General features: G+C 63.8%; 109 protein-coding genes, 2 tRNA genes and 1 pseudogene (2 of these 112 only partly in view). 44 read left to right on the top strand and 68 right to left on the bottom strand.

The annotated features are described in order from the left end of the window. Window positions 1-316, top strand: the 3' end of a protein-coding gene (locus AC56PL_RS05565) for an alpha/beta fold hydrolase (RefSeq protein ID WP_497153204.1). It extends 527 nt beyond the left edge of the window; only the last 316 of its 843 coding nucleotides appear in the window; the start codon falls outside the window, past its left edge; the stop codon is at window positions 314-316. Between the two features lie 106 nt (window positions 317-422). Here the strand turns inward: AC56PL_RS05565 and AC56PL_RS05560 are convergent, their stop codons facing one another. The 5 genes from AC56PL_RS05560 to AC56PL_RS05540 all read right to left on the bottom strand — a co-directional run bounded on the left by AC56PL_RS05560 (window position 423) and on the right by AC56PL_RS05540 (window position 4,822). Beyond that, a complete protein-coding gene (locus AC56PL_RS05560) occupies window positions 423-1,421 on the bottom strand; it encodes a TOBE-like domain-containing protein (RefSeq protein ID WP_495515361.1) in 999 nt (332 codons plus the stop codon). Further along, window positions 1,418-2,314, bottom strand: coding sequence for a sulfate ABC transporter permease subunit CysW (gene cysW, locus AC56PL_RS05555; protein WP_495515360.1), 897 nt, complete (start codon window positions 2,312-2,314; stop codon window positions 1,418-1,420). The genes AC56PL_RS05560 and cysW overlap by 4 nt, the downstream gene beginning before the upstream one ends. After that, entirely contained in the window at window positions 2,311-3,165 is an 855-nt protein-coding gene (gene cysT / locus AC56PL_RS05550) for a sulfate ABC transporter permease subunit CysT (RefSeq protein ID WP_497153203.1), read from the bottom strand. Before cysT ends, cysW begins: the two co-directional genes overlap by 4 nt. After that, entirely contained in the window at window positions 3,162-4,310 is a 1,149-nt protein-coding gene (locus AC56PL_RS05545) for a sulfate ABC transporter substrate-binding protein (RefSeq protein ID WP_497153202.1), read from the bottom strand. Before AC56PL_RS05545 ends, cysT begins: the two co-directional genes overlap by 4 nt. 311 nt (window positions 4,311-4,621) lie before the next feature. After that, on the bottom strand, window positions 4,622-4,822 hold the full coding sequence (locus AC56PL_RS05540; protein ID WP_497153201.1) for a hypothetical protein: 201 nt from the start codon (window positions 4,820-4,822) through the stop codon (window positions 4,622-4,624). 147 nt (window positions 4,823-4,969) lie between these two features. On the opposite strand from AC56PL_RS05540, the gene AC56PL_RS05535 reads away from it, so the two are divergent. Next, window positions 4,970-6,997, top strand: a complete 2,028-nt coding sequence (locus tag AC56PL_RS05535; protein WP_497153200.1) for a glycoside hydrolase family 15 protein — start codon at window positions 4,970-4,972, stop codon at window positions 6,995-6,997. A gap of 92 nt (window positions 6,998-7,089) precedes the next feature. Here AC56PL_RS05535 and AC56PL_RS05530 read toward each other — a convergent pair whose 3' ends face one another. Together AC56PL_RS05530 and lepA are read right to left on the bottom strand one after the other, a co-directional pair. Next, complete coding sequence (locus AC56PL_RS05530) at window positions 7,090-9,120, bottom strand: M3 family metallopeptidase (RefSeq protein WP_497153199.1); 2,031 nt, start codon at window positions 9,118-9,120, stop codon at window positions 7,090-7,092. 36 nt (window positions 9,121-9,156) lie between these two features. Then, a complete protein-coding gene (lepA, locus tag AC56PL_RS05525; protein WP_495515354.1) occupies window positions 9,157-11,007 on the bottom strand; it encodes a translation elongation factor 4 in 1,851 nt (616 codons plus the stop codon). 130 nt (window positions 11,008-11,137) lie between these two features. Here lepA and AC56PL_RS05520 point away from each other — a divergent pair, with 130 nt between their 5' ends. Continuing rightward, window positions 11,138-11,788 carry an alpha/beta fold hydrolase gene (locus tag AC56PL_RS05520; protein WP_495515353.1) on the top strand — a complete coding sequence of 217 codons (651 nt, stop codon included), beginning with the start codon at window positions 11,138-11,140 and terminating at the stop codon, window positions 11,786-11,788. Between the two features lie 9 nt (window positions 11,789-11,797). Continuing rightward, window positions 11,798-12,346 carry a type II toxin-antitoxin system PemK/MazF family toxin gene (locus AC56PL_RS05515; RefSeq protein WP_497153198.1) on the top strand — a complete coding sequence of 183 codons (549 nt, stop codon included), beginning with the start codon at window positions 11,798-11,800 and terminating at the stop codon, window positions 12,344-12,346. Window positions 12,347-12,455: 109 nt separating this feature from the next. Here the strand turns inward: AC56PL_RS05515 and AC56PL_RS05510 are convergent, their stop codons facing one another. From AC56PL_RS05510 to AC56PL_RS05500, 3 genes are read right to left on the bottom strand one after another with little or no spacing between them, the layout of a single operon-like run. Further along, window positions 12,456-13,304 (bottom strand): transglutaminase domain-containing protein, encoded by an 849-nt coding sequence (locus AC56PL_RS05510; protein WP_495515351.1) that lies wholly within the window; start codon window positions 13,302-13,304, stop codon window positions 12,456-12,458. Continuing rightward, window positions 13,301-14,281 carry an alpha-E domain-containing protein gene (locus tag AC56PL_RS05505; protein WP_495516055.1) on the bottom strand — a complete coding sequence of 327 codons (981 nt, stop codon included), beginning with the start codon at window positions 14,279-14,281 and terminating at the stop codon, window positions 13,301-13,303. The genes AC56PL_RS05510 and AC56PL_RS05505 overlap by 4 nt, the downstream gene beginning before the upstream one ends. Then, window positions 14,281-16,089, bottom strand: a complete 1,809-nt coding sequence (locus AC56PL_RS05500) for a circularly permuted type 2 ATP-grasp protein (protein ID WP_497153197.1) — start codon at window positions 16,087-16,089, stop codon at window positions 14,281-14,283. The genes AC56PL_RS05505 and AC56PL_RS05500 overlap by 1 nt, the downstream gene beginning before the upstream one ends. A 169-nt stretch (window positions 16,090-16,258) precedes the next feature. Here AC56PL_RS05500 and rpsT point away from each other — a divergent pair, with 169 nt between their 5' ends. Then, window positions 16,259-16,519 (top strand): 30S ribosomal protein S20, encoded by a 261-nt coding sequence (rpsT, locus tag AC56PL_RS05495; RefSeq protein ID WP_495515349.1) that lies wholly within the window; start codon window positions 16,259-16,261, stop codon window positions 16,517-16,519. A gap of 188 nt (window positions 16,520-16,707) precedes the next feature. Here the strand turns inward: rpsT and holA are convergent, their stop codons facing one another. The 13 genes from holA to AC56PL_RS05430 all read right to left on the bottom strand — a co-directional run bounded on the left by holA (window position 16,708) and on the right by AC56PL_RS05430 (window position 28,880). Next, window positions 16,708-17,679, bottom strand: coding sequence for a DNA polymerase III subunit delta (gene holA / locus AC56PL_RS05490; protein ID WP_495515348.1), 972 nt, complete (start codon window positions 17,677-17,679; stop codon window positions 16,708-16,710). Window positions 17,680-17,816: 137 nt separating this feature from the next. Further along, window positions 17,817-19,229, bottom strand: coding sequence for a ComEC/Rec2 family competence protein (locus AC56PL_RS05485; RefSeq protein ID WP_497153196.1), 1,413 nt, complete (start codon window positions 19,227-19,229; stop codon window positions 17,817-17,819). Continuing rightward, window positions 19,226-20,236 carry a ComEA family DNA-binding protein gene (locus AC56PL_RS05480; RefSeq protein WP_497153195.1) on the bottom strand — a complete coding sequence of 337 codons (1,011 nt, stop codon included), beginning with the start codon at window positions 20,234-20,236 and terminating at the stop codon, window positions 19,226-19,228. Before AC56PL_RS05480 ends, AC56PL_RS05485 begins: the two co-directional genes overlap by 4 nt. A gap of 188 nt (window positions 20,237-20,424) precedes the next feature. Beyond that, a complete protein-coding gene (locus tag AC56PL_RS05475; protein ID WP_495515345.1) occupies window positions 20,425-21,273 on the bottom strand; it encodes a DegV family protein in 849 nt (282 codons plus the stop codon). After that, a complete protein-coding gene (gene octT / locus AC56PL_RS05470; RefSeq protein WP_495515344.1) occupies window positions 21,270-22,052 on the bottom strand; it encodes a diglucosylglycerate octanoyltransferase in 783 nt (260 codons plus the stop codon). The genes AC56PL_RS05475 and octT overlap by 4 nt, the downstream gene beginning before the upstream one ends. A gap of 10 nt (window positions 22,053-22,062) precedes the next feature. Continuing rightward, a complete protein-coding gene (locus AC56PL_RS05465; protein ID WP_495515343.1) occupies window positions 22,063-22,779 on the bottom strand; it encodes a histidine phosphatase family protein in 717 nt (238 codons plus the stop codon). Continuing rightward, window positions 22,772-23,191: a ribosome silencing factor gene (gene rsfS / locus AC56PL_RS05460; RefSeq protein ID WP_495515342.1), complete on the bottom strand. Its 420-nt coding sequence runs from the start codon at window positions 23,189-23,191 to the stop codon at window positions 22,772-22,774. Before rsfS ends, AC56PL_RS05465 begins: the two co-directional genes overlap by 8 nt. Then, on the bottom strand, window positions 23,188-23,844 hold the full coding sequence (gene nadD / locus AC56PL_RS05455; RefSeq protein ID WP_495515341.1) for a nicotinate-nucleotide adenylyltransferase: 657 nt from the start codon (window positions 23,842-23,844) through the stop codon (window positions 23,188-23,190). Before nadD ends, rsfS begins: the two co-directional genes overlap by 4 nt. Window positions 23,845-23,867: 23 nt before the next feature. Next, the gene (locus tag AC56PL_RS05450; RefSeq protein WP_495515340.1) at window positions 23,868-25,265 is read right to left on the bottom strand and encodes a VWA domain-containing protein; all 1,398 of its coding nucleotides are present in this window, start codon (window positions 25,263-25,265) and stop codon (window positions 23,868-23,870) included. A 7-nt stretch (window positions 25,266-25,272) separates the two neighbouring features. Further along, on the bottom strand, window positions 25,273-26,154 hold the full coding sequence (locus AC56PL_RS05445) for an AAA family ATPase (RefSeq protein ID WP_495515339.1): 882 nt from the start codon (window positions 26,152-26,154) through the stop codon (window positions 25,273-25,275). A 58-nt stretch (window positions 26,155-26,212) separates the two neighbouring features. Continuing rightward, window positions 26,213-27,478, bottom strand: coding sequence for a glutamate-5-semialdehyde dehydrogenase (locus tag AC56PL_RS05440; RefSeq protein WP_495515338.1), 1,266 nt, complete (start codon window positions 27,476-27,478; stop codon window positions 26,213-26,215). Between the two features lie 71 nt (window positions 27,479-27,549). Further along, window positions 27,550-28,341 (bottom strand): crotonase/enoyl-CoA hydratase family protein, encoded by a 792-nt coding sequence (locus tag AC56PL_RS05435; RefSeq protein ID WP_497153194.1) that lies wholly within the window; start codon window positions 28,339-28,341, stop codon window positions 27,550-27,552. A gap of 44 nt (window positions 28,342-28,385) precedes the next feature. Continuing rightward, window positions 28,386-28,880, bottom strand: coding sequence for an urease accessory protein UreE (locus AC56PL_RS05430; RefSeq protein WP_497153193.1), 495 nt, complete (start codon window positions 28,878-28,880; stop codon window positions 28,386-28,388). Window positions 28,881-29,199: 319 nt separating this feature from the next. On the opposite strand from AC56PL_RS05430, the gene AC56PL_RS05425 reads away from it, so the two are divergent. From AC56PL_RS05425 to AC56PL_RS05380, 10 genes and pseudogenes are all read left to right on the top strand, one after another. Beyond that, window positions 29,200-30,243 (top strand): Dyp-type peroxidase, encoded by a 1,044-nt coding sequence (locus AC56PL_RS05425; protein ID WP_495516054.1) that lies wholly within the window; start codon window positions 29,200-29,202, stop codon window positions 30,241-30,243. Then, complete coding sequence (locus tag AC56PL_RS05420; protein WP_482143880.1) at window positions 30,240-31,046, top strand: family 1 encapsulin nanocompartment shell protein; 807 nt, start codon at window positions 30,240-30,242, stop codon at window positions 31,044-31,046. Before AC56PL_RS05425 ends, AC56PL_RS05420 begins: the two co-directional genes overlap by 4 nt. Before the next feature lie 449 nt (window positions 31,047-31,495). After that, window positions 31,496-32,797, top strand: coding sequence for an acyl-CoA dehydrogenase family protein (locus AC56PL_RS05415; RefSeq protein WP_497153192.1), 1,302 nt, complete (start codon window positions 31,496-31,498; stop codon window positions 32,795-32,797). Continuing rightward, on the top strand, window positions 32,797-33,810 hold the full coding sequence (locus AC56PL_RS05410) for a phosphotransferase family protein (RefSeq protein WP_497153191.1): 1,014 nt from the start codon (window positions 32,797-32,799) through the stop codon (window positions 33,808-33,810). Before AC56PL_RS05415 ends, AC56PL_RS05410 begins: the two co-directional genes overlap by 1 nt. Beyond that, window positions 33,807-34,583 carry an enoyl-CoA hydratase-related protein gene (locus tag AC56PL_RS05405; RefSeq protein ID WP_497153190.1) on the top strand — a complete coding sequence of 259 codons (777 nt, stop codon included), beginning with the start codon at window positions 33,807-33,809 and terminating at the stop codon, window positions 34,581-34,583. The genes AC56PL_RS05410 and AC56PL_RS05405 overlap by 4 nt, the downstream gene beginning before the upstream one ends. Before the next feature lie 510 nt (window positions 34,584-35,093). Continuing rightward, window positions 35,094-35,273: pseudogene (locus AC56PL_RS05400) on the top strand (ferredoxin); the annotation flags it as partial. A gap of 65 nt (window positions 35,274-35,338) precedes the next feature. Next, window positions 35,339-36,688 carry a cytochrome P450 gene (locus tag AC56PL_RS05395; protein WP_482135037.1) on the top strand — a complete coding sequence of 450 codons (1,350 nt, stop codon included), beginning with the start codon at window positions 35,339-35,341 and terminating at the stop codon, window positions 36,686-36,688. A gap of 82 nt (window positions 36,689-36,770) precedes the next feature. Beyond that, window positions 36,771-38,039, top strand: coding sequence for an amidohydrolase family protein (locus AC56PL_RS05390; protein WP_497153189.1), 1,269 nt, complete (start codon window positions 36,771-36,773; stop codon window positions 38,037-38,039). A 65-nt stretch (window positions 38,040-38,104) separates the two neighbouring features. After that, window positions 38,105-39,079 (top strand): zinc-binding dehydrogenase, encoded by a 975-nt coding sequence (locus AC56PL_RS05385; protein ID WP_495515332.1) that lies wholly within the window; start codon window positions 38,105-38,107, stop codon window positions 39,077-39,079. Window positions 39,080-39,186: 107 nt separating this feature from the next. Continuing rightward, window positions 39,187-39,969, top strand: coding sequence for an enoyl-CoA hydratase/isomerase family protein (locus AC56PL_RS05380; RefSeq protein ID WP_497153188.1), 783 nt, complete (start codon window positions 39,187-39,189; stop codon window positions 39,967-39,969). A 67-nt stretch (window positions 39,970-40,036) separates the two neighbouring features. On the opposite strand, the gene AC56PL_RS05375 is transcribed toward AC56PL_RS05380, so the two are convergent. The 3 genes from AC56PL_RS05375 to AC56PL_RS05365 all read right to left on the bottom strand — a co-directional run bounded on the left by AC56PL_RS05375 (window position 40,037) and on the right by AC56PL_RS05365 (window position 41,935). After that, window positions 40,037-40,312, bottom strand: coding sequence for a hypothetical protein (locus tag AC56PL_RS05375; RefSeq protein WP_482135041.1), 276 nt, complete (start codon window positions 40,310-40,312; stop codon window positions 40,037-40,039). 88 nt (window positions 40,313-40,400) lie between these two features. Continuing rightward, entirely contained in the window at window positions 40,401-41,162 is a 762-nt protein-coding gene (locus AC56PL_RS05370) for an SDR family oxidoreductase (protein ID WP_482135042.1), read from the bottom strand. A 14-nt stretch (window positions 41,163-41,176) separates the two neighbouring features. Continuing rightward, window positions 41,177-41,935, bottom strand: a complete 759-nt coding sequence (locus tag AC56PL_RS05365) for an SDR family NAD(P)-dependent oxidoreductase (protein WP_482137213.1) — start codon at window positions 41,933-41,935, stop codon at window positions 41,177-41,179. A 472-nt stretch (window positions 41,936-42,407) separates the two neighbouring features. On the opposite strand from AC56PL_RS05365, the gene AC56PL_RS05360 reads away from it, so the two are divergent. From AC56PL_RS05360 to AC56PL_RS05340, 5 genes are all read left to right on the top strand, one after another. After that, the gene (locus tag AC56PL_RS05360; protein WP_482135043.1) at window positions 42,408-43,985 is read left to right on the top strand and encodes an ABC transporter substrate-binding protein; all 1,578 of its coding nucleotides are present in this window, start codon (window positions 42,408-42,410) and stop codon (window positions 43,983-43,985) included. 192 nt (window positions 43,986-44,177) lie between these two features. After that, entirely contained in the window at window positions 44,178-44,969 is a 792-nt protein-coding gene (locus AC56PL_RS05355; protein ID WP_482143875.1) for an SDR family oxidoreductase, read from the top strand. Window positions 44,970-45,066: 97 nt separating this feature from the next. Then, window positions 45,067-46,002, top strand: a complete 936-nt coding sequence (locus AC56PL_RS05350; protein ID WP_495515331.1) for a TIGR03619 family F420-dependent LLM class oxidoreductase — start codon at window positions 45,067-45,069, stop codon at window positions 46,000-46,002. 34 nt (window positions 46,003-46,036) lie between these two features. Further along, window positions 46,037-47,524: an aldehyde dehydrogenase family protein gene (locus AC56PL_RS05345; protein WP_482135046.1), complete on the top strand. Its 1,488-nt coding sequence runs from the start codon at window positions 46,037-46,039 to the stop codon at window positions 47,522-47,524. Continuing rightward, window positions 47,521-48,726: a CoA transferase gene (locus AC56PL_RS05340; RefSeq protein WP_495515330.1), complete on the top strand. Its 1,206-nt coding sequence runs from the start codon at window positions 47,521-47,523 to the stop codon at window positions 48,724-48,726. The genes AC56PL_RS05345 and AC56PL_RS05340 overlap by 4 nt, the downstream gene beginning before the upstream one ends. A gap of 49 nt (window positions 48,727-48,775) precedes the next feature. Here the strand turns inward: AC56PL_RS05340 and AC56PL_RS05335 are convergent, their stop codons facing one another. From AC56PL_RS05335 to AC56PL_RS05320, 4 genes are all read right to left on the bottom strand, one after another. Beyond that, window positions 48,776-49,510, bottom strand: a complete 735-nt coding sequence (locus AC56PL_RS05335; protein ID WP_482135048.1) for an alpha/beta fold hydrolase — start codon at window positions 49,508-49,510, stop codon at window positions 48,776-48,778. A 157-nt stretch (window positions 49,511-49,667) separates the two neighbouring features. After that, window positions 49,668-50,336, bottom strand: a complete 669-nt coding sequence (locus AC56PL_RS05330) for an HNH endonuclease family protein (RefSeq protein WP_497153187.1) — start codon at window positions 50,334-50,336, stop codon at window positions 49,668-49,670. A gap of 22 nt (window positions 50,337-50,358) precedes the next feature. Beyond that, the gene (gene recG / locus AC56PL_RS05325) at window positions 50,359-52,662 is read right to left on the bottom strand and encodes an ATP-dependent DNA helicase RecG (RefSeq protein WP_495516053.1); all 2,304 of its coding nucleotides are present in this window, start codon (window positions 52,660-52,662) and stop codon (window positions 50,359-50,361) included. Continuing rightward, window positions 52,659-54,311 (bottom strand): DAK2 domain-containing protein, encoded by a 1,653-nt coding sequence (locus tag AC56PL_RS05320; protein WP_495516052.1) that lies wholly within the window; start codon window positions 54,309-54,311, stop codon window positions 52,659-52,661. The genes recG and AC56PL_RS05320 overlap by 4 nt, the downstream gene beginning before the upstream one ends. 238 nt (window positions 54,312-54,549) lie before the next feature. Between AC56PL_RS05320 and rpmB the strand changes: the two genes are divergently transcribed. Together rpmB and AC56PL_RS05310 are read left to right on the top strand one after the other, a co-directional pair. Then, window positions 54,550-54,741, top strand: coding sequence for a 50S ribosomal protein L28 (gene rpmB / locus AC56PL_RS05315; protein ID WP_036517975.1), 192 nt, complete (start codon window positions 54,550-54,552; stop codon window positions 54,739-54,741). Between the two features lie 2 nt (window positions 54,742-54,743). Then, complete coding sequence (locus AC56PL_RS05310) at window positions 54,744-55,562, top strand: enoyl-CoA hydratase/isomerase family protein (RefSeq protein ID WP_497153186.1); 819 nt, start codon at window positions 54,744-54,746, stop codon at window positions 55,560-55,562. Window positions 55,563-55,662: 100 nt separating this feature from the next. Here AC56PL_RS05310 and AC56PL_RS05305 read toward each other — a convergent pair whose 3' ends face one another. The 3 genes from AC56PL_RS05305 to AC56PL_RS05295 are packed head-to-tail and all read right to left on the bottom strand — an operon-like array spanning window position 55,663 to window position 57,891. Continuing rightward, window positions 55,663-56,343, bottom strand: a complete 681-nt coding sequence (locus tag AC56PL_RS05305) for a uracil-DNA glycosylase (RefSeq protein WP_497153185.1) — start codon at window positions 56,341-56,343, stop codon at window positions 55,663-55,665. Between the two features lie 6 nt (window positions 56,344-56,349). Beyond that, window positions 56,350-56,871, bottom strand: coding sequence for a DapH/DapD/GlmU-related protein (locus AC56PL_RS05300; RefSeq protein ID WP_495515326.1), 522 nt, complete (start codon window positions 56,869-56,871; stop codon window positions 56,350-56,352). A gap of 42 nt (window positions 56,872-56,913) precedes the next feature. Continuing rightward, on the bottom strand, window positions 56,914-57,891 hold the full coding sequence (locus tag AC56PL_RS05295) for a thiamine-phosphate kinase (RefSeq protein ID WP_497153184.1): 978 nt from the start codon (window positions 57,889-57,891) through the stop codon (window positions 56,914-56,916). Window positions 57,892-58,015: 124 nt separating this feature from the next. On the opposite strand from AC56PL_RS05295, the gene AC56PL_RS05290 reads away from it, so the two are divergent. Then, on the top strand, window positions 58,016-58,264 hold the full coding sequence (locus AC56PL_RS05290) for an Lrp/AsnC ligand binding domain-containing protein (RefSeq protein ID WP_495515324.1): 249 nt from the start codon (window positions 58,016-58,018) through the stop codon (window positions 58,262-58,264). Continuing rightward, the gene (locus AC56PL_RS05285) at window positions 58,261-58,806 is read left to right on the top strand and encodes a DUF3515 domain-containing protein (protein ID WP_497153183.1); all 546 of its coding nucleotides are present in this window, start codon (window positions 58,261-58,263) and stop codon (window positions 58,804-58,806) included. Before AC56PL_RS05290 ends, AC56PL_RS05285 begins: the two co-directional genes overlap by 4 nt. 47 nt (window positions 58,807-58,853) lie before the next feature. Here the strand turns inward: AC56PL_RS05285 and AC56PL_RS05280 are convergent, their stop codons facing one another. After that, the gene (locus AC56PL_RS05280; RefSeq protein ID WP_497153567.1) at window positions 58,854-59,849 is read right to left on the bottom strand and encodes an NAD(P)H-dependent glycerol-3-phosphate dehydrogenase; all 996 of its coding nucleotides are present in this window, start codon (window positions 59,847-59,849) and stop codon (window positions 58,854-58,856) included. A 124-nt stretch (window positions 59,850-59,973) separates the two neighbouring features. Here AC56PL_RS05280 and cofC point away from each other — a divergent pair, with 124 nt between their 5' ends. The 3 genes from cofC to AC56PL_RS05265 are packed head-to-tail and all read left to right on the top strand — an operon-like array spanning window position 59,974 to window position 63,783. Further along, complete coding sequence (gene cofC, locus AC56PL_RS05275; protein WP_497153182.1) at window positions 59,974-60,669, top strand: 2-phospho-L-lactate guanylyltransferase; 696 nt, start codon at window positions 59,974-59,976, stop codon at window positions 60,667-60,669. 7 nt (window positions 60,670-60,676) lie between these two features. Further along, entirely contained in the window at window positions 60,677-62,878 is a 2,202-nt protein-coding gene (locus tag AC56PL_RS05270) for an RNA degradosome polyphosphate kinase (protein ID WP_495515321.1), read from the top strand. Further along, entirely contained in the window at window positions 62,875-63,783 is a 909-nt protein-coding gene (locus AC56PL_RS05265; RefSeq protein WP_497153181.1) for an NUDIX hydrolase, read from the top strand. The genes AC56PL_RS05270 and AC56PL_RS05265 overlap by 4 nt, the downstream gene beginning before the upstream one ends. A gap of 78 nt (window positions 63,784-63,861) precedes the next feature. Here AC56PL_RS05265 and AC56PL_RS05260 read toward each other — a convergent pair whose 3' ends face one another. From AC56PL_RS05260 to leuC, 3 genes are all read right to left on the bottom strand, one after another. Next, window positions 63,862-64,482, bottom strand: coding sequence for an HU family DNA-binding protein (locus tag AC56PL_RS05260; protein ID WP_495515319.1), 621 nt, complete (start codon window positions 64,480-64,482; stop codon window positions 63,862-63,864). Window positions 64,483-64,612: 130 nt separating this feature from the next. Next, window positions 64,613-65,239, bottom strand: a complete 627-nt coding sequence (leuD, locus tag AC56PL_RS05255) for a 3-isopropylmalate dehydratase small subunit (protein ID WP_495515318.1) — start codon at window positions 65,237-65,239, stop codon at window positions 64,613-64,615. Window positions 65,240-65,264: 25 nt separating this feature from the next. Continuing rightward, complete coding sequence (gene leuC / locus AC56PL_RS05250) at window positions 65,265-66,707, bottom strand: 3-isopropylmalate dehydratase large subunit (RefSeq protein WP_495516050.1); 1,443 nt, start codon at window positions 66,705-66,707, stop codon at window positions 65,265-65,267. 71 nt (window positions 66,708-66,778) lie between these two features. Between leuC and AC56PL_RS05245 the strand changes: the two genes are divergently transcribed. Then, complete coding sequence (locus AC56PL_RS05245; RefSeq protein WP_482135062.1) at window positions 66,779-67,498, top strand: IclR family transcriptional regulator; 720 nt, start codon at window positions 66,779-66,781, stop codon at window positions 67,496-67,498. 84 nt (window positions 67,499-67,582) lie between these two features. Beyond that, the gene (locus AC56PL_RS05240) at window positions 67,583-68,083 is read left to right on the top strand and encodes a pyridoxamine 5'-phosphate oxidase family protein (RefSeq protein WP_497153180.1); all 501 of its coding nucleotides are present in this window, start codon (window positions 67,583-67,585) and stop codon (window positions 68,081-68,083) included. A 505-nt stretch (window positions 68,084-68,588) separates the two neighbouring features. On the opposite strand, the gene AC56PL_RS05235 is transcribed toward AC56PL_RS05240, so the two are convergent. The 5 genes from AC56PL_RS05235 to AC56PL_RS05215 form a co-directional block, all read right to left on the bottom strand. Further along, a tRNA-Glu gene (locus tag AC56PL_RS05235) sits at window positions 68,589-68,661 on the bottom strand. Window positions 68,662-68,690: 29 nt separating this feature from the next. Then, window positions 68,691-68,762: transfer RNA gene (locus AC56PL_RS05230), tRNA-Gln, on the bottom strand. 101 nt (window positions 68,763-68,863) lie between these two features. Further along, window positions 68,864-70,336 carry a glutamate--tRNA ligase gene (gltX, locus tag AC56PL_RS05225; protein WP_495515316.1) on the bottom strand — a complete coding sequence of 491 codons (1,473 nt, stop codon included), beginning with the start codon at window positions 70,334-70,336 and terminating at the stop codon, window positions 68,864-68,866. Window positions 70,337-70,383: 47 nt separating this feature from the next. Beyond that, on the bottom strand, window positions 70,384-71,211 hold the full coding sequence (locus AC56PL_RS05220; RefSeq protein WP_497153179.1) for an alpha/beta fold hydrolase: 828 nt from the start codon (window positions 71,209-71,211) through the stop codon (window positions 70,384-70,386). 3 nt (window positions 71,212-71,214) lie between these two features. After that, entirely contained in the window at window positions 71,215-71,988 is a 774-nt protein-coding gene (locus tag AC56PL_RS05215; RefSeq protein WP_497153178.1) for a fumarylacetoacetate hydrolase family protein, read from the bottom strand. A 147-nt stretch (window positions 71,989-72,135) separates the two neighbouring features. On the opposite strand from AC56PL_RS05215, the gene AC56PL_RS05210 reads away from it, so the two are divergent. After that, window positions 72,136-73,341: an MFS transporter gene (locus tag AC56PL_RS05210; protein WP_497153177.1), complete on the top strand. Its 1,206-nt coding sequence runs from the start codon at window positions 72,136-72,138 to the stop codon at window positions 73,339-73,341. 110 nt (window positions 73,342-73,451) lie between these two features. On the opposite strand, the gene AC56PL_RS05205 is transcribed toward AC56PL_RS05210, so the two are convergent. Then, window positions 73,452-74,465 carry a 3-isopropylmalate dehydrogenase gene (locus AC56PL_RS05205; protein WP_497153176.1) on the bottom strand — a complete coding sequence of 338 codons (1,014 nt, stop codon included), beginning with the start codon at window positions 74,463-74,465 and terminating at the stop codon, window positions 73,452-73,454. Beyond that, window positions 74,462-76,057 carry a phosphoglycerate dehydrogenase gene (gene serA, locus AC56PL_RS05200; protein WP_495515311.1) on the bottom strand — a complete coding sequence of 532 codons (1,596 nt, stop codon included), beginning with the start codon at window positions 76,055-76,057 and terminating at the stop codon, window positions 74,462-74,464. The genes AC56PL_RS05205 and serA overlap by 4 nt, the downstream gene beginning before the upstream one ends. A 271-nt stretch (window positions 76,058-76,328) precedes the next feature. On the opposite strand from serA, the gene AC56PL_RS05195 reads away from it, so the two are divergent. Further along, window positions 76,329-76,991 (top strand): S1 family peptidase, encoded by a 663-nt coding sequence (locus AC56PL_RS05195; protein ID WP_495515310.1) that lies wholly within the window; start codon window positions 76,329-76,331, stop codon window positions 76,989-76,991. Window positions 76,992-77,117: 126 nt separating this feature from the next. On the opposite strand, the gene ilvC is transcribed toward AC56PL_RS05195, so the two are convergent. From ilvC to AC56PL_RS05180, 3 genes are all read right to left on the bottom strand, one after another. Further along, a complete protein-coding gene (gene ilvC, locus AC56PL_RS05190; protein WP_495516049.1) occupies window positions 77,118-78,119 on the bottom strand; it encodes a ketol-acid reductoisomerase in 1,002 nt (333 codons plus the stop codon). A gap of 84 nt (window positions 78,120-78,203) precedes the next feature. Continuing rightward, the gene (gene ilvN / locus AC56PL_RS05185; protein ID WP_482135071.1) at window positions 78,204-78,707 is read right to left on the bottom strand and encodes an acetolactate synthase small subunit; all 504 of its coding nucleotides are present in this window, start codon (window positions 78,705-78,707) and stop codon (window positions 78,204-78,206) included. Continuing rightward, window positions 78,704-80,650, bottom strand: coding sequence for an acetolactate synthase large subunit (locus AC56PL_RS05180; protein ID WP_497153175.1), 1,947 nt, complete (start codon window positions 80,648-80,650; stop codon window positions 78,704-78,706). The genes ilvN and AC56PL_RS05180 overlap by 4 nt, the downstream gene beginning before the upstream one ends. Window positions 80,651-80,975: 325 nt before the next feature. Between AC56PL_RS05180 and AC56PL_RS05175 the strand changes: the two genes are divergently transcribed. Together AC56PL_RS05175 and ilvD are read left to right on the top strand one after the other, a co-directional pair. After that, window positions 80,976-81,413, top strand: coding sequence for a PH domain-containing protein (locus AC56PL_RS05175; RefSeq protein ID WP_495515308.1), 438 nt, complete (start codon window positions 80,976-80,978; stop codon window positions 81,411-81,413). A gap of 104 nt (window positions 81,414-81,517) precedes the next feature. Next, window positions 81,518-83,365, top strand: coding sequence for a dihydroxy-acid dehydratase (ilvD, locus tag AC56PL_RS05170; RefSeq protein WP_497153174.1), 1,848 nt, complete (start codon window positions 81,518-81,520; stop codon window positions 83,363-83,365). 93 nt (window positions 83,366-83,458) lie between these two features. On the opposite strand, the gene AC56PL_RS05165 is transcribed toward ilvD, so the two are convergent. Then, the gene (locus tag AC56PL_RS05165) at window positions 83,459-84,490 is read right to left on the bottom strand and encodes a DoxX family membrane protein (RefSeq protein ID WP_497153173.1); all 1,032 of its coding nucleotides are present in this window, start codon (window positions 84,488-84,490) and stop codon (window positions 83,459-83,461) included. Window positions 84,491-84,596: 106 nt separating this feature from the next. On the opposite strand from AC56PL_RS05165, the gene AC56PL_RS05160 reads away from it, so the two are divergent. Further along, window positions 84,597-85,739, top strand: a complete 1,143-nt coding sequence (locus tag AC56PL_RS05160) for a PQQ-dependent sugar dehydrogenase (RefSeq protein WP_495515305.1) — start codon at window positions 84,597-84,599, stop codon at window positions 85,737-85,739. Between the two features lie 83 nt (window positions 85,740-85,822). Here AC56PL_RS05160 and gatB read toward each other — a convergent pair whose 3' ends face one another. Further along, on the bottom strand, window positions 85,823-87,325 hold the full coding sequence (gene gatB, locus AC56PL_RS05155) for an Asp-tRNA(Asn)/Glu-tRNA(Gln) amidotransferase subunit GatB (RefSeq protein ID WP_482135078.1): 1,503 nt from the start codon (window positions 87,323-87,325) through the stop codon (window positions 85,823-85,825). Window positions 87,326-87,516: 191 nt separating this feature from the next. Here gatB and AC56PL_RS05150 point away from each other — a divergent pair, with 191 nt between their 5' ends. The 3 genes from AC56PL_RS05150 to AC56PL_RS05140 are packed head-to-tail and all read left to right on the top strand — an operon-like array spanning window position 87,517 to window position 90,553. After that, on the top strand, window positions 87,517-88,746 hold the full coding sequence (locus AC56PL_RS05150; protein ID WP_497153172.1) for an ABC transporter substrate-binding protein: 1,230 nt from the start codon (window positions 87,517-87,519) through the stop codon (window positions 88,744-88,746). Beyond that, a complete protein-coding gene (locus tag AC56PL_RS05145; protein ID WP_495515303.1) occupies window positions 88,743-89,765 on the top strand; it encodes an iron chelate uptake ABC transporter family permease subunit in 1,023 nt (340 codons plus the stop codon). The genes AC56PL_RS05150 and AC56PL_RS05145 overlap by 4 nt, the downstream gene beginning before the upstream one ends. After that, on the top strand, window positions 89,762-90,553 hold the full coding sequence (locus AC56PL_RS05140; RefSeq protein ID WP_495515302.1) for an ATP-binding cassette domain-containing protein: 792 nt from the start codon (window positions 89,762-89,764) through the stop codon (window positions 90,551-90,553). Before AC56PL_RS05145 ends, AC56PL_RS05140 begins: the two co-directional genes overlap by 4 nt. 75 nt (window positions 90,554-90,628) lie before the next feature. Here AC56PL_RS05140 and AC56PL_RS05135 read toward each other — a convergent pair whose 3' ends face one another. From AC56PL_RS05135 to AC56PL_RS05125, 3 genes are all read right to left on the bottom strand, one after another. Further along, window positions 90,629-91,663 carry an ATP-dependent 6-phosphofructokinase gene (locus AC56PL_RS05135; protein ID WP_495515301.1) on the bottom strand — a complete coding sequence of 345 codons (1,035 nt, stop codon included), beginning with the start codon at window positions 91,661-91,663 and terminating at the stop codon, window positions 90,629-90,631. Window positions 91,664-91,785: 122 nt separating this feature from the next. Beyond that, window positions 91,786-92,439 (bottom strand): response regulator, encoded by a 654-nt coding sequence (locus tag AC56PL_RS05130; RefSeq protein WP_495515300.1) that lies wholly within the window; start codon window positions 92,437-92,439, stop codon window positions 91,786-91,788. A 28-nt stretch (window positions 92,440-92,467) separates the two neighbouring features. Continuing rightward, on the bottom strand, window positions 92,468-93,736 hold the full coding sequence (locus AC56PL_RS05125; protein WP_497153171.1) for a sensor histidine kinase: 1,269 nt from the start codon (window positions 93,734-93,736) through the stop codon (window positions 92,468-92,470). A 155-nt stretch (window positions 93,737-93,891) separates the two neighbouring features. Here AC56PL_RS05125 and AC56PL_RS05120 point away from each other — a divergent pair, with 155 nt between their 5' ends. Next, a complete protein-coding gene (locus AC56PL_RS05120; protein WP_497153170.1) occupies window positions 93,892-94,506 on the top strand; it encodes a hypothetical protein in 615 nt (204 codons plus the stop codon). Window positions 94,507-94,562: 56 nt separating this feature from the next. Continuing rightward, on the top strand, window positions 94,563-95,717 hold the full coding sequence (locus AC56PL_RS05115) for an alpha/beta-hydrolase family protein (protein ID WP_497153169.1): 1,155 nt from the start codon (window positions 94,563-94,565) through the stop codon (window positions 95,715-95,717). 59 nt (window positions 95,718-95,776) lie between these two features. Here the strand turns inward: AC56PL_RS05115 and gatA are convergent, their stop codons facing one another. Further along, window positions 95,777-97,270, bottom strand: a complete 1,494-nt coding sequence (gene gatA / locus AC56PL_RS05110; RefSeq protein WP_495515296.1) for an Asp-tRNA(Asn)/Glu-tRNA(Gln) amidotransferase subunit GatA — start codon at window positions 97,268-97,270, stop codon at window positions 95,777-95,779. Beyond that, complete coding sequence (gatC, locus tag AC56PL_RS05105; protein ID WP_495515295.1) at window positions 97,267-97,566, bottom strand: Asp-tRNA(Asn)/Glu-tRNA(Gln) amidotransferase subunit GatC; 300 nt, start codon at window positions 97,564-97,566, stop codon at window positions 97,267-97,269. The genes gatA and gatC overlap by 4 nt, the downstream gene beginning before the upstream one ends. A 175-nt stretch (window positions 97,567-97,741) precedes the next feature. Here gatC and AC56PL_RS05100 point away from each other — a divergent pair, with 175 nt between their 5' ends. Continuing rightward, window positions 97,742-98,083, top strand: a complete 342-nt coding sequence (locus tag AC56PL_RS05100) for a heavy metal-binding domain-containing protein (protein ID WP_495515294.1) — start codon at window positions 97,742-97,744, stop codon at window positions 98,081-98,083. A 74-nt stretch (window positions 98,084-98,157) separates the two neighbouring features. Then, window positions 98,158-98,826, top strand: coding sequence for an ACT domain-containing protein (locus tag AC56PL_RS05095; RefSeq protein WP_495515293.1), 669 nt, complete (start codon window positions 98,158-98,160; stop codon window positions 98,824-98,826). 26 nt (window positions 98,827-98,852) lie between these two features. Here the strand turns inward: AC56PL_RS05095 and AC56PL_RS05090 are convergent, their stop codons facing one another. The 8 genes from AC56PL_RS05090 to AC56PL_RS05055 form a co-directional block, all read right to left on the bottom strand. Next, the gene (locus AC56PL_RS05090; protein WP_497153168.1) at window positions 98,853-99,407 is read right to left on the bottom strand and encodes a YdcF family protein; all 555 of its coding nucleotides are present in this window, start codon (window positions 99,405-99,407) and stop codon (window positions 98,853-98,855) included. Window positions 99,408-99,556: 149 nt separating this feature from the next. Continuing rightward, complete coding sequence (locus AC56PL_RS05085; RefSeq protein ID WP_495515291.1) at window positions 99,557-100,891, bottom strand: cation:proton antiporter domain-containing protein; 1,335 nt, start codon at window positions 100,889-100,891, stop codon at window positions 99,557-99,559. A 304-nt stretch (window positions 100,892-101,195) separates the two neighbouring features. Continuing rightward, window positions 101,196-102,011, bottom strand: coding sequence for a metallophosphoesterase (locus tag AC56PL_RS05080; RefSeq protein WP_497153167.1), 816 nt, complete (start codon window positions 102,009-102,011; stop codon window positions 101,196-101,198). Then, window positions 102,011-102,706, bottom strand: a complete 696-nt coding sequence (locus AC56PL_RS05075; RefSeq protein WP_495516048.1) for an HAD hydrolase-like protein — start codon at window positions 102,704-102,706, stop codon at window positions 102,011-102,013. The genes AC56PL_RS05080 and AC56PL_RS05075 overlap by 1 nt, the downstream gene beginning before the upstream one ends. A gap of 29 nt (window positions 102,707-102,735) precedes the next feature. Then, window positions 102,736-103,854: an ATP-binding cassette domain-containing protein gene (locus AC56PL_RS05070; protein WP_495515289.1), complete on the bottom strand. Its 1,119-nt coding sequence runs from the start codon at window positions 103,852-103,854 to the stop codon at window positions 102,736-102,738. After that, complete coding sequence (locus AC56PL_RS05065; protein ID WP_495515288.1) at window positions 103,851-104,561, bottom strand: ABC transporter permease subunit; 711 nt, start codon at window positions 104,559-104,561, stop codon at window positions 103,851-103,853. The genes AC56PL_RS05070 and AC56PL_RS05065 overlap by 4 nt, the downstream gene beginning before the upstream one ends. A 164-nt stretch (window positions 104,562-104,725) precedes the next feature. Then, complete coding sequence (locus AC56PL_RS05060; protein WP_495515287.1) at window positions 104,726-105,604, bottom strand: ABC transporter permease subunit; 879 nt, start codon at window positions 105,602-105,604, stop codon at window positions 104,726-104,728. 8 nt (window positions 105,605-105,612) lie between these two features. Further along, on the bottom strand, window positions 105,613-106,608 hold the full coding sequence (locus AC56PL_RS05055) for an extracellular solute-binding protein (RefSeq protein ID WP_495515286.1): 996 nt from the start codon (window positions 106,606-106,608) through the stop codon (window positions 105,613-105,615). A 403-nt stretch (window positions 106,609-107,011) separates the two neighbouring features. Between AC56PL_RS05055 and AC56PL_RS05050 the strand changes: the two genes are divergently transcribed. Beyond that, window positions 107,012-107,809 (top strand): DeoR family transcriptional regulator, encoded by a 798-nt coding sequence (locus AC56PL_RS05050; protein ID WP_495515285.1) that lies wholly within the window; start codon window positions 107,012-107,014, stop codon window positions 107,807-107,809. A 30-nt stretch (window positions 107,810-107,839) separates the two neighbouring features. On the opposite strand, the gene ligA is transcribed toward AC56PL_RS05050, so the two are convergent. Next, window positions 107,840-109,990 carry an NAD-dependent DNA ligase LigA gene (gene ligA, locus AC56PL_RS05045; protein ID WP_495515284.1) on the bottom strand — a complete coding sequence of 717 codons (2,151 nt, stop codon included), beginning with the start codon at window positions 109,988-109,990 and terminating at the stop codon, window positions 107,840-107,842. 91 nt (window positions 109,991-110,081) lie between these two features. Between ligA and AC56PL_RS05040 the strand changes: the two genes are divergently transcribed. Continuing rightward, window positions 110,082-110,486, top strand: coding sequence for an MmcQ/YjbR family DNA-binding protein (locus AC56PL_RS05040; protein ID WP_495515283.1), 405 nt, complete (start codon window positions 110,082-110,084; stop codon window positions 110,484-110,486). 85 nt (window positions 110,487-110,571) lie between these two features. Continuing rightward, window positions 110,572-110,832: a GlsB/YeaQ/YmgE family stress response membrane protein gene (locus tag AC56PL_RS05035; protein WP_495515282.1), complete on the top strand. Its 261-nt coding sequence runs from the start codon at window positions 110,572-110,574 to the stop codon at window positions 110,830-110,832. A 118-nt stretch (window positions 110,833-110,950) separates the two neighbouring features. Here the strand turns inward: AC56PL_RS05035 and AC56PL_RS05030 are convergent, their stop codons facing one another. The 5 genes in view from AC56PL_RS05030 to AC56PL_RS05010 are tightly spaced (each overlapping or abutting the next) and all read right to left on the bottom strand, a layout consistent with a single transcriptional unit that may run on beyond the window. Continuing rightward, entirely contained in the window at window positions 110,951-111,964 is a 1,014-nt protein-coding gene (locus AC56PL_RS05030) for a uroporphyrinogen decarboxylase/cobalamine-independent methonine synthase family protein (RefSeq protein ID WP_495515281.1), read from the bottom strand. Beyond that, entirely contained in the window at window positions 111,961-113,100 is a 1,140-nt protein-coding gene (gene mnmA, locus AC56PL_RS05025; protein ID WP_495515280.1) for a tRNA 2-thiouridine(34) synthase MnmA, read from the bottom strand. Before mnmA ends, AC56PL_RS05030 begins: the two co-directional genes overlap by 4 nt. Next, the gene (locus AC56PL_RS05020; protein ID WP_497153166.1) at window positions 113,100-114,311 is read right to left on the bottom strand and encodes a cysteine desulfurase family protein; all 1,212 of its coding nucleotides are present in this window, start codon (window positions 114,309-114,311) and stop codon (window positions 113,100-113,102) included. Before AC56PL_RS05020 ends, mnmA begins: the two co-directional genes overlap by 1 nt. Beyond that, the gene (locus AC56PL_RS05015) at window positions 114,230-115,285 is read right to left on the bottom strand and encodes a lysophospholipid acyltransferase family protein (protein ID WP_497153165.1); all 1,056 of its coding nucleotides are present in this window, start codon (window positions 115,283-115,285) and stop codon (window positions 114,230-114,232) included. The genes AC56PL_RS05020 and AC56PL_RS05015 overlap by 82 nt, the downstream gene beginning before the upstream one ends. Continuing rightward, on the bottom strand, window positions 115,282-115,343 hold the 3' end of the coding sequence (locus tag AC56PL_RS05010; RefSeq protein ID WP_497153164.1) for a GNAT family N-acetyltransferase. It continues 748 nt past the right edge of the window; only the last 62 of its 810 coding nucleotides appear in the window; its start codon lies beyond the right edge, outside the window; it ends in the stop codon at window positions 115,282-115,284. Before AC56PL_RS05010 ends, AC56PL_RS05015 begins: the two co-directional genes overlap by 4 nt.

Below are 115,343 nucleotides of genomic sequence, written 5' to 3'. Positions count from 1 at the left end.
CATCATCACTGCGTGGACCGATCCCGGCCTCGCCTCGGCCGGTGTCCGCCGCGACGTACTCACCTATGGCCGCGGAACCGACTACGGCAAAGCCGCTCTGATCGCCAACACCGAGAAGTTGCGTCAGTTCACCGGACCCGCCTTGGTGCTGTGGGCACCGGAGACCAAGGTGATGCCGCGAGATCACGGCCGCCGATTGGTCGATCTGCTCCCCCAGGGACGACTCGTCGAGATCGATGACGCCTACGTCCTGATCATGCTCGATCAACCCGAACGCACCGCCGAACTCATCACCGAGTTCCTACAATCCACCTGACCGATGTCTCGCGGCCGCCTGACCCGCACACGCTCCGGAAATACGAAGACGCTCCACATATTTGTGGAGCGTCTTCGTACAGGTGGAGCGTTTGCGGGGTACGGGATCAGGCGAGCGCAGCCTCAGGGACGTGGGTGGCCCGCACGTACACCTCGTCGCCTTCGTTCAGACCCAGTGCCGCCGCGTCGCCACGGGTGATTTGAGCGTGGAAGTCCTCGTGCGTGGCTAGGTTCTCGAACTCCACCCGAACCTCGAAGCCCAGGTACACAACGCGCTTGACCCGGGCCTTGAGGACACCCGTCTCCGCAGCGGCCTTGTCGGCCGTCCCCAACGCCAGATCAGGTGTGCGACCGACCCGGATGTCGTGGGGCCGCACCAGAACTCCGTTGAGCTTGGCAACCGAACCGAGGAAGGACATCACGAACTGATTCTCCGGGCGGTCGTAGAGATCCGCCGGTGTGCCGATCTGCTCGATGCGCCCCTTGTTGAGCACCGCGATCCGATCGGCGACGTCGAGCGCTTCCTGCTGGTCGTGGGTCACCAGGACGGTGGTCACGTGCACCTCGTCGTGCAGACGACGGAGCCACGCCCGCAGGTCTTCGCGGACCTTGGCGTCGAGGGCACCGAAGGGCTCGTCGAGCAGCAGCACCTTCGGATCGACGGCAAGTGCCCGGGCCAACGCCATCCGCTGACGCTGACCGCCGGAAAGCTGGGCCGGGTAACGGGTTTGGAAACCCGCCAGCCCGACAACCTCGAGCAGCTCGTCGACCTTCTTCTTGATCTCGGGCTTCGGACGCTTGCGGATCTTCAACCCGAACGCGACGTTGTCCCGCACCGTCATGTGCTTGAACGCGGCGTAGTGCTGGAACACGAACCCGATGTCGCGGTTCTGCGGCGACACCCGGGTGACGTCGTCTCCGTTGATGAGCACGGTTCCGGAGTCGAGCTGGTCGAGACCGGCGATCGCCCGCAGGAGTGTCGACTTTCCCGACCCCGACGGTCCGAGCAGTGCGGTCAGCGAGCCGACCGGGATGTCGATCGATACGTTGTCGAGCGCGGCGAAGTCTCCGTAGCGCTTGTTCGCGTCAATTACCGAGATGGTCATACCAGTTCACTCTCCTGGGCTATCGGGCTGGTGGGCGCCGAGGCGGCGGCCGCATCGGTCTCTTTGCTCGCGCGTCGGCGGGGTATTTGATTGGTTTCGGTTCTCCGCCCGACCAGGGTCATCAGCAGCAGCACGATGATTGCGATGATCATCAACAGAGTCGCGGCGGCATATGCGCCGTACTCGTTGTAGTCGTCGGTGTACCGCGACGACACCAGCAATGTCAGCGTCTGCGAAACACCGGGCAGGTTGGACGACACCATGATGACGGCGCCGTACTCACCGAGTGCGCGGGCAATGGTCAACACGATGCCGTAGGACAGGCCCCACCTGATGGCAGGCAGGGTGATCCGCCAGAACGTCTGCCATCCGGTGGCACCAAGTGTTGCCGCAGCCTCTTCTTGCTCGGTTCCGATCTCGCGTAGAACCGGTTCGACCTCGCGGACCACGAAGGGCAGCGTCACAAACAGCGTTGCGAGCACCATGCCCGGCAGCCCGAATATCACCCGGAATCCCAGACTCTCCAGGCCACCGAACCAACCGCCGTAGCCCCACAACAGGATCAGGGCCACACCGACAACAATCGGTGAGACGGCAAACGGTAGGTCGACGATCGCTTCCATCACGCCGCGTCCGCGGAATCGACCGCGTACCAGGGCGAGCGCGGTGAACACTCCGAAGATCACGTTGAGCGGCACCACAATTGCGACGATCAGCAAACTCAATTGGAGCGCCGAGATCGCGGCCGGGGTGGTGATCCAGTCCCAGAACTGACCGAGGCCGTGTTCAAAGGACCGCCAGAAGATGAGCCCCACCGGGACCACCAACAGAACGAACAAGTAGACAAGCGCGATGATGCGCAACGAGATGCGTGGAAAGGCAGACAGTTTCATGAGTTCAGCTCCTCACGGCGTGAGGTCCGGCGACCCGCAACGCGTAGTACCAGTAGCACCACAAAGGCGATGAGAAGCAGCATCACGGAGACGGTCGCAGCGTCGACGGGTGAGTCGATCTCGATCTGCTGCTGAATGTACTGGGAGGCAACCTGCGTATCGCCCGGGATGTTGCCGCCGATCAACACGACGGATCCGAACTCACCGATGGCGCGGGTGAAAGCCAGACCGGCACCGGACAGGACTGCCGGGGCCAGCGCCGGGAAGATGATCCTCCACCAGATCACCCAGTTGTTGGCCCCCAGAGATGCGGCGGCCTCCTCGACCTCTTTGTCGATCTCGATCAGAACCGGCTGCACCTGACGCACCACGAACGGGAGCGTCACGAAGGCCAGGGCCACGACCAGCGCGGGCTTGGTGGCATTGAGTTCAATGTCGATCGGGCTGTTCGGGCCATAGAGCGACAGCAGCACGAGGCTGGCGACGATCGTCGGCAGCGCGAACGGTAGATCGATCAGGGCGTTGACGAATCGCTTGCCCGGGAACTCGTCACGGACCAGCACCCAGGCGATGATCGTGCCCATCACCACGTTGATCAGGGCGACGACCAGCGAGACCAGAACCGTGATCTTGAGGGTGTCGATGGCACCTTCGGCGGTGAAGGCGTCCCAGAAACCACTCCACCCGTCGTCGAACGCCTCGCTGGTGATCGCGGCGAGCGGCAGGAGCACGATCACGGTGAGCCACAGCATCGCAACGCCGACGCTCAGTGGGCCCACGCTGCCCCAGGTGCGCTTGGTTGGTCTGGCGGCAGGGGGCGGCTTCACTGCTGATACTTCAGTGCTGGTCATACCTTGCCTCCGGCGTTGTAGATCTCGGTGATGGCACCCGATGTGCCGAACAGCGCCTTGTCCACTGCGGACCAACCTTTGAGGTCTTTGCCATCGTTCTTGGCGGCGGTCCCTTCACCGAGAACAGCGCCCAATTCCTTGATCGTCCAGAGTTTGGCGATGTCGCCTGGGAACAGGGATTTGGTCTCCTCGATCACCGTCTCATCAACCGGACGGAATCCGTTCTCTGCCCAGATCCGTTGCGCCGCAGGGGTGAACAAGTACTTGACGAACGCGTTGGCCGCTTCCTTCTCCTCACTGAAGTTCACCACCGCGACCGGGTTCTCGATCTTGAAGGTCTCCGACGGGATCACGTAGTCGACCCGCTGACTGGGCTCGGACGTCGCGTTCTGGTTCTTGAGGAAGATCGCTTCGTTCTCATAGCTGATCAGCACATCGCCCTGGCCCTGTTCGAAGGCCGTGGTGGCCTCACGTCCGGACTTCGGCTGGATCCGGGTGTGATCGCGAACGAGTTCCGCGACGTAGTCGAGGCCGGCCTGCTCGTCGACGCCACCCTTGCTCTTCGCGGCGAACGGTGCCAGTAGGTTCCATTTGGCCGAACCCGAGCTGCCCGGGTTCGGTGTGACCACCTGGACGCCCGGCTTGAGCAGGTCGTCCCAGGTCTGAATGTTCTTGGGGTTGCCCTCACGGACCACCAGCGCAACGACCGAGCCGAACGGGGTGCTCCCGTTGGGGTACAACTCCGCCCAATCCTTGTCCACCACACCGGCTTTCACCAGCCGGGTGATGTCGGGTGCGACCGAGAAGTTGACCACGTCGGCCGGCACCCGGCGGGCGACCTTGCGCGACTGGTCTCCCGAGGCTCCGTAGGAGGCCGAGAAACCGATGTCCTCGCCTTCCGGTGTATCGCGGAACGCCGGGATGATCGCGTCGAAACCGATCTTCGGCACCGCGTAAGCATAGAGATTCAGATGCCGCGAACCACTGGAGATGTCCTGGCCTCCGGGTTCGTCTGTCGAGCCGCCCCCGCAGCCCGACAACACCAGCGCCGATACGACAAGCACAGTGAGCGACCCGGCGACGGACAGGTCTGTCCAACGCTTTCGCCCCCGTGGCCGCGCATGGCGCGAGAATCGGAAAAGCATAGTTGTGTCCCCTTGTTTCACGGTCAGAAGGTGATGGAAGAACGAGTCGGTGGGCTCAGCGCCCGAACAAGACGGCGTTCAACGACAGAGAGCGTCGAAAACACAGCGATAGTCGACCGCGAAAAGCGCCAACGTATGGCGCACGCGGTAACCACTGGCTGCAGACATAGGCGGAACACTAGCACCAGAATTCGGCATGTGAACTCGACCACCGCGGGGACCGGTCACGACAACTCAGCGCAAAAAGAACCAGGCGACGACAACCAAAACAACCAGAGCGATCAACGCAATTGTCACCTTCGAGCGCGGCATTACCGTTCCCCTCCATCGACGTCAGCGGAATCGCGACGGTCAAAGAGCCGAAACGATGCATCTACCAGCACATTCATCAACACAGCGATGCCAACGGCAAGCGGGATGACGATCGCCGCGCAGACGAGTATCTGCGGCACAAACGACAACGACGTCAGCCACTCTTCGACGCCATCCCACCATCGGGTCAATGAATCCACCGGACCACCCTATCCTCTCCCTTTTTGATCACCGTGATTAAAAGTCCACGGGCACCATCACCAGGGGTCCTGGGCCGGCCACACCCTGCTCCGACCGAAATCCCTGCACCGGTGGCAGTGGAGTACGGCCGCCACCATGATGGATCCATGACAACCACATCCGAGGACAGCAGCATCTCTGGCCTCACCGCCACCGGCACGCCCGGTCCGACGGGCACGACCGGCAAAACCACGCATTCCGCCCTGAGCTCACCCGCACCCAGCACGTCCCCTGGGATGCCGCAGAATGCGTTCCCTCCGATCGGCGACTACGCATTCCTGTCGGACTGCGAATGCAACTGCCTGATCGCCCGCAACGGTTCGGTGGAATGGATGTGTGTCCCCCGCCCGGACTCCCCCAGTGTGTTCGGCGCCGTCCTCGACCGCAGCGCGGGCCATTTCAGACTGGCGCCCTACGGTGTGAACGTCCCGGTCGACCGCCGCTACCTGCCCGGCAGCCTGATGGTCGAGACCACCTGGCAGACCGACACCGGCTGGCTGATCGTCCGCGATGCACTGGTGATGGGTCCCTGGCACGACAACGAGGCCCGATCGCGTACACACCGGCGCACCCCCACCGACTGGGACGCCAAGCACGTCCTGCTCCGCACGGTCCGTTGCGTGAACGGCACGGTGGAGCTGGCGATGAGCTGCGAACCCGCCTTCGACTATCACCGCGGCGGCACCAAGTGGGAGTACGCAGGCCCGGCGTACAGCGAGGCGATAGCCACCGCGACCGGTGTCGCATCAGGCGACGTGCAGTCATTGAAATTGACCACCAGTCTCAAACTCGGACTCGAGGGACGCGAAGCCCGCGCACGTACCCGCATGGTGGAAGGCGACAACCACTTCGTCGCCATGAGCTGGGGCAGTCAGCCACCTCCGCAGGACTGGGAGGAGGCCGCCCAGATGATGTGGGAGACCTCCGAGAGTTGGCGGCAATGGATCAACATCGGCACCTTCCCGGACCATCCATGGCGGAACTACCTGCAGCGCAGCGCCCTGACCCTCAAGGGACTGACCTATTCACCCACCGGCGCACTGTTGGCGGCGGCCACCACCTCGTTGCCGGAAACACCTCAGGGTGAACGCAACTGGGACTACCGCTATGCGTGGGTGCGCGACTCGACCTTCGCCCTGTGGGGTCTGTACACCCTGGGCCTGGACCGCGAGGCCAGCGACTTCTTCTCGTTCATCGCCGACGTCTCCGGCGCCACCAACGGTGAGCATCATCCGCTGCAGGTGATGTACGGCGTCGGCGGTGAACGCACGCTGGAAGAAGCCGAACTCAATCATCTCTCCGGCTACGACGGGGCCCGGCCCGTCCGCATCGGCAACGGCGCCTACAACCAGAGCCAGCACGACATCTGGGGCACCATGCTCGACTCGGTCTACCTCAACACCAAGGCCACCGAAACGGTGTCCGAGACGTTGTGGCCGGTTCTGAAAGCTCAGGTCGAAGAGGCGGTCAAACACTGGCGCAAACCCGACCGCGGCATCTGGGAAGTACGCGGCGAGCCACAGCATTTCACCTCGTCCAAGGTCATGTGCTGGATTGCCCTGGACCGCGGGGCCAAACTCGCGGCCATCCACGGTGAGACGTCCTATGCGAATACGTGGAATGAGATCGCCGACGACATCAAGGCCGACATTCTCGAATTCGGTGTGAACGATCGCGGGATCTTCACCCAGCGCTACGGCGACGATGCACTCGACGCATCGCTGCTGCTGGTGCCACTGCTGCGGTTCCTCCCCTCTGACGATCCCCGCGTGCGCAATACGGTGCTCGCGATCGCCGACGAGCTGAGCGAGGACGGACTGGTGCTCCGCTACCGCGTCGAAGAGACCGACGACGGCTTGTCCGGCGAAGAGGGTTCATTCACGATCTGTTCGTTCTGGTTGGTGTCGGCGCTCGTGGAGATCGGCGAGCTGCCGCGCGCGAAGTCCCTCTGCGAGCGACTGCTGAACTACGCCAGCCCGCTCAAGCTCTACGCCGAGGAGATCGAGCCACACACCGGCCGCCACCTCGGGAACTTCCCGCAGGCCTTCACCCACCTTGCATTGATCAATGCCGTGATGCACGTGATCCGGGCCGAAGAAGCCCAGGGCCACAACACCTTCATCCCCGCCAACTGACCTGGACCCAACCCAAACGCTCCGGTTATACGAAGACGCTCCACATATTTGTGGAGCGTCTTCGTAATTGTGGAGCGTTTGGGTGGTCGGGGTCAGGTCGGGATGAGTCCCCGGCGACGCAGGAGCGGGTCGATCTCGGCGGGCCGGCCCAGAAGTTCTTGGTGCGCCGTGATCGGATCGGTGCTGTCGCCACGGGACAACGTGGTTGCCACAAAGCCGGCACCGCGTTCCGCGGAGAGTCCACCGCCGTCGAGGAACCACTGCTCGGTCTCGGCGTCGAGGACCTCGGACCAGATGTAGGAGTAATACCCGGCCGAGTAGCCGCCACCGAAGATGTGGTTGAAGTACGAGCTGCGGTACCGCGGCGGGATCAGGTCGGACGACGCACCGGCCTTCACCAATGCGGCCTTCTCGAAGGTCTCCACATCGGTGATCTCATCGTCGATGGTGACCCGATGCCAGGCCATGTCCAGGACAGCGGCGGCCAGGTATTCGATTGTGCCGTGCACTGATTCGACGTCGGCATCGGCGCGGGCCGCATCCGCCAGCTCGGGTGGAATCGGCGCACCGGTCTTGTGGTGCGTCGCGTAGTTGTCGAGCACCTTCGGGTGCAGGGCCCACATTTCGTTGACCTGGGATGGGAACTCGACGAAGTCCCTTGGCACCGACGTCCCCGACTGCGACGGGTACCTGACCGCCGACAGCAGCCCGTGCAGGGCATGGCCGAACTCGTGGAACAACGTTGTCAGCTGATCCATCGTCAGCAGACATGGTTGTCCCTCTTCAGGTTTGGTGAGGTTGAGGACGTTGACCACCACCGGACGCTTGTCGAGCAGGTAACTCTGGTCGACGAAGTTGTTCATCCACGCCCCGCCGCGTTTGCTGGGCCGGGCGTAGAAGTCGCCGAGGAACAATCCGACCGACGTGTTCGCCCGGTCGAGTACCTCCCAGACGCGTACATCGGGATGGTAGACGGGCAGATTCGTCAGCTCCCGGAACGAAAGTCCGTAGAGCTGACCGGCCGCATAGAACACGCCTTTGGTCAGGACCGCGTCGAGTTCGAGGTAGTCGGAGAACGTGTCCAGCGGTACCGCGGACTTCTGCTGATCGGCCTTGGCCAACAGGTAGGTGAGGTCGGCCGCACCGATCTCCGTACCGTGCTCGGCGGACAGCTCGGTCAACTCACGTCCACCGGCCCGCATGGCCGATGCCACCAGGTCGGACAACAGGTCTTCGACCGCCTCCGGGCTGGGCGCGGTCTCCTCTGCGATCACGAACTCGGCATGATCTCGGTAGCCGAGCATCCGTGCGCGTTCGGCGCGCAACCTGACGATTTCGAGGACGAGGTCGCGGGTGTCGTTGGGCCCGCCAAGAGTGCCGCGCGTCACCGAGGCCTCGAACACCCGGCGCCGGGTCTCCGAATCCTCAAGTGAGGCAACCGTCGACTGGCTCGTCGGCAACTCGATGGCGATCAGGTAGCCCGACGGATGGCCTGCGTTCTTCGCGGCCCGACGAGCCGCCGCGATCTGCCCATCGGACAGACCCGCAAGTTTGTCCTCGGTGTCGACGAAGACCGCGGCCTCGTTGCTGCCCTCGAGGACACGTTGCCCGAACTCTGTGGTCAGGGTGGCCAGACGCTCCGAGATCTCGCGCATCCGCGGCTGCTGGTCGACGTCGAGTCCGGCGCCTGCCCGGATCGCCTCCCGATGACGTTTCTCGAGCAACCGCATAGACGGTTCGTCCAGATCGAGACTCTTCCGGGTCTCGAACAGCTGGTTGATCCGCGCGAACAATCCGGGGTTGAGCGCGATGGTGTTGGCGTGGGCCGTCAGCTTCGGCGCGAGCTCCGTGGAGATCGCATTGCGCTTCGGATTGGTATCGGCACCGGTGAGGTTGTAGAAGATCCCCGCCGCCCTGGCCAACGCCTGACCACTGCGTTCGAGCGCTTCCACCGTGTTGGCGAACGTCGGCTCGGCCTTCTGCCCGGCGATCTTCTCGACCTCACGCAGATGCTCGGCCATCGCCTCATCGAAAGCAGGCAGAAAATCGTCGTCGCTGATCGATGGGAAGTCGGGCAAGCCGTGCAGGTGCACACTGGGAATCAGGACAGGGTTGGATGCCATGGACCGATCGTAGTGTCGCGCGCCCGAAGTCTCCTGCTACTTGCCCTTCTTGTCGCTCGGGTCATCCGATGACAGCGCCGCCACGAACGCCTCCTGCGGAACCTCCACGCGACCGATCGTCTTCATCCGCTTCTTGCCCTCTTTTTGCTTCTCGAGGAGCTTGCGTTTACGACTGATGTCACCGCCGTAGCACTTGGCGAGCACATCCTTACGGATGGCCCGAATGTTCTCGCGCGCAATGATCTTCGACCCGATGGCGGCCTGGATCGGCACCTCGAACTGCTGACGCGGGATCAGCTCTTTGAGCTTGGTGGTCATCTTGGTGGCGTAGGCCATGGCGCCGTCCTTGTGGACAATCGCACTGAACGCGTCGACCGCCTCACCCTGCAACAAGATGTCGACCTTGACCAGCTGCGAGATCTGCTCGCCGGACTCCTCGTAATCAAGGCTGGCGTAGCCGCGGGTCCGCGACTTGAGCAAATCGAAGAAGTCGAAGATGATCTCCGCCATCGGCAGCGTGTAACGGAGTTCGACCCGGGTCTCCGACAGATAGTCCATACCGCCGAGCTCACCGCGCCGTGACTGGCACAGCTCCATGATCGAACCGACGAACTCACTGGGCGAGATGATCGTGGTTTTCACGACCGGCTCGTAGATGTTGCGGGCCTTGCCATCTGGCCAGTCGGACGGGTTGGTGACGACGTGCTCGGTGCCATCTTCCATCTCGACGCGGTAGACCACGTTGGGCGCGGTGGAGATCAGGTTGAGGCCGAACTCGCGCTCGAGGCGCTCACGGCTGATCTCCATGTGGAGGAGCCCCAGGAAGCCGCAGCGGAATCCGAAGCCCAGGGCCACCGAGGTCTCCGGCTCGTAAGCCAAAGCGGCATCGTTGAGCTGCAGTTTGTCCAGTGCTTCACGCAGGACCGGATAGTCCGACCCGTCCACCGGATAGAGCCCCGAGTAGACCATCGGTCGCGGTTCGCGATAGCCGGTGAGCGGCTCGGTCGCACCGTTGCGCGCCAAGGTGATCGTGTCACCGACCTTCGACTGACGGACATCTTTCACACCGGTGATGAGGTAGCCGACCTCACCGACGCCAAGACCCTTCGAGGGTTTCGGGTCAGGCGAGACGATGCCGACCTCGAGCAGCTCGTGGGTGGTCCCGGTGGACATCATCTTGATCTTCTCGCGGGGAACGACCCTCCCGTCGACCACACGTACGTAGGTCACCACACCGCGATAGGTGTCGTAGACGGAGTCGAAGATCATCGCGCGGGCCGGGGCATCCGGGTCACCGACCGGCGCCGGGATCAGCTTCACAACCTCGTCGAGCAACTCGGTGACACCGACACCGGTCTTGCCCGAGACCCGCAGCACATCGTCGGGCTCACAGCCGATGATGTGCGCGATCTCCGCGGCGTACCGGTCGGGGTCGGCGGCAGGCAGGTCGATCTTGTTGAGCACCGGGATGATGGTCAGGTCTTTGTCGAGCGCCAGGTACAGGTTGGCAAGCGTCTGCGCCTCGATGCCCTGGGCCGCATCCACCAACAGCACCGCACCTTCGCACGCCTCCAGCGCCCGCGACACCTCATAGGTGAAGTCGACGTGACCGGGGGTGTCGATCAGGTGCATCACATAGTCGGTGCCGTCGACGTTCCACGGCAGCCGCACGTTCTGCGCCTTGATGGTGATGCCGCGTTCCCGCTCGATGTCCATCCGGTCGAGGTACTGCGCGCGCATATCGCGGCCGTCGACAACTCCGGTGACCTGCAACATCCGGTCAGCAAGCGTCGACTTGCCGTGGTCGATGTGCGCGATGATGCAGAAGTTCCTGATCTTGGCCGGATCAGTGAACGTGGTGTCGGAAAGCCTGGGAATTGAACTCACTCCTTGGGTGACGCGGGTGATGCTGGTCGAGCTCGCCCCGGCGTCTTGGCGCCGCGCGTGACCTCCAGTTTCTCATGGCCGGGCCGCGGTGTCGGCATTCGGTGCGCTACGCAGCGGCTAGCGTGAGTTCATGACTGTCATCGACTGGGATTCCGACGGTGTGGTCGGGGCCCTGCACCGCCCCTCTGGCACCGCGCTCGCGGTGGTGGTTCTCGCGCACGGCGCCGGTGGGAACCACAATTCTCCGATGCTGCGCGCGATGGCAGAACTGCTCTGCGAGCGTGATGTCGCGGTGGCCCGGATCGACCTTCCTTACCGGCAGAAGCGACCCAAGGGTCCACCGAGTCCGTCCGGGGCTGCGGCCGACCGGGCCGGGATCGTTGCCGCGTGTGCCGCGTTTCGAAGCGAATCGACCGGACCGCTACTCGTCGGCGGCCATTCCTACGGCGGACGACAGGCCTCGATGGTCGTTGCCGACGACCCTTCCGTCGCCGACGGGCTGGTGCTGACGTCCTATCCCCTGCATCCGCCGGGCAAACCCGAGCGACTGCGCACCGAACACCTGCCATCGATCACTCGGCCGGTCCTGGTGGTCCACGGCTCCAGCGACCCCTTTGCCACCACCGACGAGCTCACCACCGCGCTCGATCTGGTCCCGGCTCCCACCCGGCTCATCGACCTTCCAAAGGTCGGGCACGACCTCAAGCCGGACCGCTCGGGCGCACCCCGGCTCGCCGCCGATGCGATATTCGAGTTCTTTGCGATCGCCGGCGGCCAATAGGCTGAGTCGATGGCAGGAAAATTCAGCCGACTGGCGATGTCGCTGGTCCGGCAACACGGCCCGAGGCTGTTGCGTGAACTGACCAAGTCGTCGGGCAAGAAGCCCTCGGCTGCACCGAAGTCAGCGCCAAAGTCAGCGGCAAGGCCCGGCGCGAGGTCGGGACCGACTCCCACCCGTCCCACCGGAGCGCGCGCCCGGAAACTCGAGTACTCCCCCGAGGCCGACGGCAACGCCGATCCCGGCGAAATCGTCTGGACGTGGGTCGAATTCGAAGACGATCCCACGCAGGGCAAGGACCGCCCCGTGTTGGTCGTCGGCCGCGACGACAACACCTTGCTCGGGCTGATGCTCTCGAGCCAGCAACATCGTCGCGACGACCGGGACTGGATCAGTATCGGCACCGGATCGTGGGACAGGGAGAACCGGGAAAGCTTCATCCGGCTCGACCGAGTCCTCGACATAGCCGAGAACGGGATCCGCCGCGAAGGCGCCATCGTGCAGCGCGCGCAGTTCGATCAGGTGGCCGCGGTCCTGCGCAGCAGATACGGCTGGCACTGACAGCGAACCTGACGACAAACGGCCCTCAAAACTGTGAAATAGGAAGGCGCCGAGGGCTATATGCCCCCGGACCACCGCCATATGACAGTTTTCAGGGCCTATCGGTCGGTCAGGCCAACCGGGTGATCTCGACCTTCACTTCGAGGTCCTTGGCGCCGGCCCCGGTGTAGATGCCCTTGAGCGGTGTCACGTCGGAGTAGTCGCGGCCGACACCCACCGACACGTGTCGCTCGGTGATCGTCACGTCGTTGGTCGGGTCGTAGCCCCACCATCGGCCGGTCCAGGATTCGATCCACGCGTGAGACTGGCCTTCGACGGTCCGGTTGATGGTCGCCTTCCGGTTCGGATGCAGGTACCCGGACACGTAGCGCGACGGAATACCCAAGCTGCGCAGCATCACCAGGCACAAATGCGCGTAGTCCTGGCAGACGCCCTTCTTTTCCTTCCAGGCGTCGACGGCCGAGGTGTGCACGCCGGTGGTCCCCGGCACATACTCCATCTCCGCGTTGACCCACTGGCAGACCGCGAGGACCGCTTCCTGTGGGGTCATCCCCTTGGTCAAACGCTTTGCGACCTGCGCCAACTGACGACTGGCCGGCACATAGCCGGTATTGCTGAGCACCTCGTCATACCGGTCGACAACGCTGTACGAGTGCAGGTCGTCCCAGCCGAGTTGCTCTTCCTCACTGGGCATTTCGTCGGGTTCGGTCTCGACCACCGACATCCCCGAGACCTCCAGCTCCTCGTGCGGGGCATGCAGATCGAACGCCGTGACCGCGGTACCCCAGTAGTCGGTGTAGCGGTAGGAACGAGTGGCCGGAATGGTCTCGACGCGGTTGATGATCACGTTCTGGCGAGTATCGCTTCGAGGCGTGAGCCGAGCCTCGTTGTACGACGACGTGACCGGGGCGTTGTAGGCAAAACCCGTCGAATGCACAACCCGCAGGCGCCAGCTCACAGTTCACTCTCCTCGATGAAGCGATCAACAGAATCGCTGGCCGAAACCCCGGCCCACGCGACGTAGGGCGACACGTGGAAGTACTGCGCTGTCACGGCCTCACTCACTTCCCGGCAGGTCTCTTGCAGTTCCACCAGTCGAGGTTGCAGGTCCTGCAACAAGATTCCCGGCTGCATGAACTCCAATCCGCTCCGTGCACGGCCCAGGAGTCGTTGCGCCTCGGCGCGGGCCCCGACGCGGCTGGGACGATTGTCGAGTTCGAGCAACTGCTGCTCCGCGAGACTGATGGCGTGGAACACCGATCGCGGGAACAGTCGGTCGAGCAACATGAACTCGACAACCCGGGTCGCGTCGAGGGCACCGCGGTAGGTCCGCAGATACGTGTCATGTGCACCCGCCGAACGCAATACGGTGACCCACGCCGGTGAACCCGAGCGATCCCCGGCTCGCGACAACAGCATTCGCACGGTCATGTCGACCCGCTCCACCGAACGTCCGAGCAGCAGGTAGCGATATCCGTCGTCGTGACTCAGGGTGGCGTCGGCCAGACCGGCGAACATCGCGGCCCGGTTCTTCACATACGAGAGGAACTCATACGGGCCCAGTTTCCGTGCGACCCGCTCGGCATCACCGAGTCCGTTGTACGTGGTGTTGAGACATTCCCACATCTCACTGGAAGTGACTTCCCTTGCACCCCGGGCATTCTCACGAGCATGGCCGACACTGTCGACGATCGAACCGGGCAGCGTCTTCGAGTACGCGACCCGCTCGGTCAGCGACCACGCGTCCAGCGGCTCGTTTTTCGGAGGCAACTCCATACCGAGGACCTCCAGCACCAGCCGACAACGGGCATCGGGGTCGACGGTGGTGTCCTCGAGAAGCTGATGTACCGCCACGTCAAGGATTCGGGCGATGTCATCAGCGCGTTCGACATAGCGACCGATCCAGTAGAGCGACTCGGCATTTCGAGCGAGCATCATCGGCGGTCACCGCCCGATCGCTGCGCCTGCTGATGTTGCTGCTGTTGCTGTTGCTGTTGTTCTTGCTGCGATGCGATATCCGGACCCTGTTCGGTGGGTGTGCTCTGCGCGGCGATCCCCGAGCGGCTGACCAATTCGTCGCCTGCGAGTTCACGCTCTTCGGCAGAGGTACGCGAGGCGAGCACCCAGGTGTCTTTCGACCCGCCGCCCTGGCTGGAGTTGACCACCAGCGAACCCTCCGGCAAGGCGACCCGGGTCAGCCCACCGGGCAGCACCCACACCGATTCGCCGTCGTTCACCGCGAACGGACGCAGATCCACATGCCTGGGCGCCAACTGTCCCCCGATCTTGGTCGGCACGGTCGAGAGCTGAACAACCGGCTGCGCGATCCAGCCACGCGGATCCTGACGCACCTTGCGGGCCAACACATTCAGCTCATCCGCTGTGGCATCCGGTCCGAACACGATGCCGTAACCACCCGATCCTTCGACAGGTTTGACCACGAGTTCGTCGATCCGGTCGAGGACCTCTTCGCACTCGTCTTCGAGCCAGCAACGCAATGTGTCGACGTTGCCCAGGCTCGGCTTCTCGCCCAGGTAGTACTCGATGATCTCGGGCACGTAGGTGTAGGTCAGCTTGTCGTCACCCACTCCGTTGCCGACTGCGCTGGAGATGACGACGTTGCCTGCCCGCGCGGCGTTCAACAACCCGGCCACACCGAGCATCGAATCGGGGCGGAACTGCATGGGGTCAAGGAAGTCGTCGTCGATGCGGCGATAGATGACATCCACCCGCTGCTCACCTTCGGTGGTGCGCATGTAGACAACGTTGTCGCGGCAGAACAGGTCTCGTCCTTCGACGAGCTCGACACCCATCTGGCGAGCGAGCAACGAGTGCTCGAAGTAGGCCGAGTTGGCCACACCCGGGGTCAGGACCACAACATTCGGATCGGCCTCATTGAACGCCGCCGATGCCCGCAGGGCCCGCAGCAGGTGCGACGAATAGTCGCCGACCGCGCGCACTCGATGGGACGCGAACAGGTCCGGGAAGACCCGTGCCATCGTGCGCCGGTTCTCCATCACATATGACACACCCGACGGTGACCGCAGGTTGTCCTCGAGCACACGGAAGTCACCGTGCTCGTCGCGGATCAGATCGATGCCGGCCACGTGGATCCGCACCCCGTTGGGTGGTCGGATGCCCATGGCCTGGCGATGAAAGTGCTCGCAGGATGTGATGAGCCTTTTCGGCACCACCCCGTCGCGCAGGATGACCTGGTCGCCGTAGATGTCGTCGAGGAACATCTCCAATGCCTTCACGCGTTGCGTGATGCCGCGCTCGAGCTTTGCCCACTCACCGGCGGAGATGACCCTGGGAACAACGTCGAGTGGGAAGGGACGTTCCTGACCCGAGTGCGAGAACGTGATGCCCTGGTCGATGAATGCCCTGCCGAGCGCGTCGACCCGGGCCTCCAGATCAGCGCCGTCATAGCTGCCGAGCGCCTTGTGAATGCCCTTGTAAGCGCCACGGACCTCGGTGCTGTCATAGCCGTCGAACATCTCGTCGAAGGCCGCGCTGTATGGGCCTGCCTCATATCCGTCGAAGATCCCGGCCGCGTCGTTTGCCGACTTTGTCGTCGTGCCGGAGGCGGATTTCTTCGCAGGCGCCTTGTCACGCGCCGTGGTTGTGCCCGCCACCTTCGCGGCCTTCTTCTTGACTGTTGGAGTGTCCCCCGCCGTTGGCTTGGCTCCGTTTCCCCGAGATGCTCCCGCACGCTTCGAACCTGCTGCTGTTGCCGCCGTCATCTGACATATGGTGCCGTAAGTGATCCATATCGGCTGAGCACGGCGCGGTATTGGCTGCGTCACTTTTGGCGGCCCGGTCGACAATTTGGGTCACAGTGACCCGGCTGGTAACGTGGCTCGCTGGTGCTGACACCGAAACGACCATCTTTGAGCTAAGGAAAATACACGCGTGGCAAACATCAAGTCTCAGATCAAGCGGAACAAGACCAACGAAGCTGCACGACTGCGTAACCAGTCGACCAAGTCGGCCTTGCGTACCGCGATCCGTTCATTCCGCGAGGCCGTTGCGTCCGGCGAGAAGGACAAGGCTTCCGAACTCCTGGTTGCCACCGGCAAGAAGCTGGACAAGGCTGCCACCAAGGGCGTCATCCACACGAACCAGGCCGCCAACAAGAAGTCGGCTATGGCATTGGCACTGAACAAGCTCTGATGTGCCCCGCCCTTAACCGGGCCCCATAACTTCAAGCTAGACGCGATCACCCTGACGGCTCCCACGCAGTCGTCGGGGTGTTTGTTGTATCCGGAAGTTGCGTATCAGATGTCCTGCCATTCAGGGCCGCGGGTGGAGCGGCTTTGGCATTCAGGGCAGTGGCGTGGGGCTGCTCTGCGGAGGACGCGCTAGCGACGCGGTGACGGTCGCAGATCAGCGATCTGCGCAACGGCACGCTGCAGACTGAAATCGGCGTCGGCAGCCTGACCTTTCACATCGCCGTTCAGTGTGGCGATCACTGACATTGCACGCGCGATCGACGGTGCATCCCATCCGATTGCCTGCGCCTGGACACGCTTGGCCCGGCCCTGCGTCATCCCCAACTCCGAGGCGATGGCATTCGGATTGGATTTACCCATCCCGTACACCCGCGCGATCCCGTGGATGGATTCACCGAGTGCATCGGCCACGAGCACGTGCGCAACGCCGTGATGGTGCGCCCACTGCAAGGCCTCCAGTGCTCCGGCCCGATCTCCGCCGACAGCAAGGTCTGCGACGTCGAAGCCCTTGATCTCCGGACGACCCGAGTAGTACCGCGTGATGGATTCGACGGTGACCTTGCCACCGGTGTCGGCGACCAGCTGTGCACACGCCGCCGCCAGATCGCGCAGGTTGGCACGGACCGACTCGACGAGTTTGTCGACCACGTTGCGGTTGGCCTTCACACCGAGCCGCAGGAACTCGCTGCGCACGAACGTGCCCATCTCCCACGGCGGCAACTTGGCACATTCATGGATCTCAGCCCCGGCTTTACGCAGCGCCGGAACCATCGACTTCGCGCGCCCACCACCGGAATGGCAGACGACGAGCGTGACACCGTCCGGCGGATTCTCACCCACCTCGGTGACCAGTTTCGCCGGCTCTTTCCCGGCCTCACCGGCAGCATCCAGGATGATGATCCGGTCTTCGGCAAACAGCGAAGGACTCAGCAGCTCAGCCAGTTCCGGAGCCGTCGCATCACCGGCCCGCAGCCGCGTGATCGGGATGTCCTCGGGGTTGTCGACCGTCGCACGGACTTCGGCTATCACCGCGGACGTCGCGCGTTCGGCAAGGAATTCGTCATCACCGAGGATCAGATGCACGCTGTTCACACTCCTCATCGTGCCAGACAGCTGCGACACCTCCCGAGGTCCCGCCCCCGCTCATTGTTCTTGCTCCCGCGCGCAGTTCTCACGCCCGCGCGCTCTGCAGACCGCGCGGGCGTGAGCTTCGTGAGCGGGAGCCTGAAATGGGTTGATCACCACAGGGTCAACGTTGCAAACGGAACGCGGCTGAGGTTTTCGGCCACTGACACCATCCACCAGAGTTCGGGGCCGGTGAACCGGGCGAGGACCACCGCGACAGGCGGCCAGATCATCGCCACGACCGCCGCGCAGGTACCGAGCACGGTGATCGGTGCCACCACCAGTGTCACCATGAGGTTGGCCACGATCGCAATCATGCTGATCTGTCCACTGATCAGCAGGACGGCCGGGGTGGTCACCACCTGCGCGACCACGGCCACCGCAAGCAGTTCGGCAACACCGACCGGAACATGATGATTCCGAAGCCATTGCGCAACAACAGGTGCAAGCACAATGAGCCCGGCAGTGGCGATCACCGACAGCAGGAAGCCCGGTTGCACCGCGAAGGCCGGCCAGATCATCAGCAAGGTCATGATCGCCGCACAGAGCGCTGGCATGGCCTGCGAGCGCCGGCGGATCAACAGCGCCGACAATCCCACGCCACCCATAAACGCCGCACGGACGACGCTCGGGCTCGGCCGGACCAAGATCACGAACACCACGATGGCAATCGCGGTCAGTGCCACCGCAAGACGCGGACCGGCACCGAGCCAACGCACCACCAGGAGCAGTGCCCCGATGATGATCGCAAAGTTGGCTCCGGACACAGCGGTCAGGTGAGTCAGCCCACAGGCCCGGAAACTGTCCTTCAGATCGTCGCTCAACGCCGAGGTGTCCCCCAGCACCAATCCCGGCAGCAGGCCTGACTCGGGCTCCCCCAGTGCCTGCGACGACACCTGTTGAAACTTGGCACGCACCGTACCCGCCCAACGCTGATGAGCCGGTGGGCCACGGACTTTCGTCGGCGCGCCGGCGGTGGTGAGTGTGGCGACGGTGAGATCCGGCCTGCGGGGCTCGGACACCGTGAACACCGCAGAGACCTGTTGCCCCGGCATCAATTCCAGCCACCCGTCGATCGGGGCCAGCACGGTGGCACCGACTCTCGGGACCGAACGACCACGCACATCCACCACCGTCACCGCCACCACCACCCTGTCGGTGCGCGCGATGATCTTCGGGTCGTCGGAGATACGCACCGTTGCGGTTGCCTTGCTCCCCAGCACGCCATGGTCCGCCAACGGATTCGACGCAATGTGATGCTGCCGGAGGACCATCGCCCATCCGAACCCCGCCAAAGTTCCGGCGAATCCGATCAGCAAGGGCAGCATCACCATTCGCGAGCTACGCATCATCGCGATGATCATCACGATCGTGCTCAGCGATGCCGTACCTGCCGCGGCGGCGGTGACCGGGATCGAACTGAGCACTCCCAGAGTCGAAATCAGCCAACTCCCGGCCGCGGCGGGCACCAACCGCATGTCGAGCCGGGCGCGTACCAGACCAGTCGACACCGCAGAAACGGTCACACCGTGACCTTGTCCCGGAGTTTCTCCAGACGACCGGGCCCGATCCCGTCGACCTCCGCCAATTGGTCAACGGAGGCGAAGTTGCCGTTGACCTGCCGCCAAGAGATGATCGACGCCGCGGTCACCGGTCCCACGCCGGGCAAGGTGTCGAGCTCGACCTCCGTCGCCGTGTTGATATTGACCAGTCCCCCGGCCGCAGTCGCGGTCCCGGTCGGCCCGGAACCGTCTGGTGCAGGCGCCGCGGTCGTGGCACCGGCGCCCCCGGAACCGTCGACCGGGATAACCTCGCTGCGCATCTGCACCCCACCCTCCGGATCTGCGAACCCGACCAGGATCTGATCGCCGTCGCGAAGCGGCTGGGCCATGTTCAGCGACAACAGATCCGCGCCGTTCTTCGCGCCGCCTGCTTTGCTGATGGCGTCGGCCACCCGAGATTGCGGAGCCAGACGGACCAGTCCTGGCCGTTGCACCAGACCCACCACACTGACCACGAGTTCGACTGGGGCCTGCGCACTCTCAGGAGCTGCCACACCTGCATTCGCACTGGCGGTCGGTGAGGACACCCCGGCCGTGGTGGGAAAGTTCACCGGAACCTGCGGACCCGTATCGCCACTGGCGAAGGCTGTGTACAGGGCAATGGCGGTGGCGCACAGCCCCACCGCAACCAACGCGATGGCAGCCGCCGGTGTCGAGCGCCACCGGCGTCTCAGCGGCCCCTCGGGGTCAGGGTCTTCCTCTGCCCACCGTGGCCGATACCCGTCATCGACCTCATCTGACTCGGCAGGATCAGCACGCTCAGGCTCGTACGACTGACTTCCATGCAACCACTGCGCCGACCCCAACCAGTCGGGCGCAGCGGGTTCAGACCGTGTCTCTTCAGACCGGGACGCATCGACCTGCGCCGGTGCGGGCTGTAGCGGTTCGAACTGCCCCCACGGTGGCTGAGGCGGTTCGGGTGGCGCCACGGGTGAATCCGGTCCCGTCAAGCGATCGAGATTGCTTCTCATGGCCGAACCGTAGGAAACCGGCCCGCCGGATCACCTCGACAGAGCTGCCCCGACGACGATCCTGTGGGCACAGCGGCGAACTGTGGACAACCTCGGCAACAGCCACCAGACGCTCCACCTATACGAAGACGCTCCACATATTTGTGGAGCGCCTTCGTAGAAGTGGAGCGTTTGCGGGATCGGGAAACTCAGGAGAGGTCGATCGGGTCCAGGGATGTTGTCACCGCGATACCCACGGCCCCGCTGCCCACGTGCCGCGACAACACCGGACCGAAATCGGACTGCACCAGCGAGGTGATGGTCAGCTTGGACTGCAGCGCTTCGATGATCTGCGCCGCGAGATCCGGTGCCTCACAATGCTGTACACCGAGGGTCACCGGCCGCTGGTCTGCGATCTCGACACCGGAATCGATGATCTTGGCGATGGCCTTGGACGTGGTCCGCTGCTTTTCCTTGAGGACCAACGTCCCGTCGACCACTCTCAGAATGGGCTTGATCGCGAGCGCCGAGGCAAACAATCTGGTGGTGGCGCCGATCCGTCCACTCGACCGCAGATTCTCCAACTGCTGCACACACAGCAGGCACTCTGTCGTCGACCCGACCCGGATCGCCGCTTCGTAGACGCGGTCCATGTCGGCACCGGCTTCGGCGTTCTGCGCCGCGGCAAGAGCCGAGAACCCGACCCCAAGCCCGACCGTCCGTGAGTCGACCACTCGGATGTGGCCCTGGAACTTCTCGGCAACCACGCGCGCCGAACCCCACGTCCCGCTGAACCGCCGGGACAGGTGGACCGCAACCACGCCGTCGCCATTGCTTTCATCGACGGCACGCGCGTACGCGGCCTCGAGGTCGGCAGGCGTCACACCCGAGGTGGTCGTCTGCGGGTTGTTGTAGATGTCCGGACCGATCTCGTCGACGTCTTCCCGCAGATCGAGATCCCCTGACAAGACATGCAACGGCACCTGTCTGATGCGGTACCGCTCACGCAGCGCATCCGGCAGGCGTGCCGACGAGTCGGTCACTATGACAACGCTCACAGGGACACGTTAGTCGTCGGTGCATCGGAAGTCGTGAGGGCGTCCGAAGTCGTAAGAGCGCCGGACACCGCGGTCCGAACAAGATCGGCCACCTCCCGGTGACAACCGAAGCCCCAGTGGATACCGTCGGGATTACCTTCGCCGCGGTCGAAATGCGCGCCGGTCGGCGGCATCAGATCAACGAGCGGAACATGCGCCGCCTGAGCCCACTTGGTCATCGCGGCCACCGTTTGTGGTCGCCCCTTGTGCACGTTGCCGTAGTAGGGACTGCGATGCGTCGACGGCAGGCAGGCCACCACCGGCAGGTCAGGCCGGATCGCGATCAGGGCCTCATGGATCTTGCCGAGGTAATCGGCAGTGAGCGCCGGCGGCAGTGCCAACGGCCAACCGGTCCGGGCCAACCGCGGCTGAAGCCACCCGTAGCCGTCACGGACATACTGCCGCAGCCGCGGCGGCCGCACGTAGCGGATCTGCTCGCGCAAAGCGGTCGGCAGCGGCGACGGGAGCGAATCCATCCCGCCGAAAGCAAAGACCACCGCGCTCGCCCTGGGGACCGCAGCCCAGATGTTCGGATCCTGGGTCAATGCCCACCAGACGTCGCGGCTGGTCCAACCGATCCGTCCGAACAGTTCGAGCTCCAAACCCAACTCCTGGGCGACCAAGGTCGGCCAGATCCGCGGATCGTTGGCGGGCAACCCGCCCTTGGGCCCGTAGTAGGCCAGCGAATCCGAGAGCACCAACAGACTGCCGCCCCCCGGCGGCGCGATGTCCGGGCTCATTGCAAGCGGCTCACTGGACAGCCAGATCGGAGACCTCGGCCGACGCGTTCCACACGTCGAGCCGCCAGGTGGTGTCGTTGTCTTCACCGTGCCCGCTGAGCTGGACCCAACTGGTGTTGGCCAGTCCACCGAACACCGGCCAGTGGCTGATGGGCAGTCCGAGCAGCCCGGCGGTCAGGGCGGCGATCGCCCCACCGTGCGCCACCAGGACAACCGGTGCGTCAGCGTTGTCGCCGCGACCCCAATCACCAAGTCCGGCAACGAGTTCTTCCACCAGAGGCATGCTCCGGCGGGCCACGTCGACACGGCTCTCGCCGCCGGGTGGGGTCCAGGTGGCGTCGTCGCGCCAGATGCGGCGGGCACCGGGCAGCAGTGCGTCGACCTCGTGGTGGGTCAGCCCCTGCCACTCGCCGAGATGGGTTTCGCGCAGGCGCTTGTCCAGCCCGACCTCCAGACCCACCTGCTCAGCCAGAGCAGCCGCGGTGTCCCGCGCCCGCCGCAGGTCCGAGGAGATGATCAGCCGCGGTTCCCTGGCGGCGAGCACCTTCGCTGCCGCTGCAGCCTGGTGGACACCGAGCTCGGACAGATCGGTGTCGAGCTGTCCCTGCATCCGGCTTGTTGCGTTGTAGTCGGTCTGCCCGTGCCGAAGCAGCACGAGCCGACGCACGACCGGCGTCATCCGTTCGACGCTGGAGTCGTGTCCGTCCGGACGCAACAACTCATTCATTGTTCGAGCTTTCGGTGTCTTCGTCGTCACCGCCGGTCGCGATCACGGGGGTGTCGAGCCCGGGGATGTCGAGGACCGGGCAGTCCTTCCACAAACGTTCGAGGGCGTAGAACTCCCGCTCCTCTTCGTGCAGAACGTGGATGACCACGTCGATGTAGTCGAGCAGGGTCCAGCGCCCTTCACGGGTGCCCTCACGCCGGACCGGCTTGTGGCCGGCTTCGCGCAGTTTTTCCTCGACCTCGTCAACGATGGCGCTGACCTGTCGTTCATTGTCGGCCGATGCGATGACGAAACAGTCGGTGATGACCAACTGCTCGGAAACATCGAGAACGATCACATTGGCGGCCAGTTTGTCGGCGGCCGCATGGGCGGCGACGGTGGCCATGGCGACCGCCTCGGGTGACGCTGTCACAGAGTGCCTTTCGATTGGTAGAGCTTTCTCTTACTGATGTACTGCACCACTCCGTCCGGTACCAGGTACCAGACCGGCCGTCCGGCCGCCGCGCGTTCGCGGCAGTCCGTGGACGAAATCGCCAATGCCGGTATCTCCATCAGATGGAGGGTATCGGGAGGGAGCTTCTGCAGATGCCTGTCCAGATGTGCTGCGCCGAGTTCGTAGCCGGGTCGGGAGACCCCGACAAAGCTCGACAACTCGAACAACACTTCCCAGTCCTGCCAAGACAAGATCGATGCCAGCGCGTCCGCACCCGTGATGAAGAACAACTCCGCGTCGGGGTTCATGCGGCGCAGATCACGCAACGTGTCGACCGTGTAGGTGTCACCTTCGCGGTCGAGATCCACCCGGCTGACCGAGAACCGTGGATTGGACGCGGTTGCGATCACGGTCATCAGGTAGCGGTCTTCGGGCGGGCTGACCCCGGCGTCGGCCTTGAACTTCTGCCAGGGCCGGCCGGTGGGGACAAAGATGACCTCATCGAGACCAAAGCGGTCCGCGACCTCGCTCGCAGCGACCAGGTGGCCGTTGTGAACGGGGTCGAAGGTGCCGCCCATGACACCGATCTTCCGACCTGTGGAGGCGCGGGAGTCAGGTGTCGTTTCGGGCATGAGGATTGAGTCTACTGATCAGCTCATACGGGCAGCAGGTTGGCGATCACCTTTGCCAGTTGAGAGGCGTTCCGGCATTCATGCATGTCAATCACATCGGAGTAGGTTCGGGCGATCGAGTCTCCTGAATCCCAGTTGACACCGGCCTCCGGATTGAGCCAATAGGCGTGCCTGGTGTGATCGACCATCTTGGTCAGCGCGTCGAGTTTCGGGTCGCGATAGTTGTTGCGGCCATCCCCCAGGACGAGCAGCGCACCGCGTCGCGTCAGTGCGTCCAGATGCTCGTCGGCGAAGCCTTCGAACGCGTGGCCGTAGTCGGAATGACCGTCGCGGGTGATCAGCCGGGCGTTCTTGACCATGTCGTGAATCGCCACGCCGACGTCGAGGTCGGGACCGTCGAAGAACTCGGTCACCTCATCCACGGTGTCTACGAACGCGAACACCCGGACCCTCGAAAACTGTTGCCGCAGTGCATAAACGAGCTGGAGGGTGAACTGGGAGAATCCGGCGACCGACCCCGACACATCGCAGAGCACCACCAGTTCGGGGCGGCCCGGACGCGGCTTGCGTCGCACCAGGTCGATCGGGACACCCCCGGTGGACATCGATGCGCGCAACGTTTTGCGGACGTCGATCGCGCCGCGGTGTGCGCGCCGCCTGCGGACCTCCAGCCGCGATGCGAGCAGTCGCGCCAATGGTGCGACGGTGCGACGGACCTCGGCGACCTCGGCCGCGCCTGCGGACAGGAAGTTGATGCGTTCGGGCAGGTTCGGGACGGCATACTGCGACACCCGTTCGCGTCCGTTGCGCTCGGCCATCCGGCGTTTTGTCTCGTTGTCGATCAACGTCCGGAACTGTTTCACCCGGTCGGCGGCGGCCTTACGGAAGACCGGATCTCTGCCGTCGGCCTCGGTGCCGCTTCCCGCGACGGCCATCGCCGCGGCGATCCGTGCGATCAGCGTCTGCGGATCAACCGCCGACATCGCCTGATAGGTGGAGTAGGCCGAATCCCGGGTCGCCTGATATTTGCCCATCTCCGCGACGATCATCGCCGCGAACCTGGCCAGCTCCGCTTCGGATTCCGGTGAGTCGTCGGCCAGGAGTTCGGCGAGGCGGTCCCGCACGGCCTCGGTGTTGATCTTGCCGTCGGCGTCCCGGGCGAACGCCTCGTCCAGGTCGCCGCTGCGGTCGCCGGCGCCGAGCGGGAACCAGAGGTCGAAGACCGAATCGAAGACCCTGCGGTGTCCGTTGTCGTGGAGCAGAGTGCAGGCCATCCCCTCCCGGAAGCTCTCACGGTCGAGGAGATCGAGGACCGCGGTTGCCTCCCCGGCATCGATCAGGTTCGCAGGCCCGACGACGATCCCGCGGGCCCGGAGGTCGTCGACGAACCCGGTGAGCTGGGTGATGAAGGGTGCAGTCACGGCGTGCTCAGCTCAGCTTCAGTTCCTTGAGGGCCGTGGCCACGTCCGGACGGTGCTTGAGGACGACGCCCAGGGTCTGGGCGATGAGCGCGTTGTCGATCTCGGTCCCCGGCTTCTCTCCGACACCCAGCGCCAGCAGTGTGTTGGCCCAGTCGATCGTCTCGGCCACCGACGGCTTCTTGCGGATGTCGAGGGTACGCAGGACGCCGATGATGCGGACGAGTTCCTTGGCGACCGACTCGGCGAGCTGCGGCACCCGGCTGGCCAGGATTTCCCGCTCACGCGCCGCGTCGGGGAAATCGATGAACAGGAACAGGCAGCGACGCTTGAGGGCCTCGGACAGCTCGCGGGTCGCATTGGAGGTCAACAGCACGATCGGTCGTCGGGCGGCGGTGACCGTGCCCATCTCGGGGATCGTGATCGCGAAATCGCTGAGGACCTCGAGGAGCAGGCCTTCGATGTCGACGTCGGCCTTGTCGACCTCGTCGATGAGCAGCACGGTCCGTCCGGGCGCGGTGATCGCCTTGAGCAGCGGACGCGCCAGCAGGAACTCTTCGGAGAAGATGTCTGCCTTGGTCTCGTCCCAGCCACGCTGACCGGTCGCCTGGATCGCCAGGATCTGCTTGGCGTGGTTCCACTCGTAGAGCGCGCGGGCCTCGTCGATGCCCTCATAGCACTGCAGTCGCACCAGATCGGCGCCCGTGGATTGCGAGATCGCCCGCGCCAACTCTGTTTTGCCGACACCGGCGGGGCCTTCGACGAGTAGTGGTTTACCCAGCCGGTCGGCCAGGAACACCGACGTCGAGGTTGCCTCGTCGGCCAGGTACCCAACGCCGGCAAGCGTCTCGCGTACGCCGGGCACGTCGGTGAAACTGGGCTCTACGGCCATCGTTTTTGCTCCTGGGTATGTGGTTGGACGGGCAGCGGGATCAGGCCCGGAGCTCGGGCTAGCGTGGCCGGGTCTGGCCGTTGCCCCAGGCGATCCACTTGGTGGACGTCAGTTCTGGGAGCCCCATCGGGCCACGGGCGTGCAGCTTCTGGGTGGAGATGCCGATCTCGGCACCGAATCCGAACTGCTCACCATCGGTGAACGCGGTGGAGGCATTCACCATGACAGCTGCGGCATCGACGCGCTGGGTGAACTCGGTGGCCGCAGCCAGGTCGGCGGTCACGATCGCCTCGGTGTGGCTGGTGCCGTACCGGTCGATGTGGTCGACGGCCTCGTCGATATCCGCGACGATCTTCACGGCGATGTCGAGCGTCAGGTACTCATCGGCCCAATCGGTTTCGGTGGCCGGGACCATGCCCGGTTCGTCGCCGTGGATGATCACCCCGGCGCTCTGCAACGCCTGTGTCAGGCGAGGCAACGCGGTTCCGGCGATGGCCTGGTCGATGAGGACGGTCTCGGCGGTGTTGCAGACGCTGGGCCGGCGGGTCTTGGAGTTGAGGACCAGATCCTCGGCCATGTCGAGATCGGCTGCCGAGTGAATGTAGATGTGGCAGTTACCGGTTCCGGTTTCGATGGTCGGCACCGTCGCGTTCTCCACCACTGCCTTGATCAATCCGGCCCCGCCGCGCGGGATCACCACGTCGACGAGCCCGCGGGCGCGGATGAGGTGGGTGACGCTGGACCGGTCTTCCGACGGCAACAATTGCACCGCATCGGCAGGCAGCCCGGCGGCAGTCAGGGTGTCGCGCAAGATCCGGACGAGTTCGGCGTTGGAACTGGCCGCCGACGACGAGCCACGCAGCAGCGCCACATTGCCCGACTTGAGCGCGATGCCGAACGCGTCGACTGTGACGTTGGGGCGGGCTTCGTAGACCATGCCCACCACACCGAGCGGCACCCGCACCTGTCGCAACTGCATACCGTTGGGCAAGGTTTTGCCCGCGATCACATCGCCGATCGGATCGGGCAGTCCGGCCACCTGGCGCAGTCCGGTGGCGATGCCGTCGATCCGCTCTGCCGTCAAACGCAGCCGATCGATGAGGCTGGCCTCGGTCCCGGCGGCCTGCGCCCGTGCGACGTCTTCGGCGTTGGCGGCCAGAATCGAATCGGCCTGCGTCAGCAATGCCTCGGCGGCGTCGTGCAGAACTCTGTTCTTCTGATCGGTGGTCAGGCCCGCGAGCACGCGCGATGCGGCTTTTGCGGCGGTCGCCTGGCCGCGCACGATCTGTTCGATGTCGGCCGGAGTCGTGGTGGTGGCACTCATTTATCCAGAATAGGTGGTGATGAGATCGACGTTCTCGCCGACCGACACCTCACCGGCTTCAATCTTTGTCCTCACCCTTCGTCGAACGACCCGTGTCGGCCCGCTCCCCCGGCGAACCGGGTCGCTCCGGCAACGGTGTCGGTCGATAGTGAGGTCAGGCCATGGTCGTATTCGTTGAGGATGGCGTCTTCCTCGGTGAGCCCTTCCTGTTCGAGCAACGAGAGCCGGTCTTGGCGCATACAGGTCTGTGGGAACGCGGCCAGTTCGTGGGCTAGTTGCCGGGCCGCCGCCACCGCTTCGCCGACCGGCACCACCCGGTTGACCAGCCCCATCTGACCGGCTTCGCCCGCTGAGACCGGGCGTCCGGTCAAGATCAGGTCCATGGCCCGTGACGTTCCGATCAATTGCGGTAGCCGCACGGTGCCGCCGTCGATGAGCGGTACACCCCAACGACGGCAGAACACTCCGAGAACGGCGTCTTCGTCGGCGATTCGGAGATCGGCCCACAACGCGAGTTCCAAACCGCCTGCCACCGCATGCCCGGCGATGGCCGCGATGACGGGCTTGGACAATCGCATTCGTGTCGGCCCCATCGGACCATCACCCTCGGCCTCGATCCGGTTCACGTTGCGCCCGGATGCCACGGCTTTGAGATCGGCACCGGCGCAGAATGTTCCGCCTTCACCGTGCAACACCGCCACTGACGCTGCGGGATCGGTGTCGAACTCCCGGAAGGCGTCGGCGAGGGCCTGCGCCGTCACGCCGTCAACGGCGTTACGAACCTCTGGCCGGTTGATGCTGATCATGGTGACCGGACCGTCACGATCCACCTTCACCGGCGTAGATGTCGGCGTGGATGTCATCTGCGGCCACCTCCCGAGGTCGGGTCACCCCCGAACCTAGCCGGTTACGCGGTCGGCGAAAAGACCTCTGCCACCAATCCTGCGGGCCGGTCGGGTTGCCATAACCGCAGTGGCATCTCACAGGGCACGGCCAGCACATCACCGGGCGAGATATCCGCCGGGCGCAGCACGGTGAGCGCGCATTCTCGCCCCTTCGGACCGATGTCGGTCGACTCCACTCGCGCAGTCGAGACCCGGCCGATCAATCGGGCCTCGGACCAGACCAGCTGCACTCGCTCGGCATCGAAATCGACGCAGATCATCCGCCTGCGTGGACCGATGGTGCGGGCTTCCACGACGCGCATCATCACCACACCTCGCCCCGGCGTTCGGCTCGGATAGACCGCGGGCATTCCCGACAATTCGATTAGATGCGTCATCGACAGACCGTCGACGAGAACGTCCGTCACGGTGGTGGTTGTGTGGTCGGGCCACAACGAACTGTTGATCGGGTCCGGGATGCTCGCGCGCAGGGTCGGCAAGATCGACGTGAGTGTCACAGACCCACCCGCTGGAGTGGTTCGGGATCGAATACTGCACTGGGACGCGGCTTTTGATGTGGTCTCACGTCTTACGTTCTACCCATCGGCCCGGGGCTTGAACACATCACGCGTCAAGTTCTAACGACATTTTTGCGCGCTATCCGCACATGGGACATTCGACTCATGTGTTCGGGGCGAAAGTCTGCGCACAATTGTCAGGTGGGGTGTCAACGCACCCAACGGCTCCGAGAAACGCTAACGTAATTCGAATAGGTCCATCAGCAGGCGGAAGGCAACGATCATCATCGGTTCTGAAGGCCCGACACCGCAACCCATTCTGGCGCGGCTACCGGAAGCCGCGATCTTCCTGGTTGCCACTGTCAACGAGGGCGCCGAAGCAGAGGTCTGGGATTTCCTTTCCGGTGTCACCGGGCTCATCCGATCGGTCGCCACACGAGTTCCCGATTCCCGGCTGCTGTGTGTGGTCGGCATCGGGTCAGACGTCTGGGACCGGCTGTTCACCGGTCCCCGGCCGGCCGGCCTTGCCCCCTTCATCCCGTTGCAAGGCGCGGTGCATGCGGCACCGGCAACAGACGGTGACCTGCTCTTCCACATCCGCGCCAGGACCATGGACGCCTGCTTTGAGATAGCCAAGCAGATCACCTTTGCCCTCAAAGGCGCCGTGACCGTGGTCGACGAAGTCCACGGATTCCGGTTGTTCGACATGCGCTCGATGGTCGAGTTCGTCGACGGCACCGAGAATCCTGATGGTCCGGCAGCCGAACGGGCAGTGATCGTCGACGCCGACGACGACCCTGACTTTGCCGGTGGCAGTTATGTCTTGATCCAGAAGTATCTGCACGACATGGCTGCCTGGAAGGCGACAAGCACCGACGAGCAGGAACGGGTCTTCGGCCGAACCAAGTGGGACAACATCGAAATGGACGACGACACCAAACCGTCCAACTCGCATACCGCGCTGACAGTCATCGAAAACGAAGACGGTGAGCAGGTGCAGATCATGCGCGACAACATGCCGTTCGGCAGGGTTGGCCAAGACGAGTTCGGAACGTACTTCCTCGGTTACTCGGCCGGCCCTGAGGTGACGGACGAAATGCTCCGAAACATGTTCATCGGTAAACCCGAGGGCAATTACGACCGGCTACTCGACTTCTCCACCGCCGTCACCGGTAGTCGCTACTTTGCGCCCACCATCGAATTTCTCGACGATCCGCCCGAGCTCCCGACCGGTGGATCCGAAACGGCTGAAGACGACACGAACGATCCCGAAACCATCACCACCGACACGGTCCCCGACTTGGGGTCGCTTCGAATCGGCGACCTCTCCCGGCGCCGGCAGTTGACCACGGAGGAAAAATGAACAACCTGCACCGCGAACTCGCGCCGATCTCTGCTGCGGCCTGGAAAGAGATCGAGGAGGAGGCGACCCGAACCTTCAAGCGCAACAGTGCCGGTCGTCGACTCGTCGACGTCAACGGTCCGCATGGGTTGGAACTCGCCGCGGTCACCACCGGACGTCGCCTTCCCATCGACGCACCGCGCGCTGGTATCGAAGCCAGTGCCCGCACGTCGCAGTCGATCATCGAATTGAAGGTTCCGTTCACGGTCAGCCGCCAGGCAGTCGACGACGTCGACCGCGGTGCGCAGGACTCCGATTGGGATCCGGTCATCGAGGCGGCGCGCAGCCTTGCCCAGGCCGAGGACCGCGCCATCTTCGAAGGCTATTCCGCCGCAGGCATCGCGGGCATCCGCAGCCAGGCCCCGGGCGATCCGATCAAGCTTCCCAGCGATGTTCGCGAATACCCCGAGGCGATCAGCCAGGCGTTGAGCCGGCTCCGCCTGTCGTCGGTGAGCGGTCCGTACTCGTTGGCACTGAGCGCCGACGTGTGGTTGAAGGTCAACGAGACCTCCAATCATGGCTACCCGATCATCCAGCATCTGCAGCGCGTGATCGATGGCGACATCATCTGGGCCCCTGCCATTGATGAGGCGTTCCTGCTGAGCACCCGTGGCGGCGACTTCGATCTCACCATCGGACAAGACGTTTCGATCGGCTACGACTCCCACGATGCGAACGGAATCAACCTGTACTTCCAGGAGTCCTTCACCTTCCTCGTCTACACCGGTGAGGCAGCGGTTCCGTTTGTGACCACCGGTATCTGAACGGCTCCAACTCGGGCCGGCGCCGCTTCTTCGACCCGCGGCGTCGGCCGAGGTCGGTGTTGAACACCCATCGCCTCCACAGGTCTAGATCTCTGACGATTTCGGCGATCCATAATCCCTGAAATCGGTCCTCTCAAGCGGTTTCAAGATCACATTCTTGCGCCCCCATCGCTGCGTGCACGCCACTGTCCGACCACGCCGATACCGCGCAGAAACCGTGACCGCCTCAACGAGGCTCCGCGACTCGGCTCGGCTCGGCGCACGAACTTCACGTGAACGCTGCCGACCCCTTGCGAACACACAAATCACAGCAGACCGCCTGGTCCAGACCTTGCCGGTCGCTCCCGCGTGCCCATTTTCTCAATCACCAACGGAACACTCTTCCCAACTATAAGAATTGCATTCCGAACGAGCAGAATGCTATTCTCGCACGGAACGAGGAGGCCTCCATGGCATGGGATTTTGAGACCGACCCGCAGTACCAGGCGAAGCTGGACTGGGCCGATGAATTTGTCCGCGAAGAAGTCGAACCACTCGATCACGCGTGGCCGCATATGCAGTTCGTCCCGCTCGACGGGGGACGTCGCAAGGCGATCGACCCTCTCAAGCAGCAGGTTCGTGATCAGGGTTTGTGGGCGACCCACCTCGGCCCAGACCTGGGCGGTCAGGGCTACGGCCAGCTGCAGCTGGCCCTGCTCAACGAGATCCTGGGCCGTTCGTCGTGGGCGCCGATCGTGTTCGGCTGCCAGGCGCCCGACACGGGCAACGCCGAGATCATCGCCCACTACGGCACGCCGGACCAGAAGACGCAGTACCTGCAGCCGTTGCTCAACGGCGAATGTTTCTCGAGCTACTCGATGACCGAGCCGCAGGCCGGCGCCGATCCGACGCAGTTCAAGACCAGCGCGGTCCGCGACGGCGATCACTGGATCATCAACGGCTACAAGTACTTTTCGTCCAACGCCAAGACCGCGTCGTTCCTCATCGTCATGGTTGTTACCAACCCCGACGTGAGCGCGTACAAGGGCATGTCGATGTTTCTGGTCCCCACCGACACCCCGGGCGTGATCATCGAACGCAACGTCGGACTGTTCGGCGAGCCGATGGATGAAGGCACCCACGCCCTGATCCACTACGACAACGTCCGCGTCCCCGACAGCGCACTGCTCGGCGGTGAAGGTCAGGCGTTCGCGGTGGCGCAAACCCGCCTCGGTGGTGGCCGGATCCACCACGCCATGCGCACGATCGGGTTGGCGCAGAAGGCGATCGACATGATGTGCGAGCGGGTGCTGAGCCGCGAGACCGCCGGCAGCCGGCTGGCCGACAAGCAGTTCATCCAGGGCTACATCGCCGACTCGTACGCCCAGTTGGCACAGTTCCGGTTGTTCGTCCTCAACACGGCCTGGAAGATCGACAAGTACAACGATTACAAGAAGGTCCGTAAAGACATCGCCACCGCCAAGGTGGTCATGCCCACCGTCCTGCACGACATCGCCTGGCGGGCAATGCAAGTACACGGCGCCCTGGGTGTGACCAACGAGATGCCGTTCCTGACCATGGTGCACGGCGCCGCGGTGATGGGCCTGGCCGACGGCCCGACCGAGGTCCACAAGATGACCGTCGCCAAACAGGTCCTGCGCGACTACACCGGCACCGACGACCAGTGGCCCACCGAGTGGATCCCACGCAAACAAGCTGCAGCCAAAGCCAAATACGCCGAATTTCTCGAACTCGAAGTGGGGAACCTCTGATGGACCTGATCAAACTCGCGGACTGGATGGACCAGGCCGGACTCGGCAAAGGTGAACCACTCGAGGCCAAGTTCCTCTCCGGCGGAACGCAGAACGAAATCTACAAGCTCACTCGCGGAGAACATGTTTCGGTGATCCGGATGCCGCCGCCGGCCGCGCCTGCCAACCGCGATGAGGGCATCATGCGCGAATGGCGCATCATCGAGGCCCTCGAGGGCACCGATGTGCCGCACACCGAAGCGATTGCTGCTTGCTCCGACACCTCGGTCCTGGGCCGCTCGTTCTACCTGATGGGTTACGTCGACGGCTGGTCGCCGATGGACAACAAGCAGTGGAAGGAACCCTTCACCTCCGATCCCGAATTGCGAAAAGGGTTGGCCTATCAGCTCGCCGAAGGCATCGCACTGCTCTCGAAGGTCGACTGGCAGGCCCAGGGCCTCGGCGATCTGGGCCGGCCCGACGGCTTCCATGAGCGCCAGGTATCGCGCTGGACCCGGTTCTTCGACCGGATCAAAACCCGTGAACTCGAAGGCATGACCGAGGCCACCGCGTGGCTGAACGCTCACAAGCCGCTCGACTTCATCCCCGGAATCATGCACGGCGACTACCAGTTCGCCAATGTCATGTTCAAGGAAGGCGCCCCGGCCCAGCTCGCCGCGATCGTCGACTGGGAGATGGGAACCGTCGGCGACCCGAAGCTGGACCTGGCCTGGATGGTTCAGGGCTGGCCCGAGGACACCAACGCACCCGAGGCATCGAAGGCGAGCTATGTCGATCTGTCCGGGATGCCCTCGCGCGATGAGATAGTCAACCACTACTCGAAGGTCTCGGGCCGTCAGGTCGACGACCTCGACTACTACCTGGTGCTGGCCAAGTGGAAACTCGCCATCATCCTCGAGCAGGGTTTCCAGCGTGCCGGCGATGACATCAAGTTGCAGGCCTACGGCCCGGTCATCACCAAGCTGATGCGGGAAGCAGCCGAGTTCGCAGCATCGAGCGACTACAAGTCATGATCACCAGGACCGGGACAAGCGCTGACGAACTCATCACAGAGCGGCGCGGGGCTGTCCTGGTCCTGCGTCTGAACCGACCTGAGGCCCGAAATGCGATGACCGGCAGCCTGCTTCGCGGTATCGGCAGCGCCGCGCTCGAGGCAGAAGCCGACCCGGAGATCCGCGCCATCGTCCTGACCGGGACCGGCGACCGCGCCTTCTGTGCCGGAATGGACCTCCGCGACTTCGCCGACGGTGGCAACTTCACCTCCGAAGGCTTCACCCGCCTCGCTGCCGGCGGCCTTTCCGTGCCGGTGATCGGTGCCGCCAACGGCACCGCCATCGGCGGTGGCCTCGAACTGCTCCTCGGCTGCGACATCATCGTCGCGTCGTCCACAGCCGAGTTCGGGCTACCCGAGATCAAGCGCGGCCTCTTCCCCGCCGGCGGCGGGACCTCCCTCGGAACCCGCATCCCGCTGGGTATCGCCTTCGAGATGACAATGACCGGCGACTATTTCACCGCCGACCGGGCATACCAGATCGGCCTGGTCAATGCCGTCGCCGCACCGGAAGACGTGCTGGACAACGCCATTGCCTACGCAGAACGCGTCGCGGCCAACGCTCCTCTGGGCCTGGCAGCCTGCAAAGAGCTCGTCCGACTCTCGGTCTCGGACGCCGCAGCCGCCGAAAAGCGGCTCGCCCAGCAGCGCGAGATCGTCTTCCGCAGCGACGACGCCAAAGAAGGCGCCCTGGCATTCATCGAGAAACGCGAACCGAACTGGCAGGGACGGTAGCACTGCGATGTGTACCGGCGTGCCCGGATAGGAACCGGCAAACAACGAACGCACCTGAGTACATGCGTCCCGTTCCCCGTGCTCCAGACGACATTTGATGACACGCAACGGGTCCGGATCAGCCATGCCCTCCCAGGCATCATCATCGCGAAACCATCGCCCGGAAATCCCTCGTCGTTTCACCAACTCTCTTGCGGTAGAGCATCTCTCGCCGAAAACAATTTGGATCGATTTCTCCGGAAACCTTCACATTCCACCCTTCCAGCGGTATGGTCTTCTCCAGATCAGTGATTTGCGTCACGGGTGCCGCGAATCCTGGCACGTTCCCCACCATCTGAAGACATCGACCACCATGGTCCGACACAGGTTCCCTGCAAGACTGTTGCACTACAACGTTTTTCGTGTGCAGGCCCGCACCGACAGCGTCTACCGCCAGTCAACCGATGAAACCGAACGGGAATCGTAACGGTCTGAAATCGCACCATGATTCAGCTACGAATTGAGGCAATCGTGAAGGTAAAGGTCGACCCAGAACTATGCCAAGGGCACACGTTGTGCGCGATGGCCGCACCGGACGTGTTCGATCTGAGCGATATCGATGGCCATGCGACGGCAATCGACGGTGATGTTCCTGCCGATCTCGAGGAGAGTGTGCGAGAGGCTGTCCGTTCCTGCCCGGAGCAGGCAATCAGCACCTTTTCGGGCGACCCCCAATCCGCAAACGCCGCCGGCAAGACACCAGAGAGGACAGCGCGATGAGCACCGACAACGTTGCAGCACAGACCAATCGCAGGGCACCGGTATTCCAGTTCGACCGGCACGCAGCGGACTATCGCGACAACTTCTCGAAGATCACCGAGGAGATGCAGTCCAAGTGCCCGATGGCCTGGTCTGACACCTACGACGGCCACTGGGTTGCCGCAGGTGCCGAAGAAGTCTTCACCCTCGCCCGATCGGTCGGATTGTCAAACGACAACGACATCAAGGGAGTCCGCCGCGGATACAAGGGGATCATGATCCCGACTGCGATCAGGTCGGCAGGCCGCATCCGTGGCGGCATCCTGGAAATGGATGATCCCGAACATCGCGAATTTCGCGCGATCCTCAACCCCTATCTGTCGCCCGCTGCCATCAAGAAGTGGGTCCCGATCATCGATGAGGTGATCCGAGCCAGCATCGACGAGAAGATCGAAACGGGCAGCATCGATTTCATCGATGATCTGGCGAATATCGTTCCGGCAGTCATCACGCTGGCCATGCTGGGCATCCCGGTTGTGAAGTGGACCGCCTACTGCGAACCTGTGCACGCGGCCATGTACACCCCGCCTGATTCGCCCGACATTCAGCGGATCAGTGCCCTGCACCAAGCCATGGGTGCAGACCTCCTGCTCAATCTCCATGAAATCCGGGAGAACCCGCGGCCCGGGCTCGTCGACGCGATTGTCCGCGCCACCATCAACGGCGAGAAGCCGGACGATGCAGAGCTTCTCGGCGTCATCAGTCTGCTCATTGGCGGAGGGTTCGACACGACCACAGCACTGACGTCCCACTCGATTGAATGGTTGTCACAGAATCCCGACCAACGCGAGATCCTCAGCCGGGAGCGGGACACGATGTTGGACTCGGCGACGGAAGAGTTTTTACGCTTCTTCTGTCCGACACCCGGTGACGGCCGCACCTTCTCCGAAGACGGTGAAATCAACGGCATCGAGTTCAAGGAAGGTGAGCGCCTGTTCCTCTCGTGGGCGATGGCCAACCGGGATCCATCGGTCTTCGACGAGCCCAACAAGGTCGATCTCGAACGTACAGCCAACCGGCACTTGAGTTTCGGACTGGGCGTCCACCGCTGCATCGGGTCGAACCTGGCGCGAACAGTGTTCAAGCGCATGCTCGTGGCAGTGCTCGATCGGATGCCGGACTACCACTGCGACCCAGAAGGCGCCGTGCACTACGACTCCATCGGCATGATCCAGGGCATGCGTCAACTCCCGGCCACCTTCACCCCCGGCCCGCGAATCGGCGCCGGACTCGACGAGACGCTGGTGAAAATTCAACGGATCGTCGACGAGCAGGGGCTCGCCGCACCGATCACGGCACAGAAGTAGGACCGACACAGCTCTAAGTCCACCACCTGAATTGACGAGGTTGCCGACATCTCTGCGCAACCATGGAGAGGATCGATCCCCGATGAACATTGACGACATGGTGATGGTCAGCATCGACGACCACGTGGTCGAACCTGCCGACATCTTCGAAAAGCACTTCCCCAAGCACCTCATGGACCAGGCGCCGAAACTGACCGCCAATCCACGGAACCCGCGGGTCCAGGCCTGGCAGTTCCAGGACAAGGTGGTCGGTAGCTCCGGACTCAACGCCGTCATCTCGTGGCCGAAGGAAGAGTGGGGCATGGACCCCACCGGGTACGCCGAGATGCGGCCGGGCGTCTACGACATGGACCTGCGCGTTCGGGACATGGACGCCAACGGCATCCTCGCCTCCACATTGTTCGCCACCTTCCCCGGCTTCGCCGGCACCCACCTGGCGAGCCTGCCCGACAAGGCCCTGTCGCTGGCGGCCTGCAGGGCGTTCAACGACTGGGTGGTCGGCGAGGTCCCCGACGCCCATCCCGGCCGCTTCATCCCGCTGGGCATCCTCCCCTTCTTCGACATCGACGAGTCGGTCAAAGAGGTCCACCGCCTGGCCGCCATGGGATGCCGGTCGATCAGTATCCCGGAGACGCCCTACGGGTCGGGCTACCCCGACTTCGCGTCCGGCTACTGGGACCCGATCTTCGCCGCATGCGTGGAACACGGAATCGTCCTGAGCCTGCACATCGGTGGCGGCTTCAGCCTGATCCAACGGCCGGAAGGGGCCAACATCGACAGCATGATGGTGTTGACACCGCTGATCTCCACCATCGCCGCAACCGACATAATGCTCAGCGGAGCCTTCCAGAAGTTCCCTGAACTCAAGATTGCCATGAGTGAGGGCGGCATCGGATGGGTCGCACCGTGGCTCGACCGGCTGGAGCGCAATATCGTCAATCAGTCGTGGACCGGATTCACGTTCCTACCCAGGGGTAAAACACCTACCGACGTGTGGCGAGACAACTTCCTCGCCTGCTACATCACCGAGCCCAGTGGTCTCAGCAACCGCAACAAGTTGGGCATCGACACCATCGCCTGGGAGTGCGACTACCCGCACTCGGACTCCACCTGGCCCCGGTCACCGGAGATCCTGAAGGCCGAACTCGACGATTCCGAGTGCTCGGACGACGAGATCAACAAGATCACCCATCAGAATGCCGCGAACTTCTTCGGCTGGGATCCGTTCAAACACATTGCGCGCGAGGACGCCACAGTGGGCGCACTCCGTGCTCGCGCCACCGACGTCGACATCCGCGAGACGTCCAAAGAGGAATACCGCCGCCGCTACGAACTCGCTGCCACGCAGTAGCGGCCACGGCAACAGGCAATTCCCGAACGTCGCGACGCCCCAACCGTCCAGGAAAGTGATTTCATATGCGCGCAGCAATCTGCTCGGACTACGGGACCCCCGAGACCATCACGATCGAAGCACTCCCCTCACCCCCATTGGAGGCAGGGCAGGTACGGATCCGCATCGAGTCCGCAGCCGTCAACTTCTCGGACGTACTACTGGTGGCCAACAAGTATCAGGTCACCGTCCCGACGCCATTCACTCCCGGCAGTGAATTCGCCGGCGTGGTGGCCGAAGTCGCCGACGGAGTCGACTCGGTCGCCGTGGGCGAGCGCGTTGCGGGTACCGGGTTCGTCGGCGCCTTCGCCGAGGAGATCATCATCGCCTCCGACAAGCTCACGCTCCGCCGGATCCCGGACGGTGTAGAGACGCGCGTCGCCGCAGCCTTCGGGGTGGCCCACCGGACGGCGTACCACACGCTCCGATCGGTGGCTCACCTCAAGCCTGGCGACGAATTGATCGTTCTCGGTGCCGGTGGTGGCGTCGGAATCGCAGCCGTTCAGCTCGGCGTTGCACTCGGCGCAACGGTCACCGCAGTCGCGTCGAGCACCCAAAAGCTCGACGTGGCAGCGTCGTACGGCGCAAGCAACCTCATCAACCATCGCACCGACGATCTGCGAACGGCATTGAAGGCTGCGCTCCCCCAAGGTGCCGATATCGTTGCTGATCCGGTGGGTGGCGATCTCTCAGAGCCTGCTCTGCGGGCACTACGCCCGGGCGGTCGCTTCATCACGATAGGGTACGCATCCGGTGTCATTCCGAAGATTCCGCTCAACCTGATATTGGTAAAAGGTGTGCAGGTCAACGGTTTCCAATTCAAAGACATCCCGCCGGAAGAGTTCCGCCGAAATGAGGCCGAGCTCACCGATCTACTCGTCTCCGGGCGTGCGGTCCCGCACATCGGCGCCGAGTTCCCACTCGACAAGACCGCAGACGCTCTCCGGATGGTCGCAGATGGTCAAGCGATTGGAAAAGTGCTCATCGACCTGACTGCCTGACGTCAGTCCACACCAACAACAGTTTCGGGAAGCCCGGGAACGGTGTTCCCGGGCTTCGCCTTTGCGAGATCATCGTTCTCAAAACCAAGAATGGAGTAGGTGTCCCCATGGGAGATGACTTAGGAGCCAACGGTTTACGATTCGAGCGCGACGGTTCCATCGGATGGTGCACCATCGATCGGCCGTCGGCTCGAAACGCATTCACCCCTGCGATGTATTACGGCTTGAAACGAGCGGTTCGCCTCGTCAACTCCGATCGGGACCTGGCCGCGCTGATCATCACCGGAGTCGACGACGTATTTGCACCCGGCGGCGATCTGGGTGGACGCACCGAGCCTGGTGACAACCTGCCGGAGGGCCTTTCGGGCAGCGATGTCGTACCCTTCCTGACCATCCGGGACAGCCGCGCACCAGTGATTTCCGCCGTCAACGGAATCTGTCAGGCCGGCGGACTACTGGTTGCGATGATGTCCGACATCGCCGTCGCCAGCGACCGGGCCACGTTCCGCGTGCCCGAACTGTTGCGCGGAATCCCGGACGCGACCTTCGCCGCCGCTTTGCCCGCACATGTCGGACTCGCGGCAGCACGCGATTTGATATTGTCCGCACGCAAATTCGATGCGGCGGAGGCACTGCGACTCGGGGTGATCTCCAGGGTGGTGCCGCACGAAGACCTGCGGTCGGCCGCACTCCAGGCAGCACGTGAGACATTGCAATCGGCGCCGATCGCACGAGCTCAGGTCAAACGAATGCTCAACGAGCGATACGGGCTGTTCGACTACGAGACGATGTTCGGCGCGCTCGAAACGTCGCAAGAGCCGCGCGAGGGAATGCGAGCATTCATGGAAAAGCGTGATCCGAATTGGATTCCGGCGAACCTGCCGAGCTGACACTAGAAAAGTATTCGAGGCCGTCATCCGGAGATGACGGCCTCGAATACTTTTACCCTCTACCCAATCAACGCGGCTTGGAATACTCCGACTTCACAGCCATGATCCGCATTGTCGGGATCGGTCCATAACTCAGCGAATCCGACATGTTCAACTGCTTCGCCGCCGCCGCGAGATGTACATTTTCCTTCGCCTTGTGGGGATCACCCTCGAGTTCGTAGAGCGTCACCGACGGACCGCCGTCTGGATCCGCCGCCACGAGTCGAGTTCCGGCGACAAACCCGTCAAGCGCCACCACCTCCGGTATGTGGACCTCGTCGTACCATTTGTTGAATTCGTCCAATCGATCAGGATGGGAAGGATGTGATTCAACCAGCAAGTAATGCTTCATGCGAATTCCTGACTGTTAGAAGTGTTGTGAAGAAGCGACTTCAGACCCGTACAACCCAGCCGCCGTCAATGTTGAGAGTGTGGCCGGTCACCCAGTCACTGCCCGACGAAACGAGGTACAGCAGACCCGGATTCAGCTCCTCCGGTTCTCCGAAGGGGAACGGAATTGCGTGTTTGACCATTTCCTTGAGCTCCGGGGGCGATGCGATCGAGCCGGCTTCCGTGTTGACCATGCCCGGCGCGATCGCATTCACCCGAATCCCGAACGGCGCCAACTCCCGCGCCAGTGACACCGTCATGCTCACCAACCCCAGCTTGGTAACGCCATATGCCTGTGCGGCCATGAATGCACCACTCGACGACTGGTTCACGATCTTGCCGTAGCCGCGCTCCTTCATGTACGGCACCACTGCACGACTACAAAGGAGCGGACCGGTGAGATTCACTGCGAGAGTGCGGTTCCAGAGTTCGAGATCCATCATGGTGAGGGACCCTTCACCGACCACCTCTGCCATCAACCCCGCATTGTTCACGAGGATGTCGACCGACCCGAAATGATCGGCCGCGGTGGCCGCCATCTCTTTTGTACTGGCTTCGTCGCTCACATCGACACGAACAGGGAGGACGCGATGGCCTGCCGCGGACAGCTTCTCAGCTGCCGCGGTCGCGGCTTCGAGATTCACGTCAGCCAAAACCACGGCTGCACCCGCCTCGGCGAGCCCCTTCGAATACGTACTGCCAATCCCTCCTCCGGCTCCGGTGACGATGGCCACTTTGCCTTGCAACAGCTGATTATCGGTCATTGATTCCTTCTTCATCAGACTTTTCGGGTGACTCCACCGTCGACACGAATGATCGCCCCTGTGGTGAAACTTGATGCAGCACTGGCCAGATGGAGTGCTAGTGGACCGATCTCTTCCGGTCGTCCCATGCGCCGAAGTGGCACGAACGGCGCATCTTCCCCCTCGGCCGGCGCCCAAGACTTGGAGATATCCGTCCGGAAGGGACCGGGCAGAATGGCGTTGACCCGCACTGTCGGCGCAAATGCATCGGCCAATCCAACTGTCAGGGCATTGAGACCGGCCTTGGCACATGCGTAGGGCAACTCCCTGACGCTGGCGACGAGGGATCCGGCAGTACCGATATTGATGATGGAACCGCCGCCGTTCTCGGCCATGTGGGTTCCGGCGCGGACGGCCAATCTGAAGGGCCCCTTCAGATTAACTCCGAGCGTCTTGTCGTACAAGTCCTCGGTGATGTCATCGAGATTCTTGTAGGGCGGTGACATACCGGCGTTGTTCACCAGCACGTCGAGTCTGCCGAAGTGTTCGAGTGTCCGGTCGATCAGACGCTCACAGTCATCCCAATGTCCGACGTGACACGCAATCGGAAGTACCTTGCGCCCAGTCGATGCCATCACTTCGTCGGCGGCGCGCTCGCATGAGTCGAGCTTCCGGGACGCGATCACGACGTCTGCTCCCGCTTCGGCAAGAATTTGGGCAACCGCTCTACCAATGCCACGGGATCCACCCGTGACGATCGCAACTTTTCCGGCCAGGTCGTGGAGATGTTCCAAAGTGTTCACAGAGGTCAATCATGCCCGATGTGAACACGTTTTGAATAGCCCCTTTTCGGTTTTGAGAACGGAATTTACAACATCGTTCCGCCGGCCTCAGATCCCCGAAGAACCTCGCCGGTGAATTGCGTATACTAGCCATACACAACTCGATTCGGCGTCTTATCGAAACAGTTCTGTCAACGATTTCGATCCGGAATTATCGGACGAAGCAGAAAAGGCCACCTGGTACGCCGAAGTCTCGGAAAGTTTCGACTCCGCTGTTCTTTTTTTTCGAGAGTTGTGTTCTCCTACTAGGGTCACGCGCTTGATTCGGATGGTCGGCGGAGCGCACGGTTCACAGAAGAGAACCGTTGGTTCCCAGGCCCTCCCAACGAATCGTCTGTGTGGAGACTCCGCCTCACCAGTCACACCTCACACTTTTCTCGTCCGTGGTTCCTGTGGTTTCCCAACCTTTCCCGAGAGGTCGATGATGTTCCGATCCAGATACGTTGTTACTGCAGTTGCGGCGGCATGCGCCGCCACGCTGCTCCTGAGCTCTTGCGCCGGCACGGATTCCGAGAATTCTGGCTCCGGATCGGCGGCCGACGTCGGCGATCCGGTGGCGGGCGGAACGCTGCGCACGATTCAGATGGGTGAACCGCGCAGCCTGGACCCGGCCGCCTTGTCGAACACCTGGGCGCATCAGCCGATACTCGGAAACGCCCTCTACGGAACGCTGATGATCAACAATCTCGAGACACTCGAGGTCGAATACAACATGGCAACGGGCTTCGCCACCACCGATGGCGGCAACACTTTCAACCTCACGCTGCAGCCCGGACTCACCTTCACCGACGGCACTCCGCTCGACGCCGCGGCCGTCAAGTTCAACTGGGACCGACTGCGCGACCCCAACCTGGGCTCCACCGCCGTCCGACAGGCGGCACAGGTCAGCAACTCCGAGGTGGTCGACCCCACCACACTGAAAGTGACATTGGCAGCACGCAATCCACATTTCGCGCAGGGCATCTTGACGACCGCGATGAACTGGATCGCCTCGCCGGCGGCTCTGCAGAAGGGTCGGAAGGCCTTCGACGAAAACCCAGTCGGTGCAGGCCCATTCACCCTGACCAGCTGGAGCCGCCAAAACCAGATCGAACTCGAGAAGAATCCCGACTACTGGGATGCACCCAGGCCCTATCTCGACAAGATCAACATCCGCACCGTGGCCGACACCGAGCAGCGTTTCAACGCGATATCGACAGGCGGCACCGATCTCAGCATGGAGGCCAGCTGGTCCACCCTGGACAAGGCCGAAGCCGCCGGAATCTCCACCGAGATCGTGTCCGCCGGTGGCGGTCAGCTCCTCGTCATGAACTCTGCTCGCGCGCCGTTCCAAGATGAACGGGCTCGCCGGGCAGTCGCACTCGCCCTCGATCCGGAAGTGATCAACTCAACCGTCTACTTCGGTACCGGCCAGGTTCCTCAGACACTGTTCCCTGAAGGATCCCCCTATTACGCTGATATCCCACTCAATGAGCAGAACAAAAAAGTTGCCCAGGAGCTGTTCAATGAGCTTGCAGCAGAGGGAAACCCGGTCTCCTTCTCGTTCCTCGCGTACCCCACAACGGAAACGAAAGGGGCCGGCGAATCAGTGCAGGCCCAACTGAGCGAGTTCGACAATGTCAACGTCGAGGTCGAGGTCGGCGACTACGGTGCTGTCACCGCACGGGCCGGCGCCCGCGACTTCGACATGATCGTCTCGTCCGCGGTCACCCAAGATCCGGATTACGCGTTGTGGACCGCCTTCCACGGCGACTCCCCCGGGAACTTCTCCGGCCTCGATGACCCGGAACTCAACGACGCCCTCGATGCCGGTCGCCTTGCTGAAGGGACAGACGAGCGCAAGGCGGCGTACGAAACCGTTCAGGAGCGTCTCACCACATTGGTGCCGGCATCGTGGTACATCAAGGCGGCGCCTTCGGTGATGTACGCCAAAAACGTGCACGGAGTTCAGCTGTACACCCTGGGTTCACCACTGCCCGAAAAGATCTGGATGACAAACTAGCGCCCAACGCGGCACCGACCGCTCGCCACGACATCCAACTCGGTTACTCCCGCGCATTGACACTCGACGTGGGAGTAGCCGAGTTCCGGAGAGCACCACGAAGCCTTCGTGGCGATCGAACAGCATGTCCAATCCATCAGATTCCCAGTAGTTTTCATGACACCGATGGACATCTCGAACGGAGTTCAAAGCATGGATCTATCCTCTGCGCGTCACGCATTCATAACCGGTGGCGCAAGCGGTATCGGCCTCGGAATCGCCGGTGCACTGGCCGATCGCGGCATCTCGATCACCATTGCCGACATCAACCGGAAATCGCTGGAAACGGCTATCGGATCGCGTGGGTCCGGGTTCCAGGGAGTTGCGCTCGACGTACGCGATCGCGCGGCATGGGCGGTGGCCAAGTCCAAATCCGAAGCTGCCTTCGGACCAGTCGACATCCTGGTCAACAACGCTGGAATCGGTTTCAATGGGTGCGATGTGATCGACATGGACCCGGAGACTTTCGACATGCTCATCGCCATCGATCTGACCGGAGTGTTCAACGGCGTCGCAACATTCGGCCCGGACATGCGCGCACGCGGGCGCGCACACATCGTCAACACAGCGTCGGTGATGGGGTTGCTCTCGGGCGCCCCGGGCCGGGGCGCGTACAGCGCGGCGAAGAGCGCTGTCATTGCCTTATCCGAGGCTCTGCGTACCGAAATGGCGCCGCACGGTATCGGGGTATCCGTGCTGTGCCCTGGTTTGGTGGTGTCGAACCTCGATCAGAACACGGCAAGCTTGGGTGGCCATGTCACGGATGTCGGTCACAACAAGGGAACTGGGAACAGCGCCATGGATCCGGCAACAGCGGGCGACCATGTGGCCCGAGGCATAGCGCAGAATCTGCCCTACATCATCACTCACCCGCATTACCTCGACACCATCGAGAGCCGGATGGACACCATACGCACAAGTGCCGAAGCAACAAACCAGCTTTAATGAAGTCGATCCTCCACCAGGACAGCGTGTTTCGAGCCCACAACCGAATCCGGCACAGGCAGCCGCTTCGCCGGTGCCCAGACAGGAAGGTACTGCGATGAACAGCGCTGCCCGCGCGTCACACGACGGCAGCAGGTCCGGTCGGCGAAGCAACGGAACTGACGCTTTCCGGCCTGCGGTCGGACTGCACTACGGTGGCACCGACCAGTCGATGCCTCTTGTCGATCTGGCCCTGGCCGCCGAGGAGCGCGGGTTCGATTCCCTGTTCTTGCCTGAACACTCACACATTCCCAGTGCGCGCCGGTCACCGTTCCCCGGTGGCGGAGAAATGCCGGAGCGTTACTTTCGTTTGTGGGATCCGCTGGTCGGACTCGCGCAGGTGGCCGCGACAACAAATCTCGTCATCGGCACCTGCGTCGCGCTTCCCGGAGGCCATGATCCGATCTCCTATGCCAAGGCGATCGCCACGCTGGATGTGATGTCGGGCGGCCGATTCGTGATGGGTGTCGGGTTTGGTTGGAACAACGACGAATTCGAGGATCACGGCTTCGCTGCGGAGGCCAAGTACGCGGTTGTCACCGAGAAGATCGAACTCATGAAGACGCTCTGGACAGCGGACGAAGCCACTTACGCGGGTGACCATGTTCGGTTGTCGCCGAGCAGGGTGTGGCCCAAACCACTGCAAGACCCGCATCCACCGATACTGCTGGGATCGCGGGCCAGTCCCATCAACTTTCGGCGCATTGCCGAATGGGGCGACGGCTGGATCCCGATGGGTAACGATGTGGTCGACACCCTCGGAACCCAACTCCCCCAGCTGCATTCGGCGTGGAATGGAGCCGGCCGGGACCTCGCGGACCTGCAGGTGGTCGTACTCCAGAAGATCCGGCCGAGCATCGGTGAGATCATCGACCGGCTCGGAGAACTGGGCGTTCACAGAGTACTCATCGACATCCCCACAGCCGGTGCGAGCACCATACTTCCGCTCCTCGACGAGGTCGCAGAAGCGGCTGCAACACAGCTTCGACAGTGATCAACCGAATGCTCGAATCCACCCAGGAGAACGTATGACATCTCAGAACATCTCAGTTCCCGACAACCCTCAGTCGGGCACTCTCGATCGGCGCCTGCTCATCAACGGAGAGCTCGTCACGACCACGCAGACGTTTGCGTCGATCAATCCCGCTACCGGCGAGCTCCTCGGTCACGCGCCGGACGCGGGTGTCGACGAGACCGAACAAGCCATCGCTGCGGCGCGGAAGGCGTTCGAAACCACCAACTGGGCCACCGACGTCGAGTTCCGCATCACGTGCCTCGACCAGCTGCACCGAGCACTGCTCGACAACATCGAGGAATTTCGCGAATTGACGATCGCCGAAGTCGGCGCGTCCCACCTCAGTACGCTCGGTAGCCAGCTCGACACACCTGTCGGGATCGTCCGCTACTACGCCGACCTGCTGCGCACGTACCCGCTGACCGAAGAGCTCGGCGAAGTCGAGATCAAGGGACAGAAGCACAACCGCTGGATCGAGAAAGAAGCCGCCGGCGTCGTTTCGGCGATCATCGCGTACAACTACCCGAACCAGCTTGCGCTGGCCAAGGTGGTTCCTGCGCTCGCTGCCGGATGCACGGTGATCCTCAAGGGAGCTCCGGACACACCGCTCATCACGCTGGCCTTGGGCGAGCTGATCGCCGAGCACACCGATATCCCGGCAGGCGTGGTGAACGTCTTGTCCTCGACTGCGGTGGAGGTGGGTCAGATGATGACCACGCACCCTGATGTCGATGTCGTCACCTTCACCGGGTCCACACCCGTTGGCGCTCAGATCATGGCGGCAGCGAGCGCGAGTCTGAAGAAGGTGTTCTTGGAGCTGGGCGGCAAGTCGGCGCTGATTGTGCTCGAAGACGCAGACTTTGCCACGGTCGCACAATTCGCGGCGTTCACAATCTGTTCCAACGCCGGACAAGGTTGCGCGCTCACCACCCGGCTGCTCGTGCCGCGGGCCCATCACGACGAAATCGTTGCCAGGGTGGCCGGTCTGCTCGAGCATGTGCCCTACGGTGATCCGTCCGATCCGGCGACCTACATGGGCCCGCTCATCAGCGAACGCCAACGGGACAAGGTGGACGCCTTGGTCCAGCGGGCAATCGAGGCCGGCGCGACACTCGTGACCGGTGGCAAGCAGGTCAATCCCGGATACTTCTACACGCCGACACTGCTCGCGAATGTCGACCCGGACAGCGAACTCGCACAGGAAGAGGTCTTCGGCCCTGTCCTCGCAGTCATCCCGTTCGATGACGACGAGCACGCCGTGCAGATTGCCAACAATTCGAAGTACGGACTCTCGGGTGGTGTCTTGGGCGCCGACGACGACCGGGCGATAGCCATCGGCCGCCGGATCCGGACCGGGACCTTCAGCGTCAACGGCGGCAGCTACTTCTCTCCCGATGTTCCTTTCGGCGGCTACAAACAGTCCGGCATCGGCAGAGAGATGGGTACCGCCGGACTGGAAGAATTCCTGCAGATCAAAGCCTTTGCGACGGTGACCAAATGAAGCCACTCGAAGGTTTCCGTGTTCTCGAGGTAGCGATGTACGGCTTCGTTCCTTCAGCGGGCGCAGTGCTCGCCGACTGGGGGGCAGAGGTCATCAAAGTCGAACACGCGGTCACCGGAGATCCGCAGCGTGGCCTTCGTCAGATCGGACCGATGAAGGTCGAGGGTGACCCCAACCCCAATGTCGAACATGCCAATCGAGGTAAGCGCAGCATCGGCCTCGACATGGGCCGACCGGAAGGCAAGGAGGTGCTGAACGAGCTCATCCGCACCTCGGACGTGTTCCTCACCAGTTTCCTACCGCAGGCCCGGGCCAGGTTCGGAATCGACGTGGACGATGTGCGCTCCGTGAACCCGAAGATCGTCTTCGCACGGGGCAGCGCACTGGGCCCGCGAGGTGTGGAGGCAGACAAGGGCGGATACGACATGACCGCCTTCTGGGCCAGAGCCGGTGTCGCCGCCACGCTCACACCTCCAGATATGGAGGGGATGGTCTTTCCGCCGGGGCCCGCGTTCGGAGACACGATCTCGGGCACAAACCTCGCGGGCGGCGTTGCCGCAGCCCTTCTCAAACGTGAACGCACGGGTGCTACGTCCGTCGTCGACGTATCTCTCTTGAGTAGCGGCGTCTGGGCCATGGGACACGGGCTCGCATTGTCGGCACACGTCGGCGAAGCGATGGTTGCTCCTGTGCCCGGTGAGCATGGCGCCCTTACCAATCCACTGTCCGGACTGTACGCCACGGCCGATGGGCGCTACCTGACCTTCGTCATGTTGCAGCCTGCCAAATTCTGGGCCGATGTGTGCCACCATATCGACCGTCCCGATCTCGCGGACGATCCCCGCTTCGCCGACGCCGCGCTGATCGCCGCCAATACCGATGTGGCAGTGACTATTCTTCGTGAAGTCCTCGCCGGCCGAACCCTGGCAGAATGGACGGAGCGTTTCGCCACCTTGGCGGGCCCGTGGGCACCGGTGCAGGATTCGTTGCAGGTGTCCAACGACGCGCAGGTCGTGGCCAATGAATATATGCTGCCGGCGGGCGAACTGACACTGGCCGCCAACCCGGTGCAGTTCGATGTCACTGCACCCGAGCTCGGCCCCGGACCCGAGTTCGCCGCCCACACCGACGAAATTCTCGCCGAGCTGGGCTTCGATTGGGATCGCATCGTCACGCTGAAAATCGCGGGCGGAGTGACCTGACCGCCCGCTCGACGGCGACTTCGGCACGGTCGACGGCGGGCTGCCCCGGTCAGTCGCGGCCCGCCTCGACGATCTTTTCCGCAAGCCGAGCAGGGGCGGTGAACATCAGTTCATGGCTCCCCGGCGTCTGCACGATCCGGCACAGGCCCAACCGGCTGGAGAACCTGGGATGCCATGCGAACTCGCCGTGAGGCATGGCGGTGTCGTCGGTGCAGTTCAAGTAAGAGGCGCGTAGTTGACCGGCCGCGATGAGTTCGTAGAACTTGCTCAGCTCGAGCTTGTCCTCCAGCATCCTGACAGGGGTCGCGCAGATGGTCTCGTAGGCTCGCAACGCGACATCACGATCGGCATCATTCAGGAATGCTTCCCGCCACACATCCCACGGAAGCATAAACATGCCGTCCACCGCGAACGCTTGAGTCATTTCTCCATAATGCGCCGGAGATTCATCGTTGATGCTATTTCCGTCCGCCAGGACGAAAGCGTTCCAATAGACAAGACGTCGAATGCGTTCGGGAATCTGTTCGGCGACCTTCGAGATGATCGTGCCGCCAAAGCTGTGTCCGAGGAGAACAAAATCTGTTAGTTCACGATCATTGATGTACTGCAGCACCGAATCAACGCCATCTGCGTGCGAAGCAGTCGATTTCTCCTCGCCGAAACCGGCGACTGTCGGAGTATGCACCCGATGCCCGGCCTTCTCCAGAAACTCCACCACTGGGGCCCAATGTTTTCCGGTATGCCACGCCCCATGTACCAGCACGAATGTGTACGACTGCGCCATTGTCTTCTCCTGAACGGTTGTTTCCGGAAGAGTAAAGCACATTTCTCTTTTGTTCCAATGAACAATCTGTCGGCGATAGACAATTTCCTACCGATTGCATTCTGCAATTCATCTATAGCAATGCAATAAATCGGCGCCGCCCGATCGCGACACCACGTCAGCAACGACGCAGTGCCGACTTCAACACCGGCACGGACAGGGCATCGAGATACAGCCCGTAGGTCCGCATCACCACCACGAACTGGGCCGCATATTGACAGTGAAATGACTCGTTCTCCGGCATCCACCGCGACGGCTGTTTGTCACTCTTGTCCTGATTCGCGTCGCCATCGACCGCCACCAGATTCGCCGGATCATTGGCAAAGCGTTGCCGCACTCGCGAACTCCAGTTCCGGGCACCCATATCCCAAGCAAAAGACAGCGGGACGATGTGGTCGATCTGAACCTTGGCGCCGGTCCCCTGCCCACGCCGGAAGACCACCCACCGACCGCTGTAGGGGCTACGGAACTCACCTGTGGCCACCGCCCGTGCGCAGCTGGTCAACACTGCGAAGGTCTTGTCCTGAAGATCACGGTCGAGGATGTCGTTGCGGGTGTCGCATCCGTTGCGTGAACCACCCGCATCAGTGTCGTCCGTCCAAGCGGTACCAAAGGCGCTGCGGTCGTAGTCCGGCGCATCCGGCCGGGCGGCGAGTGCCGGAATCAGCGTCAGCTCACCGAGCAGCCGCTGCGCGTCGGGTGAGATGGCGTGCGGGCGGTTGATCGCAATCCCGACACCGGCGACCACAACAGCCGAGGCAGCAAAAACAATCAGTAACGCCCACACCCGGGCCGAGAGTTGCCCTCCGCTAGGACTTGTCCAAAAACGCCAGCCGGACCGGCCCCAGAATCGAATCGACAAGCGCTGCCATCGGTTTGTGCTCGACCAGGGTGAGGTCCGAGCTGACCACCTCGTCGGCCAGGGCCCTCGTGTCATCGATGAGGTCACCGTCGGTGAGGAGCGAGAGGAAGCGGAGCGAGGAGGTCTGACCGGACTGGAGCGAGCCAAGCAGATCACCCTCCCTTCGCTGAGCCAGATCCACGAGCGACAATTCGAACCCGTCGTTGGACGCCGCGACAGCACGCAAACGTTCCATGGCCGGCGACATATCTGCCGCACCGGTCATCAACAGACACAGGCCGGGCAACCCACCACGACCGACACGACCGCGGAGCTGATGCAGCTGGCTCACGCCGAACCGTTCGGCATCGACGATCACCATGGTGGTGGCGTTGGGGACGTCGACACCGACTTCGATCACGGTGGTCGAGACCAGGATGTCGATATTGCCTGCCGTGAAGTCGGCCATCACCTGAGCTTTGTCATCGGCGTGAAGCCGCCCGTGCAGCAATTCGATTCGATACTTGCCCAGTGGACCCGTCGACAACGTGTTGAACATGTCGACCGCTGCGATGGCCGGCTCGCCACCCGCCTCACTCGATTTCTGCGCCGACTTCTGGCCGGCGGCGGTACCGTCATCGCCGATCCGCGCACACACCACATAGACCTGGCGCCCGGCCTGCACTTCCTCGTCGACACGTTCCCACGCCCGCTGTACCCACTTCGGGTTGCCCTTGGGCACCACGCTGGTGGTGATCGGCTGACGACCCCGCGGCAGTTCCCTCAGTGTGGACGTCTCCAGATCACCGAACACGGTCATCGCGACCGTGCGCGGGATCGGGGTCGCGGTCATCACCAACAGATGCGGAACGATGTGGTCGCGGCCCCGCGATCGGAGCGTATCCCGTTGTTCCACACCAAATCTGTGCTGTTCGTCGACGACAACAAACCCCAGGTTGAAGAAGTCGACATGCTCTTGCAACAGGGCGTGGGTGCCGATGAGGATGCCCACCTGGCCGGTGACCGTCTCGAGGAGTGCGGTGCGTTTGGCCGCGGTCTTCATCGAGCCGGTGATGAGAGCGATGCGGGTGGCGCCCTCCTCCCCTTCGAGTTGACCCTCTTTGGCCAATCCACCGAGCATGTTTTCCAGCGTCCGGAAGTGCTGCGCGGCAAGAACTTCGGTAGGTGCGAGCAGCGCGCACTGGTACCCGTTGTCGATCACCCGGAGCATGCTGAGCAATGCCACCAGGGTCTTACCCGATCCGACCTCGCCCTGCAGCAGTCGACTCATCGGCGCGACCTTGGTCAGTCCCTCGGACTCCGGACGTGCCATATCTGCGGTGATCTCGTCGATGACCTCGTTCTGTCCGTCGGTGAGAGTGAACGGAAGACGTTTGAGAAACCGGTCTTCGAGCCCTCCGTCCACGTGGGGGCAGGAGGGCCCTTCCGCTCCGCGATCCACATATCTGCGCTGCGCCAGCGCCAGTTGGAGGGCCAGCGCTTCGTCGAACTTCAGGCGCGCCGATGCCTGGTCGATGTCGTTCTGCCCTTCGGGGATGTGGATCTTGCGCAGCGCCTCGTCGGCACCGATCAGTCCGCGGGCCTTGCGCTCGTCGTCGGGCAAGGAATCCTCGATCGGATCGAGATAACCCAGTACCGCGCGCACGCACTGCCAGATCGTCCAGGCCTGCAGCTTGGCAGTGGCCCGGTACACCGGTATGACGTCGCGCAGGAACTCGGAGAAATCGATTGTACCGTCGACTTTTTCACCGCTACCGGCATCGGTCGCCAATGCCTTCGCGATGCCCTGCATCAGGGCGGAACCCACCGCGTCGTCTGCTTCGATCGACGTACCGTCTTCCGGCAGCTTCAGCCAGTTGGGGTGGGTGAGCTGCAACTCTTTGTTAAAGTACTTCACCTCGCCCGCCATCATCACGCGGGAACCCTTCGGGAGTTTCGACGCGATCCACGGCGAGTTGAAGAACGTCACCGAGATACGGAAATTCCCGTCGAAGACAACAAGTTTGGTCATCTTGCGGCGCGAGTTCCGGATCGGAATGGTTTTGCTGTCCTCGACCCGGGCGACCACCGTCAGACGTTCCCCCGGCTCGGGTTTACGTTCGCCGGACAGATCTCCCTGTTTGACGTAGCGATCCGGCACATACCGCAACAACTCGCCGACGGTGTTCACGTTGATCTGCTCGGCCAGCAGATCGGCAGCCTTCGCTCCCAACACGACATCGAGCGACTCCGACAATGCCACCACTGCTATTCGACTCCCACCTGAAGCAGTTCGCCCACCTGCCCACCAGGAAAGCTCACGAACTCGACTCCGGGGTGCACGGTGTTCACATGATGCTCGAGCTGCTCGAGCACCTCGGGATCGAGATTACGCCCGGCGAGCACACTGACCATCTCACCACCGGTACTCAGCAGGAGATCGATCAAACCGGCAGCCGCGCCGATGATCTCGGGATGGATCACGAGCACGCCATCGCCGATGAGACCCAGGTGGTCGCCGGGTTCGCAGGTTCCGGCAAATGTCAGGGTTCGTTCGGTGGCCGTGACCACGGCGCCAAATCGGGTGGCAGCGGCGGCATCGGCCATCGCGTACGCGTCGTCGTCGGCCAATTCGCCGGGATCATGCACGGCCATCGCCGCCAGGCTCTGCACCATCGAACCGCCGGGCAAGATCACCACAGACCGTTCCCGGGAGCGCGCAGCCGCAGCCACGGCAACCAGGTCCTGGGCCGGTAGCGCTCCGTTACCCATCAAGATCACGTGCGCACTGTCGACGTCGATGATCGCCTTCGCCAGCACCTCGGCATCCAACTCGCCCTCGCCACCGGTGTCGGCCCGGACAACCACGGCTCCTTCTTGCTCGAACAGCTCCGCGGCCTCGTCGCCGGTGACAACCGCGACGACCGCACGCCTGCGACGCGGTGGACGCGAGGCCTTGTCCTCTTGTCCCCGGTGGGCATCGAGCAGGAAACAGCTGATCCTGATGTCACTCACGCGGCCGAGGGCCACGCCCGCTTCGACCGCAGCACCGGGCTGGCAAGTGTGGACGTGGATGGAAAAACGCTCGCCCGCACCGTCGTCGGCACTGTCGCCGACGATCACCACGGCATCGCCGATGTCGCCGAGTTTGGTGCGCAGTGTCGAGATCTGGTCGGCGGCGGCACCGTTGAGCAGGTACATCACCTCGAAGTCCATCTCGTCGTCGCTGTCGCACGACTCTCCGATCTGGTGCCCGATCCAATCCCCACCACCGACCAACGCTCCCTGGTACCGACGGCGCCGAGTCGACACACCGGTCAGCACCTTGACGAGCTCGTCGAAGATCACCAGAAGTCCCCGACCACCGGCATCCACCACTCCGGCCTGGGCCAGGACGTCCAACTGCGTTTGGGTGAGTTCGAGGTCGTCGGCACAACCGTCGGCGATGGCGCGGGCCAGGTCGGCAGGGGTGGCCTCGGCTTGCTCGGCAGCGTTCTCCGCCGACCGGCGCAGCAACGTCAGCACTGTGCCCTCACGAGGTTCGCTCACCGCCCTGGTCGCGGCCAGCGACCCCAGTCTCAGGCCGGCAACCCACAGTTTGTTGAAGGAGACCCGGCCCCCGATGGCATTGATCTCGGCGGCATCGGCCAATCCGACCAGAACCTGCGACAGGATGATTCCGGAGTTACCCCGGGCCTTTGCCACAGCGCCCTCGGCCATGGCCCGGGCAACCGTCGGGGTGTCGGCATCGTCGTCGAGTGCGTCGACGGCCTCAGCGGCCGCTTTCATGGTGTGCAGCATGTTGCTGCCGGTGTCGGAGTCCGGAATCGGGAAGACGTTGAGGTCGTTGATCTCGGCACGCACCAGATCGAGGCTGGTCACGGCACCGTGAATCCAATCCCGCAACACCCCTGGGTCCATTGCAGGGGCCCCGACCGGATCCACCACGTGCCGCACCTCCTTCTTGTGGTCTGACACACAGACTAATCTGAGAGGCTGACACGGTCGTTCGGCGACCACTCTGGCCAGGGGTTTGACCACCATTTGGATCACAGGCCCGGTGACAGCTATCCTTGCAGGGTTGCCCATTGGGCGTCGGCACCCGTGTCGACAACTCTGGGCCGATGACCACCTAATTTCTCATTGAAGGAGTTCGACGATGGCTGCCGTCTGCGACGTATGCGCCAAGGGCCCCGGCTTCGGTAAGTCGGTCTCGCACTCACACCGGCGTACAAACCGGCGCTGGAATCCCAACATCCAGTCCGTGCGTGCGCAGGTTGCCCCCGGAAACCGCAAGCGGATCAATGTTTGCACCTCTTGCCTGAAGGCCGGCAAAGTCGTTCGGGGCTGAGTGTGACCGAGTTGCGGTCCACTCCGACCGATTCCGACTCAGTTCAACTCACCGATGGCGTGCTCCGCATTGCCATCGCCTCAGACAAGGCCGGTAACTCGCTGGACCGGGTCTACTTCGATCGTGGCGCTGTTGCGCTGCGTCAGTTGGCCCGCGGCGAGATCAAGGCGGGTGCGGTGCTGCTCGTCGGTACCGGAGCGAATTTCTGCGCGGGCGGCAACGTCCGTGACTTCGCTTCTGCCGACGATCGTGCCGAGTTCCTGGCCGGACTGGCCGGAGACTTCCACGACTTCATCCGCGCGCTGAATTCTGCGAATGTACCGATCGTTGCTGCTGTGCACGGCTGGGCTGCAGGTGCCGGAATGAGCATCGTCACGCACTGTGACGTTGCCATCGCCGGTACCTCGACGAAGTTCCGTCCGGCATACCTCGGCATCGGACTGACCCCCGACGGCGGCCTCACCTGGACGCTGCCCCGGGTCGTCGGTGCCGCACGTGCACGCGACATAATTCTGACCAACCGCGCGGTCGACGCCGCCGAGGCACTCGACCTCGGCCTGATCTCGCGTGTGGTCGAAGACGATCAGGTACTGGTCACCGCCGAGGCTGCTGCAGCCTCGATCGCGGCAGGCCCGTGGCGCACGCTCACGGCCACGCGCAAGCTCCTGAACGCATCGGCGACCCGCTCGCTCACCGAGCAGCTCGACGCCGAAGCAGAGTCGATCGCTGCACTGTCCGCATTGCCGGACGGTATCGAGGGAGTCAACGCGTTCGTCGGCAAGACCAAGCCGGACTACGCGTCGGTCAACGCCAACAGCTGAGTCCTCTTGACCTGAAGCACATTCACACCTAAAAATGGCCACCTGCTTTCCGCGGGTGGCCATTTTTTGTATTCAGGTGCCTTTCAGATCTCGGATCCGGTCAGGGCAGGCGCCAATCGATTTCGGCGCCACCCTGCTCCACCAGTGCGGCGTTGGCTCGGGAGAACGGCTTCGAACCGAAGAATCCACGCCTGGCCGACAGCGGCGACGGGTGCGGCGAGACGATCGTCGAGACCCCGGGTAACCACGGCTGCAACGACGCGGCGTCCTTGCCCCACAGGATGGCAACCAACGGTTGATCCCTGGCCGCCAATGCCTTGATGGCACACTCGGTGACCGATTCCCAACCCTTGCCACGATGGCTTCCCGCAGCCCCCGGCGCCACGGTGAGCACCCTGTTGAGCAGCAGCACACCCTGTTTCGCCCACAGTGTCAGGTCACCGTTCGACGGCCGCGGGAGTCCGAGGTCATCGCTGTATTCGGTATAGATGTTGCCCAGGCTCCGCGGTACCGGTTTCACGTCGGGCGCCACCGAAAAGCTCAGGCCGACGGCGTGACCCGGCGTCGGGTAGGGATCCTGCCCGACGATCAGGACGCGCACCTGGTCGAATGGATTCGAGAAGGCCCGCAGCACGTTTCCGCTTTCCGGCAGATAAGTGCGGCCTTCCGCGAGCTCGGCCCGCAGAAAGGTTCCCATCCGGGTGACATCGTCGGCGACCGGCGCGAGCGCGCGGGCCCACCCCGGATCCACCAGGGCCGAAAGTGGTTGTGTGTCAGGCATGACCGTCTAATCCAGGCGACGCAGCGCGGTGCGGTAGTACGCGGCGTTCGCCGCGTAGTTCTCGACGCTCATCTCGATATGGCCCTCGGCGACCTCGTAGCCCTGCCGGACCTTCGCCGGAACACCCAGGGCCATCGAGCGTTCGGGAAGTTCGAAGCCGTACGCGACCACCGCGCCCGCACCGACGATTGATCCGGCCCCGATCCGAGAACCGTTGAGTACCACCGAACCTGATGCGATCAGGCAGCTGTCGCCGATGGTTGCACCTTCGATGTGCGCGTTGTGCCCGACGACACAACGCGCACCGATCACCGTCGGATGCACGGGTGTGCAATGGATTACGGTGCCATCCTGGATGTTCGTCTTCTCACCGATGTGGATGGTCCCGTAGTCGCCCCGCAGCACCGCGCCCGGCCAGACGGAGGCACCGGCCGCGAGGGTCACCGCGCCGATCACCACAGCGTCCGGGTGTACGTAGGCGCCTTCGCCCAGTTCGGGTTCGCGATCATCGAGTGCGTAAATAGCCATGAACGCCACAGTATCGGTAGTGCCGAATCCCACATGCACCCGTCAGAACGTATGCCAACCCGCCTCGGGATCAACCGTATCCATGCCGTGAACGGTGACCGGGGGCTGGGCAGGCCCGGCATGCACCGTACCGATCGCAGTCCACCCGACCGGAAGCTCCCCGGCAGCGAACGTGGCCAGCAGCTCGTGATCTTCGCCACCGGTGCTTGTCCAGACATTCATGTCCACACCGAGCCTGGCTGCGGCAGCCGGCAATTCAGGCACCACCGGGATGGCGGCAACATCGATCTCGATCCGCAGCCCACTGGCCCGCGACATCGTATGGAGTTCGCGCATCAGCCCATCAGAGATGTCGGTCATCGAATGTACTCCTGCCTCTGCAGCAGCAACGCCCAGCTCCAGGTGAGGCTCCGGCGCGCAGTGTGCGCGCACCAGACCGGTGAAATCGCTGACCCCGGCCGACAACAGTTCCATACCGGCGGCCGACGAACCGAGCGGTCCCGAGACAGCCACCACATCGCCGACCTGTGCCGTCGACAGCCGGACCGGGGTGCGGGTGTCCATGGCACCGATCGCCGTCACCGCGAGTACGAGTTGATCGCCGGCCGTCAGATCACCGCCGACAACATTCGCCCCGTACCGCCGGGCGGCCTCGCGCATCCCGTCGCGCAGACCCACCAGCGTGGCGACCGGAATATCTTTCGGACAGGTCACCGAAGCAAGAAACCCGGTGACCCGGGCGCCCATCGAGATGACGTCGGCGGCGTTCGCGACCACGGCCTTGAACCCGATCTGTTCTGGACTGCTCCAGTCCATTCGGAAGTGCCTGCCGTCGACCAGCGCGTCGGTGCTGACCACCACCGGGCCGCCGCCGACGAGCACGGCGGCGTCGTCGCCGGGACCGACCAGCACCATGTGATCACCCCTGGCGTCGTCGTCGGGTGTGGTGAACAGATCGATCAGCACTTGCTCGCCGACCTCACTGACCGTGGGGACCGGATCGGTGGACAGCGTTCTCACCGCGCCTTTCGTTTGGATGTCGGCCTGCTTGATTGGCCACTCGACACCGTTGTCGGTGACAATATGTGCCAGTCTATTTGGGTCAGCCGCTCCGCTGATCGTCGTCGTGAACGAAAGGAACGCCGTGGTTCAGGCTTACATACTGATCCAGACCGAGGTCGGTAAGGCTGCGGTAGCCGCAGCAGCGATCTCGGATATCGCCGGCGTCACCTCGTCCGAGGAGGTCAGCGGACCGTACGACGTCATCGTGCGGGTCGACGCGACCAACGCGGCCCACCTCACCGAAGAGGTGGTTCCGAAGATTCAGCAGGTCGATGGGATCACCCGAACGCTGACGTGCCCGGTCGTGACAGGCATCCCGAGGCTGGTGTGAGCGAGTCAACTCCCAGCCGTCCCGGTCGCCTGCATCCGGCGATCATCGCAACCATCATCACGATTCCGGTGATGGTGATCGTGGCCTTCATCACCTATGCGGTCGTCAAGACCGACGACAGCACCTCCGCCGAGACCCCCCTGAAATCGATGGCGGCACCCGAGCAGTCATCACCGGACTGTGCAGCACTCATCGCCGCGCTGCCCGAGACCTTCGACGGTTTCGGCAAGAAGACCGTGTCCGACGACGGCATGGTCAGCTGGCCGCCTGGAGATCAGGTACCCGGACCGGTTCAGCTGCGATGCGGCGTCGATCGACCCGAGTCACTCTCCCCCACCTCGGGTCTGCAGGTGGTCGATCCGGTGCAGTGGTTCCTGGTCTCGGCGACCACCGACGCCCCGGGCTTCCTCTGGTACGCCGTCGATCACCGTCCCTACGTGGCGATCTGGCTCCCCGAGAACGTGGGAAACGGTCCGATCCAACAGTTTTCACAGTTGATCGACGAATACCTGCCGACGGCCCCGATCGATCTGGGTAACTGAAACCCCCGACCGACACTCGGGCTCGCGTCACGTTTAGCGTGACGGAGTCACTCCGGCTTTGTGCGCCGGCCCAGCAGTGAATAGATGGCTTCGGTGACGGTCAGACCCTCGTGACACACCTGGTGTACCGCATCGGTCAACGGCATATCGACGTCATGCTTCTGGGCGAGCGCACGTACCGATGAACAGGACTTGACGCCTTCGGCGACCTGGCCGTGGGTCGCTTCCTGCGCCTCGGCAAGTGTTTTGCCTTCACCGAGGCGGCTGCCGAAGGTGCGATTGCGCGAGAGCGGCGACGAGCAGGTGGCCACCAGGTCACCGATTCCGGCCAATCCGGCCAACGTCTCGGGGCGTGCTCCCAGTGCAACACCGAGTCGAATGGTCTCGGCCAGCCCGCGGGTGATGATCGAGGCCCGGGTGTTGTCGCCCAGCCCCACGCCCGATGCCATGCCACAGGCCAATGCGATGACGTTCTTGACTGCCCCACCGATCTCGCACCCGACCACGTCGGTGTTGGTGTATGGACGGAAATACATGGTGCTGCAAGCCTTTTGAATCTCTCGAGCGCGAACCTCGTTCGCGCATGCCACCACGGTGGCCGCCGGTTGTCCCATCGCGATCTCCCGCGCCAGGTTCGGTCCCGACAACACCGCAACCCGATCCGCGGTCGCCCCGGTCACCTCGGTGATGACCTCACTCATCCGCAGCAGGGTGCCCGTCTCGACACCTTTGGCCAGCGACATCAGCGTTGCCGTGTCACGCAGGTGCGGCAGCCACGTCTGCATACTCGTGCGCAGGGACTGCGACGGCACCGCGCACACAACCAGATCCGCGCCATCGAGCACCTCGGTGAGATCGGCACTGGCGCGGAGGCCCACCGGCAGCGCTACGTCGTCGAGGTAGTCGGGATTGGTGTGCGTCTGATTGATCGCATCGGCCAGCTCGGCCCGTCGCGACCACAGGATCGTTTCGGTGCCGGCGTCCACCAGGACCTTGGCCATCGCTGTGCCCCATGAACCCGAGCCCATGACGACCGCGCGCATCACGCCACCCACCCTCTGTTTCCACGACTGTGTGCGGTCTCTCCGCGACGCTCCAAGCCTAGAGGTCGGCGCCAAGGCGGGGTACCTTTTCACCCCGGTGAGGGCGCCGACCATGATGGACCCCATGGAAACGCGGCCGATCGCAGTCGTCATTGCGGTCAAGGAACTGAGCGGGGCCAAGACGCGGCTGGCTCCGGCCATCGGCCGCGATGCGCGCCGCGCCCTGGTTCTGGCGATGCTCGAGGACACCCTCACCGCGGTGGCCGGCACCGGACTCGATCGGATCGTCGTCGTGTCTCCGGATCAAGCCGTGGCAACCACCGCCGGTGCATTCGGAGCCGAGACCGTTGTCGACAACGGTGACGTCCTCAACCAGGCGTTTGCGATGGGGATCGATCACGCGCTGTCCCGATGGCCCGGTAGCCGGATTCTGGTGCTGCAGGCCGATCTGCCCGCCGCGACCCCCGCCAGTCTCATCGCGGCCGTCGCGGAGTCTGCATCGCTGACGTCGTCGTACATCCCCGATCACGCCGGGACCGGCACCACCGCACTGTTTCTCGACCTCGAAGGTCCACATACAACCGACTTCCTGCGGTTCGGGGCCGACTCCGCGAGGCGCCATTCCGACCACGGCGCCATCGATCTCATCGACGACTCCGACCGGTGGCCGGACCTTCGGATCGACGTCGACACCATCGACGATCTGTTGACCGCCGCACGGTTCGGTCTGGGTCCGGCGACGTCCGCGATCGTCTCTCGCCTGCATTTGGGTGAACAATCACGAACTCGCGATTCCACAGCCCGGCCTGATGGGCCATGATGGTCACGTGAGCACAGCAGACGCGACGAACCAGCCGTCGAACCCACCCTTGATGCCGACAGCACCACCGGCGGCGACCGCTCTACCCACCAGCACCGCGGATCTTCCCGAAGATCGTTACCTCAACCGCGAACTGAGTTGGCTCGACTTCAATGCCCGGGTCCTGGCACTGGCCGAGGACACGTCACTGCCGCTGCTCGAGCGTGCCAAATTCCTGGCCATCTTCGCTTCCAATCTCGATGAGTTCTTCATGGTCCGGGTGGCCGGGCTCAAACGCCGTCACGAGACGGGACTATCGGTCCGCTCCGCCGACGGCCTGTCACCGCGTGAACAGCTGGCCCTGATCGCCCAGCGCACCCAGGTTTTGGCCGACAGGCACGCTCGCGTGTTCCTCGACTCGGTACAACCGGCTCTGGCAGACAACAACATTCACATCGTCACCTGGGAGGCGCTGTCGGACGACGAGCGCCGCCGGATGAGCGAGTACTTCCATGAAGTCGTCTTCCCGGTGCTCACGCCGCTGGCCGTCGACCCGGCTCATCCGTTCCCGTACATCTCGGGCCTGAGCCTGAATCTGGCCGTGACGGTGAAAGATGTCGGCAAGGGTGGCGAGCACTTCGCGCGCGTGAAGGTCCCTGACAACGTCGACCGTTTTGTCCAAGTCGACCGCCTGATGCCCGCCGAGTTCCGGCATCTGTACACGAAAACCGATACCGCACCGGCAAAATCGATCCTCCTCCCGCTGGAGTATCTGATCTCCGCACAACTCGACCATCTGTTCCCGGGCATGGAGATCGTTGAGCACCACGCCTTCCGGATCACCCGCAATGCCGACTTCGAGGTGGAGGAAGACCGCGACGAAGATCTGCTCCAGGCACTCGAACGTGAACTCGCCCGTCGGCGTTTCGGTTCACCGGTCCGGTTGGAGATCGCCGGCGACATGACCGAGCACATGCTCGAACTGCTGCTGCGCGAACTCGATGTCGATCCGGCCGACGTGATCGAGGTGCCCGGTTTGCTCGACCTGTCGAGCCTGTTCCAGGTCGCCGCGATCGACCGGCCCGCACTCAAGGACCCACCCTTCGTCCCGGCCACCCACCCGGCTTTCGGCGAACGAGAAACCCCCAAGAGCATCTTCTCCACGCTGCGTGAGGGAGATGTGCTGGTGCATCACCCATACGACTCCTTCTCCACCAGCGTGCAACGATTCATCGAACAGGCAGCCGCCGACCCCGATGTCCTCGCGATCAAACAGACCCTCTATCGGACCTCCGGCGACTCCCCGATCGTCAACGCCCTCATCGATGCTGCCGCGGCGGGCAAACAGGTGGTGGCGCTCGTCGAGATCAAGGCACGCTTCGATGAGCACGCAAACATCAAGTGGGCCAGGCAGCTCGAGCAGGCCGGCGTACACGTGGTCTACGGGCTCGTCGGACTGAAGACACATTGCAAAACCTGTCTGGTGGTCCGGCGTGAGGGCTCGACCATCCGGCGCTACTGCCACATCGGCACGGGTAACTACAATCCCAAGACCGCGCGCCTCTACGAAGACATCGGTTTGTTCACCGCGGCGCCGGATATCGGTGCCGACCTGACCGACCTGTTCAACACGCTCACCGGTTACTCGCGAAAGGTCGAGTACCGCAACCTGCTCGTCGCACCGCACGGTGTGCGCGCGGGAATAATCGATCGCATCCGCGCAGAGATCGAGCGGGCGCAAAGTGGACACTCTGATGCCCGAATTCGATTGAAGGCCAATGCGCTCGTCGACGAGCAGGTGATCGATGCGCTGTATCGGGCATCCCAGGCCGGGGTCCCGGTCGATGTGGTGGTCCGCGGAATCTGTGCTCTCCGGCCGGGGGTTCCCGGTCTCAGCGAGAACATCACGGTGCGGTCGATCCTCGGTCAGTTCCTGGAACATTCGCGGGTCTTTCATTTCCAGTCGATCAACGAGTTCTGGTTCGGCAGCGCAGACATGATGCACCGCAACCTCGATCGACGGGTCGAGGTGATGGCTCAGGTTCGCGACCCGCGACTGACGCGCGAACTCGACGACGTGTTCGCCTCCGCGATGGATCCGACCACCCGTTGCTGGACACTCGAGCAGAACGGAAGCTGGACGGCCTCACCCGCTGCGGGTGAAGAGGTGCGCGATCATCAGCGTCAGATGATGCGGCGCAACCGTCGTCGGGCCGACCTGAGCCAGTGAGCAAATCGGCAAGCGGCAACGGCGCGGTGGTCTACGCGGCCGGTGGCGTGCTCTGGCGCGAGAATTCGGCCGGGGAGATCGAGGTCGCCATCGTCCACCGTCCCCGCTACGACGACTGGACCCTGCCCAAGGGCAAGGTCGAACCCGGGGAAACCTTCCTCAGTGCAGCGGTCCGTGAGATCGCCGAGGAGACGGGCTACCACGTTCGGCTCGGCAGGCATGTGCGGATGGTCAGCTACGACCTTCGTGGTCCCGGCCGCAAGCATGTTCACTATTGGTCAGCCGAGCTCGTCGCAGGCGAGTTCACGCCCAACGACGAGGTTGACGAATTACGTTGGCTCTCAGTGGAATCGGCAGAGTCTGCGATCTCGTATCATCTGGACCGAAAAGTCCTGAAGTCCTTTCGGGCCCTACCGGCAAAGCTTGATGTCCTGCTTTTGGTACGCCACGCCAAGGCCGGCCGCAAGTCCCGCTACAAAGGCGACGATCGGCTCCGTCCCCTGGAGAAGGTGGGCCAGGCTCAAGCCGAGGCACTGGTGTCGCAACTGCTGTTGTTCGGCCCCACAGACGTTCATTCGGCAGATCGCGTGCGTTGCGTGCAGACGGTGGCACCGCTGGCCGACGAACTCGGCGTCGACGTCGTGGCCGAACCATCACTGTCAGAAGAGTCATACGCCGACGACCCGAAGGCCGGGCGCCGCCGGATTCGAGAGATCGCGCAATCAGCCGGGATTCACGTCGTGTGCAGTCAGGGCAAGGTGATCCCCCCGCTACTCAAATGGTGGGCTGCTCAGGACGAACTGAAGCTCCCGGCGTCACGAAACCGCAAGGGAAGTTTCTGGGTGCTCTCGCTGCACGACGGAAAGCTCGTTGCCGCGCACCACGTCGACAGCCCGATGGGTTAGCCGCCGGTAACCGAAATGCCTTGAACGCAAAACAAACCCCGGTGGAGGGAAGGTCCACCGGGGTTTTGTTTGTGTGCGTCAGCGCTTCTTGGCCGGAGCCTTCTTCGCCGGAGCCTTCTTGGCAGGTGCGGCCTTCTTGGCCGGAGCTGCCTTCTTGGCTGCAACCTTCTTGGCAGGTGCGGCCTTCTTGGCCGGAGCTGCCTTCTTGGCTGCAACCTTCTTGGCGGGAGCGGCCTTCTTGGCCGGTGCTACCTTCTTGGCTGCAACCTTCTTGGCGGGAGCGGCCTTCTTGGCCGGAGCTGCCTTCTTGGCTGCAACCTTCTTGGCCGGAGCCGCCTTCTTGGCTGCGGTCTTCTTGGCCGGTGCCGCTGCGACAGTTGCACTGCCACGCTTGACGGCCGGGCCCGATGCGCTCAGCTTCTGCTTGCCGGACACAACAAGTTTGAACTGTGCGCCCGGACGGAATGCCGGCACCCAAGTCGGTTTCACCTTGACGGTTTCGCCGGTGCGCGGGTTGCGAGCAACCCGAGCAGCGCGACGCCGCTTTTCGAAGACACCGAAACCGGTGATCGTCACGCTCTCACCCTTGTTCACCGCCCGCACGATTGTGTCGACGATGTGCTCGACGGCGTCAGTAGCCGTACGGCGATCGGTCCCCAACTTCTTTGTTAGTTCTTCGATGAGCTCTGCCTTGTTCATGGATTCAACCTCCGCAAACTGTTGACCCACTTTGGGCCATCTAAATGAACACGGTAAACGTCAAATCGCAAAACGTCCACGATCCACGCCAAATTCGCTCGGCGTGGCGAAAGGTATGCCGTCTAACAGGTTACGGCCGCGCCCTCGTTGCGCTCCCCGAAGCGGGCTCCGGCAGGGTCTTCGGTTTCCATACGGGCCTTGCCTTTTCATACTCAGAAATGGCTTCGACCTGCCGCAATGTCAATCCGATGTCGTCCAGACCCTCCATCAGACGCCACCGGGTGTACTCATCAATTGCAAAGGGCACCACTAGGTCCGCTGCTGTGACCGTCTGATCTTCAAGGCTCACCGTCAATTCCAACCCGGGCTGCTCCTCGAGCCGCTTCCAGATCAACTCGACGTCCGACTGGTCGACCTGTGCGGCCACCAACCCGGCTTTTCCGGCATTGCCGCGGAAGATGTCGGCGAAGCGCGACGAGATCACGACCCGAAAACCGAAGTCAGATAACGCCCAGACCGCATGCTCTCGGGACGATCCGGTGCCGAAATCAGGACCGGCCACCAGGACAGATCCGTGGTTGTACGGCTCCACATTGAGAATGAAGCCCGGGTCGGCGCGCCAGCCGGCGAACAACCCGTCCTCAAATCCGGTGCGAGTCACCCGCTTCAGGAACTCCGCCGGGATGATCTGGTCGGTGTCGACATTGCCCTGGCGAAGCGGCACGCCGATTCCGGTGTGAATGCTGATCGGTTCCATCGTCAATTCTCCTTCTCGTCCGCGCTCAGACCGCGGGAACTGAATCGGTCAGGTCGGTCGGGGCACTGAGGCGTCCGCGAATTGCAGTGGCAGCAGCCACAGCTGGGGACACGAGGTGAGTTCGGCCTCCCTTGCCCTGCCGCCCTTCGAAATTGCGGTTCGAGGTCGATGCGGATCGTCCACCGGGTGCAAGCTGATCCGGGTTCATTCCCAGGCACATCGAACAACCCGGCTGCCGCCACTCCGCGCCGGCTTCCTCGAAGATGTCGCCAAGTCCCTCCGCTTCGGCCTGTAGGCGCACCCGCCCCGAACCGGGAACGATCAGCATCCGAATGCCCTCGGCCACGTGATGCCCGGACAAGACCTCGGCCACCGCACGCAGGTCCTCGATACGCCCGTTGGTGCACGAGCCGACGAACACGGTGTCGACCTCGATCTCGCGCAGCGGCATGCCGGGCGTCAAATCCATGTACCGCAGTGCCTTCTCGGTTGCCTCGGCCTCCGCTGCGTCGGCGATCTTGGCGGGGTCGGGCACCGAAGCACCCAGAGGCAACCCCTGCCCCGGGTTGGTTCCCCAGGTGACAAACGGGGTCAGCTTGGTCGCATCGATATGGACCTCTGCGTCGAAGACCGCGCCGTCATCGGTGCGGAGCTGACGCCAGTTCTGCACCGCGGCATCCCAGTCGGCGCCGGCCGGTGTGTGCGGACGACCCTTGACGTATTCGAAGGTTATGTCATCGGGTGCAATAAGTCCGGCGCGAGCACCGGCCTCAATCGACATGTTGCACACGGTCATTCGGGCCTCCATCGAGAGCTTCTCGATGGCCGGGCCGCGATACTCGAGCACATAGCCCTGGCCGCCGCCGGTTCCGATCTGCGCGATGACCGCCAGGATGAGGTCTTTGGCGGTGACGCCGGGCGGCAATTCACCGTCAACATTGATCGCCATCGTCTTGAACGGACGCAACGAAAGTGTCTGCGTCGCCAGCACATGCTCAACCTCGGAAGTACCGATGCCCATGGCAATAGAGCCGAAAGCACCATGCGTGGCGGTATGACTGTCACCACAGACGACGGTCATGCCCGGCAACGTCAGACCGAGTTCCGGTCCGATGATGTGGACGATGCCCTGATTGGCATCACCCATGGAATGCAACCGGATTCCGAATTCTTCGCAGTTACTGCGGAGGGTGTCGACCTGCAGACGCGAGATGGGATCGGCGATCACCTTGTCGATATCCATCGTCGGCACGTTGTGGTCTTCGGTCGCAATCGTCAGGTCGGGTCGTCGCACCGGACGATCCGCCAGGCGCAGGCCGTCGAATGCCTGCGGGCTCGTCACCTCGTGGACGAGATGCAGATCGATGTAGATCAGGTCGGGCTTGCGTCCGGATCCCTCACCTTCACCACGCACCACAACATGTTCTTCCCAAACCTTTTCGGCCAAGGTCATTGGACGTTCGGTCATCATGATCACCAAGTTTCTTCTTCTGACGAGATGGGCTGGCATCTCAGTATGCGAGAGCATAGTATCGGCTTGTGAGAAATGATACCGCATCGGCAGTGGCCAGTGGGATCGGTGTTCTGGACAAATCCGTCGCCGTTCTGCACGCCGTCTCCGAAGGGCCGTGCAACCTGAATCAGCTGTGTACGCGCACCGGGTTGCCGCGTGCGACCGCGCACCGGCTCGCTGTCGGCCTCGAAACCCACCGCCTGTTGGCGCGCAATACTTCCGGACTGTGGTGCCCTGGGCCCGCACTCGGCGAACTCGCTGCCGGAGCCACCGACACCGTGCGCGAGGCAGCCGCGCTGATTCTGCCCAGACTGCGGGAGATCACCGGCGAGAGCGTGCAGCTCTACCGTAGAGAGGGCGCCGACCGGATCTGTGTCGCTGCCATCGAGCCGCCATCCGGACTTCGCGACACCGTCCCCGTCGGAGCCCGGCTGCCGATGAACGCCGGCTCCGGGGCCAAGGTCCTGCTCGCCTGGGCCGATCCCGCCACCGCCCGGCTCCTACTGGGTGAGAACGGTTTCAGTGAACGGACCCTGCTCGAGGTCCGCCGCCGGGGATGGGCGCAGAGCATCGGCGAGCGCGAACCCGGCGTGGCCAGCATCTCGGCTCCGGTACGCGACAACGCAGGCGAGGTGATCGCCGCAATTTCGGTCTCCGGCCCGATCGACCGGATGGGACGGCGTCCGGGATCACGCTGGGCCGCCGACTTACTGGCCGCGGCGGATGCAATCAACAAACGACTCTAGGGTGGGGTATCGAAAGTCACATCATCGAACGACAGTGACCTGACCGGCGTCCGTAGAGCCGTCAGGAAAGCGAAAGGACACCCGATGGGAACGAACGAGCGCGGCAAGATCGTGATGGGCGACGACGAGATCGACGAGTTCATCGTCCGCAGCCGCACTGCAACGATGGCAACGGTGTCCGCCACGGGCCGTCCCCACCTGGTGGCCATGTGGTACGGCGTCATCGACGGCGAGATCTGGTTCGAGACAAAGGCGAAATCACAGAAGGCCGTGAATATTCGCCGCAATCCGATCTGCACCGTGATGATCGAGGCCGGCCTCACCTACAACGAGTTGCGTGGCGTATCGATCGACGGGACCGCCGAGATCCTCGACGACCCCGACTCGATCCTGAAGTGCGGAATCAGTGTGTGGGAACGCTACAACGGCCCGTACACCGACGAGATGCGCCCCTACGTCGATCAGATGATGAACAAACGGGTGGCGATCCGGATCAAGACCGACCGCGTCCGCAGCTGGGACCACCGCAAGCTCAGACTCCCCGAAGTACCGCTCGCCGGAACCACGGCGGAGTTCGTGAAGTAGTAGACACACCCGCGGCGGCCTCCACATCAATTCGATGTGGGGGCCGTTCTACGTCGCGGGGGCCAGAAGCTCGACCTTCGATCTGATAGGCGCGATCGGCGGATGCCGAACTCAAATCAGGCGTAAGCAGCATTCGCTGCTTGTGATTCATGCCACACTCAGGCGTCCGCCGCGGCACAGCTCCGAGAATCCCTCTTTTGCCGGCCACAGCGGGTCCCCCCGCGCAAACCAGGTGGAGGGTTCACCAAAGGAGTATCAACAGTGGGTTCAGCCGATTTTGTCGGACTTGCTTTCGGAATCTTGGGTAGTGGAATCCAGTTGCTCGGGGTGTATCTCGCCGCCGCCCTCGCAGCGATTGGCCTATAGCTCCCAACAAGACTCGAAGGCCCCTGACCGGACATCAAGTTCCAGCGGGGGCCTTCGCTGCTGTGTGGAAGCCGACCGCCTTGGTCCGGACAGAGAAAAACCCTCCCCCTGCATGGCAGGAGAAGGGTTGATCTTGTTGTAGCCCCGACGGGATTCGAACCCGCGCTACCGCCTTGAGAGGGCGGCGTCCTAGGCCGCTAGACGACGGGGCCAGAACTGACACAGTATTACGCTGTTGTCGCTGGGGTACCAGGACTCGAACCTAGAATGGCGGTACCAGAAACCGCTGTGTTGCCAATTACACCATACCCCATTCGCTGCTCTCCCAGTCGCTTGTGGCGGCTGGAAAAGCAACGAGAAAGAGATTATCAAACCCTGCGCCCTAACCTGTAATCGCCAGGTCAGAGGCATTTTTTACACGATCGTTGCGCGAGCAGCGCGCAGTCGGGCGAGGCTGCGCTGAGCCCCGAGGAGCTCCAACGACTCGAACAGCGGCGGGCTGATGTGCGACCCCGTCACCGCAACACGAACCGGACCGAACGCCTTACGCGGTTTGAGCTCGAGCCGCTCCACCAAAGCTTCCTTGAGGGCGCTTTCGATGGCCTCAGTCGTCCACTGAGGCAATGCCGACAGCGATTCGATGGTCGCGTCCAAAACGGGCGCCGCGTCGGCTCCGAGGTTCTTACGGGCCGCCGCTTCATCGATCGCAAAATCGTCGTCCGACACGTACAGGAATGCGATGAGTCCCCACGCGTCCCCGAGGACCTGGATGCGGGTCTGGACCAGATCCGCGACAACCGTCCACTGGGCTTCGTCGACCGGTTCGGTCAACTTGCCCGCCTTGACGAGGAAGTCCCGCAACCGCCCGGCAAAGTCCTCCGGGGTGAGCCGGCGAATGTGCTCGGCGTTGATCGAGTCGGCCTTCTTCTGGTCGAAACGGGCGGGGTTGGAGTTCACCTTCGAGATGTCGAACGCGGCGATCATCTCGTCGAGCGTGAAGATGTCGTGATCGTCGGCGATGCCCCAGCCCAGGAGCGCCAGATAGTTCAGCAGGCCTTCGGGGATGAACCCGCGGTCGCGGTGGTGGAACAGGCTCGACTGCGGGTCGCGTTTCGACAGCTTCTTGTTGCCCTCCCCCATCACGAACGGGAGATGGCCGAACTTCGGTGTCTGGCTTGCGATTCCGACTCGGATGAGAGCCTCGTAGAGCGCGATCTGACGCGGTGTCGACGACAGCAGATCCTCACCGCGCAGGACGTGGGTGATCTCCATCAACGCGTCGTCGACGGGATTGACCAAGGTGTACAACGGATCTCCGTTGCCGCGTGTCAGCGCGAAGTCCGGCACCGTCCCGGCCGGGATGGTGGTGGTGCCGCGCACCAGGTCGTCCCACGAGATGTCGCGAGCGGGCATCTTGAGCCGGACAACGGCCGGGCGGCCCTCGTCGCGGAAAGCCTGCCGCTGCTCCTCGGTGAGGTCGCGGTCGAAATTGTCGTAGCCGAGCTTGGGATCACGGCCGGCCGCCTTGTGCCGTGCCTCGACCTCTTCTGCCGTCGAGAACGCCTCATAGGCCTCACCGGCGTCGAGGAGCTTGGCGACCGCATCGAGATGCAGCGGTTTGCGTTGCGACTGGCGGTACGGCTCGTGCGGGCCACCGACCTCCGGGCCCTCATCCCAGTTCAGTCCGAGCCAGCGCAGCGCGTCGAGGATCGCGGCGTACGACTCCTCGGTGTCGCGTGCGGCGTCGGTGTCCTCGATCCGGAACACGAACGCACCACCGTTGTGCCGGGCGTAGGCGTAGTTGAACAACGCGGTACGCACCAACCCGACATGTGGCGTGCCGGTCGGAGATGGACAAAAACGGACGCGGACCTGCGATTCACTCATGCGCCCAGATTACGCGGGCGTAACAGTGTCACTGCCCCCTGGCATCCTCAGGCGGTCTGCTGCCCCAAGAATTCGATCAGGAGCGCGTTGACCTCGTCCGGCTGTTCGAGGTAACCGTAGTGACCGGCCTTGGACACTTCCTCGTATCGCGCACCGGGTATCGCGTCGGCGACCTCACGAGCCAGATGTGGTGGCAACGTACGGTCGTCGGCGAAACCGATCACCAGCGACGGCCTGCTGATCCCGGCATATGCGGCCAGACGATCACTCTCTCCGTCATGCAGACCGAGCTGCGCGCGCATCCCCGGTGTCACCGCCTGCCCCGAGAAATCGATCACATCCAGCCAGTCCCGCACCGCGGTGTCGTTGTCGAGGGTGTGCCGAGACAGATTGAGGTGCGCGGTGATCGCCGCGTGGAAGCGAGGAGGCAACGTGATCTTCTGGTCGTAGAGCGCCCTCTCCCCCTCTGAGATCCATTGCTGCAGTGGCCCACTGCGACCGTACGTCGCGATCATGACGGCGCACCGGACCAGGTCCGGTCGCGCCAACGCCAACTCCTGGGTCACCTTCGCGCCGAGCGAGGTTCCGATCACAGCCGCCGGCTCACCGCCGAGAAACTCGATCAGAGCGGCCGTATCGGCCACCATGTCGGCGATGGTGAACCCCTCGGGGCATTCACTCGACGGTGCGATGCCGCGATTGTCGAAGGTGACGACGCGATAGCCCGCCTTGACCAACGCCGGCTGCTGGTGCGCTTTCCAGACCCGGCCCGGACTGCCACTGCCCATCACCATGACAACCAGTGGACCCGATCCGGTGTCCTCGTAGCCGAGCGAGATTCCGTTGACCTGAGCTGTTTTCGGCTGCGGACGCATCTGCTATCCCCGATCGGCGACCGGGTTGGTCAGCGTGCCGAGGCCTTCGATGGTGACACTGACCGTGTCGCCGGCGACCATCGGACCGATGCCTTCCGGTGTGCCGGTGAGAATCACGTCGCCAGGTAGCAGCGTCATCACGGCACTGATCCATTCGACGATCTCGCCGACGTCGTGCAGCATCAGGCTGGTGCGGCTGCGCTGCTTGACCTCACCGTTGAGCTCGGTGCGGATCTCGAGATCACTGGGGTCGAGTTCCGTTTCGATCCACGGCCCGAGCGGACAGAAGGTGTCGTGGCCCTTGCCGCGCGTCCACTGCCCATCGGCCTTCTGCTGATCGCGGGCGGTGACGTCGTTGCCGATCGTGTAACCGAGGATCACATCCTTTGCCCCTGCTGCCTTCACATCGCGGCAGGGGCGGCCGATCACGATCGCGAGCTCACCCTCGAAGTCCACGCGGTCCGACGATTTCGGCCGCAGGATCGGCACCTGGGGGCCGATGATCGAGGTGTTCGGCTTAATGAAAATCACCGGATTCTCCGGTGCCTCGCCGCCCATCTCCGCGGCATGAGCCGCGTAGTTCTTACCAATACAAATCACCTTGCTGGCCAGGATCGGCGCGAGCAGTCGGGTGTCTGCCAACGGCCAGCTCCGGCCGGTGAACGTGGGCGTACCGAAAGGGTGTTCGGCAATTTCGCGTGCTGTGGCGGCGTCGCCGTCGCCTTCGATACTGACAAAAGCAACCCCGTCAGGGCTGGCAATTCGACCTAGTCGCATGGTCGCCAGACTATCGCACCCGGACCGTCCCAACTGTCGGGAGCCGCGCTTGGCACCTCAACCACCACTGTTTTAGTATATGGACACTTCATTCCATATATTGAGACTCAGTCCGAGTGTCATGAAGCCACCGAGGAGGCTCGCCCCATGCCAACCGAAGCCCGCCGCTGGGCGATGCTCGCAGCCTCCCTGCTGTCCGCGATGGCAACCACCTGCGTCGTCAGCGGTGTCGCCTTTCTCATTCCCGAACTGCACCGCTCAGAAGGGATGTCACTGACCGAGGCGTCAACGCTGGCTGCCGCACCCACGTTCGGCCTGTTGCTGTCGACCTATGCCTGGGGTATCGCACTCGACCGGTTCGGCGAACGCCGAATCCTGCTGCTGTCATTGGGCTCGACCATCGTCACCATGAGCACGGCATGTCTGGCCAACATGTGGGACGCACCCAAGGCTGTCCTTGGCCTGGCACTGTTGGTGGCAGGCGTCACCTCGGCCGCCACCAACGGGGCCGGTGGCCGCATCGTCGTCGGGTGGTTCTCGCCCGAGAAACGCGGCACCGCGATGGGTGTCCGGCAGACGGCGCAACCACTTGGCATCGGTGTCTGCGCCCTGACGATCCCGGTTCTGTCCGAAAAGTTCGGTGTCACAACCGGACTGGTGGTCCCCCTGGTGGTCACGGTGATCGCAACAGTGTTCGTCTTGGTTGTGGTCGCCGACCCGCAACGACCATCGACATCGGCCACCCAAACCGCCATGTCGTCGAATCCGTATCGCGGAAGCCAGTTCCTGCCACGCGTCCATGGCGTCAGCATCCTGCTGTGTGTCCCCCAGGGCATGCTGTGGACGTTTGTGCCGGCCTGGCTGATCGTTCAGCACAATTGGTCACCGATGGCCGCGGGCATCCTGGTGACGATCAGTCAGATCCTCGGCGCCGCCGGACGCATCGGCGCCGGCCGATGGTCCGATGTCTGGGGCTCACGCACCAAACCGATCCGGTTGATCTCGATCGGCGCCACCGCGTCGATGGGCCTGCTCGCGTTCACCGACTGGTGCAACAGTCCCGTCGCGGCGGCCGTCATGGTAATCGCGAGCGTGATCACGGTGGCCGACAACGGATTGGCGTTCACCGCAATTGCCGAGTTCTCCGGACCACAGTGGAGCGGTCGCGCACTGGCTGTCCAGAACACCGGCCAATACCTGTGGATGGCCGCGTCCACACCACTGTTCGGCATGGCCATCGGCGCCTTCGGCTATCCGGCGGCGTTTCTGATCGCCGCGGTTGCCCCGGCCGCGTCCATCGGACTTGTGCCACCCGACGAAAAGCGCAACGCGTTGGTGACCACTCCGACCTGATCACCGGTGGCCACAACGACAAACCCCACCCGTTTCAGTCAAAACCACATGGTGCAACGTGTGGAAATGACTGGAACGGGTGGGGTTTGTGAGTGTGCCCGGCCTGCGGATCAGCCCAGGGCTGCCCGGATCCGGGTACCGATCTCCTTGGTGTCGACCGGAAGTTCTCCGCGGCTTGCCAGGTCGGCTGCGACTGCCTGCGAGATCCGGTCTGCCTCGGCGTCGTAGCCGAGATGACGCAGCAGGAGTTCCACCGACAGGATGGCAGCCGTGGGATCGGCGATGCCCTTCCCGGCGATATCCGGAGCACTTCCGTGGACCGGCTCGAACATCGACGGGTTGGTGCCGGTCGCGTCGATGTTGCCCGATGCCGCCAGGCCGATGCCACCGCTGACCGCACCTGCGATGTCGGTGATGATGTCGCCGAACAGGTTGTCGGTGACGATGACGTCGTAACGACCCGGGTTGGTGACCATGTAGATGGTCGCCGCATCGATGTGGTTGTAATCCACGGTGACCTCGGGGTACTCCACCGCAACCTCGTCGACTGTGCGCTTCCACATCGAGCCGGCAAACGTGAGCACGTTTGTCTTGTGGATCAGCGTGAGGTGCTTGCGACGGGCCTGGGCACGCTTGAAGGCATCGCGGACAACACGTTCGATCCCGAACCGGGTGTTGACGCTGACCTCGGTGGCGACCTCGTTCGGGGTGCCGACGCGGATGGCACCACCGTTGCCGGTGTACGGGCCTTCCGTGCCTTCACGGACCACCACGAAGTCGATGTCGGGGTTGCCCGCCAGCGGCGAGGTGACGCCGGGGTAGAGCTTGCTCGGACGCAGGTTCACATGGTGATCGAGCGCAAAGCGCATGTTCAGCAGCAAACCACGCTCGAGGATGCCCGGGGTGACCGACGGATCACCGATCGCGCCCAGCAGGATCGCGTCGTGCCCGCGAATCGCGGTCAGGTCCTCATCGGTCAGCAGTTCACCGGTGCGGTGGTAGCGATCGGCACCGAGATCGAACTCGGTGGTCTCGACGCCCGGAAGGACGTGGTCCAGTACCGCCAGGGCTTCGGAGATGACCTCGGGTCCGATTCCGTCGCCGGCTATGACAGCGAGTTTCATGACAGGTCGACCTGCTTGATGAGCGTCGCGCCAACTGCCTCACCGATGGCCGTCAGGACGGCCTCGGGGATCTGCTGGCTCACGCGCAGCAGGATGGTCGCGCCTTCACCCTCGGCGTCCTGTGACAGTCCGGCGGCCTGGATGTCGATGCCGGCGTTGCCGAGCAGGGTGCCGATCTTGCCCAGCGAACCCGGCTGATCTCCATAGGAGACAACAAGATTCAGACCTTCGGCACGCAGGTCGAAGTTGCGGCCGTTGATGTTCACGATCTTCTCGACCTCGGCAGGGCCCGACAGGGTGCCACCGACATTGAGGACGGTTCCGTCGCCGAAGACCGCACGCAGATCCACCAGGTTGCGGTGATTCGGGCTCTCCGGCGCGGTGGTCACCTCGGAGGTGACACCCCGCTCGGCGGCCAACGCGGGAGCGTTCACGAAGGTGACCGGATCCTCGATGACAGCGGAGAACAGACCACGCAGCGCGGACAGTCCGAGGACGTCGACATTGCGCGACGCGATCTCACCGCGGACGTCAACGCTGAGGTTGGCCGGAACCTGACCCGACAGGGCGCCCACCAGGACACCGAGCTTGCGGACGAGTTCGAGCCACGGGGCGACCTCGTCATCGACTGCGCCACCGGTGATGTTCACGGCATCGGGGACGAAGTGTCCGGCCAGGGCCAGACGCACACTCTTGGCGACGTCGGTGCCTGCGCGATCCTGCGCCTCCGAGGTGGAGGCACCCAGGTGCGGGGTCACGACAACCTGTGGGAGTTCGAACAGCGGCGAATCGGTGCACGGCTCGGTGGCGTAGACGTCGAGGCCTGCGGCGAACACATGACCGGTCTTGATGGCGTCGGCCAGGGCCTGCTCATCGATCAGCCCACCGCGAGCGGCGTTGACGACGATGACGCCCTTCTTGGTGCGGGCCAGTTCGTCGGCGCCGATGAGGCCGAGGGTCTCCGGGGTCTTGGGCAGGTGTACCGAGAACATGTCTGCGCGCTCGAGCAGCTCGTCCAGGGTGACCAGCTCGATACCGAGCTGGGCGGCGCGAGCCGGCGACACGTAGGGGTCGTACGCGATGATGTTGGTCTCGAAGGCGGCCAGGCGCTGTGCGAACAGCTGTCCGATCCGGCCGAGTCCGACAACACCGACGGTCTTGCCGAAGATCTCGACACCGTTGAACTTCGAACGCTTCCACTCGTGCTCGCGCAGGGTGGCATCGGCGGCCGGGATCTGGCGGGCCGCGGACAGCAACAGGCTGACGGCGTGCTCGGCGGCGGTGTGGATGTTGGACGTCGGTGCATTGACCACCATCACGCCCCGCTCGGTTGCGGCCGCGACATCGACATTGTCGAGTCCGACGCCGGCGCGGGCGATGATCTTCAGGTTGGGTCCGGCGGCGAGGACCTCGGCATCAACTTGAGTGGCCGAACGCACGAGAATGGCGTCGGCATCCTTGACTGCCTCGAGCAACTTCGGGCGGTCGGGGCCATCGACCCAGCGCACCTCGACATCTTCGCCGAGGGCAGCAACCGTGGACTGTGCCAGTTTGTCGGCGATCAAGACGACTGGGCGGCCGGTGGGGCTCACAGTAAATTTCTCCTGGGGTCGGGTAGCGCCCGGCGCTTACCGGGAGCCAGCGAAAGTGGCAACTCCAGCGATCAGCTTAGTGGCCGCCCACAGCGATCCGTTCCCGGGTACATCGACGAACCCCGCGCGGACCTGCACGAATCGGATCAGACGGCCCGATGACCAGGGAAATGCCGCCGCGAAGATCGATTGCGACTATCTTTCAAGGAGGATATTCCGGCTTTGGGGGAGATACACCGGGATGGACCACAGCCGATGATTGGGGAATCCGATGCTGAAGAAATTGCTTGTGGCCTGCATGGCGCTGGCATCCGCGGTACTACTTGTGACCGGGGGCGGAGCTGCGGTCGCGGCTCCGGCGAAGGTGGCACTGGGCGGCGGTTCGGGCATCCTGATCCTCAAGGGCGGCAACAGCGCCTCGGCGTGCACGCTGACCACTATCGGCACCGACAACACCGGCGCGCTCTACGGATTGACCGCAGGCCACTGCGGTGAAGGCGGACAGCGGGTCGCCGCCGAGCAAAATCAGGATCGCGGCGTTCTGGGCCGGATCACGTTCTCCAATCACAAACTCGACTACGCGATCATCGCGTTCGATCCGGAGAAGGTCGCACCCACCCGCACGGTCGGGAACGTGACCATCCGCAGCGTGCAGACGACTCCCCCGCAGTTCCCGGACATCGCCTGCAAGGAAGGCCGCACCAGCGGCAACACCTGTGGTGTGACCTGGTTTGCCGACGGTGTCGAGCACATCAGTCAGATCTGCGTCCTCGAGGGCGACTCGGGCAGCCCGGTGGTCATCGGCGACCGACTCATCGGCATGGTGAACGCCTACTACTACGTCGGCTGCATCGGACCCGAGACAGGCACCAACATCAAGCCGATCCTGGACGACCTGCCTTTGCGCGGGGTCAACGGGTTCAAGGTTTACTGACCCGCTCGCTCGTATGCGCCCCCGCTCTGCGCACCGATGTGGTCACCGGATCCGCCTGGCCTGAGCCGAACAACAGAAAGGCCCCGAACCAATGGTTCGGGGCCTTTCTATGAATTCGCTTGAGTATCAGGCGGTTTCGGTGATCGGGCGATCAACCCAGCTCATCAGGTCGCGCAGCTTCTGGCCGGTGACCTCGATCGGATGCTCGGCGTTCTGCTTACGCAGACCTTCGAGCTCCTTGTTGCCACCCTCGACGTTGGCAACCAGACGCTTGACGAACGTGCCGTCCTGGATGTCCTTGAGGATGGCCTGCATGCGCTCTTTGGTCCCCGAGTCGATGACCCGCGGGCCCGACACGTAGCCACCGAACTCAGCGGTGTCGGACACCGAGTAGTTCATGCGGGCGATGCCACCCTCGTACATGAGGTCGACGATGAGCTTGAGCTCGTGCAGCACCTCGAAGTACGCCATCTCGGGCGCGTAACCGGCCTCGACCATGACCTCGAAGCCGACCTTGACGAGTTCTTCGGTGCCGCCGCAGAGCACGGCCTGCTCGCCGAAGAGGTCCGTCTCGGTCTCTTCCTTGAAGGTCGTCTTGATGACGCCCGCGCGGGTACCGCCGATGCCCTTGGCGTAGGACAGCGCGAGAGCCTGGCCCTCACCCTTGGGATCCTGATCGACCGCGATGAGCGCGGGAACGCCCTTGCCGTCGACGAACTGACGACGCACGAGGTGGCCGGGGCCCTTCGGTGCGACCATGCCGACGGTGACGAACTCCGGAGCCTTGATCAGGTCGAAGTGGATGTTCAGGCCGTGACCGAAGAACAGCGCGTCGCCGTCCTTGAGGTTGGGCTCGATGTCATTGGTGAAGATGCTTGCCTGAGCGGTATCCGGTGCGAGCACCATGATGACGTCCGCCCACTCGGAAACCTCTGCAGGCGTACCGACGGTCAGGCCGGCTTCCTCTGCCTTGGCACGAGACTTCGAACCTTCTTTGAGGCCGATGCGGACCTCGACGCCCGAGTCGCGCAGGCTCAATGAGTGCGCGTGACCCTGGCTGCCGTATCCGATGACCGCAACCTTGCGGCCCTGGATGATCGACAGGTCGGCATCGTCGTCGTAGAACATCTCGACTGCCACTTGACTTCCCTTCTTTGGTGAATCTCCTGGCCATCATTGGCCAGGGATCAGTTTGAGTTTGTCTAGATTGTGTCAGCGAGCCGCTGACATGCTCTTCGGGCCACGGCCAAGGGCGACGATGCCCGATTGGGCGATCTCCCTGATGCCGTAGGGATCGAGCATCTTCAACAGCGCGTCGAGCTTGTCTTGCGTACCGGTCGCCTCGACGGTGATCGAGTCGGGTGAAACGTCGATCACCTTGGCGCGGAACAGGTTGACCACTTCGATCACCTCTCCGCGTGCGGATGCATCGGCGCGCACCTTGACCATCAGGAGCTCACGGGCCACCGAGGTGTCGGGGTCCTGCTCGACGATCTTGATGACGTTGATCAGCTTGTTGAGCTGCTTGGTCACCTGCTCCAGCGGGAAGTCCTCGACGGAGACCATGATGGTCATCCGCGAGACACCCTTGAGTTCGGTGGCACCGACGGCCAGCGACTCGATGTTGAAACCGCGACGCGAGAACAGCGACGCCACCCGGGCCAGAACGCCGGGACGATCTTCGACAAGCACGCTGAGCGTGTGGTGGGTGGTCACTTCTGCTCGCCCTTCTCGACGCTGCGGGTCATCGCCTTGTGGATCTCATCGGGATGGGTGGACGCGGCCTCGTCGTCGTCGAACAGTGGACGAATGCCCCGGGCCGCCATGATCTGGTCGTTGCCGGTGCCGGCAGCGACCATCGGCCACACCTGCGCGTCGGCGCCGACGATGAAGTCGATCACGACCGGCCGGTCGTTGATCGCACGCGCCTGCGCCAGCACGGCGTCGACGTCTTCCTCACGCTCACAACGGAGTCCGACACAACCGAGGGCGTCCGCCAGTTTGACGAAGTCCGGGATGCGCTGCGACGGATCGGCATTGTGCGTCGACAGGTTGGTGTTGGAGTACCGCTCCTCGTAGAAGAGGGTCTGCCACTGCCGCACCATGCCCAGGTTGCCGTTGTTGATCACGGCCACCTTGATGGGGATGCCCTCGATGGCACACGTGGCCAGTTCCTGATTGGTCATCTGGAAGCAACCGTCGCCGTCGATGGCCCACACCTCGGAGTCGGGCATGCCCATCTTGGCACCCATGGCAGCCGGAACGGCGTAACCCATCGTGCCGAGACCACCCGAGTTCAGCCAGGTACGCGGGTTCTCGTACGAGATGAACTGTGCCGCCCACATCTGGTGCTGGCCGACGCCTGCGCAGTAGATCGCGTCGGGTCCGGCGGTCTTGCCGATCGCCGAGATCACGAACTCGGGCGACATCGAGCCGTCCGAGGGACGGTCATAGCTCAGCGGGTACGTGCGACGAACCCCGTCGAGGTAGGTCCACCACGTGCTCAGATCCGGCGCGTCGGTCGTGGTGGCACGCTCATCGCGCACCGCCTCGATCAGTTCGGTGATGACCGCCTTGCAGTCGCCCACGATGGGGACGTCGGCATGACGGTTCTTGCCGATCTCGGCGGGGTCGATGTCGGCGTGGATCACCTTGGCGTCCGGCGCAAACGAGTCGAGCATGCCGGTGACCCGGTCATCGAAGCGAGCGCCGAGGGTGATCAGCAGATCGCTGCGCTGCAAACCGGCAACCGCCGCGACGGTGCCGTGCATTCCGGGCATTCCCAGGTGTTGCTTGTGGCTGTCCGGGAAGGCGCCGCGGGCCATGAGGGTGGTGACCACGGGAATACCGGTGAGTTCTGCCAATTCGAGCAGTTCGGCAGAGGCGTTGGCCTTGATGACACCGCCGCCGACATACAGCACCGGCGCCTGGGCCGTGGCGATCATCCGCGCGGCCTCACGGACCTGCTTGCCGTGCGGCTTGGTCACCGGACGGTAGCCGGGCAGGTCGATCTGCGGGGGCCACGAGAAGGTGGTTTGCGCCTGCAGGATGTCCTTGGGGATATCGACCAGGACTGCGCCCGGACGGCCGCTCTCGGCGATGTAGAAGGCTTCGGCCATCACCTTCGCGATCTCGGCGCCATTGCTGACCAGGAAGTTGTGCTTCGTGACCGGCATGGTGATGCCGGAGATGTCGGCTTCCTGAAATGCATCGGTACCGATCAGCGCGCGGCCGACCTGTCCGGTGATGGCGACGATCGGGACCGAGTCCATCTGGGCGTCGGCCAGCGGGGTCACCAGGTTGGTGGCACCGGGACCTGAGGTCGCGATGCAGACACCGACACGGCCGGTGGCCTGTGCGTATCCGGTGGCGGCGTGGCCTGCGCCCTGTTCGTGACGAACGAGAATGTGCCGGACCTGCTTCGAATCGAACAGCGGGTCGTACACGGGGAGGACGGCTCCACCGGGGATGCCGAAGACCGACGTGACGCCGAGTTCTTCGAGCGAGCGCACTACTGCCTGCGCCCCACTGACACGCTCAGGCGCGACCGTGCGTCGCTGCTGCGACGCCGGTACGGCCGGGGCGCCGTTGCCCGTGTTGCGCGATCCCGTTCCGCGGGGGCCTGGCCCCGGCTGGGTGCGTGCTGTTGGTGCGCTCACTGCACTTTCCCTCTACTCAGACGCTCGGCCCGAGGGCCGCAACGTAGGTGGACAACAAAAAACCCCCGACAGCGGTGCTGTGCGAGGGTGGCGCGTCGATGCTTTGTGAGTACTTCGTGTACCCGGTCAGGCGGAGACGCGCCGGCCGAGTACGAGAATCTGTTTCTGCATCACAATTAAAGAGGCTAGAACTGCAGGTTCAAGGAGTCAAACTCATGCCATATCGATCCCACATCATGGGATCTCCGGCTCAATCAGCAGGCCACCGATTGTCCCGGCGACCGGACTGTCGAAGGCCACTCCCAAGGGATGGAACAATGTAGGGGTGTCTGAGCCAGAAGCAATCGAGTTGCCCGCGGAGTTCCGCATCCATCCCATCTCTTATTTCGCCGTCTTCATGATGGTGGTGTCCGCACTCGTGCTGGCCGGGGTTTCATTGACCTACCTGGGCTGGACACTCGCCGTACCCGTGGTCGTCGCGGTGTGGGTACACCGTCTTCGCACCACTGTCACCGAAGAAGGACTCACCACCCGGACACTGCGTGGTCAGCACAGCGCGACGTGGGATCAGATCACCGGGCTGCAGTTCCCGCGTTGGGGCGCGGTGCGGGCGGTGCTGCAGGACGACTCGACGTTGACCCTCCCCGCGATCAGCTTCCGGGACCTGCCCCGACTGTCTGCCGCCAGCAAGGGTCGCATCCCCGACCCGTACGCCGCCTCGGACGCCGAGTCCCAGAGCAGCTCAGACGAAAAGGCCTCTTGACCACCGTTTTGAAACCACGCCGCATAGCGGAGTAGCGTAAACCGCGCAACTCTCCGCACCGCAGCCCCGGTCGGAGCTGGTCGATAGGCGAGGAACCAATAGTCATGCCGCAGTTGAGGTCACGAAAAACCACCATCGGACGCAACGCTTCGGGCGCACGCTCACTCTGGCGCGCCACCGGCATGACCGATGACGACTTCGGTAAACCGATTGTCGCCATTGCCAATTCGTATACCCAGTTCGTCCCCGGCCACGTACACCTGAAGGACGTCGGCGAAATCGTCGCCGCCGCGGTCCGCGCTGCCGGTGGAGTGCCCCGCGAGTTCCACACGATCGCCGTCGACGACGGGATCGCGATGGGCCACGACGGCATGCTCTACTCCCTGCCGAGCCGCGAGATCATCGCCGACTCCGTCGAATACATGGTCAACGCGCACACCGCCGACGCACTCGTGTGTATCTCGAACTGCGACAAGATCACTCCCGGGATGCTCAACGCCGCGATGCGCCTGAACATCCCAACCGTGTTCGTCTCCGGCGGACCGATGGAGGCAGGCAAGGCCGTCGTGGTCGGCGATACGGTTCATCCGTCGTCCGATCTGATCACCTCGATCTCCGCTTCCGCCAACGACTCCGTCGACGACGATGCACTGCGCGAGGTCGAGCTGGCCGCCTGCCCGACCTGTGGTTCGTGCTCGGGCATGTTCACCGCCAACTCGATGAACTGCCTGACCGAGGCGTTGGGTCTGGCGCTGCCCGGCAACGGCTCGACGCTGGCCACACACGAGGCACGGCACGCACTGTTCACCCGCGCCGGAACCGTCGTCGTCGAAGCCGCCAAGCGGTACTACCACGAAGAAGACGAATCGGTGTTGCCGCGAAATATCGCCACCCCCACCGCATTCCGCAACGCGATGGCCCTCGATGTCGCCATGGGCGGATCCACCAACACGGTCCTGCACGTGCTGGCCGCCGCGCAGGAAGGTGAGGTCGACGGCTTCGACCTCACCGTCATCGACGAGATCAGCCGCAAGGTTCCCTGCCTGTCGAAGGTTTCCCCCAACTCGGATTACCACATGGAAGACGTGCACCGGGCAGGCGGAATCGCCGCGATCCTGGGCGAACTGCGCCGTGCCGGACTCATCGACGACACCGCGAGCACGGTCCACTCCCCGACCATCGGGACCTTCCTCGACGACTGGGACATCCGCGGCGGCAAGGCGATCGACGAAGCCTTCGAACTGTTCCACGCCGCCCCCGGTGGCGTGCGCACCACCACTCCGTTCTCGACGGCCAACCGGTGGAGCTCACTCGACACCGACGCGGCTGGCGGTTGCATCCGCGACCTCGCGAACGCCTACACCGTCGAGGGTGGGCTCTGCGTCCTGCGGGGCAACCTCGCCGAGGACGGCGCCATCCTCAAAACCGCGGGCATCGACGAAGACCTCTGGCACTTCCAGGGCCCGGCGCGCGTCGTCGAGTCCCAGGAAGACGCCGTACAGGCCATCCTGAGCAAGACCATTCAGGCCGGTGACGTCCTGGTGGTCCGCTACGAAGGTCCCGCAGGCGGTCCCGGAATGCAGGAGATGCTCCATCCGACGGCCTTCATGAAGGGCACCGGCATGGGCAAGAAGTGCGCACTGATCACCGACGGGCGGTTCTCCGGTGGTTCCTCGGGCCTGTCGATCGGGCACATCTCACCCGAGGCCGCCTCCGGTGGCGTGATCGGACTCATCGAAGACGGCGATCAGATCCTCATCGACGTCAAGACCCGCAAGATCGAGGTCCTCGTCGACGACGAGACCCTGGCTGTGCGTCGCGCGAAGATGGATGCCTCCGAGCGCCCGTGGCAGCCACGTGAGGTCCGCGAGCGCAAGGTCACCACCGCACTGCGCGCCTACGCCAAACTCGCGACGTCGGCCGACAAGGGTGCCGTCCGCAAGGTCGACTGACCCCCAGACCCAAATGCTCCACCTATACGAGGACGCTCCACAAATATGTGGAGCGTCCTCGTATAGGTGGAGCGTTTGTGGTGGGGCCAGAGATCAGGGGACGGGGTTGCCCGGGGATTCGAACGGGTTGGTTCCGTTGAAGAAGAACCAAATGGCGATCGGCGCTGCGATGCCGACCACCAACCACGCCACCGAACCGATGAATGGCCGGGTGGCCCAACCTCGCCCGAAGTCGAGGGAGATACGGCCGGGTCCGGTCAGGATGATCGCCGCAGCGGCCAGTGCCAGGAACAACTCGAACTCGATGCCGCCGCCGGCGTAATCCGGGTCGGAAGCGAAGAACCACACACCGCCGGCAAGTGTTGCCTTGTAGGCCGACGCCACCAGCATCACGCCCAGCACCGCAGAGCCCGCGACCGGCGTCAGCAGACCGAGCACCAGCATCAGGCCACCGATGGTCTCGGAGAGCGCGCCGAGGACCGCAAGGGGTTTGGCGGCGTCGGAGTTGAAACCGATCGCCGTATCCGGTGCATTGATCAGGTAGTCCTCGAAGCCGGACAGGCGCGGCCCGTTCCACCACCCGAACAGCTTCTGGCTACCGTGCGCCATCGCGATCAGGCCGACACCGAGCCGGAGCAGCAGCAGTCCGAGATCGAGCGTGCCGCGACGGGCCGGAAGCTCGGTCACCAGTGGTGCCACGGGTTCTGGTTCGGCCGGGCCCCCGGACGCGAAGTCGTCATCGTCGTCGTAGCGGGGCTGCGGGCCGTGCTCACGGTGGAAGTCGTCCCGGTCGATCGCTGCGACCGGGATGCGCGTCGTCGCGTTCGACGGTGGCGCATCGGCAGCCGGGGCCATCACCACGTCGGTGTCCTGGTCGGCGATGTCGGCCGGGACCGGCTCGTTCGACTGACGCTTACGCATGGTGGGTATCTGCTCGGTTTCCTCGAGCTCGGCCTCACCGTCGGAGAACCCGGCGGATCGGTACGGCTCGTAGCCGTACGTGCCGGTATCCCCCTCGTCCTGCGCCCTGCGCGGGTCGTGTGCCCGCGTCAGGGGCAACTCGATCTGTTCGGTGGGCTCGTCGTATGGGCTCGACCCTTGGCCGTCGGGATCTCGTTCGGTCACACGATGACCTTAGAGGTTGTGTCGAGGATGGTTGCGATCACCGGGCCCATCGCGGTCGACCAGTTCGGGGGTCAACCAGTTCAGGGCGATCAGTAGGGTGGACGCCATGACACTGCGCCACCGGCCTGCGCTTGCCCGCCTCGTGGTCTCGCTGGCGGCGGCGGCCCTGGTGGTGACCGGCTGCAGCGATGGTTTTGCCGAGCAGGACCGCAACCGGGAAGCCGGGGATTTCTCTGCGAATCAGAATCCGCAGATGCAACAGCCCTCCCAAACCCAGCCCAGTGTTCCGTCGACCGACCCCGGAGCCGACCCCGGCCCGTGCCCGGATCCCGACCCGGCGGTCATCGCAACCTGTCTCGGTGCCACCAGCGGGGTCCTCGCGGCCAGCGCCGACGCCACCTCGACCGTGGTCGCCGAGCGGGTCACCGGCAGGATCGTGCGCACCAAACGTGGCGGCCCGACGACGGAGATCGCATCGTTGGACGTCGATGCCTCCGGCGACGGCGGTCTGCTCGACTTCGCGCCCTCCCCCGATTACGCGCAAGATCAGCTGGTCTACGCCTACATCACCACCGCCACCGACAACCGGGTCGTCCGGATCGCCGAGGGCGATGTTCCCAAACCGATCGTGGTCGGTATTCCCAAGGGCACCACCGGAAATATGGGCACGATTTACTTCAAGAGCCCGACCGAACTGCTCGTCGCGACCGGTGACGCCGGCGATCCGCAGTCCGCAGCCGACCCGGATTCGCTTGCCGGGAAACTACTCTCGGTCACCGACCTCTCGTCGGGTGGCACCACGCCGCCGCGTGTGCTGACTTCCGGGCTCGGCGCCAACCCGGCGCTGTGCCCCGACGTAGTCACCGGCGCGCTGTATCTCACCGACCGCGCACCCGCCGAGGACCGACTGCAGCTCATCAGCCCCACCGGGGTCGGACGCACGCTGTGGACCTGGCCGGACAAGCCGGAGACCGCGGGCTGCGCAGCCGTCGGCGGGATGATCGTGGTGTCGCAGACCCGAACTCAGGCGTTGCAGTTCTTGAACGCGCCGACCGAGGAAAAGCCGGGCATCGAGGCGCCGACGACGTTCCTGGACAAGAAGTACGGCGCCCTCGGTCGTCTCACCGCGGTCCCGGCCGGACTACTCCAGGTCGGAACCGTGAACAAGCAAACCGGTACGGCCGGCCCGACCGATGACCGCGTGGTGATCGTTCCGCTACCGGCAGGCAGCGCAAATACCAACATGTAGGGCAGGCGCCGATATGTGAAACGGGCCCGGACCGGGGTTTCAATGCCCCGGGCCGGGCCCGTTCACGTTTGTGACCGTCAGACCTACTGGCAGGCAGCAAGCACCAGTTCTTTGACCCGGCCGGCATCGGCCTGGCCACGGGTGGCCTTCATGACGTCACCGACGATCTTTCCGGCGGCCGCAACCTTGCCGCTGCGGATCTTGTCGGCGATGTCCGGGTTGTTGGCCAGTGCCTCGTCGACCGCCTTCTGCAACGCCGAATCGTCTCGGACGACCTCGAGGCCGCGATCGGCGACGATCTGTTCGGGCTCGCCTTCACCGTCGAGAACCGCCGTCAACACCTGCTGGGCCAACTTGTTGGTCAGCTTGCCGTCCTCGACGAGCTTGATGACGGTTGCGACCTGCGCCGGGGTGATCGACAGATCCGCCAGATCGGTACCGCGGGAGTTGGCCTGCTGCGCCAGGAACGACACCCACCAGCTGCGGGCTGCGTCGACCGGTGCACCGGCGTCGACGGTCGCGATGATCAGGTCCACGGCACCGACATTGACGAGATCACGCATCACCGCGTCGGAGACGCCCCACTCCTCCTGGATCCGCGCCCGGCGCAGCCACGGAAGCTCCGGCAATGTTGCCCGGATCTCCTCGATCCACGCGGAATCTGGTTGTACCGGAGGCAGATCCGGCTCCGGGAAGTAGCGGTAGTCCTCGGCGGTCTCCTTGCGGCGACCGGCCGACGTCGACCCGTCGGTCTCCTGGAAGTGCCGGGTCTCCTGGATGATCTCGACACCGGCCTTGAGCAACGCGGCCTGACGGCGCATCTCGTAACGCACCGCCACCTCGACACTCTTGAGCGAGTTGACGTTCTTGGTCTCGGTGCGGGTTCCGAACTCGGTGGCGCCCTTGGGCATCAACGACAGGTTCGCATCGCAGCGCATCGAGCCCTGGTCCATCCGGACGTCGGAGACGTTGAGCGACTTGAGCAGGTCACGCAGGGCCGTGACGTAGGCGCGGGCCACCTCGGGTGCACGGGCGCCTGCGCCTTCGATGGTCTTGGACACGACCTCGATCAGCGGCACCCCGGCCCGGTTGTAGTCGAGCAGTGAGTGACTGGCACCGGAGATACGTCCGGTTCCGCCGACGTGCAGCGATTTGCCGGTGTCCTCTTCCATGTGGGCGCGCTCGATCTCGACTCGCCAGGTGGTGCCGTCGTCGAGCACCACATCGAGGTAACCCTCATAGGCGATCGGGTCGTCGTACTGCGAGATCTGGTAGTTCTTCGGCTGATCCGGGTAGAAGTAGTTCTTCCGGGCGAAGGTGCTCGATGGCCGGATGGAGCAGTTGAGGGCCAACCCGATCCGGATAGCCGATTCGATGGCTTTCTCGTTGACGACGGGCAGTGAGCCCGGCAGTCCGATGCACACCGGGCAGACCTGCGTGTTCGGTTCGGCGCCGAAGGTTGTGGGGCAACCACAGAACATCTTGGTCTCGGTGCCCAGCTCGACGTGCACCTCCATACCCATCACCGGGTCGAAGTCGGCGATGACGTCGTCGTAGTCGAGCAGTTCGGTGGTCACAGCAGTCATGACACGTAGTTTAAACCGGCTCGAACCTGCAGGTTATAGTCGGTTCGCCGTGCGAGTGGGAAATCCGGTTTCAATCCGGGACGGTCGCGCCACTGTGAGATCACCGAGAGGTGATGAGTCAGAACACCGCAGCACGGTAGATATCCATCGAGTGCGGGACGCGTATATCCCGCAGAGGAGACGCCGTGCCCGTGCCATCGCCATTCCGATCCATTTCATCGTCTGCGCGCAGCGGCCGTGCCCGCAAGGGTTCGCAAGCCCTCATCGGTCTCACCGCACTCGTCGCGACGCTGCTCACCGCCTGCTCGGACGGTGGCAGCGACGACGATCAGGCCGTCGACGACCGCGATTGCATCGTCGACTTCGACGCCGACACCGACTACTACCCGGAGAAGTTGTCGATCGAATACGCCGACAACTTCGATCTGGACTACCGCGACTCGTACATCGTGGCGACCGTCAACGGGACGAGCCCGGATCAAAAGGACACGTTCGTGTTCACCAAGTGCGGCGCGCCCACACCCGAGCTGACCGAAGACCTCGCAGGCGCCACGGTCATCGACTCCCCCGCGTCCAGCCTGTTCCTCGGGTCGACCACGCAGCTCGCCGCTTTGGCAGAGCTCGATCAACTCGATGTGGTGACCGGTTTCGCCAACAGTGACTACGTCTACGGCGAGGCGGAGACCAAAGCGGTTGCCTCACTGCCGCAGTACGCGCCGACCGGTGAGATCGACCCGGAAATGGTGGTCTCGGCCAAACCGCAGCTGTTGATCACCGACTATCCGACCGATCGATCGCTGGCACAGATCGAAAAGGCCGGGGTGCCGGTGATGATCAACAGCGACTGGCTCGAGGTCGATCCGCTGGGCCGTGCGGAGTGGATCAAACTGTATGCGGCACTGACCAATACCGAAGAAGCCGCCAACCAGTTCTTCGACGGGGTCGCCCAGAATTACAACGACACCAAGGCAAGGGTCGGGGGCTCGACACCGGTGGAGGCCGCGCTCGGACTGCCGTACCAGGGCACCTGGTACATCCCCGGTGGTGGTAGCTACGGCGCGACGCTGATGAAGGCGGCCGGAATCACCTACGCCTGGGCCGACAATCCCTCGACCGGCAGCGTCTCCGAAGACATCGACACCGTGTACTCGCGCGCAGGCACTGCGCCGCTGGCCCTGAGCAGTGAGAGCACCGCGACACTGGCCGATGCCATCGCCACCGATCCACGGATTGCACAGTTCGCGGCCTACCGAGACAACAACGCCTGGTCCGCGTCCGCACAGGTCAACGACGCCGGCGCCAACAACTACTTCGAACTCGGCGCCATCCGGCCGGATCTGACGCTCGCCGACCTGATCGCGATCGCGCACCCCGAACAGATGCCCGACCACACGTTCACCTTCTACAAGAAGCTGAGTTGAGCCGGACCTCCTGGACCATCGCCGGCCTGCTGCTGGCGGTGGTCGCCGCGCTGATCGCGGCGATGTCGGTCGGGTCGACGATCATCCCGATCGGCAACTGTTTTCAGTATCTGTTCACCGGGGATGCCGGCGCCACCGAGTACACCACGCTGCTGCACGAGTTCCGGATGCCGCGGATCGTCACCGCGATCCTGGCCGGTCTGGCGATGGCTCTGGCCGGCCTGCTGATGCAGGCGATCTTCGCCAATCCCCTTGCCGAGCCCTACATTCTCGGTGTCTCGGCAGGCGCGAGCTTCGGTGTCGCGGTGGTGACGCTCGGTGCCGGTGGCGCCTTCCTCACGGTCGCCGATGATCATCAGACCTCGGTGACAGTCGCGGCCGCACTCGGAGCGGCCGCGGTGATGGGCGTGGTTGTGATTCTCTCCCAATGGATCACGTCGTCGTCGTGGCTGCTGATCACCGGCGTCATGTTGGGATCTGTGGTCAGTTCGATCGTGTCGTTCATGCTCGCCTACGCCAGCCCCGGCGACATCCGTGAGTTCGTGATGTGGGGACTGGGATCGTTCTCCGGTGTGCTGTGGGAAGACCTGCAGATCCTGGCCCCGGTGGTGGCCGTCGGCGCCGTCGTCACGATCGCCATGATCCCGGCGTTGAACGCGCTCCTACTCGGCGAGGCCTACGCCAGGACCATGGGCATCCGGATGAACCTGACGCGGGTGGGCGCAGTGGTCGCCACCGCGCTGTTGGCGGGTTCGGTCACCGCCTACTGCGGACCCATCGCATTCATCGGTATCGCGGCGCCACACGTCGCCCGGATCGCGCTCGGCAAGTCCGACCATCGGGTGGTGCTGCCGGTTGCCGCGCTGGTGGGCATCGTCATCGCTCTGATCTGCGCCGCGCTGACCACCATGCCGGGCCGCGACGGCATCCTGCCGATCAACGTGCTGACCGCATTCTTCGGCGCACCGATCGTGGTCCTGGTGCTGATCCGGTCATTGCGATCGGGGGCAACCCGATGACCTCGCTCGAACTGTCGAAGCTGCGGGTCGGATATCGCCGACACCGTTTCGGCGGCGACGACAACCAGATTCTGCAGGCGGCCGACATCACTGCCCAACCGGGTGTGGTGACCGCGGTGATCGGCGCCAACGGCACCGGCAAGTCGACGTTGCTGCGGACCCTCGCCGGACTGCAGCCGGCCCTGGGTGGCACGGCAGACCTGGGCGGCCACCACCTGCTGACGATGAGCCCGGCGTCCCGCGCCCGCGAGGTTGCGGTGGTGCTCACCGACCGCGTCGACGACAGCGGGCTGCTGACCGCCCGCGCCCTCGTCGAACTCGGCCGCACGCCCTATCACTCCTGGATCCCGGGCCGATCGTCACAAGTCGCACCCATCGTCGACGAAGCCCTCGCCCGGATGGGAGCCTCGGCGTTCGCCGAACGCCGGATCGGTGAACTGTCCGACGGCCAACGCCAGCGGGTGCTGATCGCCCGTGCGCTGGCCCAGGAACCACAGCTGCTGATCCTCGACGAACCGAGTTCCTTCCTTGATGTCGCCGCCCGCACCGAATTGCTGTTGGTACTGCGAAAACTGGCCGCCGAGACCGGAATCGTGGTGGTGATGTCGACCCACGACGTCGAGGTTGCACTGCGGATCGTCGGACCGGTCTGGCTTGCCCGCCGCGACGGCAACCTGGTGGCCGCCACCGCCGATCAACTGGTCGAAGACGGCACGATCGCTACCGAATTCGACTCTCCGACAGTCCGTTTCAACAGCGATGCGAGACTCTTCGAACCCCGCGTCTAACCCGAAAGTGTGCCCTTTTGGCGACGCCCACCTGGGGTTTTGTTCGCCAAAAGGGCACAGAATCGGGGTTGGGGGTCAGCCGAAGAAGGCGGCGGCGTCCTCATAGCGGTTCTGGGGGACGAGTTTGAGTTCTTTGACCGCGTCGTCGAGGGGCACGAGCCCGATGTTCTGGCCCTGCAGGCTCACCATCTGCCCGGTGTCGCCGTTGTGCGCGGCGTCGGAGGCGTTGACCCCGAAACGGGTGGCCAGGACCCGGTCGAAGGGGGTCGGCTTGCCGCCGCGTTGCACATGGCCGAGCACCGTTGTCCGGACCTCTTTGTTGATCCGGCGCTCGATCTCCACGGCCAACTGCTGTGCGACCCCGGTGAAACGTTCATGGCCGAACTCGTCTGTGCCACCCTTGACCACCTCGAACGAGTCCCCCTCCCGGGGTTTGGCGCCTTCCGCGACCACACAGATGAAATGCGAGTCACCACGCTGGAATCTGCGCTTCACCAGACGGCAGACCTCTTCGACGTCAAAGGGCTGTTCGGGGATGAGGATCATGTGCGCACCGGACGCGATACCGGAATGCAGCGCGATCCACCCGGCATGACGGCCCATCACCTCGACGAGCATCACCCGCTGGTGCGACTCCGCGGTGCTGTGCAGGCGGTCGATGGCGTCGGTGGCCACGGTCAGTGCGGTATCGAAACCGAAAGTGACGTCGGTGCAATTGATGTCGTTGTCGATGGTTTTCGGGACACCGACCACTGGCACCCCTTCGTTGGACAACCAACTCGCCGCGGTCAGCGTGCCCTCGCCACCGATCGGGATGAGTACGTCGATTCCGTTGTCGTCCAACGTCTGCCGGATCTGATCGAGTCCTGCGCGCAACTTGTCGGGATGGGTTCGGGCGGTACCGAGCATGGTGCCACCCTTGGCCAGCAACCGATCGTTGCGGTCATCGGCGGCCAGATGGATCCGCCGGTCTTCGAGTAGTCCACGCCAGCCGTCGAGAAATCCGACCACCGCCGAACCGTATCGGACCTCGCTGGTTCGGACCACGGCACGGATGACTGCGTTCAATCCCGGGCAGTCGCCGCCACCGGTAAGCACTCCAATGCGCATCAGGTGTCCTGCTCCTCGTCTGACGTTTGTCACAACGGCGGGCGTTCGTCCCGCCGTTGTCAATTGTGCTACCGATCTCCGAGTCTGGCTGAACTACGGTTGCACCACGTCATCCGGGGAGGTCAGCGCACTCCGTTTTCGAAGGCGTAGACAACGGCCTGCGCCCGGTCGCGCAGATGGAGCTTCGAGAGCACGTTGCTGACATGGGTCTTGACCGTCTGTTCCGCGACGAACAGGTGTCCGGCGATCTCGGCATTCGACTTGCCCTCGGCAACCTGCTCGAGCACCTCGCGCTCGCGAGGTGTCAGAGCCGCCAACTCCCCCGGTGCGGCCTTGCGCGGCCGATGTCGGCTGTTCACCTCCGCGATGAGACGGCGCGTGACCGACGGCGCCAACAGTGCCTCACCGGCAGCAACCACCCGTACCGCACGCACCAACTCATCGGCGGGTGCGTCTTTGAGCATGAATCCGGACGCCCCGATCCGCAGTGCCTGGTAGACGTAGTCGTCGATGTCGAATGTGGTGAGCATCAGGATCTTGCTCGGCACCCGCAGCGACCCGGTGAGCAGTTGTTCGGCCGCGGCCAACCCGTCGAGGATCGGCATGCGGACATCCATCAGCACCACATCGGGATGCAACTCGCGGACACCTTTCACCGCAGCCTGACCGTCAGCGGCGTCACCCACCACCGAGATATCGGGCTGCGCGGCCAACAGCGCACCAAAACCCTGACGCACCATTGCCTGATCGTCTGCGATGAACACCGTGATCGACACCCGGCCAACCCTACTTTCACTCGGGGGATCAGGCGGTGGTCGACCCGGGGAGTTCGGGCACACCGACCGCTCGGAGCGGCAGGCGCGCACGGACCACAAACCCACCACCTGGCTGCGGCGCTGCCGACAACACCCCACCGACCGCCTTTGCCCGCTCGATCATCCCCGGAATCCCTTGCCCACCTGACGACTCCAGATTGATCGACTGCCCAGTGGATGCGGTGTTGGCAACCGTGATGTTCAGATCATCACCGAGTACCGACAATTCGACGGTGACCTGGGCACCGACTGCATAACGAGTGGTGTTGGCCAATGACTCCTGCACGATGCGGTAGGCAACCAGCGCACTGGCATCACCGACTTGCTCACCGGTCGACAACGGGTGGTACGTGACATCGACCCCGGCACCGCGGGTCGCCGCGACGATCCCGTCGATCTGTTCGATCCCGGGATTGGGGTTGCGCGCATATGCCTCGGCGCCCGGCGAATCGTCCTCCAGTCGAAGCACTCCCAACATCATCCTCACCTCGTCGAGGGCTTCGCGGGCGACATCGGCGATGGCATCGAACTCTGCTGCCGCCTCCTCCCCCACTCCGTCCACCCGATACTTCGCGGTCTGTGCCTGCACCACCACCACCGACATCCGATGCGCAACAACGTCATGGAGGTCGCGGGCGATGCGGGTTCGTTCGGAAAGCACTGCATTCTTGGACTTTTCGGTGTCTTTCAACACCGTTTGTTGTGCCAGCGCAACCCGCGACCGCACGATGATCCGAATCAGGATGCAGATGACGGCGGCAATGGTCAGCCCTACGACCCAGCCGGCCTGGGCTTCCGGCGGTGTCGCCTGATACATCACAAAGCTGGACACCGCCCAGAAGACCGGCAGCAATCGCAGCGGCGCCCGCAGATACGCCAACACGGTCAGGACCAGGATCTCGATCAGGTGCACCACCGAAATCGTGTGGTTCCAGTCGTTGACCGGATCGATGGTCAGTCCGATGAGCTGCGCCGAGACCACCGAGATTGCCCAACCCAGGGTCGGATTGGACCAGCCGAGCATGATCGGGAACGCGGCAAACGCCGCCACGATCGGCATGACGGCAGGCCGCACATCGTGTGTCTGCGACAGCGTCGGCCAGGCAATCGAATACATGATCAACGCGACCAGCGTGAGGAAGATGTTGATCCGATGCCCCAAGAATCGAGCGACCGCAGGGTCGGCTGCGATCGGCAATTTCTTGACCTCGCCGACCACGTAGTCGGCAGGTGCTGTCCACAGTTTCACCTCTGCCACGCTAGCTCCCCTTTTCTGGTTGGTCCTCATACCTGAGAGTGAGATCGAGACGCCCCCGCCGTAGTGGACGACAGCGCAACTCACCCGGATACGTCGGACGCATACACCCCGCTCGACCGATGTGCCGTAGCGCCTGCGATTTCTAGGTTGATCTCATGCGAGCTGCCGCGAGTCGAATCTTCCTGTCCAGCATGGTGATCAGCACGGTCGTAGCGATGGGTATGTGGCCCGCCGCAGCGAACGCCGCCTCGGCGCCGGTGGGTATGTCGGCAATCGAGATGGCCGAACGTCAGAGCCCGGCCGGAATGGTCGTGACCGCCTTGGCCGGACGCGACCCGCAGCGGGCGATGCAATCGCTGCCGGACGATTACGCGGCGTCGCTCGGTTACCAGCCGCAGATGACGCACGGAGTGCCCAGCAACCCGGACGGGGCATGTTCGTCGCCCATCCCTCTCCCCGAGCGATTCGAAGATCTCTGCAAGGCCCATGACTTCGGTTACGACCTCTTGCGCTACGCACAGCGCCACGGTGAACCGTTGGGCCCCTGGGCACGAAATTCGTTGGACCACATGTTGATCGAGTCGATGCACGACTCCTGCAGCAACCCGGCCTGCCACTGGGCTGCGGACCTGGCACGAATCGGTTTGGCGTTCAACACCTGGCGCCAGCATGCCGGCGCGCCCGTGAGCAAGGAATCATTGTCATCGATCGTGGTGACCTCGGTTCAGCGCGGCGGCGAATCGCTCGCCTCGCTGGTGGGTCTGGCATGAGTACGCGACAGCGCAGAGCACCGAGTTGGCCCCGTCCACTGACCAGCATCGGGGCAATGACCGGTGCTGCACTGGCGCTCGCGCCGGCATCGCTGCCACGCGGGGCGTTGGTGGCAGGACTGGTCCTGGCCGTATTCGGCGGACTGGGCGCGTTGTTCGGCCGAGTCGCGGGCCGACGGCGGCCAGGGAACCTCCGGTCCAGGAGGTATATCGGATGGATCTGCGCCGGACTGTTCACCGGCCTGTTCGGCCACATGATCTGGTGGCAGAACGGATTACGTACACACCTGGAGATGGCTCCCATCGACATCCGGTGGATCCTCGGCACACTGGCTCCGTCGGCGCTGATCGCAGCCGCCTGTCACGCCCGCCCCCGGACGCGGGCGGTCGTCGCCGCACTGGCCGCGGTGGCGGTACTGCCGCTGATACCGTCGCCCGCCGGCGCGGCCGGACCCACCCCCAGTCCGGCGCAGAAGTTCGTCAGCACGGATGCCACCGCATCGTCCCTGCGGATCTACGGTGAACTCGACGACCGTGATGTGCAGGTCCGGGCGACCGAGACCGTACGGCACTGGCAGGAGTCCGGCGGATTGCAGCGGCGGACGGTGGTGATCGCGGTTCCCACCGGATCGGGCTGGGTGGATTCCGACGCGGTCACCGGATTCGAAACCCGCTTCGGCGGTGACGTCAGCGTGATCACGTTGCAGTACAGCGACATTCCGTCGTGGCAGGCTTTTATCTCGTCCCCGCAACCGGCCCGGGACAGTGCCGTGGCGCTGACAGAGGCGGTGGTGTCGGCCGTCGAACAATCCCCGACGGATGAGCGCCCCGAGATCTATCTCTACGGTCAGAGTCTGGGCGCGATCGGTGCCGACGCGGCCCGGCGCCAACTTCTCGATGCCGAACCCGACGCGATCTGCCACACGATTCTCGCGGGCGCACCGGAAGGCTCGGCCACTGTCGCCGCACCCGACACCACGGTGCTGGCCAACAGTTCCGACCCGGTCATCCGATGGTCGCCGCGACTGCTCTGGCAACCGCCGCAGCTACCGACCGATCTGCGTTCCGACATGCCACAGGCACCATGGATACCGATCGCCGGTTTCGTTCAGGCCAGCGTCGACCTCATCGGAGCACTGTCATTCCCGGCCGGATTCGGCCATCAATATGGCACCGAGCAGGGTCTACTGGCGCCAGGGTGCCACCGATAGTGTGCCCTTTTGGCGACCCCCACCTGGGGTTTTGTTCGCCAAAAGGGCACAGGATCGGGTCAGACGATGGGGCCTCGAGCGGCTTCGTAGGCGGCACCGACGCGGTAAAGACGTTCATCGGCCATCGATGGCGCCATGATCTGCAGTCCGACGGGCAGTCCGTCGTCCACCGACAGTCCCGACGGCACCGACATCGCGCAGTTGCCCGCCAGGTTGACCGGCAGGGTGCACAGGTCGAACAGGTACATGGCCAGCGGATCGTCGACCTTCTCGCCGATCGCGAACGCGGTGGTCGGTGTCGTCGGCGAGATGAGTACATCCACCGATTCGTAGGCCTTGGCGAAGTCCCGGGCGATGAGCGTCCGAACCTTCTGTGCCTGGCCGTAATACGCGTCGTAGTAGCCCGACGACAGGGCGTAGGTACCGATCATGATGCGGCGCTTGACCTCAGCACCGAAACCGGCGTCACGGGTCATCGCCATCACCTGGTCGGCGCTGTTGGTGCCGTCGTCGCCGACGCGCAATCCGTATCGCATCGCGTCGAAGCGGGCGAGGTTGCTCGACACCTCCGACGGCAGGATCAGGTAGTACGCACCCAGCGCGTAGGTGAAGTGCGGGCAGGAGACCTCGACGATCTCGGCGCCGCGCTCTTTCAGAGTTGTCACGGCTGCGTTGAACGATTCGAGCACACCCGCCTGGTAGCCATCACCCTGGAGCTCGGTGACGACGCCGATCCGGACACCCGAAAGATCTTCGGCAGCACCGGCTTTGGCAGCGGCAACCATGTCCGCGATGGGCTTGTTGATCGACGTCGAATCGCGGGGGTCGTGGCCGGCGATCACCTGATGCAGCAGAGCGGTGTCCAGAACCGTTCGGGCACATGGCCCACCCTGGTCAAGTGAGGAGGCGCAAGCGACCAACCCATACCGCGACACCGTGCCGTACGTCGGCTTGACGCCGACGGTGCCGGTGACCGAAGCCGGCTGCCGCACCGAACCACCGGTGTCGGTACCGATGGCGAGCGGAGCCTGGAACGACGCCAGCGCAGCAGCACTGCCGCCACCCGAGCCACCGGGAATCTTGGTGGTATCCCACGGATTGCGCGTCACGCCGTAAGCGGAGTTCTCGGTGGACGAACCCATCGCGAACTCGTCCATGTTGGTCTTGCCCAGAATCGGGATGCCTGCCGCGCGCAGCTTCGCGGTGACGGTGGCGTCGTACGGCGAAACCCAGCCTTCGAGGATCTTCGAGCCGCACGTCGTCGGGGCGTCAGTCGTGGTGAACACGTCCTTGAGCGCCAGCGGAACTCCGGCCAGCGGAGAGGCCGGGGCCTGACCTGCGGCGACGGCCTTGTCGACCTCTGCCGCGGTCGCCAGCGCCTGCTCGGCACCGACGTGGAGGAAGGCGTTCAGCTCACCGTCGACCGCCTCGATCCGATCGAGGTGGGCCTGGGTGACCTCGACCGCGGACAGCTCACCGGCGTGAATCTTGGCGGCGAGGTCGGCAGCGGACTGTCCGGTGATGGCACCGGACTCTCTGGTGGGGGCGCTCACGCTTCTTCTCCGAGGATCTGGGGGACGGCGAACCGCTGTTGCTCCACTGCGGGCGCACCGGACAGGGCTTCATCGGGGGTCAACCCGGGCACGACAACATCCGGACGCAGCACATTGGCCAGGTCGGCGGGATGTGCAGTGCCGGGGACGTCAGCAGCGGCGACCTCGGAGATGTTCGCGACGTGCGACAGGATCGAATCGAGCTGACCAGCGTAGTGGTCGAGTTCGTCGTCGGTCAGCGCCAGCCGGGACAGCCGGGCCAGATGCGCTACTTCATCACGCGAGATGGCAGACACGCAGATGCACCCTTTCTTGTCGGTGTGGGCAGCTCACGAACTGTGGGCCGAACCCTTCGGCCAGAGTAGTCGGCCGCCGACCGACGGCAGGCATGGCCGTCCGGTCCCTCCACCGACGATCACACGCCTGCGTTCTGAGGCCACCCGCCACAACGCGATTCAGTTAGGGTTGCGCATGATCATCGTCACATCCAATGACATCCCGGGTTACCGGGTCGCCCACACGATCGGCGAGTGTTTCGGCCTGACAGTTCGTTCACGCCACCTCGGATCGAACATCGGCGCCGGGTTCAAGTCGATGGTGGGCGGAGAACTCAAGGGCATCACCCAATTGCTGCACGACTGCAGGCAAGAGGCACTGTCACGCCTGGCCACCGAAGCTCAAAATCGGGGAGCCAATGCCGTGGTGGCCTTCCGATTCGAGACCACCGAGTACGCAGGCACCGGCATCGAGGTCTGCGCATACGGCACCGCAGTCGTCGTCGAACCGCTCGCCGGGAATCCCCCTCAGAGCTGACCACCTCGTATCACGCGGTCCTGGATCTCCGCTGAGCGGCGCCTGAACAGCGCCGGACCAGCTCCGGTGGGACAATGACCGGCGTGTCCTACCTGTTGCGCGTCTACCTGCAAGATCGTCCCGGCTCACTCGGTCTACTGGCCGTGTCACTCGGTTCCGTCGGCGCCGACATCCTCTCGTTGGACGTCGTCGAGCGCGGTGAGGGCTACGCGGTCGACGACATCGTGGTCGAGGTCCCCCGCGGTGCACTGCCCGACACGTTGATCACGGCGGCGGAGAAGGTGGACGGGGTCCGCGTCGACTCGATCCGGCCCTACACCGGTCTGCTCGAAACCCATCGCGAACTCGAACTGGTCAACGACATCGCCCGCGCAGGCCGCGATCGTCTGCAGGTGCTGGTCGATTCCGCACCCCGAGTTCTCCGGGTCGACTGGGCGACCATCATCACCACAGGCGGTGGCGGCGGCGCAATCCAGTTGTTCGGCAGCTCGAGTGCTCCCGAGACCCAGCTGACCGATGCCAGCTGGCTGCCCATCGCCGAGACCGCCGAGCTCAATCCCGAAGCGCCCTGGGTCCCCCAGTCATGGCGCGACATGGACATCCGGCTGGCCGCCGCTCCGATCGGTACGCCCGGCAAGGCGCTGTTGCTCGGACGACCAGGTGGCCCGGACTTCCGGCCGTCCGAGATCGCCCGCATCGGCTACCTGGCGAAAATCGTCACCACCGTGCTCTCGCAGAGCTGACGGCGAGCGCCGGGGCGTGTCCCCCGTCAGGCGTATCCGGGTACAAACGTGAGGTTCACCCGCTGTTCGGCCGCTTGTGCGCGGAACAGCTTCATGGCACGGGACATATGAAAGTCGTTGGTGACGATGACGGCGCCGGTGGCGCCGAGACCCTTGAGCATCGCAACCACCCGGATCGCGTTGTCGTTGGTACTCATGGCTGTGTGTTCGTCGATGACCAGCCAGGGCGCAATGCCGCGTTCGACGAGTTCACGATGCATGAAGGTGGCCTCGGATATCGGCACCACCCCAGTGTTTCCACCGGTGACGATGATCCTGTTGAACGGATTCACGTATGACAGCGCTGCAGCTCGGTCCAGGCGCTGCACGAGTATCGGAGGCGGGGTTCCTCGAGCCTCGATGCGTGCACCGAGAACCACGATGTAACGGCCGATCGGATCGCCCGCGAGAAACGCGTCGGGCGAGGCTTCCGGCTCCGCGTGGACAACCGGCGGCGCGATGGCCGGAGGCACCAGAAGCGCGCCGGTCAGCGCCGTCACGGTCGCGGCCACAACCACGAACCCTTTTTGTAACGATTTCATACACTTCACCGTCCTGGAATGTCTTTGTTGTCTTTTCGTGCCTCCATCGCAACATTCGTGGGGTGTTTGTGTTCAGCAATTGACATGATCAGTATCAAATTATTTCGGCTTGGCCGCGCCGGTCATCCGGAGCAGCCACCCGGTGCACTTCACGACCGATCGGGGGGTGACTCGTGTTCGGCGCCGCGCGGTCCGATGTGCAGCATCACCCGCCGGGTCGACACCGCGGTCACCGCCACCCGCTCAGGAGCATCGTCGGGCAGGGACGCCGCCCACCGCCCGTAGCGTCCCGCCAGCGGGAACGCACTGAGGCCGTGCGCCAGGATCGAGAACACCACCGTCAGCGAGGCGACCTCGATCAGGTGATCGGAGACCGCGGACGTCCCCAGTTCCTGCGCCGCGATCATCACGAAGATCACCGTCGCCAGGCCCCGCGGACCAAACCATCCGACGAACAGGATCGTCTGCCATCCCCACCGGCCGCGGGCCATCGCGATGGCCACCGGAACCATCCGAACCACCGTCAACGCACCGACCGCGACCACCACGGTCCGCACGGTGGCATGCTCGAGCGCCGTCCCGACCATGGTGGCGCCGAACGCCATCCACACCACATAAGACGCCAACAACCCCATCGTCTCGGTGAACTCGGACCGCACGCGCAGCGACGGCGGCGTCGCGAATCCGAAGAGCATCCCGCCCACGAACGCCGCGACAAACCCGTTGCCGTCGATCTCGGTCGCGGCGAGATAACACAGCAGCGCCATCATCAGGACGGCTACCTGCTCCGACAACGGCGATGTCCACCCGCGGCCGCGACACCAGCGCAGCACCCAGCCGCCACCACCGCCGACGACAATCGCGACCACCACGGCAACCGACATCGCCCAAGCGGCATCCAGGACCCAATCGAGAGAACCGAGCTTTTCGGCCTCCGACGCGACCACCGTGATCAGCACCATCACCACCGGCGTGGCCATGCCGTCGTTGAGTCCACTTTCGACATTCAGCATCCGGCGTATCCGGGCGGGGATCCGGGTGTCGCTGACCACCACGGCACCGAGCGCGGCGTCGGTCGGGGCGAGGAGTGCGGCGATCAGGGCGGCCACCACCCATCCACGATCGGGGAACATCCAGAATGCGAGCAGGGTGCCCGCGAGCAGAGTGAGCGGCAACCCGATCAGCAGCAACCGGGTCGGCGGTCCCGAATCGCCCTCGACGTCACGCAACCGCAAGTGCGATGCATCCGAGAAGAGCAGCAGGGCAAGGGTCAACTCGGCGACCGTCAGCAACCAGTGGCCGCCCGGATCCACCCGCACGAGCCCGAGACCGGAGGCCCCGATCAGCACCCCGATCGCCACGAACACCATCGGCGCACTCACCCGCGCCCGATCCAGTCGCGCCGACACGATCGAGTAGACGAACACCGAACCAACGAGCACCAACGGAACCGCCGAATGGATGGTCTCCTGATGGTCGCTCATGACTGCGCGCCCCGGCACCACACGACAGCCGCTCGCCGATCACACACCGAGCCGCGGATATCGATCGCCAAACCCCCGAATCGGTTGGTATGCCCTGACGCCCAGAACGCGCCCGACTACCAGCATCGGCAGCAGTGGCGCCGCGCGCATCACCCGAAACGGGTGACCACCAGCCGCGATTTCCTCGCCAACATCGAACGTTGCGGGCCTGGTGTCCGCCCAGAATCGATTGATGATCGAACGCCCGCCCTGACCGCCGTCGACTGCCCGCCCTGACTGCCGAACGCGCGCGAGAGGTTGTCCCCTACTCGCTCGACATCGTGTAGACCGGCGCCTCCGTCAACAACGGATGAGCGAGTCCGAAAGCGGTCTCCGGATGCAGTTGAATCTTCGAAATCATCGGCATGCGTAGCCCCTGATGCAGTCCGCTCGGAGCAAAGGCGCTACCGGTGTACGACACTGCGCCACCTGCCCAGAGCGGGATTCCGGCGAGCACGGCGCCGACCGGCTGGTGGTAATGACCGGAGACGATCATTCGCACATCCGAGTCGCGAACAAGATCGCCAAGCTGTTCCCGATCGTCGGGATCGAGGATGTAGTCCTCGAGATACGGCGAAGTGGCCGGCATCGGCGGGTGATGGATGATCAGCACCGTACCGTCGGCAGCCTTGGTGCTCAACGTTTCTGCCAGCCATTCGAACTGGTGGGGACGGATCTCCCCGTGTCCGGCGCCCAGCACGTTGCTGTCCAATCCGATCACTCGCAGATCCCGGACGTGCGTGGTGAAGTCGAGTGTTCCCTGAGCAGAAACCGGCGTTCCCAGCTCTTCGGCGAACAGGGTGGGATCATCATGATTGCCGGACAGGTAAATCGCGGGTACACCCAAGTCCGCACTCAGATCACCGATGAGGGACGAGAGTCGTTGGTAGGCTTCGCGTCCGCCCCCATCCACCAGATCGCCGGTCAGTAGGATCGCGTCGAACGTGGTGTCAGCGGCGCGGATCGCTTCGCAGGCAAGTTCGAGGTGGGCCTGCGTGTCGAGCCCTTCGAGCAATTCGCCCGAAGCGACCAGATGGGTGTCGCTGATCTGAACCAATTCGTAGCAATTGTCGTATGCCATTACAGAATTCCATTCAGTGTCGGTGTGTTGCGAACGGTGTTGCAGAGATCCTCCAGGCTGGAGACGACCAGATCCGCTCCGGCGGCGGACAACGATTCCGCATCAGCGGTTCCGGTACTCACGGCCACGACCCGGGCACCGTTCCGTCGAGCCGCCTCGACGTCGAGTACGGTGTCGCCGATCAAGAGCACGTCAGCAGGGTCGACGCGCCGACCCAGTCGACGTTCCGCGTTGGCGATGGCAATGGGAACCAAGTCAGGTCGTTTCATCGTGTCCTTGCCAAAGGCTCCCTGCTGGAGGTCGAGTCCGTCGAGCAGTCCGTACGCCGCCAATTTGATTTCGGCCACTTCGATCTGATTTCCGGTGAGTGCTGATTGATATATGTGCGAGTAGCGCGAAAAGTCCTCGATCGCCGACTTGGCGCCGGGCAATGCGCGGCCTCGTTGCACCAGCAACGCACGGCGTTCCCGCAGGAGTTCGACCTCTCGGGCCAACGCCCGCGGCAACAGTTGGTCGGCCTCGGATTCGGGGACGTCGAACTGTTGCAGTATCGAGCGCAGCAACCCTCGGATGGTGCTTCCCTCGATGACCTTCGCGTCGGCGATGGGCCGGCCCACTATTTCGGAACACAGTTCGAACCAGACCTCGCGGTCGACGCCCGCTACGTCAAGCAGCGTACGGTCGAGGTCCCACAGGATCAGCGTCTCCCGGCCGCCCTGCGCCTCTAGTGTGGCAGTAATGATGAAACCCTTTCGTCAGCAACAGAATTGACTGTGATCGATCCGGGAACAGGCACGAGTCCGATCCAGTCGGTGACAGCAATCGATGACGGCAACTCCACTGTCAGCGCAGTGTCGGAGAGACCGATCCGGCCGTGCACCCGCACGAGATCCCCGAGGTACTCACTCTGGACAACGCGCAGCGGCAAGCCGGCCCCGGGCTCGGTGCAATGAGCGAAACTGCGTGTCCGGAGGACGAGTTCGCAGTTCTGACCGGCGACCAGGCCGCTGGAGGCAATCTGGTCGACGGGGATCTCCCAACCACCGTTGACCGCTATTGTCCGGTTCGCCGTGACGCTGCCGCTCACCAGTGCGGCGCGCCCGAGGAAGGCCGCGACGAATGCATTGGCCGGCTGCTGCCAGAGTTCTCGTGCCGTGGCGCACTGCTCCATTCGGCCATCGCGCATGACTGCGATGCGATCAGCGAGGGCCAGCGCTTCTTGCTGATCGTGTGTGACCAGGATCGTCGCGCGCCCCGAAGCACGCAGGATCGTGGCAAGTTCGAGGCGCAATTCATCGCGAAGTTGCGGGTCCAGCGCGGCGAGGGGTTCGTCGAGAAGTAGCACTCGAGGATCGGTGGCGAGGGCTCGCGCCAGTGCAACCCGTTGGCGCTGACCGCCGGACAGCTGCCGCGGGGACCGCTCGGCCAACTCCGAGACACGGGCCAACCTCAGGGCCTCGGCGACGGCAGCGACGCGTTCGTCCTTGGAGACGCGCCGCGCGCTGAGTCCATAGCCGACGTTGGCAGCCACACTCATGTGCGGAAACAATCCGTAACTCTGTGGAACCCAGCCGATTCGACGGCCTTCCGGACGGGTTCCGGTGGCATCGGTACCGTCGAGCGACAACGTACCGCCGTCCAGTGGCTCCAGTCCGGCAATCATTCGCAGAGTGGTGGACTTGCCGCAGCCCGAGGGTCCGACCAACGCCAGTACCTCTCCGGAGGAGACATCGAAGCTCACGCCGCTGACTGCGTCTCGATCCGATTTGGGATAGCGCCGGACCAGCGCGGTGGCCTCGACGGCGGGTACCGAGGCTTCGGATCCTTCTGTCCTTGAGGTCATTTCGATCTCCTAACCGTCAGTGTGCCGAGAATGTGAAGGGCGATCGCCATCGGAATCACCGCAGCGCAGTACCAGAGCGTCAACGCCGCACCAGCGGAGGTTTGGCCGTAGACGAAGGAGCTGAACAGCACGACCGGCAGTGTCTGCTGTGCTGGATTGACGAGGAAGTACGTCAGGTTGAACTCACCAAAACTCAATGTGAGCACCATCAGCGCCGCCGCCAGCAACGACGGCCGGATGTGCGGCAGCGTCACGGTACGCAGTCGGCGTAGCACCCCTGCCCCCAGCGTCGCCGCGGTCTGTTCGAGCTCACGCAGGTCTGGGTCCCGTAGGACCGGGGTGAGGGCGGCGACCAGGAAAGGCATCGTGACGACCACGTGACCGCAGATCAGCAACCACCCCGACCGCTGCATCTGGGGATACATGGCGCTCAGGGCCAACCCGACCGCAATTCCGGGAACGGCCAACGGGAGACTTGTCACCCATCTGACGATCCCGATGCCGGGGAGCCGACTGCGGGCAAAGAGCAGCGCCAGCGGAATCCCGAGTGGTATGCCGATCACCAGCGTGTAGAGCGCCACCTGCAGGCTGATCGACAGTGCCGGAACGAATGTCGTCAGCGCCTCGTCGACCCACTTGGTGGTGAGACCCCCGCTGAGCGGACCGTTGTTCCAATTGTCGGTGAATGCGACGAGAACGGTTACCACGATCGGCAAGATCGAGAAGACGACGCAGAACCAGGCGGCGGAGCCGGTGACCCAACGGCGCCGGGAACGCTGCGCTCGGCGTGGAGCCGGTCGGGGTGATCGGCGATCGGATCGAGTAGTCGAACCTACGGGGTCGACCGGCGCCGTCAGAGTTGTACGCATACTCATCTTGCACGCTCCGATTTCGCGATGAGACGCTCGCCCACAGTGTTGAGGAGCGTGAAGACGAGGGCGACTGCCGCCAGCGTGATGGACATCGCGCCGGCCAACGCAGTGTTCTGCAGAGCTGTTCCCTGCTCCGCGATTTCCAGCGGCAAGACCCGGAAACCCTCGGAGAGCGCGGCCACGGTTCCGTAGGCGCCCAGCGAACTTGCGACCGCAAGCCCGGCCGCGGACAGGATGGCAGGCCACAACGCAGGCAAGACCACCGTTGCGAATATCCGCACCGGGGACGCACCCAGGGTGCGGGCGACCGCACTCAGATCTGCATCGAGGCCGCTGGCCGCACCGCGGAGAATGCCCAGGGTACGAGGCAGCTGAAAGTAGAGATAAGCAATCAGCAGACCGGGCATCGAGTAGGCGATGACCAGCATCGGCTGTCCGGTCAACGCGGTCCCGGCGGCCTGCGCCAACCCGGCGCGGCCGAACAGCACGATGACGAAGAATCCGATCACAAGCCCGGGTAGCGAGAGCGGGAAGGTCAGGATCGCGTCGAAGCCCGCCGCCCGGCCACTGGTGAGTCGGGCCAGATGAAGCGCGGCCGGAAGGGCGACGATCAGGGTGACCACGGTGGAGGCGATCGCAAGCCACAGTGAATTGATCAGGGCGGTACGGTAATTCGCCACCGTGAAGATCTCTGTGTAGTACTGCCAGGTGAATCCCCCACCGGATCCCGTGACGCTTCGGACCAGGAAAGATGTGAGTGGAGCCACCATGAACAACACCAGGAAGGCGACTGCGGGAATCGAACACACCATCACGCCGAGGCCGCGCGGGACGCGCGGCCTCGGCCGGCCGGTGCGTTTGGTGCTCGGGCCGGTCATGAGCATGGTCAGCCCGAGATTGCAGCGGTGTAATCGGCGACGAAATCAGCCTGTGCCGCAGCGAGTTCGGTCATGTCAAGCGACTGCGCCGCGTCGTACGCCTCACTCGGAGCGATCTTCGCCGCGATGTCGGCAGGCATTTCACCGCGAACGGGATGCACGTAGAACTCAGCGAAGAGCTTCTGCCCCTCATCCGAGAACTGGAAGTCGATCCACTTCTTCGCGCCGTCCGGATTCGGCCCGTTCTTGACCAGGCTCAAAGCGTAGGCGACCTTGACGGTTCCGTCGGAGGGAAGGACGACCTCGATGTCGGCATTCTGGTTGTACTTCTGTGCGTAGCCGTTGAAGTCAGCGTCGACGAGGATCGGATACTCACCCGAAGCTGCCTTGCTGGGCGTGGTGTTGACAGGCGCCTGACCACCGTTCGCCTTCAACTTCGCGAAGTAGTCGAGGGCCGGGGACCAGTCGGTCATCGACCCGCCGCGAGCAAGATTGACCGCCGCCGCCGTGTAGTACCCGATCGCCGCCTTTGCCGGATCGGCGTAGAACACCATGTCCTTGTACTCGGGCTTGAGCAGATCGTCCCAACTCTGCGGCACGGGAAGCCCGCCGAGCGCCTTCTTGTTGACCAGGAACGACACCACGCCGTAGTGCGCGACGTTCCATGAACCATCGGCGGCCTTCAAATCGTTCGAGATCTCGTCGGCCCCGGCCGGCACATAGGGTTCCAAGAGACCCTGCTGATCAGCAGAGACACCGAAGGTTGGTCCCCAGTAGGCCACATCGGCCTGCGGATGGTCCTTCTGCTCTGCCAGTGCGGAGAGAGTCTGCCCGCTGTTCTTGACATCGGCGGGAACGGTGATGTCCGTCTGCTCGGCGAATGCCGCTCGGACGTCCTTGTAATTCGCCCACTCGTCCGGACTGTTGTACTGGACCACCGTGCCTGCGGCTGCATCGCTGCCACCGCCTCCCACCGCACTGGAACATCCAGCGGTCGACATCATGGCGATAACTGCAAGCGCCCCAGCATATTTCACTACTTTTGAACGTGAACGAACGAGACCGCGCATTGCGGATGCCACTCCTCTTTTAGGGGATGAATTGGGCCTTGAGCAGACCAGCGAGAGGCGGACACCGTGGTCCGCAGTCCCAGTATGTCGCACGAAAATGGGTAGTTTTCACCAAATCATGAAGATTTAACCATTAGTTACGCTAACGGACTTCGGGCGTCTGGCTACCGGACTCCTTCGCGCACATCGACACGAAAGCGGCTGTACTGCAGTCACATTGCGGTCGTCATCGGGTAGATGAGCATCCATGGACGGACGTCGAACAATGCTACGGTCATGGAGATCGGCCCGGCGTATCCCCAATCCATCCCCTGTGCCCAGATCGAGGAGACCGTCAGTGAGCTCGAGCAGAGCGGCCCCGCCGGCACGACGCCAGCAAGCCATTGCCGATCACCTGTTCGCACACAACACGTCCACCGCACAAGAACTCGCGGAACTGTTCGGTGTGAGCCTGGTGACCATGCATCGAGATCTGGATGCGCTGGCGAGGAAGCGCGTCGTCCGGAAGTTCCACGGCGGCGTCACCGCGCAACCTTCCAGTGTGTTCGAGAGCAGTGTCGAGTTCAGGATGAGCCATGCACTGGAAGAGAAGCGGTCGATTGCCCGGTTGGCCGCGCAGTACGTCGAGCCAGGAATGTCAGTGCTACTGGATAATTCGACGACCAATCTCCACTTACTGGAACTCCTCGAGGAGACCCGTCCGCTGACCCTGATCACCAACTTCGTCCCGATCATCACCACTGCGTCGCAGTGGTCGGACGTGGTCCTGGTTGTACTCGGAGGCGAGTACAACAGTCGGCTCGCCTCGCTCCTCGGCGTCGATTGCCAGGCTGCGGCGAGGCGGGTCCGCGCCGATATCGGGTTCTTCTCGTTTTCCGGAATCGATGCCGGCGGGATGTACCACCAAGAGCAGGACGTCGTCGCGTGCAAGCAGGCCATGCTCGCGTCGTCGGGCCGACGGATTGCTCTCGCCGATCACAGCAAACTTGGCCGAACCGCGTTGCATTGGGCTGCGCCCCTGGCTGATTTCGAGCAGGTGATCACCGATCCCGGCGCACCGAGGGACGTTTTGCGTGAACTTCGTGAGCATGACGCACGTGTCACCGTCTGCACCGATGCACGCGGGCAGGAGTAGCTGCCGCCGAACTTGAACCTTGCGGGGTGGCTATTTCGGGTCCGCTGGCTCCTCCTCGCTCGGACCGGCATCGACCGCGTTTTCGCTGTCGTCTGTTGCCGGCGGTCCCTCAGCCAAGAGTTTTTTGAAACCGTCCTCGTCGAGGATGGGGACACCGAGTTGTTCTGCTTTGGCCGCTTTCGTCCCCGGGGCGTCACCGATCACCACAAACGCGGTCTTCTTCGACACCGACCCCGACGCCTTGCCGCCGCGGACCAGGATCGCTTCCTTGGCACCGTCGCGGGAGAAGTCCTGCAGGGAACCGGTGACCACGATGCTCAGGCCCTCGAGGTTGCGCGGGATCGACTCGTCGCGCTCGTCCTCCATCTGGACGCCTGCGGCCCGCCACTTGTCGACGATCTCACGATGCCAGTCGACGGCGAACCAGTCGACGACGCTCTGCGCCAACGTGTTTCCCATACCTTCGACATCGGCGAGTTGCTCAACCGAAGCCGACTCGATGGCTTCGAGCGAGCCGAACTCCGTGGCCAGCGCACGCGCCGCGCTGGGCCCGACATGCCTGATCGACAGCCCTACCAGTACCCGCCACAGCGGCACCTTCTTGGCCTTCTCGAGATTGGTGAGCAACCAGGCGCCGTTGGCCGACAATCCACCGTCTTTATTGTTGAATAGTTCAACTCGCGCCAGATCATCGGCGGTCAACGAGAACAGGTCGGCCTCGTTGCGCAGAACGCCAGATGACAGCAACGCTCCGGCAGCCTCGTAGCCGAGGGCCTCGATGTCGAACGCTCCCCGGCCAGCCAAATGAAAAAGACGCTCACGTAACTGCGCGGGACACAGCTCACTGTTGGGGCAGCGAATGTCCGCGTCGCCGTCTTTCTCGTATTTCAGTTCCGTTCCGCATTCGGGACAGTGCGTGGGCATCACGAACTCACGCTCTGTGCCGTCGCGTAGATCGACGACCGGACCGAGAACCTCGGGTATCACGTCACCGGCCTTGCGGATGGTGACGGTGTCACCGATCCACACGCCCTTGCGCTTCACCTCCGACGCATTGTGCAGCGTCGCCCGCGACACAGTCGAACCAGCGACAGTGACCGGCTTCATGAAGGCATACGGCGTGACTCGACCCGTTCTACCGACGCCCACCTTGATGTCGAGCAGCTTCGTCGTCACCTCTTCAGGCGGGTACTTGTATGCGATGGCCCAGCGCGGCGCGCGGGAGGTGGAGCCGAGACGACGCTGCAATCCTAAGTCGTCGACCTTCACCACGATGCCGTCGATCTCGTGTTCGACATCGTGGCGATGCACGCCCCAATAATCGATCCTCTCCAGGATCGATTCGGCGCCAACAAGTTTGGTGGTGTGCTTAGAAACCGGAAGGCCCCACTCCCCCAGCGCCAGATAAGCGTCGTGGAGGGTCTTGAATGTGGCTCCCTCGACCCGGCCGAGCCCGTGGCAGATCATGCCCAGCCGACGGCGTGCGGTGATCTGTGGATTCTTCTGGCGCAGCGAACCGGCCGCGGAGTTGCGCGGGTTGGCGAACGGCGCCTTACCGGCCTCGACCAACGACGCATTGAGCGCTTGAAAGTCTTTGACCCGGAAGAACACCTCACCGCGAACCTCCAGCAGATCCGGAATCGGGTACTTCTCCGATTCGGTCAGCCGATGCGGGACGTCGTTGATGGTTTTCGCGTTGAGGGTGACATCTTCACCTGTGCGGCCGTCGCCTCGGGTGGTGCCTCGAACGAGCACACCCTTCTCATAGACCAGGCTCAACGCCACGCCGTCGATCTTCAGCTCGCACAGGTATTCCAGGCCGGCGCCGGCATCGGCCTCGACGCGACCGACCCAGGCCCGCATCTCCTCGGCGTCGAAGACGTTGTCGAGCGACATCATGCGTTCGAGGTGATCAACCGCCTTGAACTCGGTTGCGAATCCACCGCCGACGAGCTTGGTCGGCGAGTCGGCCACCGCCAGCTCGGGATACTGCTCCTCCAGGTGCTGCAGCTTCTGGAGAAGGGCATCGAAATCACCGTCGGTGATGATCGGCGCGTCTTTGACGTAGTAGCGAAACTGGTGGTCACGCACCTCTTCGGCCAGCCTCGCCCACTGCTCGCGCACATCCGAGGGGGTGGGCTCCGCGGGCGTCGGCTCTTCGATATCTGCACTGTCGGACACACTGTTGAAGATAGTCGAGGGTGCCGACAGACCAATCCGGCTACGGCCGAATAGTCGAAACGCCCCACCTGCTCGTTCTACCCTTGTCACCATGTCGCACCCGATCATGTTCTCCGACGATGACCCGGTCCTGAATCGGTTGCGCAGTGTCGCCCTGGCGTTTCCCGATGCCACCGAGGTCGTCGCACACGGCAGGCCCACATTTCGTGGCGGAAAGATGTTCGGCATGTACGGCGGTGGCGTCAAGGGCGGGCCGAGGTTCGACGCGTCGATCCTCTTCAAGGTCGACGAATCCGAACGTAGTGCCCTGGAACAAGATCCCCGGTTCTTCTATCCGGCCTACGTGGGGCCCTACGGTTGGCTTGGTCTCGATCTGTCGAAGAAGCCCGATTGGACAGAGGTGGCCGAATTGCTCGACGCCAGTTACCGCATGATCGCGCCGAAGAAACTCATCACGCGCCTCGACGACGGAGAACGACCGGCCGAACTGGGCTGATACCCGGGCGTCGGTTGACCCGGACGCGAGGACCAAATCACGTCCAATGTGCGATCTGGGTCACCTCACTGCATATACTCCGCACATGCTTCTCATCGGAATCATCCTCTTCGGCATGCTCATCGGCGCCGCAGCCCAGCTCATCCTCGGCAAGCCCTCCGGTGGCATCGACTGGACCCTGGCGATCATCGCCGGCCTGCTCGGATCATTCGTCGGCGGACTGCTGATCAGCCTGGTCACGGGCCACGGGATCCAATTCCACATCAGCGGCATCATCGGCTCGCTGGTCGGCGCCGTGATCGTGACCGCCGGATGGCAGTTGTGGGCGCGTAAGCGCACTGCCTGATCTGCGCCTGCGTCGGTTGCTGCGCGTGGGGTGCTCACACACCCTTGCGTAGTGATTGCTCATGTAGATCAGAGCCGTGCGGGACGTGAAATGTTCCCGAACGTTTCCAGAGCACGAGTCAGACAGATGTGGGATCGGCGTGTAGGCCTTGAGCTGCCTTGCCGCACAACGCGAGCGCGGTCTTCGCCCATTCCGCGTCGGCCCCGGCCAGACCACATCCGGGACTGATGACGATCTGCTCGGCCAACACCTTGCGGGACAACCCGATTCGGTCGATCAGCTCTGCGCAGTTGGCGGCCACCTGCTCGGCAGCGAGTTCTTTGGCAGGCGCGGTGGACGGTACGGCGCCAAGCACCACCTCGCGGCCCTCGTCGAGCAGCAGCCCGATCCCATCGAGGTCTGCTGTCCGGATCTGCGCAAGATCAACGCTGATCGCGGCAAAGCGGCTCCGCGCCAGCAGATCCCACTGCACATCGGACGAGCAGTCGTGCATGATCACCGGGCGGTTCACCACGGTGATGAAGTTGTCGTAGTGCTCGGCGACCGTCTGCACCGGGATCGGGTTGATGATGTTGAACCGGGTCAACGGCTCGATCGAACCCTCGACCACGCGGCCGATGAGCGGTTCGTCCACCTGGACGACAACCTTTGCGCCCGTACGCCTACTGACGTCGTTGGCGTGTACCCGGAGGCCTTCGGCCATCGATTCGACCAGATCGGACCACGCGCCCTCGTCGCGGAGGATCTTGTGACCACCGGCGAGTTCCACCGATGCGGCCAGTGTGAACGGCCCGCACGCCTGCACTTTGACGGTGCGGTCGGTACCGGTCAAACCTGCCCGCTCCCAGGCTTCTTCGAAGGCATCCAGATCGGCGGCCAGGAAGTCCCGGGCCCGGCGACTCAAACCCGATGGGCGTCCCGAGAGTCGATAGCCCGAAGGTGCGACGTCCATCGGCATGTCAACCAGGAGCACCGCGGCCCGGCCGACCATGTCGGCGCCCAGTCCGCGGGCGGGCAATTCCGGGAGGAACGCGAACTCTGTTTCACCGACACTGATCTCGGCGGCAACCCGCGGATCGGTGCCCGGCATCGAGCCGACCCCTGTGCCCGATCCGACTGGCAGGATGCTCACGCGCCGGAGCTGCTGACCAGGTCGCCGGGGACCGAACCGGTCACCACGATGCGACCACTGCCGACCACCAGGTCGCCGTTGACAGAATCCGGTAGATAAACAACCGCTGCCTGCCCTCGGGCCACACCGGTCAGTGGGGCCTGCAGTCGAATCCGGATTCCCGGACCTTCGACACCGTCGGTACCGTCATCGATCGCCTCGACCGTCGCAGGTGCCAGGCCACCGTGAGCCCGCACCTGAACCATCGCCTCGAACGGCCCGGTCGGCGTCTCACCGGAGGTCCAGATCGCGCGGCCCGCGGTGATACTCCACACCTGGAGGTGCTCAGAAGAACCAACCGTCACCGTGCCCGAATCCGGGTCGATCTCGGTGACGTACCGGGGCTTGCCGTCGGTTGCCGGGGCCTCGATCCCGAGGCCCTTGCGCTGACCGATGGTGAATCCGTGGACGCCCTCGTGGTCGGCGAGCTCGGCGCCCGAATCGGCGTCGACAACCTTGCCCGGCCGCACACCGATGGTGGCGCCGAGGAAGGCCCGGGTATCTCCGGTGGGGATGAAGCAGATGTCGTGTGAGTCCGGCTTGTCGGCCACGGACAGGTCTTTCGCGGCGGCCTCGGCGCGGATCTGATCCTTCGGGGTGTCGCCCACCGGGAACATCGCATGCGAAAGCTGCTCCGCGGTCAGCACCGCCAGCACGTAGGACTGGTCTTTGTCGTCGTCGACGGCTCGCCGCAGTTGCCCGTTCTCGAGCCGGGCGTAGTGGCCCGTGGCCACCGCGTCGAATCCCAATGCGATCGCCCGCTCGGACAACGCGGAGAACTTGATCTTCTCGTTGCAGGTCAAGCAGGGATTGGGTGTCTGCCCGGCAGCGTAGGCGGCAACGAACTCGTCGATGACGTCGTCCTTGAACCGATCGGCGAAGTCCCAGACGTAGAACGGGATCCCGAGCACGTCGGCAGCGCGGCGCGCATCGTCGGCGTCCTCACGCGAACAGCATCCGCGAGAACCGGTACGTAGTGCGCCGGGTGCGGTCGACAACGCCAGGTGCACCCCGACGACCTCGTGTCCGGCCTCGACGGCGCGGGCCGCGGCAACTGCCGAGTCGACACCACCGCTCATGGCAGCGAGTACCCGCATCAGCGATCACCCGCCATCGCGGTGGCCATACCGGCAGCCTGTGCGCGGGCGACGACCTCACCGATCACCGCACCGACCGCCTCGATCTCGTCGACCGTGGTGGACGGTGCCAGCGAAAAGCGAAGGGAGCTACGGGCATCGGCGGTGGACACACCCATCGCGGTCAGCACGTGGCTCGCACGCGCCACACCGGCCGTGCAGGCCGAGCCGGTCGAACATTCAATACCGTTGGCGTCGAGCAACATCAACAGCGAATCACCTTCACAGCCGGGGAAAGAAACATGTACATTTCCGGGAAGTCGCTGCGGTCCGATCGGGCCGTTGATGACACATCCGGAGCTCGATTCGGCGAGCACCTCGAACAGTCGATCACGCAGCGCCGCGACCGCGGGCATCGTGACATCGAGTTCTCGCACCGAAACGTCCAGCGCCACAGCCATACCCACCGCAGCCGGTACGTCGGGGGTGCCAGAGCGAACGTCGCGCTCGTGTCCGCCACCGTGCAGCAGCGGCACACAGTCGACGTCGCGGCCGAGCAGTAGTGCACCGACGCCGTAGGGTCCACCGAACTTGTGTCCGGTGACACTCATTGCCGACAGTCCGCTGGCACCGAAGTCGATGGGCAGATGCCCGGCGGCCTGGATCGCATCGGAGTGCATCGGCACCCCGAACTCGCGACAGATCTCGGCCAGCTCCGCAATGGGTTCGATGGCACCGATTTCGTTGTTGGCCCACATCACGCTGACCAGTGCGGTCTGCTCGGCATGGGCCGACAGCTCGGCGCGAAGGACGGCAGGATCGACGAGTCCCTGGGCATCGACCGGGAGCCAGGTCACGTCGGCACCCTCGGAATCAACGAGCCACAGCACCGGATCGAGGATCGCGTGATGTTCGATCGACGAAGCGATGATCCGCTTGCGCGGAGTCTCCGGATTCTTGTTGCGCGCCCAGAAGATGCCCTTGATGGCGAGGTTGTCGCTCTCGGTGCCACCACCGGTGAAGATCACCTCGGAGGGCCGTGCGCCCAGGGAGGCCGCGATCGATTCGCGTGATTCCTCCAGGCGACGACGGGCCCGGCGACCGGATCCGTGCAGCGACGAAGCATTGCCCGCGATCCCCAAGAGCTCATTCATCGCCACGACGGCGGCGGGGACCATGATGGTCGACGCGGCGTGGTCGAGGTAGATGGACGTGCGATCAGCGGAGAACATAACCAACCAAGGATAACCGCATCATCGCCCTTGTTATTTCCAGCGTCCGAGCCGCCGTCGGCGCGCTCGTTCAGATTCGGCAACCCGAACACGATGCGCTCACAGCGGGCCGCGAGTTCACGGCGATCACAGCCGGAAAACTGCAGTTCACAGAGTCGGACCCGCACCGTCAGTCCTTTTGCGAGCAACACCCGACGCAGGGTGTCGGCAATGGTGTCATCGCCGATGTAGCAGGGTGCGGTGCTGACCTGGCCTGCCGATGTGTGGAAACTCACCACCATCGGACGTACCGGCACCTGCGCATCGATCGCGGCCTGGAAGAACGCCGGCCGGAAGCGGCCACCGCCGCGACCACACCAGGTGGTTCCCTCGGGGAACACCCCGACGCTGTCACCGGCCACGAGTTCGGCCCGCACCTCGTCGACCACTGTCGGCAATTCCCGCAGGGATTCACGCCTCAGCGCGATGACACCGATACCCCGGGTCAGCCATCCGATCACCGGCCACCCGGTCACCTCGGACTTGGCTACAAAATGTGCCGGGCTGACCGCGGCCAGCGCCAGGATGTCGAGGAACGAAACGTGGTTGGCCACGATGAGGCCGCCACCGGAAATCCTTCCCGCCGCCTCGTCGGCCGGATTGTCGATGTCCAAGGCCAGCCCGAGCGCGGCGAGCAACCGGCGGGCGGCAAACCGCAGGTACGGGGTGCGTAGCGCTCTGGGCAGGAAGGCCACGATCACACCGACCACCAGAACCGCGGCGATGGTCAGTGGCAACGCCACGATCCGCCGGGCCTGCCGAATCCGTCCGGCCCGGTGCTCGCCCGGGCGGATGCAGCTGTTGTCGCAGCCACTGACCGGGAACCAGCCGTGCCGCGGCGATCCGGTCACAGCGGGATCGGAGACGGCGAGATCGGAGACACTGGACGCAGCCTCTGGGGGCGCGGCCACGATGGCTGTACTCGCGGTGGTCATCGCCCCGCTCCGGACGTCGCCTGGCGTAGGCGGTCCAGATATCTGCGGTTGGCGAGCC

It is taken from the genome of Williamsia sp. Y721 (assembly GCF_059683565.1).
Note: the sequence above shows the minus strand (reverse complement) of the source record. Positions and strands in the feature narration are given on the sequence as shown.

Bases quoted from the DNA above. Each gene is read 5' to 3' on its own strand.
- AC56PL_RS05560 (WP_495515361.1), bottom strand. From the start codon at position 1,421: ATGACCATCTCGGTAATTGACGCGAACAAGCGCTACGGAGACTTCGCC.
- cysW (WP_495515360.1), bottom strand. From the start codon at position 2,314: ATGAAACTGTCTGCCTTTCCACGCATCTCGTTGCGCATCATCGCGCTT.
- cysT (WP_497153203.1), bottom strand. From the start codon at position 3,165: ATGACCAGCACTGAAGTATCAGCAGTGAAGCCGCCCCCTGCCGCCAGA.
- AC56PL_RS05545 (WP_497153202.1), bottom strand. From the start codon at position 4,310: ATGCTTTTCCGATTCTCGCGCCATGCGCGGCCACGGGGGCGAAAGCGT.
- AC56PL_RS05535 (WP_497153200.1), top strand. From the start codon at position 4,970: ATGACAACCACATCCGAGGACAGCAGCATCTCTGGCCTCACCGCCACC.
- AC56PL_RS05530 (WP_497153199.1), bottom strand. From the start codon at position 9,120: ATGGCATCCAACCCTGTCCTGATTCCCAGTGTGCACCTGCACGGCTTG.
- AC56PL_RS05520 (WP_495515353.1), top strand. From the start codon at position 11,138: ATGACTGTCATCGACTGGGATTCCGACGGTGTGGTCGGGGCCCTGCAC.
- AC56PL_RS05515 (WP_497153198.1), top strand. From the start codon at position 11,798: ATGGCAGGAAAATTCAGCCGACTGGCGATGTCGCTGGTCCGGCAACAC.
- AC56PL_RS05505 (WP_495516055.1), bottom strand. From the start codon at position 14,281: ATGCTCGCTCGAAATGCCGAGTCGCTCTACTGGATCGGTCGCTATGTC.
- AC56PL_RS05500 (WP_497153197.1), bottom strand. From the start codon at position 16,089: ATGACGGCGGCAACAGCAGCAGGTTCGAAGCGTGCGGGAGCATCTCGG.
- holA (WP_495515348.1), bottom strand. From the start codon at position 17,679: ATGAGGAGTGTGAACAGCGTGCATCTGATCCTCGGTGATGACGAATTC.
- AC56PL_RS05480 (WP_497153195.1), bottom strand. From the start codon at position 20,236: ATGAGAAGCAATCTCGATCGCTTGACGGGACCGGATTCACCCGTGGCG.
- octT (WP_495515344.1), bottom strand. From the start codon at position 22,052: ATGAGCCCGGACATCGCGCCGCCGGGGGGCGGCAGTCTGTTGGTGCTC.
- AC56PL_RS05465 (WP_495515343.1), bottom strand. From the start codon at position 22,779: ATGAATGAGTTGTTGCGTCCGGACGGACACGACTCCAGCGTCGAACGG.
- nadD (WP_495515341.1), bottom strand. From the start codon at position 23,844: ATGCCCGAAACGACACCTGACTCCCGCGCCTCCACAGGTCGGAAGATC.
- AC56PL_RS05445 (WP_495515339.1), bottom strand. From the start codon at position 26,154: ATGGCCGTAGAGCCCAGTTTCACCGACGTGCCCGGCGTACGCGAGACG.
- AC56PL_RS05440 (WP_495515338.1), bottom strand. From the start codon at position 27,478: ATGAGTGCCACCACCACGACTCCGGCCGACATCGAACAGATCGTGCGC.
- AC56PL_RS05435 (WP_497153194.1), bottom strand. From the start codon at position 28,341: ATGACATCCACGCCGACATCTACGCCGGTGAAGGTGGATCGTGACGGT.
- AC56PL_RS05420 (WP_482143880.1), top strand. From the start codon at position 30,240: ATGAACAACCTGCACCGCGAACTCGCGCCGATCTCTGCTGCGGCCTGG.
- AC56PL_RS05415 (WP_497153192.1), top strand. From the start codon at position 31,496: ATGGCATGGGATTTTGAGACCGACCCGCAGTACCAGGCGAAGCTGGAC.
- AC56PL_RS05410 (WP_497153191.1), top strand. From the start codon at position 32,797: ATGGACCTGATCAAACTCGCGGACTGGATGGACCAGGCCGGACTCGGC.
- AC56PL_RS05405 (WP_497153190.1), top strand. From the start codon at position 33,807: ATGATCACCAGGACCGGGACAAGCGCTGACGAACTCATCACAGAGCGG.
- AC56PL_RS05395 (WP_482135037.1), top strand. From the start codon at position 35,339: ATGAGCACCGACAACGTTGCAGCACAGACCAATCGCAGGGCACCGGTA.
- AC56PL_RS05390 (WP_497153189.1), top strand. From the start codon at position 36,771: ATGAACATTGACGACATGGTGATGGTCAGCATCGACGACCACGTGGTC.
- AC56PL_RS05385 (WP_495515332.1), top strand. From the start codon at position 38,105: ATGCGCGCAGCAATCTGCTCGGACTACGGGACCCCCGAGACCATCACG.
- AC56PL_RS05380 (WP_497153188.1), top strand. From the start codon at position 39,187: ATGGGAGATGACTTAGGAGCCAACGGTTTACGATTCGAGCGCGACGGT.
- AC56PL_RS05370 (WP_482135042.1), bottom strand. From the start codon at position 41,162: ATGACCGATAATCAGCTGTTGCAAGGCAAAGTGGCCATCGTCACCGGA.
- AC56PL_RS05360 (WP_482135043.1), top strand. From the start codon at position 42,408: ATGTTCCGATCCAGATACGTTGTTACTGCAGTTGCGGCGGCATGCGCC.
- AC56PL_RS05355 (WP_482143875.1), top strand. From the start codon at position 44,178: ATGGATCTATCCTCTGCGCGTCACGCATTCATAACCGGTGGCGCAAGC.
- AC56PL_RS05350 (WP_495515331.1), top strand. From the start codon at position 45,067: ATGAACAGCGCTGCCCGCGCGTCACACGACGGCAGCAGGTCCGGTCGG.
- AC56PL_RS05345 (WP_482135046.1), top strand. From the start codon at position 46,037: ATGACATCTCAGAACATCTCAGTTCCCGACAACCCTCAGTCGGGCACT.
- AC56PL_RS05340 (WP_495515330.1), top strand. From the start codon at position 47,521: ATGAAGCCACTCGAAGGTTTCCGTGTTCTCGAGGTAGCGATGTACGGC.
- AC56PL_RS05335 (WP_482135048.1), bottom strand. From the start codon at position 49,510: ATGGCGCAGTCGTACACATTCGTGCTGGTACATGGGGCGTGGCATACC.
- AC56PL_RS05320 (WP_495516052.1), bottom strand. From the start codon at position 54,311: ATGGACCCAGGGGTGTTGCGGGATTGGATTCACGGTGCCGTGACCAGC.
- rpmB (WP_036517975.1), top strand. From the start codon at position 54,550: ATGGCTGCCGTCTGCGACGTATGCGCCAAGGGCCCCGGCTTCGGTAAG.
- AC56PL_RS05305 (WP_497153185.1), bottom strand. From the start codon at position 56,343: ATGCCTGACACACAACCACTTTCGGCCCTGGTGGATCCGGGGTGGGCC.
- AC56PL_RS05300 (WP_495515326.1), bottom strand. From the start codon at position 56,871: ATGGCTATTTACGCACTCGATGATCGCGAACCCGAACTGGGCGAAGGC.
- AC56PL_RS05280 (WP_497153567.1), bottom strand. From the start codon at position 59,849: ATGCGCGCGGTCGTCATGGGCTCGGGTTCATGGGGCACAGCGATGGCC.
- cofC (WP_497153182.1), top strand. From the start codon at position 59,974: ATGGAAACGCGGCCGATCGCAGTCGTCATTGCGGTCAAGGAACTGAGC.
- AC56PL_RS05260 (WP_495515319.1), bottom strand. From the start codon at position 64,482: ATGAACAAGGCAGAGCTCATCGAAGAACTAACAAAGAAGTTGGGGACC.
- leuD (WP_495515318.1), bottom strand. From the start codon at position 65,239: ATGGAACCGATCAGCATTCACACCGGAATCGGCGTGCCGCTTCGCCAG.
- leuC (WP_495516050.1), bottom strand. From the start codon at position 66,707: ATGACCGAACGTCCAATGACCTTGGCCGAAAAGGTTTGGGAAGAACAT.
- AC56PL_RS05240 (WP_497153180.1), top strand. From the start codon at position 67,583: ATGGGAACGAACGAGCGCGGCAAGATCGTGATGGGCGACGACGAGATC.
- gltX (WP_495515316.1), bottom strand. From the start codon at position 70,336: ATGAGTGAATCGCAGGTCCGCGTCCGTTTTTGTCCATCTCCGACCGGC.
- AC56PL_RS05220 (WP_497153179.1), bottom strand. From the start codon at position 71,211: ATGCGTCCGCAGCCGAAAACAGCTCAGGTCAACGGAATCTCGCTCGGC.
- AC56PL_RS05215 (WP_497153178.1), bottom strand. From the start codon at position 71,988: ATGCGACTAGGTCGAATTGCCAGCCCTGACGGGGTTGCTTTTGTCAGT.
- AC56PL_RS05210 (WP_497153177.1), top strand. From the start codon at position 72,136: ATGCCAACCGAAGCCCGCCGCTGGGCGATGCTCGCAGCCTCCCTGCTG.
- AC56PL_RS05205 (WP_497153176.1), bottom strand. From the start codon at position 74,465: ATGAAACTCGCTGTCATAGCCGGCGACGGAATCGGACCCGAGGTCATC.
- AC56PL_RS05195 (WP_495515310.1), top strand. From the start codon at position 76,329: ATGCTGAAGAAATTGCTTGTGGCCTGCATGGCGCTGGCATCCGCGGTA.
- ilvC (WP_495516049.1), bottom strand. From the start codon at position 78,119: ATGTTCTACGACGACGATGCCGACCTGTCGATCATCCAGGGCCGCAAG.
- ilvD (WP_497153174.1), top strand. From the start codon at position 81,518: ATGCCGCAGTTGAGGTCACGAAAAACCACCATCGGACGCAACGCTTCG.
- AC56PL_RS05160 (WP_495515305.1), top strand. From the start codon at position 84,597: ATGACACTGCGCCACCGGCCTGCGCTTGCCCGCCTCGTGGTCTCGCTG.
- gatB (WP_482135078.1), bottom strand. From the start codon at position 87,325: ATGACTGCTGTGACCACCGAACTGCTCGACTACGACGACGTCATCGCC.
- AC56PL_RS05140 (WP_495515302.1), top strand. From the start codon at position 89,762: ATGACCTCGCTCGAACTGTCGAAGCTGCGGGTCGGATATCGCCGACAC.
- AC56PL_RS05135 (WP_495515301.1), bottom strand. From the start codon at position 91,663: ATGCGCATTGGAGTGCTTACCGGTGGCGGCGACTGCCCGGGATTGAAC.
- AC56PL_RS05120 (WP_497153170.1), top strand. From the start codon at position 93,892: ATGCGAGCTGCCGCGAGTCGAATCTTCCTGTCCAGCATGGTGATCAGC.
- AC56PL_RS05115 (WP_497153169.1), top strand. From the start codon at position 94,563: ATGACCGGTGCTGCACTGGCGCTCGCGCCGGCATCGCTGCCACGCGGG.
- AC56PL_RS05100 (WP_495515294.1), top strand. From the start codon at position 97,742: ATGATCATCGTCACATCCAATGACATCCCGGGTTACCGGGTCGCCCAC.
- AC56PL_RS05095 (WP_495515293.1), top strand. From the start codon at position 98,158: ATGACCGGCGTGTCCTACCTGTTGCGCGTCTACCTGCAAGATCGTCCC.
- AC56PL_RS05090 (WP_497153168.1), bottom strand. From the start codon at position 99,407: ATGAAATCGTTACAAAAAGGGTTCGTGGTTGTGGCCGCGACCGTGACG.
- AC56PL_RS05085 (WP_495515291.1), bottom strand. From the start codon at position 100,891: ATGAGCGACCATCAGGAGACCATCCATTCGGCGGTTCCGTTGGTGCTC.
- AC56PL_RS05080 (WP_497153167.1), bottom strand. From the start codon at position 102,011: ATGGCATACGACAATTGCTACGAATTGGTTCAGATCAGCGACACCCAT.
- AC56PL_RS05070 (WP_495515289.1), bottom strand. From the start codon at position 103,854: ATGACCTCAAGGACAGAAGGATCCGAAGCCTCGGTACCCGCCGTCGAG.
- AC56PL_RS05060 (WP_495515287.1), bottom strand. From the start codon at position 105,604: ATGACCGGCCCGAGCACCAAACGCACCGGCCGGCCGAGGCCGCGCGTC.
- AC56PL_RS05055 (WP_495515286.1), bottom strand. From the start codon at position 106,608: ATGATGTCGACCGCTGGATGTTCCAGTGCGGTGGGAGGCGGTGGCAGC.
- AC56PL_RS05040 (WP_495515283.1), top strand. From the start codon at position 110,082: ATGTCGCACCCGATCATGTTCTCCGACGATGACCCGGTCCTGAATCGG.
- AC56PL_RS05035 (WP_495515282.1), top strand. From the start codon at position 110,572: ATGCTTCTCATCGGAATCATCCTCTTCGGCATGCTCATCGGCGCCGCA.
- mnmA (WP_495515280.1), bottom strand. From the start codon at position 113,100: ATGCGGGTACTCGCTGCCATGAGCGGTGGTGTCGACTCGGCAGTTGCC.
- AC56PL_RS05020 (WP_497153166.1), bottom strand. From the start codon at position 114,311: ATGTTCTCCGCTGATCGCACGTCCATCTACCTCGACCACGCCGCGTCG.
- AC56PL_RS05015 (WP_497153165.1), bottom strand. From the start codon at position 115,285: ATGACCACCGCGAGTACAGCCATCGTGGCCGCGCCCCCAGAGGCTGCG.